Consider the following 114,200-nt stretch of genomic DNA (forward strand, 5'->3'; position numbering starts at 1 on the left):
AGATTTAATCCAAAAAGTTTTCAAAAAAATAACAATCTTATAAGGAAGCATATAGATACAATCTTAAGTCAAATCGAGCTACAATTGCAAAAAAATATTCAAGGAAAAGTATGAGCCTACAAAAGAGTGCTACCGTTGTTGCTAGTATCGTTGCGGCTATTTTGGTCATTATTAAGCTGGTTGTTGGAATTTTAAGTGGTTCTGCTGCAGTATTGGCTAGTGCTATCGATTCGATATTAGATATTGCAGTCTCTATGTTTAACTACTTTGCAATTTCCAAAGCAGAAAAAGCCCCGACTGAAAAATTTAATTATGGTCTTGGCAAAATAGAAGCACTTGCAGCCGTCATTGAAGGTACCATTATTACAATTTCAGGGCTATTTATCTTCTACAAAGGTGTAATAAATATTATCCAACACAAACAGATTGCCTATCTTGGAAGCTCTATTTTTGTCATGATAGCTTCTATCATCCTTACAGGTGCTCTCGTTATTTTTCTCAATTACGTCTACAAAAAAACTAACAACATGGTTATTAAATCAGATGCTCTGCATTATAAAACAGACCTCTTTAGCAACTCAGCAGTTCTTGCATCATTAGCAATTATCTATTTTACAGAATGGCACTGGATTGATGGGGTTTTTGGTATTGCAATAGCAATCTATATCATCAAAGAGGCTTATGAACTTATCAAAGAGGGAACACTTATGCTTCTTGATGTAGCTTTAGATGAAGAAATTGTAGATAATATCAAAAAAATCATAACTTCACAACCAGAAGTAACAGATTTTCACTATTTACGTACACGACGCAGTGGAGATACTAATTTTGTAGATGTACATGTGGTTTTTACCCCAGAGATCTCATTAATGGATGCACATAGAGTTTCAGATAAAATCGAAGATGAGATCAAAAAACTCGATCCCACCTCAAATTGGCATATTACGATCCACCTCGATCCTTATGATGACTCCCCACACAATGAGGAGCATTAACGAGCGAACTCTACCGCTCTGTTTTCTCGTATTACATTCACTTTGATTTCACCTGGATACTGTACACTCTCTTCAATATCTTTTGCGATCTCTTTTGCTAGTAAAACAGCTTCATTATCAGTAACGAGCTCAGCATTGACAATGACACGCACCTCTCGGCCTGCATTTATTGCATAGGCCTTTTTGACTCCCGGCTTGGCAAGAGCTATCTCTTCAATAGCTTGTACGCGTTTTAAAAAGGCTTCTAGTACCTCTCGTCTTGCTCCTGGACGTGCTGCACTGAGCGTATCAGCCGTACATACAGCAGCTGCTTCAATAGTTTTTGGCTCTTCGTGTCCATGATGCGCATAGATTGCATTGATAACCACATCAGGCTCTTTGTAGCGTCTACAGATATCTGCACCAAGATCCACATGGCTCCCACTATATTCGTGGGTCAAAGCCTTTCCAATATCGTGCAAAAGACCTGCTCTTTTAGCAAGTACCTCATCTCCTCCCATTTCTGCAGCCATAATACCTGCAAGATGCGCAACTTCTAAAGAGTGACCAAGAGCGTTTTGTCCATAGCTTGCACGAAATTTTAATCTTCCAATGAGTTTAACCAGTTCTGGGTGAATCTGTCCAATACCAAGCTCCATAACTATCTCTTCACCCTCTTCAAGGAGCTGCTGGTCAAACTCCTCTTTTACTTTTTCATAAATCTCTTCAATACGAGCTGGCTGGATCCTTCCATCTTCAACTAAAAGCTCTATAACTTTTGTTGCAATTGCGCGGCGATAGAGATTAAATGAGCTTAAAACTATTGCATTTGGTGTATCATCGATAATAATATCTACACCTAAAAGCATCTCTAACGTTTTTATATTACGCCCCTCTTTACCAATAATGCGCCCTTTTATATCCTCACTTGGGATACTTACAGTATTTATAAGACGCTCTGCTGCAAACTCTCCAGCATATCTCGTAGTTGCTTGAGCAATGATGTAGTTCGCCTTGCGCTTAGCCTCTCTTTTTGCCTCCTCTTCATATTTTCTTACAATATTTGCAATTTCAGCACGTGACTCCTCTTCTACCTTTTGCAAAATAAGCTCTCTTGCCTCTTCAGCAGTGAGCCCTGCTTGCACTTGCAGCGCCTCTAATACTTCGTTATGTTTTTCTTGATATTCAGCTTTGAGATTTTCATACTCCTCTCTTAGCTTATTAATTTGCTCTTTTTCCTCTTTTATCTCTTGCTTTTCAAGCGTAATATGCTTAAGCTCATCTTTGAACATCTGCTTCAAAGACATCTCTTTTTCCATAAGCTCATTAAAACGCTGCTCATACTCTTTTTTGAGCTCATCTAGCTTTTGCTCATACTCTTTTTTCGCAGCAAGTTCAGCCTCTTTTGCTTTGACTTGCGCATTTTTAAGAATTATCTGCGCTTCATGCTCAATAGCCTTTGCTTTAGCACGTGCTTGCTCTTCATAGATTTTAAACTTCTCTTTTTCTAACTTTTTTGCGACGATATACCCTGCAGCGCCACTTATTATTGCTGCAGAGCTTCCTACTAACAGCTCGACCCACATCACTATCCCCTCGTATAAGAATTTCTTCCGGGGTAACTAAAATATCTCCTAAAACATCATAAGTGTCTGTAAGAATAGTATTTGTAAAACATTTTTTAATCTGTACAAACACAACAATTGGTCTGTATGACAATCTTGCAAAGAACCTGTCATACATGCCTTTACCAAACCCAACTCTTCTAAAATCCCCGTCTACCCCGATAACAGGAATTATAGCCATATCGATTTTTTGCTCTAAATGAGAGTTACCAGGCTCGAAAATAGAGAATTTTTTCTTCTTTAAAGGCAGTCTTAATTTTACCATTTTAAAGCTTTTAGCTTGCATAAATGGAACAAATATCTTTTTTTTATCCCTCAAAGCAAATATTTTTTTCATTTGCGGTTCATGTGGCATTGGTACATAGGCTAAGATATTTTTTGCGCCGGTTAAAGAGATAAGTTTTAATACAATTTTTTGAACCTTCTCTTCTTTCTTGCGTTTAGCTTTTACTTTAAAAATCTTCTCTTTACAGATTTGACGAAAAAGTGGTTTATCATACCTCATCTTAAGCCTCTATAGATTATAATTGAGCCAATCGTATATTAGCAAAAAAGGGCACTATTGTGAAAAAACTGCTCATACTCTTTTTAATCATAACTCTCTTTGCAGGTTGCCAAAAAAAAGAGCATACAGAAGATAAAAGCGAAATTTCACACAAAGTACAAACAGCGCAGCACCTTCCTCAAAAAAAGGCAAAAAGATTTATTCTACGAGATCTCAATGGTACAACTTTTACAATCGAGCAATCACAAGAGAAATTTCTCTTTCAGCCTTCCAAAAAACTCACGCTACTTTTCTTTTTTACATCATGGTGTCCTTCATGTAAAGCGCAACTTATTGAACTCAAAGAGATACAAAAGAAATTCCCAGAACTTGCAATTATAGGGATCCTTCTTAATCAACCTTCAGATGCAAAAGAGTTTGTGCGCAAATTTAGTATTGACTTTTTTGTCTCTACAAGCTATAAAACAAACAATGAAGTGGCATCTCATATATACAAATATGTCAAAGCCCCTGGAAATATACCTGTGCCTATGATGGTGCTTTTGAAAGATGGAAAATATTTTGTACACTATCTTGGTGCTGTACCCTATGAAATCATCGCTTCTGATATTAAAAGAGCAAAGGAAAAGTAGATGTTTGGATTTATCAAAAAAGCACTAAAAAAAACAGTAGATAATATTGAAGAAAATGTACCAAAAAAGAAAAAATATGCCTCACCAGAAGAGATTGAAGAGCTCTTAATTGAAGCAGATGTAGAATATGATCTCGTAGAAAAGATTGTAGCTTCACTCCCTGCAAAAGTCAATCGCGTAGCACTAAAAAATGAGTTGCTTTTTCTCTTCAAGCCTGCAAATGCACCACAAGCCGATATAAAACCTTTTGTAGAACTCATTATTGGTGTAAATGGTGCAGGAAAAACTACTACAATAGCAAAGCTTGCATACCGCTATAAACAAGAAGGCAAAAGTGTAATTTTAGGGGCTGCTGATACATTTAGAGCAGCTGCTATTGAGCAGCTTACTCGTTGGGCACAAAAATTAGACATTCCTATTGTTGCTACAAAGCAGGGGCACGATCCTTCAGCTGTAGCATATGACACTATTACAAAAGCAAAAGCTAAAAATATTGATAATGTCTTAATAGATACTGCGGGAAGACTTCACACACAAACAAATCTTGCTGAAGAGCTCAAAAAGATTGTGCGCGTTTGTGGTAAAGCGATGGAAGGTGCTCCACATAGAAAACTCCTCATTCTCGATGGTACACAGGGAACTTCTGCAATCAACCAGGCAAAAACTTTTCATGAAATGGTAGGCGTTGATGGGGTGATAGTTACGAAACTTGATGGCACTGCTAAAGGTGGAGCACTTTTAAGTATTTCACACGAGCTGCAACTCCCAATACTTTTTGTTGGAACGGGAGAGAAGATGGAAGATCTCGCTCCATTTGATCCAAATGAGTATGTAGATGCGATATTGGATGCTATTTTTGAATAGTACTCTTTTATTACAACAAGAAAATAGAGATGGCAAAGAAAAAAACTCTTTTTGAGTGCCAAGCCTGTGGATACAAAAGCAGCAAATGGATGGGAAAATGCACCAATTGTGGTGCATGGGACAGTTTTGTAGAGCTGAGTGCAAAAGAGATAGAGATACTCCAAAAAATTGATAAAACTACTTCATCAAGCACAAATGTTATTCCTATTACAGAGGTTGAGCAAGACAAGATCCAACGCATCCCTACCGGGATAGATGAGCTCGATCTCGTTTTAGGTGGTGGACTGGTTCCTGGTTCATTGGTACTGGTAGGAGGTAGTCCCGGGGTTGGAAAATCAACACTTTTACTCAAAACCTGTGCAAATCTAGCAAAAACTAACAAAAGAGTACTCTACGTCAGTGCTGAAGAGTCTGCTGGGCAGATTAAGATGCGAGCAGATCGCATCGAAGCAAACGAAAAAAATCTCTACTTACTCAATGAACTTGTCTTGGAAAGCATCATTGCTCAACTTGAAAAAGATCATTTTGATCTGCTCGTCATTGATTCAATCCAAACAATCTACTCACAAGAGATCTCCTCAGCTCCTGGGAGTGTAAGCCAAGTAAAAGCCGTTACATTTGAGCTTATGCGCCTTGCCAAAAGTAAAAAGATTCCTATCTTCATCATTGGCCATATCACCAAAGAGGGCTCCATTGCAGGTCCTAGAATTTTAGAGCATATGGTTGATACTGTGCTCTACTTTGAAGGGGATAGCTCACAAGAAATTAGGCTGCTTCGAGGATTTAAAAACCGTTTTGGCAGCATTAGTGAAGTAGGGATCTTTGAAATGACAAAAAAGGGGCTAGTGAGCGCCAAAAATATTGCCAAACGCTTTTTTAATCGTAAAAATGCACTCGTAGGCTCGGCTGCAACTGTAATAATGGAGGGAAGTAGGCCAATTATTCTTGAAGTGCAAGCACTCGTTGCAGAGACTGGCTATCCCTCTCCCAAACGCAGCTCTACAGGTTTTGATACCAATAGACTTACTATGCTTTTGGCTCTTTTAGAAAAGAAGCTTGAGCTTCCTTTCAATCAATATGATGTGTTTGTCAATATCGCAGGTGGCATCAAAATCAATGAAACTGCTGCAGATCTTGCTATAATAGCAGCAATTTTGAGTAGCTTTCGCAATCGCCCCATCAGCGAAGAGACCATTTTTTTAGGAGAGGTAGGACTTACTGGGGAAATTCGAGATATCGTCATGCTCGATAATCGCCTCAAAGAGGCTGCTTCACAAGGTTTTACGAAAGCTATTGTCCCTAGCAGACCTCTTGAAAAACATAATATCAAAACCTACATTGTAGAGGGTGTAGAAAAAATTGTAGACTGGATGTAAGGAGAAAAAATGGGAAAAAAGTGTAAAGCACATGTAAGTATGGAAGAGAGATATGCAAGATTAGAGATCGATTATGAGAGCGTAGAAGAGAAAAAAAATATCTGCAATGTTGTTAATGATCTCATCGTAAAACATAAAATCTCACCACAAATTACAGTTGAACCAAAAACTGTTGAAACTGGTGAGTATGTTATAGAATTTCATGACGATTATGATAAAAAGGCAGGGCCTTTTTTCGAGGATCTCTTAAAGATACTTCATATCGAAAAGTGTGATTAATCACCAATCGAGATATAGAAAAAGACTTGAGAGAAAATAGTTTGCAGCAAATACAGTCATAGCAGCATAGACTACCGCTTTGGTAGTCGATAGCCCCACGCCTCTAGCACCACCACGTGTAAAGTAGCCAATATATGTGCCTATGATGCTTATGAGATAGCCAAATACCACTGCTTTAATAATACCTGTACCAATATCACTAAATTCAAGATATGTGGTAATTGTGTTTTTATACTCTGTAGGATTGACACCAAGTGCATATGTTGAAATGAGATATGCAGCAATATTTCCCAAAAAGACAAAAATGATAACTAAAATCGGAGTAGATATAGTTGTTGCTATAACTCGTGGAATAATGAGGTATTTTTTACTATCTACAGCTAATGTATCAATCGCATCGATCTGCTCAGTCACGCGCATTGTCCCTAGCTCAGCAGTCATTGCACTTATAGCACGAGATACCAACATCAATGCACCAAAAACAGGACCCAACTCTTTAGAGATAGAGACAAATATGGTGTAGCCCATAAAACTCTCAGCACTAAATTTATGAAAACCGTGATAGAGCTGTATTGCTTCTACAAGTCCTGTAAAAATTGCTGTCAATGCAATCACAAAAAATGATCCAACTCCAATAATTTCTATTTGCTGTAAAATCTCTTTTATGCGATAAGGAGGTTTGAAAAAGAGAGGAAGTAGTTTTATTTCAAAGAGAATAAATGCTCCAAACTTTTCTAAAACTTTATAAAAATTGACAACAGGCAGCCCTAAATAGTAAAAAAATTTCTCCATCAAAAACCTTGCTATAATTTGTTAGTATTTTAGCAAAAAAGGTCTTAGATGATAGGTATCGATATCGTAGCAATCAAAAGAATAGAAAATTTCATAGAAAAGTATGGAAACAAAGGGCTAGAGAGATTTTTACTCCCATCCGAAATCTCCATCGCAAAAAAGCCTCAAACAGTAGCAGGTTTTTGGGCTGCAAAAGAGGCTATTGCTAAAGCTCTTAGATGTGGTATCGGCTCGCAGCTCTCATTCAAAGATATCGAAATCTACAAAGAGCTTACTGGAGCGCCAGCTTTTCGTCTTCTCCATGGAAAAGAAGAAAAATTTAAAATCATAGACTCTTCTCTCTCCATTAGCCATGACGGCGGATTTGCAATAGCTGCTGCTTTTATCTTAACCGCCTCCAGTAAATCCTAAAAACTCTATTTTATCACCCTCTTTGGGCTTAAAACTACTCCACTCCTCTTTTTTGACAATCTCCATATTGACAGCTACCGCCATAACTTTTTCTTCTATTTTTAACTGCTTTAAAATATCCTCAATAGTGCTATTATTTGGAATCTCTTTTCTCTCCCCGTTTATCGTTACCAACAATACACTCTCCTTTTGTAAAACTTTGCATATATTTTGCCACCAAAAATCTATGCTTTGCGTAAGCGAGCTGACAAGGATTCATTCCTAAAGCATTTTTAATATTTGGATCGGCTCCCAGTTTGATAAGTAGATCAATCATTTTCACATCACCCATATAAGCAGCCTGATGGAGTGGTGTTATGCCATATCTATTTTTAGCATTGATATCAGCATCATGTCTCAAAAGATAAGAGACAATATTGACTCTTCTCTCCCCTACTGCATAGTGCAGCGCAGTCATGCCATTGTTATCTTCACTATCAACATCTGCGCCATGTTCTACCAGATATTTTACAATATCTAAATTTCGCATCTTTACTGCTATTAGCAGAGGTGTAATACCAGCTTTACTAGCAGCCTCCACATCAGCACCATTTTTGATAAGACTTTTTATACTTTGCATATCCTCTTTATAGATTGCTTCATGAAGTTTTGTCCAACCATTGATACTATCAGCATACAAAGATATGAATAAAAAAATTGTTATGAATACTTTTTTCACGGTTCCTCCTTTACGAAACTATAACAAAAAATTGTTAATAATAAAAATTATTCATTAGCTCTTTCATCTTATCGTAATTTTCTCTTAATTTTTTCTCTTTGCATTGTATCTTTTTCAATCTAATTTCAATCTCATTGCTTATAATTTTATATGAAATTTAAAATTTACGAAAAAGGCTTACCAGTATGAAACATCTTCTTAAGAAAATTATCGAAAAAGCCAAAAAATGAGTAGAAAGCTCCTCTCACAAATGTTACCAAAAGAGAAAGGTATAATCAAAAAGATTGGAGCTATTGGTGAGCTTAAAGATAGACTTCTAGAGCTTGGCGCACTCACAAATACACCCATTGAAGTGGTTCGCATTGCCCCGTTTGGTGATCCAATTGAGATTAAAATAGGAAATACCCATATTGCTCTACGAAAAAGTGAGGCGAGCAAAATAGAAGTGGAGCTTTTTAAGGAAAAAGATGATTAGTATCGCCTTTGTGGGAAATCCTAATGTTGGAAAAACAGCACTTATTAATAGCATCGCAGGGAGCAATCTTCAAGTAGGCAACTGGCCTGGTGTAACAGTGGAAAAAAAAGAGGTGAGATTTAAATATGAAGGAGAGGAGATCTATCTTGTAGATCTTCCCGGCACCTATACACTTACTCCCTATTCTTTAGAAGAGAAAATCACACGTAATGCACTTTGCAGCGAAAATATTGATGGCATTATCGATGTGATAGATGTTACAGATATAAGACGCAATATGTATCTAACATTAGAGCTCATCGATCTGCAAAAGCCTATGGTCGTAGCTTTAAATATGTTTGATGAATTTAGTAAAAGAGGATATGAACTCGATATCCAAAAACTAGAAACCATTATAGGAGTTACATGTATTCCAACAATTGGTTCTCAAGGTATTGGGACAAAAAAACTTTTAAAAGAGATATATCAAGCAGTAAAAGAAGATAAAAAGCCAAAGATTATTCCTTATCAAGAACATATAGAAAAAGAGATATCCTTTTTGATAAAAAAGCTAGAACACTACTCCTGCGATATTAAACGCTTTTTAGCTATCAAACTTTTAGAGGGAGATAGCTTTGCTATACAAAAGGTTTCAACCATAGATCCATCTATTGTAGCATCTACAAATCAAGCGCGTAAAAGGCTGCAAAAACATTTTGGCATGAGTGTTAAAGAGTTTATTGTTCAAGATAGATACCAAAAAATTGATAAAATTTTGGACCAAGTACTACATAAACCTCTCATTGACAGAGTTCTTCTGAGTGACAAAATTGATAATTTAGTGCTGCATAATATTTGGGGACTACCATTATTTGTCTTACTTATGTTTTTAATGTTTAAGATTACTTTCGATGGCTCTGCCCCACTCGTTGACTGGATGAGTGGATTTTTTGAAGATTTCCTAGCACCTCATCTGCGATCCACAATACACTCTTTGCCTCTATGGGTTAGCTCTTTGATTATAGATGGAGTAATAAGTGGCGTAGGTCTTGTACTCTCTTTCTTGCCACTTTTGGCTTTTTTGTACTTTTTTATGGCTCTGCTAGAAGAAAGCGGTTATATGGCACGGGTTAGTTTTTTGCTTGATCGTCTCGCACAAAAATTAGGAGTAAAAGGGAGTGCTTTTATCGCATTAATTGTAGGTTTTGGCTGCAATGTCCCAGCTATTTATGCTACAAGGACTCTGACATCTAAAAAAGAGAGAATTATTACAGCTTTGATGATACCTCTGATGAGTTGTAGCGCAAGACTTCCTATCTATGCACTCTTTACATCACTGTTTTTTGTTCACCATCAAGCACTTATCATTACCTCATTATATATTTTAGGTATTGCCATCGCATTTTTGATAGCATCTATTGCAAACAAGATATTGCCACAAGAGGAGTCAAAACCATTCTTTTTAGAGCTTCCAACATACCATATGCCTACCCTCAAAGCAATATGGCGCTCAATGAAGCCAAGGCTTGCAGATTTCGTCATAAGAGCTGGAACTGTTATTGTCTTAGCATCCATCATTTTGTGGGCTATTATTACTCTGCCTCCCTCATCGACTCCTCAAACATCCTATTTAGCAAAATCTGCCAAAACTATTGCTCCACTTTTTAAACCAGTGGGATTTGGAGATCACTGGGAACCAGTTGCTGCATTAATACCTGGCACTTTGGCCAAGGAGGTAGTTATAGGAAGTCTTGGCACTATTTATGGGGTGGAAAATGTGCAAAAAAAGGTAGCAAAAAATTCATGGTTGGAAGATTTTAAAGAGCAGATACTCTCTTTTTGGCGTGCAATTAAAATGTCTTTATCAAATATCGCTACAATGCAAATACAAACACTCTCCACTGAAACAGAACCAAGCGTATTGAAACAAAAAATTCGTGAGCAGTTTACTACAGCTGCAAAAGCCTTCTCTTATATGGTCTTTGTACTACTGTATATTCCATGTGTATCTACAATGGCTGCAATAAAAGAGGAGTTTGGGTGGGGATTGATGCTTTTTGAAATAACATTCCTGCCTATTCTTGCCTACTTTGTCTCTTTTTTAGCCTATCGCTTAGCCCTTTTTATTTTTTAGCAAAATGGATCATCTTAAACCTCTCTCCCATTTGGGAGGGACTAATCAAAATTTTTACCTTTTCAAGTTCTTGCTTGTAGGGCTCATAACCTTTTCGTTTGAGAATCTCTTCTAAAAGATCCATTATGCCAAATTCCACAAGAGCAGCTAACTGTGTTTTATACAAAACTGTTTCAAATCCAGCCTCACTAAAGGCCTTTTTGAGATGAGAAAAATTGACATCATAGGTAATATCACTTCTTTTATAAACTTTTTTGATATCTAGTTTTTTATCAAAAAATGGATAGACCTGATGTTTGGTATAGACGCGAATACTAAAATCATTTCTTATTTCCAAATCCCCATAATCAAAGGTAATAAAATCAATTTTTTCAAATGCGTTAAACATCTTTTGAGCAAACTCCTCATATCCTACTGCAATCTCTCCTTTTATTTGCCCAAACACTTTAGCTAATGCTAAAATATTTGGATCGGCTTCTTTCCACTCTATTTGAAACTCAGAATTTACATAAGCTTGTTTTCCTTTAAAAAGAAGCTCACAGCCAAATGCATCAAAAATCTCATTGGCCACCACAAAAGCCTCTTTTTGCTTTATTTCATTCAAAGAAGTGTAGTGACGGAATTTGATTGCATCACCAAAACTCTCTTGTATATATTCGCTTTGCAGATTCCTTAACTTTTCTATTGGTTCAACAATCGCAAATTGAAGCGTATTTATAAGATTTGGATCAAAGGTATAAAGAAACTGAATAATATCAGCTAACAAGTATCCTTGATGAGCACCTATCTCCATGATAGTCGCAGTTGGCGAGAGTTTACCTTCTTGAATATGAGAATAAATGTATTTAGCAATCGCTCCTCCAAAAAGGGGCGTAACGCTGACAGATGTAAAAAAATCTCCACTCTTGCCTATTTGCATCTGATTTGCATAGTAGCCATCTTTGGCATAGAGCCACTCATGCATAAATTCACTAAATTTTTTCATCACTTATCTCTTGATAGAGTTGACTAAGAATGATCTGCTTTTGCGTATCAAAGATTTTAAGATCAAGCTCTTTCGTTTTTAAAGAGTTTTGCATAATCTGTACATCATATTTTGTTTTCTCTCCAGCTTCTAAGCGATCTTGTGTGTCCTTCAAAAGCCCTTCATAGAGCCCCAAGTCCTCTTTGGTTAAAGCAATCTTTTTATCAAGAAGCTTCAGTGAGTGCAAACTTGATTTATAAAAATTTCTTTTTTCACGCATCAGTTGTAAAAGACGGTTTTTGGATTTGAGATAATCAATCTTTGCTGATTCTATATTGCGCAAAGCATTGATATCAAAGAGAGGCATACTTATACGAAAACCGTATGTTTTATAGCTATCACTATATTTATATCCAGGAACATATAAGCTTCCTTGCATTTTTTGAGAGTTATAATTTGCAAAGAGAGACAAACTAGGTAGATATCTTGCAATACTCATATAAGCATAATTCTTATTAGCTTCTATATCGGCTTGACTTTGTTTTAAAGACAGGTTTTTTTGTAAAAACTCAGCTCTTTGAATGAGAGTAAATCTTGGAATCTGCGCGCTATCTGGATCAAGATCGCTTATATTTTTTATCTCTTTTTTAGTTTGCTGTAATTTATCTTCCAAATCTATCAAAGCAATAGCAAGGCGGTTTTTATTTAAAATAGCGTTATCTAAAAAGGTGCTATCAATCTCTCCATGAAGATACTGATCTTTTTTGATCAAAATATCAAGTTTTGCATTTTCGATAAGCAGTTTTTGCTTTTTGAATGAGAGCTTTAACTGCTTATATTGAAGTGCAAGCCGGATATAGCGAAAAACGTAAGATTTTTCTTTACTCTGTACACCAAAAAGAGCACTTCTTTTTTTCGCGTTGGCATAGAGAATCGCTTTGTAGATACCACCACTTTTAAAGATTGGCTGGTCTACTTGGATAGAAAAGGATTTAAAAAGCTGATTTGGGTATTGATCCCCCTTTTGATAGGTATATTGCATATTGATGGGATTGATCCAACTATCATGCAAAATTTTTGCTTCTACAATACTCTTTTTCTTATCCAGTGCAATCTCTTGCTCTTTGAGTTTAGAGATTAGTCCGTTTTGCGCCAATAACAAGAGAGGCAAAGAAAGAAAAGCTACTTTTTTAAGCAACTGCTACCCTTTCTAAAGCCTTTTCGAGTCTTCGAAATCCCTCATCCATCTCCTCTTTGGTAATAGTCAAAGGTGGTAAAAAGCGAACAGTATTCCTTCCAGCTTTCAGCACCAATATTCCCTCACTGAAAGCTTCCTCTATTATTTTTCCTTGAATCTCGGCACTTTTTGCTCTTAGACCTCGCATCATTCCAAATCCAACCTCTTTCTCAAAGAGTGCTGCATACTTTTTCGCTATCTCTTTTAATCTCTCTTCAAAATAGATAAAATGCTCATCAAGCTTTCCACTTGCTTTCAACTCTTCTAAAATTGCGATTACTTCCAAAGCAGCTCTTGTACTAAGGTAATTTCCACCAAATGTGCTTCCATGATCACCTGGTTTAAAAATATCTTTGAGACGCGTCATCACTGCCCCTATTGGCACTCCACCACCAAGACCTTTGGCAAGTGTAATAATATCAGGCTCTATCTCATAGAGATTGCTAGCTAAAAATTCTCCTGTACGATAAACTCCTGTTTGCACTTCATCAATAATTAATAAAACATCTTTTTGCTTTAAAAGTTTTGCCAGATTTTGCACTGCCGTTTTATCTTGCGGCTCAACACCACCTTCTCCTTGAATAAGCTCTATCATAACTGCAACAGTATGATCATCTATTAAATCTGGGATTTGTTCGATTGAATCAGCATAGACAAAACCATCTGGAAAGGGACCAAAATAGGTATGCATAGCCTCTTGTCCGGTGGCTTTGAGGGCAGTAATGGTTCTACCGTGAAAAGAGTGTTTAAGGGTGATGATTTTATAGCGCTTTACTTGCCCATCAACTTCTCCATACTTTCTTGCAATCTTAATAGCTCCCTCATTTGCTTCTGCTCCACTATTTGCAAAGAAGAGCCGCATATCATAGCCACTCAGCTCCACTATACGCTTTGCAAGCAATGCTTGTGGCTCAATGAGATAGAGATTTGAGATATGAATGATCTTTTGCGCTTGATCACAAATAGCATCTGCTAACTGTTTATTACCATGTCCAACACTCACTACTCCAATTCCACTAGTAAAATCGATAAATTCTTTGCCCCTTTCATCATATAGTTTTGCATTTTCGCCTTTAACAAAGTTCACATAGTTTCTTGCATAGGTATGAAGAACAAAGGCTTGATCAATCTCTTTCAAATGCATCTTATTCCTTTACTTTCTGAATTTTTACCTTCACCTCTTGAAAAATCGCATTATTACCATGTTGATCTGTTTGGGGTGGTGTTACAAAATTTATAGCACTTCCTGCATATGCTAAAACGCAGTCGTCTCGAAGCTCTGCTAAAAGTCTCACTTCCATCTCTACCTCGCCCCAATCGCTGCTCACTACTACTCTATCTCCGTCGTGCAATCCACTACGAAGCGGGACATAGAGATATGGATCTCGTTTGAATTGAGAGTTAATGGCGTTTTTGGCTTTTGGAGTAATCAGATAAAATCCTTCTTGCAAGATATCAAAATCATCTTCCACTTCATCGATAAAACAAAATGGCTCTTCAAAACCTTCTTTATATGGCAACTCCTCAAAGCTAGGCAAAACATAATATTCACCCTTTTTCTTTAACTGCTTTGTAAATATTTTAATATACTCTTCTTCCCCTTTTAGTTCACCAAGTCCAAACCGCTTAAACATCTCTTTCGTAAACTCATATTCGCTCAAAGCTTTGTCATTCTCTTGGAGTTTTGGCATAAGCTCCACAAATTCATGTCCATAGCTAAAGCGAATATCACTCTTTTGCAAAAAGTTTTTAGCTGGAATGACAAGGTCTGCTAACTGTGCTGTCTCATCATTATAAAGTCCAAAAACAACCGTAAAACTCTTTTTCAATCCCTCTTGTACCCTTTTACTATTTGGCATCGTAACGGCTGGATTACTTCCTTGAATAAAGCAAAGATCATACGCTCCAAAATCAACTTCAGCTTTTGGCACTCTTTTTGCTTTTACTCTAAACGGATCTTCAAGCCCAAGAGAAGTATCACCTAAGAAGCTTACACCACACCCCTCTTTTCCAAAGAGTCCTAACATTGCTGCAAGTGAATCGATCGCACGCACAACCCCCGTGCCATGGGCATACTTTTGCACACCATTGCCTACCAACATGACAGTTTTCATCTCCATCATCAGCTCAGCCAATGTTGCAATATCAAGTAAATCTATCCCAATTTTTTCTGTTGTTGGCACCATGCGATAGCTTTTAATAAAATCGGCATAAAAATTAAAATCCTCAGTATGCTCCTCAATAAACGCTTCATCCTCTTTATTTTGCATATAAACAAAGCGTGCAAGCATACAAGCAAGCTCCAAATCGGTTCTTGGAGTAATCTGCAAATGCATCGCTGCATTTTTGGCTAAATTTGTTTTGACTGGATCAATAACAACCAGGGTTTTACCTTGCAAATATGGCAAAATATGGTGATTGGTATAGCCGATATTGCGTCCCCAGACAATTACAAGCTCACTTTTTTCTATCTGCTCGAGTGGTAAAATGAGGTTTTTCCCTCGCCCTTGCTCAATCCCAAACTGTCCCGCTGCATCGCAAAGACTCCCCTCAGTCAAAGTTGCTCCAATACTTGCAAAGAAGAGATCGGTAATAGACTGCATTTTTCCAACATTGCCGCTTCCTCGAAAATGGAGGATCTCTTGGCTACTTTTAATCTTTTCTTCCAAAATATCAAGAGCTTTTTCCAAACTGATTTGCTCACCTTCAAAGTAGGCACTTTGCAACTGTCGGTAATCAAAATAGTGATTGAGTTTATAACACAAATGCCCCCTTGTAAAAGGGTGTGCTTTGTCTCCTAAAAGTTTTCCATTCTCAAATACAACACTACATGCATCATAGCAATCTAATGGACAAGCTGTTTTCATCGTATCTCCACTTCTATAAATTTTCCAAAAATTTTTGGTGCCGGTATTACAACCTCGGCTCGATATTGCGTTATATAGTTTTGATCGGTAATTCTTTGAATCTTATAAAACCTCGCGCTACTTCTTTTGCCATTAATAAAAATCTTCTTATTTTGTATATCTTGCATCTCTTCTGGTGTGAGATAGAGTACCACTTTTGCTCTTGATATATCTGCAATATCAAAAAGTGGCGCGGCAAAATTGACAAAATCACCTCTTTTGGGATAGATTTTATAGACATAACCGCTCACTCGCAAACTCTTCTTTGCAATTGTATCTTTGGTTTTTGCGATTTGTAGCTCTATATCAGCCTTTTGTATCAACAGGTTTTGCAACTTCTCTTGTAGATTTAAGTAACTACTTTTTGCTGCAAGATATTCTGCTTTTCGCATATTCTTTTCAAATGAAGATTTAGTTTTGAGATCTTTTATACGATCATAATTGCCCTTTTTTATCTGCATAATCTCTTGTGTATTTTGGAGATTTTTTCGGGTTATTGCAATGATTTTTTCCAAAACTTGCAACTTTTTTTGCAGCATAGCAAGAGTTTTCCTATCGATTTTATCATCTAATTTGACAAGTACTTCATCTTCGACAACTCTGCTTTCTTTGCTATCTTTTGCTAAAACCACTTCGCCACTTGCTGCAGCTTTATAGTGGTAGATCATAAAAGGCTCTACTTTTACCGTATGGACTTTGGCAAAAAGGATCCATGGTAAAAAGAACAAAGCAGCTTTTTTCATTCGCATTCCTTAGTCTCATTGAAGCATATTTTACTATAATTCATTATACAATCGTGATGATGGGAGTTTAATGAAAAAAGAAACTATATTTAAAAAATATGAAACACTAAAAAAATCTCTCAAACAACATCTTTTCGGACAAGATCAAGCCATTGAAGATATTATTAATGCCTTGCTTCATATTGAGCTTAGTGGTACCTCTCAAAATTTCAAAGCTCTCTTTACATTTATTGGCCCTCACAACAGCGGTAAAGTCTATCTTGCAAAACTTCTAGCAAAAAATCTTCCAGGCTATGATAATCTCAAAATATTCGATATGGCTGAATATACAGATCCTAATGATCAAAAAAAACTCTTTGGCCATCACGGTTCCCTTGAAGGATTTGTCAGAAGAGTTCCAAAAGCAATCGTTGTATTCAAAGATATTGACAAAGCGGATAATATTATTCAGCTTGCCATTTTAAACTTCATTAAAACTGCTCCACAACTTCAAGAGATGATTTTTATTTTTACTACAACTGCAGGATCAAATCTTCTCAAAAAAGAGGATTTTTTACGCTTTTACAAAAAAGATCCTCTTCAAGCTCAGGCAAAAATCATAGAATATATAGCGAAAGAGACAAAACTTATTTACGATATTGTAGAGAGTGCTATTGCACCTGAGCTTCTCTCAGCAATGGCACAAAACTATATTATCCTCTTTTCTCATCTTAGTTTTGAAGCAATTACAAAAATAGCTTCACAAACCTTGCAAAAAAGTATACGACAACTTCAAGAACAACTAGCTATTTCTATCGAAATTCATGATAAAAAACTTCCAGCATTTTTGACTCTCTCTTTTTCTCCCTATATCAATGCACGACGTGTAAGCAAAAAAATTCCTGATCTTCTCATAGATATCATTTATAAAATATTTGAAAAATTCCCTGATATACAAAAAATTGCATTCGATGTAGCACCGGAGGCAAAAGAGTTTTTACAAAAAGTAGATAAAAACTTCTTGCAAACACTTATTAAAAAGAATGAAACTATATCTTTAGAGTGGGATTTTTCTTTAAAAAACTCTACTGCCATTGCTACGCTTAAAAAAGTACATATAAAAAAACTTCCACACTATATCTCTCCTACAGAAAAGCCTAAAATTGGATACTCTACCATATCTTTTAAAGATATAGCAGGACAAAAAAGTGTTAAAGATAGTCTCAAAGAGATCATAAAAATTGTAAAAAATCCAGATCTTGTCAAAGAGTTTGGTATCAATTTGCCAAAAGGAATGCTGCTTTATGGGCCAAAAGGAGTTGGCAAAACTCTATTAGCTTACGCATTTGCAAAAGAGGCAAATATGCCTTATGTTCTTTTGCAAGGCTTGGATATATTTGATCAAAATCTCATTCATATTGCTTATGAGAAAGCAAAAGAGTTCTCTCCAGCGATTGTCTTTCTTGATGAAATCGATATACAGTCTGATCTCTTACCTACATATGAGACACTTATACATGAAATAGATGCAGTGCAAAATGATGAGTATGTCTTTACTATAGTTACTGCAACCAATAAAGATAGTATTGACAAAAATCTCCTTGCATCTGAGAGGATCGATATTCTCATTGAAGTTCCAGAACTCGATATGGAAGCGAGGAAGTTTTTTATACAAAAGATTTTACAGATGCCAAATGATGGTAAAATTGATCCTAATAAAGTTGCTCGCTATATGTCAGGGCTTAGTGGCTATGAGATGCAACGCATTGCCAAAGAGGCAGCTTTGTATGTAATTAGAAAAAATCTCAAAGTCATCACAGAAGAGATTCTCATAGAGCAGATCAATAATGTCAAATATGGGCAAAAAATTGATAAAAAGCGTATAAGAAATCTCGAAAAAGATCTCAAAAAAACTGCCTACCACGAAGCTGGTCATGCGGTTTTGAGTTATCTGCTTTTACCAGATATTAAAATAGAGCAAGTCACTGTTACACCACGAGCAGAGAGTCTTGGCTTTGTCTCTTATAGCGATGAATTTATCTCCAACGTTTCAAAGCAAGAGCTCTTCTATGATATCTGCGTAGCACTTGCTGGTCGCATAGCCAAAATGAAAAAATTCCCAGAAGAAGGCGAAGATACAGGTGCCATGCAAGATCTGGAGCAAGCTACATGGGAAGCATATAATTTAGTGGCAACTTTTGGCATGGATGAGGAGATAGGCTATATACATATCGATACGCTCAACCAAAATGTGAGCAAAGAGCTCTTTAAAGAAAAGGTAGAAGAGCGCATTGCTTATTGGATCGAAAAAGCCACAAAAGAGACAAAGCAGTTGGTAGATAAACATTGGGACAAAATAGAAAAAGTAGCTCAAGCACTTATTCAAAAAGAGATGATTGATGGAGAAGAGCTGAAAAAAATTATGGAGTCTTAAGTTTTTCGCACAGATCTTGTAAGGCTTTTCCAATCTGTGGAACGTATGGTTCATCAGATGTAATGTCTAAAAACTTTTTGGGCAACATTGTTATATTGTGCTTAAAACGCTCCTGTATCTGCTGTAAAGCTGGAAGCTCGTAGCAGATTTCTCCATTATCCATTACTTTTTGCAGCAGTTTTTTCGATCCTTCATGAGATGCATCAAAAAGATCTATAATGTCTTTTTGAAACTCTCTACCGCTTTCAAAACGAAAAATTTGCTTTTGTGCTGGAAGAGTAACTTTATGGGGACTCAGTTTCATTTTTGGCTTGTCTGCATACTCTACTAGTTTATATGCACAATCAAGATAAGGCATATCAGCACTCACTACTAGCTCCGTTCCCACACCCCATCCATCAATTGGGATCTTTTGCTCTAGTAACTTTTTTATTTTATACTCATTGAGCCCACCACTGACAATAATTTTTGCATCCCTAAATCCCGCATTATCTAGCATCTTTCTTGCTCGCACTGCAAGAGTTGCTATATCTCCGCTATCGAGTCTTATGCCTTTAAAATGCTTCATACCCATACTCTTCACTGCTTCTATAGCGTTTTTTACACCTTGCAGTGTATCAAAAGTATCAACAAGTAAAACTGCATTCTCGGGATATTGTGCTAAAAAATCTTTAAAGGCTTCTATTTCATTTTTATGCGCTAAGATAAAGGAGTGTGCCATTGTTCCAACGACCGGAATACCAAACTTTTTGCCTGCAAGCATATTAGATGTGCCAGCAAAACCCGCAATGTATGCACTTCTAGCAGCTTTCATTCCTGCATCAGTTCCATGTGCACGGCGAAGACCAAAATCAACCAATACTGTACCTTGCGCAACGCTATAACAGCGCGCAGCCTTTGTAGCAACAAGGATGGGGTGCTGCAGTGTATTGATGAGAAATGTCTCGATAATCTGCACTTCAATCAAAGGAGCTTTTACACTTACAAGAGGCTCATTAGCAAAGACAATCTCTCCTTCTTCTACTGCCCACACCTCTCCACTAAAGCGAAAATGGCTAAGATACTCTAAAAACTCCTCTTCAAAAATTTCTAAAGAGCGCAGGTATGCAATCTCTTCTTCGCCAAAACGTAAATGCTCCAAATAGTATAAAAGCTGCTCCAAACCAGCCATTACATAGTAGACTCTTTTTTTGTTTGGACGAATAAAAAAATCAAATACAGCCCTTTGGTTCATCCCTTTTTTAAAATAGATTTGTGCCATTGTAAGCTCATAGAGGTCGCAAAGCAAGGGAAAATCTTTTTCGCACACAAAACCAAATGGCATCAACACTCCTTGTGATAAAATAGCTTATACATTATACCCAAGGAGTTTGCTATGAAAATTAAACTAACTCCCAAAGATGCATTGATTGTAGTAGATATGCAAAGAGATTTTATGCCAGGAGGAGCACTACCTGTTAAAGATGGTGATAAAATTATTCCAACAATTAACAGATATATTCAACTCTTTTCAAACAAATCTCTCCCAATATTTTTCACAAGAGATTGGCATCCAAGCAACCATCTCTCCTTTGAAACACATGGAGGCAGATGGCCAGTACACTGCGTAGCCAATTCCCCAGGCGCTGCATTTGCACAGGATCTTTTGATTCCTCAAGACAATAAATTTATAATCTCTAAAGGCACTACAGAAGATTTTGATGCATATTCAGGATTTCAAGGTACTATTTTACATAGTTTATTGCAAGAGAGAGGGAGACAAAGAGTCTTTATCTGTGGCGTAGCAACCGACTTTTGCGTCAAACATACAGCTCTTGGAGCTCTCCATCTTGGCTATATAGCTTTTATACTTAATGATGCCATCAAAGGTGTTATGCAAGAGGAAGAAGCAAAAGAGGAGGTCATCGCAAATGGAGGCATCCTTATAGATTATAATGATTTAGCTAAGTGAAACAAACCAATCTAGATAATCAAGCTGCTCCCAAGGATAGTGTTCATATCCTACTTGTCCTTTTGCGGCTGTTTCCATATAGCTAAATCCTTGAGGCTTATGCAAAGAAAATCTCTCCATAATCCAGCGAGGAGTGAGGGGGAAGTGTTCAAATAGCAGTTGCGAGAGCCTCTCATCACTCATTTTCCCTGTACCAAATGTATTTACCATAAGGCTCAAAGGGCGTGCTTGTCCAATGACATAGGCAATTTCTACCAGTGCTTTTTTTGCAAGTTTAGCTGCAACTATATGTTTTGCAAGCCATCTTGCAGCATAGTGGGCACTTCTATCAACTTTTGTATAATCTTTGGTACTTTGCGCTCCACCTCCAATCGGTGCGTAAGCTCCATAGTTATCTACTGCTATTTTTCTTCCTGTAAGTCCTGAATCTGCAATAGGCCCATGGGTAATAAAACTTCCCGTTCCGTTAATAATAAACTTCGTTTTACTATCAATAAATGATACAAAAGCTCCCTTGTACAAAAGCTCTTTTACCCTTTTTCTCACCTCTTCTTCATCTATACTGCGACTATGAGATTGTGCAACAACAATGGTATCGATGCGCTCGAACAGCCCCTTATCAAAATTCTCCTTTGTCCCATAATCGAGTACAACCTCTGTTTTGATATCAACTCCAAAGAGTTCTGGATGCAGTTTTGCGTTGTTGTAGAGAATATCACGCATTTGGCGAGCTATCATAATTGCATGGGGCATAAAATCAGCCCTCTCATCTGTAGCATATCCCACCATCATTCCTTGATCTCCAGCACCAAAATCCTCTCTTTGCTCTACACCTTGAGCAATCTCTGATGACTGCTCATGTACATAAACTTCATAGTGAAGCAGTTCAGGATAGATAGTCTCCTCTTGATTAAATCCACTCTCAGGATAACCTATATACTCTAATGCCTCTTTTGCACACTCTATATAAAAATCTTTATCAAGTTTTTTACAAACTCTTACTTCACCACCAATAATTACATTCTTATCTACTACAAAAACTTCCGTAGCAACGCGAGCATTGGGATCGATTGAGAGAAGTTTATCCACAATCCTATCTGCAATAATATCAGCGCATTTATCAGGATGTCCTGCAGAGACAGACTCACATGCAAAGAGATACATAGATCATCCTTTTTTGTTTAAATTATATCTTGAATTTGGTTATAATTACTCTAAAAAGGAGGGGTAATGAATCAAAACGAATTGCTTGAAATAAAAACAGCATTAGAAAATAGACTCGAAAAGGTAGAGAGTGATATAAATATGCTTTGCAATGAACTTGAAGAGATCGCTACATATGAAAATATTGATGATATAGAAGATTTAGCAGAGCTAGAGACTCTCAATGACAGTGACAAAGCGCTTCTTAAAAGATTAATGGAAGAGAAAAAGCAGATCAAAAAAGCTCTTGCAAAAATTGAGCGTGGCGAATATGGAAAATGTAGCGATGGGAGTGAGATACCAATAGAGATTTTAAAGGCGAATCCTCTCCATGAGTGCTGAAAAACAAAAAGATCTTGAACTCTACCTTGATGAGTTAAAAACGATCGTTAAAAAGCGTGGACTGAAGTATTCAAGCCAAAGAGAGCAGATTCTCAAAGTCCTTTTCAATGCCAAAAACCACCTCACTCCAGAAGAGATCTACCAAGAGGTAAAAAAAGAAAACACCTCCATAGGTCTTGCAACAGTCTATCGCACCCTCTCTTTTTTAGAAAGTGAGGATATTGTAAGCTCTATCTCTTTTGGCAGTGAAGGAAAAAAGTATGAGCTCAATCGCGGAGAGCATCATGATCACATGATCTGTATCAAATGTGGAAAAATTATTGAGTTTTTCAATGAAGAGTTAGAGAGGCTTCAAGAAGAGATAGCAAAAAAAGAGAATTTCAAACTTATCACACATCAAATGAACATGTATGGTATTTGTGAGGAGTGTCAAAAAAAGGATCAATGAGGCTTATAAATAAGCTCTCTTTGCTCTTTTGGTTTTTTGGCATCACTTTGTACTTTATTGACCATATAGATAGGTGCCACAAAAATAAAAAGAATAGAGCCCACTAAAAAGGCTGCAAGCAGATACATAGGAATAAGACGCCAATGTTTACTCTTCATCCTCTCTCCTCTCTATCATAGTTAGCGATTCTAAAGTATTAAGCAAAATCTGCTTTTTTGTCACAAGCGGTTTTGTGAGGATATTTTTTTGTTTCTTATCCAGCTTTGGATTTGCTATAATGCGCATGAACTCATTCTCAAGCTCTTGTAAAAGCTTTTCCATACACTCTTTATACTTTGGAACGATTTTCATCATTTACTCTTTGGTCTAAAAGCTTTTATTACATCCTCATTTGTCTCAATATATGGACCACCAATAAGATCGATACAGTACGGAACAGCTGGAAAGACTGCATCAAGACACTCTCGAATACTTTTTGGTTTTCCAGGAAGATTAATAATAAGACTCTTACCCCTAATACCTGCAGTCTGGCGTGAAAGAATTGCTGTAGGTACATACTGCAAACTCACAGCTCGCATCTGCTCACCAAAGCCAGGCAATATCTTTTCACATACAGCTTCTGTAGCTTCTGGAGTTACATCTCGCGGTGCGGGACCTGTTCCTCCGGTAGTTACTACTAAAGCACACTCCTCTTCATCACACAGCTCTCTCAAAGCCTTTTTAATCTCCTCTAACTCATCAGGAATACAGCGATAAACTATTTCAAAATCGTTTTTAAGATACTCTTGCATTGTATCCATAATTGCTTTGCCACTAATATCTTCATAAATACCTGCACTTGCTCTATCACTTGCAGTTACAACACCAATTCTTATCTTATCCACTTATGCTCCTTTGATACTCCATGTACCATTTATGAAAATAGTTTTTCAAGACTACTCTTGTTATAAAAAAGTAAAAAAATATAGCTGATGTGTTGATAATTATATCAAAGAGATCCCCTTCTCTATATGGTACAAAAACTTGTACTAATTCTATAAAGATCCCATAAGAAATAAGAAATGCTATTTTTTTATACACAGTGAAAAAGTAGCTCAAATCAAAAAGTATACCAAGAAGCAAAAAGGCTAGAATATGGCGATATTTGTCACTGTAGGCACCTAATATATTCTCTCCCATATATGCAAAATGCTCAACGAAAAGCACCTCTTTTTGCAAATGCTGAGTTTGAATTGCATAGCTGCTTTGCGCATGAGGAGTGATAGAAAGAAGTAAAAAGAGAAACAAACAGCAAAAAAAGAGTAATTTGAAAATTTTCATCGAAGAAGATGCCCTGCATTATTGATGAGATATACTTGTGCAAATGGAGTGAAAAACTCTTTTGCTTTGTCAGCATTTACAATCTTATCTTGGGCACCAAGATAGACTTCAATTGCTACTCCACTTTCTTGCAATAGCTCTAAATCCTCTTGTTTCCATTCATAGAGAAGAAGTTCTTTAAGCTCGCCTAGACTTGCTTCTGTTTTAAACCTATCTACATCAATTTTTGCTGGATAGAGAACCTTTTTATAAAAAAAGTGCAGATATGCATCTTTATTTTTCACAAAAGTAAGGATCTCTTTATGCTTTTGCTCTTTTGAAAGATAATTAAAAAATGCTGGAGAGAGCAGTTGCAAAGTATCAACTCTCTTACCCTGCTCTATCATTGCTAGAGCCTCTTGCACAGCTTTTTGTGCTCCTCGGCTAAAACCAGCTACAACAAAATCTCCTCTTTGCAGATATGACAAGAAGAGCACTTTTTCGTTTTTAAATCCAAAGCCACTAAAGTATTTCATTGCTTAGTCTTTGAATATCCTCTTTGCTTATCGCTTCATTGCTTCGTAAATATTGCGCAAGTGTTAAAAGCAGTTTTTTGTGATTTTGTATATACTCTTTGAGTTCACCCAATGCACTCTCAATAATTTTAACAGCTTCATTTATATCTGCATAGAGATGCTCACCCATACCATACACAGTAACCATCTCTTCAGCTAAAGATTTTGCACTTTTGAGATCTCCTGCACTATTAGAAAACTCCTCATCATATATAACTTGCAGCGCAGCATACCCAGCTAAATAGACTTTAATTTTTGCAAGATATTCGCTTTTAGATAAGATCTCTTTATCTATATCTTTGATATACCCACCTATTAAAGAGAGTTTATCAAACTCTATCCCATACCAGTAGGCTGCAAGTGCCTTTGCAGCTTGATAGACGCTTTGGATCTCTTTTTCTTTTTCGCTATATGCAAGCACCTTCTTTTTACCAAAAAGTACTTTCTCTTTTACTGCTTCAAAATCTTCAAGCTCAACAATCTTTTTTCCTTTTCGTAGTGCATGCAAAGCAGCTTCATTGACAAAACTTGCAAGGGCAGCACCACTAAATCCCACACTCATATGTGCTAAAATCTCTACATCAACACTGTGAGGAATCTTTTGTAAATAGATATCTAAAATCTTTTTTCTCTCCTCCTTATTTGGCAACGATACAAAAATACGCCTATCAAATCGTCCAGGACGCAAGAGGGCTTCATCCAGCACTTCAATCTTATTAGTAGCCCCAATAACTATAACCCCTTCTGCACCCTCAAATCCATCCATCTCAGTAAGGAGTTGATTAAGCGTTGCTTCACGCTCATCATTACGCAATCCTCCTCGTGCCTTTCCCACTGCATCAATCTCATCGATAAAGATGATACTGGGGGCCATCTCTTTTGCTTTTTTAAAAAGCTCTCGTACCCTCTTTGCTCCCATTCCTACATAAATCTGTACAAAAGCACTTCCACTTTGATAAAAAAATGGCACACCAGCTTCACCTGCAACAGCTTTTGCTATGAGCGTCTTTCCCACTCCAGGAGGGCCTACAAGCAAGACACCTTTTGGCATCCGCACACCAAAATCGAGATACTTTTGTGGATTTTTCAAAAAATCGATAATCTCTTCAAGCTCCTCTTTAACCTCATCAATACCCGCAACATCGTTAAAAGTTACATCGCTCACTTGTGGGACTATTTTTGATTTAAACTCTTCAGGCTGCTCCATTGGCGCAATTTGGATCTCATGCTTTAGAGGAATTGGCTCACGCTGTTGACGTCGCAAGTAAAAGATAATAAATCCGATAAAAAACCCAAGAATTATGAGCATAAAAATATCAATAAGTGTTTGCGAATCAACATCCTCACTTCGCACAGGAGCAATCTTATAAAGCTCTTTAAGATCTACTGCCTCTTTTGGTAGTTTAAATTCACTCCCCCCGCTTTTAATATAGACATAGCGATCACCTACCTTTGCTTCATCGATCATCTTATTTTGTAAAAGTGTCTTATATGTTGCATAATCGATAGTAGATGCTCTTTCATACTTATAGACAAATAGAGCGAGTAAAAGGAGCAGAATAAAAAAAGAAAAGAGTGTTATGAGCAATTTTTTTCTAAAATTTTGCAAAATTTCCCTCTTTTTTGACTTCATAATCATGCAACTCTATCCAGTTTCCCTCTAAATCAAGCTCACTTTTTACAAAAACAGGATTAAAAAATTGATCATGTCCAAAGTAGGACTCACCCTTTTTACTCTCTATGAGCACTTGCAATGGAAGTTTTTTCATACGAAAAGCTTTATTTTTCTCCTCAATAATCTCTTTAATAATTTTATACCGTCTCTTAGCAACATCTCCTCTCACCTGCTCTTTCATAGTAGCTGCAGGAGTACCATCGCGCTTAGAGTAGGTAAAGAGGTGTATATGAGTAAGAGGAAACTTTTTTATATTTTCCACAGCTTCTTTGAAAACCTCTTCACTCTCACCAGGATGCCCTACAATAAAATCTGTTCCAATTGCATACCCGTGTGATGCTATCTCTTCAAAGAGCGGCAAATCCTCTGCTATGCGATTACGTCTATTCATCATCTCTAACATCCTATCACTCGTATGCTGCAAAGCGATATGGAGATGTTTGGCCATCCATGGCTCATCTAAAATCTCTTTAAACTCCTCATCAATCTGTACCGGCTCAATAGAACCAACTCTTACTCTACGTACACCTCGAATGAGAGAGACCCTCTTTAAAAGTTTAGCCAAAGAGCTACCACTATCTTTACCATAACTTCCAACATTGGTACCTGTAAAGATAAATTCACCAAATCCGTTGGCTGCCAAGAGTCTTATCTGCTCAAGGATAAGCTCTTCATCCATGCTTCTTGCATTTCCTCTTACATAAGGAATAATACAGTAGCTACAGCGAAAGTCACACCCCTCTTGAATTTTGATAAATGCCCTGCTCTTTCCTACAAATTCACTGACAATAGCTTTATCAACACTTTCTAAATCACCGAGCTCAAAGAAGTGCTCTTTTTTGAGTAAATCATTTATCTTTGTCTTTTCTGAATGTCCAAAGACACCAATTACTTTTTTTGTTTTAAAAAGTTCTTCACCTTTTGTAAAAGCTCCACATCCTGTAAGATAGATCTTTTTGCCACTACGATTGAGCCGATTGATATAGTTTCTCACACTCCCATCAGCTCCATTTGTCACAGTACAAGAGTTTACAACAACAATATCAGCATCCTCTTCATTTTGCGTGAGCGTAAAATCTCTTAGTGAGCTCATCATTACTTGCGTATCAAAGAGATTCGTCCTACATCCAAAAGTTTTAAAGTAGACTTTCACACCTCTTCCTCTTTTACATTTTCTGGAAGGGTTTTAGCACTAAAATCCTCTTTTGTCAAGAGAATTTTTTGTGCAGGATATGTAAGGATAATATCAGGCTCCTTAAGATATGTATCAATAATCTCGGCTGAGATAGTACTGCGCAAAGTCAATGTAGCATAGGAGTTTGTCATATACCATAGACTTACTCGAATACCATACTCCTCCGCAAAGGTATAGACTCTCACATCAACATTTGTATTTTTAAGATGATAGGTACTGCGAAGTTTATTAAGCTGTTTTCTTGCAATATCGGTATATCCCTTAGCATATTTTCTTGCAACTTCTTTGGCGATATGGGCTGCTTTTTTATGATTTGAATCAAAAGTGATATTAAAATTAATATTATCCCATACAGTTTTAAGTCCCATATGTGTATAGTTAGCAATTAAATCTGTAAATACATAGTTGTTTGGAATAAAAATAATTCTACCTGAACGAATATTATGAAGATAACTTGTAAGTGTCACATCTTCTAATATTGTAATGCGCAGCAATGAGATATCAATTACATCACCAACAAAATCTCTCCCCTCTTTTGTCACTTTTATGCGATCTCCTACATGAATAGAGCCTCCTAAAACTATGACCATCCATCCAAGAAGACTCATAAACATATCTTTCATTGCAATCGCGATACCAGCTGAAGCAAAACCTAAAATGGTTACAAGATAGTTCACATTTTCTATGTAAGCAAAGAGTAAAATTAAGATTATAAGAATCGCTAGATTAAAATTGATAATCTTATTTGCCATATATGCACGCTGATTATCTTGAATATAGCGTGCAATTATCCATTTGAGTATGAGACTTAGAAGTAAAAGACCAATAATGATTGCAGCTATATATGCTGCTTTTTCTGTTTGGAGTTTAATCTCCTCAGTAATTTTGAGAATATTTTCCTCAATTTTTCTTGTATAGACTGAAAGTGTCTCTTTTGCTATATGCAAAGAATCTTGAAAATCAGTAATCTCTTTTTGTAGCTCCTTTTTTTCATTTATATATTTTTGATTTTTAGTAAGCTCGGCAAGTTTTGCAATAATCTCATATTTTTTTATTAAAAGCTCTAACGCAGCCTCCATGTCTTTGAGTTTTTGCTTGTAATACTCCTTTGAACTATTAAGCTGCTTGATATATGAAAATGCTGTTATCAAATTGAAGGGATTTTTTATGACAGGAGCTTTTGGAATCTCTTGGGGTTTGAGAAGTTCCAAAAAAGGGGATTCTTGATACTCCTTCAGGAGCTCTAACTGATTTTGCAACGTCTCTTTTTTACTCTGTAGCTCTTTTATAAGTTCTTTTTTTCTATATCTTTTTGCTCTTTTGAGCTGTTTTTCTACTACATCTAGTTGTTTTTTTATTTTAAAGTACGTTTTATAGTTCTCATATTTTTTAATCCATATATTTTCTTTAAATTCACTTTTGAGATTTTTTAGTTTCTGCTCATAATCTGCTATTTCTTGTTGATTTACTTGCTCATTTTGTAGTGTAGTATTTGTCTCATGTTTAACACTCTGCCCAGCAAAGAGAAGGTGCACTTGCAAAAGAAATAGTAAAAGATACTTTAGCATCGAGTAAACCTTTTGAGTGTCTCATAAACTCTCTCTTTTGGTACGCTGTCTGTTATCACAAAGTCTCCAACTCCTCTTGGCAAAACAAACTTGATTTTGTCTGCTTGCGTCTTTTTATCAAGAAAAAAGTGCTCATAAAAACTATCAACATCTTTGATTTCATAGCATGTAGGGAGGTTATATTTTTTAAGAAGAATTTTAACTCTTTGAGCATCTTCTTGACTCATGAGATCCATTAGTTTTGCAAGCTCATTAGCCATCACCATCCCAATTGCAACCGCTTCACCATGTAAAAATCGTTTATAATTTGTCTCATTCTCAATAACGTGTGCAAATGTATGCCCATAATTGAGGCTTGCTCGCACTCCCCCTTCTCGCTCATCTTTAGCAACAATTGTAGCTTTAAGCTCTACAGATCGCTTAATTGCATATTTGAGATGCTCTTCATCATGCAAATCGTGCTCTTCTAACCAAGCAAAAAACTCTTTATCAAAAACTACCGCCATCTTTACAATTTCTGCAACACCTGCTGCAAACTCTCTTTGAGGAAGGGTAGTAAGAAAATGTGTATCTATATAGACTGCTTTTGGTTGATGAAACGCTCCTATAAGATTTTTACCAAAACGGTTATTGATACCTGTTTTTCCACCAACACTTGCATCTACTTGGCTAAGTAATGTAGTAGGGATCTGTATAAAATCGATTCCCCTTTGATATATCGCAGCAGCAAATCCTGTCATATCTCCTATAACACCCCCACCAAAAGCGATAAGCGTCGATTTTCTATCAATTTTATGATCAAAAAGTCTCTCAAGTAGATAGTTTAACGCCTGCTCATTTTTGTAATCTTCTCCATCTGGCAGCGTTACAATATAGAGCTCGCTTGCTTCAATTTTTGGAAGCAGATAGCCCAAATGGAGTCCCGCAACTTTTGGATTGGTTACTATTACTGCTTTTGAGAGATTTCCAATCTTTTCAATAGGCTCAATAAAAATGGTATAACTTCTATCTTCTCTCTTTTTCAATGAAATATCTACTTGCATGCAAAACCTCAACTTTTTCTTTAATTATAGAGAAAAGTTGTTAAGAGTTTTATGAGGTTGGAATAAAAATTTGAGGATACTGATTAAGTCTATAAAAAAGAGCTTCGGGATCGGTACAAAATATATTCCATATTTTAGCATCAGCTACTTTTTTACTAAATGGATAGACCATTAAAATATTATTTTCGTTTTGAATAATTTCTCGTATAGGATTTGTTTTACTCTTTTTAATAGTTATTGGCTTAGAAAAAATAGTAGCTAGATTTTCAAAATGCTCTATCACTTTTTCATTTTTCTCTTCTTCACTATATTGAAAGAGTTTCAAAGAGAGTTTGAGCTGGATCGCAATATCAAAAACGATTGATGAAATTTTTTCTACATTTGAGTTTTTGCTAAGAATGAGTCCCACCTCTTTAAGATTATCCATCGACTTATCTGATAGAGCCAAAACAGGAATAGAGAGTGTGTAGAGAAACTTTCTAAAATTACTCTTTTCAAATAAAAAAGCATGTGTGATAAAGAGCCCGACTCTAAACGATTTCATATCTTTTTTCATAAGTGTAAAAATCTCTTTGCCATAATAATCTATGATTACTTCTACATCTTCACTATCATACTTGCGTATAAAATCCAAAAACTCCAAATTATTTGGATTAATGATACGAATAATAAGTTTTTTATCTTTAAAACGTTTATGGACATAGATTGCTCCAAGTACCATGTGACGCAGACTTTTTGTACTCAGTGCCTCCATATCGATAAAGAGATAGGAGTTGAGACCAAACGGCATAGGAAACTGCCCCACTTCTCTCTTTATCGATTTAAAGACCTCTTTTAGAACTGATGGTTCACCAATAAGCAGCAAAAGATCGTTTGGATAGATCATGAGATCTGGTGTAGGAAGTATGAGTTTGTTATTGCGATAAATTGCTGCAATTTTCCAATTTTTTTGCTCTATAGATCCCACATGCCGATAGACATAAGCACTGCCAAATGGAACCAACACCTCCATTATTTCACCTTCACCCAAACCTACATTTTGGGCAATGACCGGAACATTTGGCAAGTGATCTACAACTCTATTTGCAAGAATCTCATTGGCATCAAGCCTGATAAAATTCTTCCCTTCAATCTGCAAATCCCATCTATCTAATATGACTGTTGTAACATTGGGATCGAGTTTACGTACATTCTCAAATGATGCAAGAGTATCAATCTTATTCGCAAGGACTATAACAACTTCTGTGAATCTTCTTTTAAAAAGTTGTGAAAGTTTTACAAAAGAGGTTGGATCCAATTTATAAAAGAGAAAATTTTCATTATCTATATCTGGTTTTATACTATCATCCATATAGACAACATGATATCTATTGGTTGTTACATAGTTTTTGACAATTCTTTGTAAGAGGTGTTTTGCTACAATACCGTCAGCCAAAATCAAAACATCAACTTGCACATATTGCCTTTAAAGGATATTTGTGGAATTTACGCTCGATGCAACGTGTGGAAACGCACGCGCTACTACAATTAAAACATATCATTCTACCATAAAAACCCCTGTATTTATGCCTGTGGGAACCGCTGCAAGCGTAAAAGCCCTCGATACAAGAGATCTCACAGATCTACTTGATACACACATAATTCTTGCAAATACTTACCATCTCTATTTACGTCCGGGAGATGAAATAGTCAAAGAGTTTGGAGGACTCCACGGTTTTACGAAGTATAATCGCAGCTTCCTCACTGATAGCGGAGGGTTCCAAGCATTTAGTCTTAGCGACATAAGCAAAGCAAATGATGAAGGAATAGAGTTTCAAAGCCATATTGATGGCTCACGCCACTTCTTTACCCCCCAAAAGGTTCTTGATATCCAATATAATCTTGGTAGTGATATTATGATGATCCTCGATGATCTCATAGCTTTACCAGCTACAAAAGAACGCCTCAAACTCTCTGTAGCACGAACAACAAAATGGGCAAAAGAATCCATTATCTACCACAAAAAGATGCAAGAGCGAGGTATTGGAAGAACGCAAAATATCTTTGCAATCATACAGGGAGGTGTAGATCCTGCTTTTCGCCGCCAAAGTGCACAAGAGCTTACAGCACTTGATTTTGATGGTTATGCCATTGGTGGTCTTAGTGTAGGAGAAGAGAGCCAAGCAATGTACGATACAGTGGCCTGGACAACACAGTTTATGCCAGCCAATAAACCTCGCTATCTCATGGGCGTAGGAACACCAGAAGATATAGTTGAAGCTATTGATCGAGGTGTAGATATGTTTGATTGCGTTATGCCAACGAGAAATGCACGCAATGGTACAATCTTTACTACTTTTGGCAGACTCAATATCAAAGCAGCACGCTTTAAAAAAGATCTTCGCCCAATTGATGAAAACTGCTCATGCTACACTTGCCAAAACTACTCTAGAGGCTATCTCAATCACCTCTTTCGCGCTAAAGAGTTAACATATTACCGTCTTGCTTCCATTCACAATCTCCACTACTATTTGCAACTTACCAAAGATGCAAGAGAAGCCATAATTCAAGGAGATTATGCTACATTTAAAAAAGATTTTTATGCAAGGAGAAGCCAATGAAACTAGGAGTCAATATCGATCATATCGCAGTGCTACGAGAAGCAAGACGCATCAATGATCCCGACCCCATAGAGGCTTTAGGAGTTGCTAAAAGAGCAGGAGCAGATCAAATTACAATTCATCTGCGTGAAGATAGACGCCATATTAATGACAATGACGCAAAAAAAATTGCACAGCTCTCTCCTTTGCCTCTCAATATGGAATGCAGTATCGACGAAGAGATTATCGAGATTGTCTGCGCCTTAAAACCTCACCGTGCAACTCTCGTACCTGAAAAACGCGAAGAGGTTACAACTGAAGGGGGGCTTGATGTCATAAGTAATTTTGATAAAATCCTCCAAGTAGTAGAAAAGTTGAAAAATCATGAAATAGATGTATCACTTTTTATCGATCCCGATTTTGAGATAATTGCTGCATGTGCCGATACAGGTGCAGATATGGTAGAACTTCACACGGGAGAATATGCAAATATATATGCAATGCTTTACAGTAATCTTCGCTCTACCCCCCATTCCATTAAAAATCTTGAACTCCCTCGCTCTGAACTTCAAGAAAGACTTGCAAAAGCGATAGGAGATCTAGAAAACTCAGCTATTTATGCCTCAAAGGCAGGCCTTCTCGTTGCTGCAGGGCATGGACTTAATTACCAAAATGTCATCCGTATAGCTCAAATTCCACAAATCGTAGAACTTAACATAGGCCAAAGCATTATCGCAAGAAGTATCTGGGTTGGTTTTGAGCAAGCAGTTTCACAAATGAAGGAGCTTTTACGTGAAGCCCGTAATTGCGATTAGTATAGGAGATCTCAATGGCATTGGGGCTGAAATTGCAATAAAATCTCATGATGACATAAAAAAGTGGTGCCAACCTCTCTATTTTACTAACAAAGATATGCTCGAGCAAGCTGCGGATTTATTGGGACTCTCTTTGCCAAAAGATATGGAAGTAGAATATATTGATGGTAATTTTACAATAAAACCTGGAAAAGTTAGCAAAAAAAGTGGTCAGTATAGTTTCCGCTCTTTCCAAAAAGCTGTAGAATTTACATATAGCGGTATTTGTGATGCCCTTGTCACACTTCCTATTAATAAGGAAGCCTGGAAAAAAGCTAGCATAGTATATAAAGGGCATACTGACTACCTCCGCAAACGCTTCAAAAAAGATGCTATTATGATGCTTGGGTGCGAAAAACTCTTTGTAGCCCTCTTTACTGAACATATTCCACTCAAAAAAGTACCAAAAGAAATTAAAAAAAAGAAACTAAAAAAATTTCTTGTAACCCTTTACAAAGAGACTCAGCCTGCATTACCTATTGCAGTCCTTGGACTCAATCCTCATGCCGGTGATAATGGCGTTTTAGGAGATGAAGAAAAAATTATTACTCAAGCGATAAAAGATGCAAATAAAGCTTTGAGTACAAAGACCTTCTTTGGTCCAGTTGTTCCAGATATTGCCTTCACACCAAATTTTCGCAAAAATCTCACACATATTGTAGCAATGTATCATGATCAAGGACTCGCACCACTCAAAGCGCTCTATTTTGATGAGAGCATCAATGTAAGCCTCAATTTACCAATTTTACGTACATCAGTAGATCACGGTACCGCATTTGATATAGCCTATAGAAATCTCGCCAACAATACCAGCTACCTTAACGCCTGCCAGTATGCGATTTCACATCTCAAAAAGGAATAGCATCTTCAGCTACATCACCCACTCCTGCAATGGTATTTCCTACAGCTTGTGGCGCAACTATATTTACCACAGCACCTGTTACTTTAAAAGGTGCTGCCACAATTGAGCCAATGCCACAACCACTAAACATCAATACAATAACTAGAAATACAAGCAATTTTTTCATTACTATTCCTTACATATTAACTATCCTTGAGAAAGATGTTTTTGTACAGACTCAATCTTTTGTTGTAAACGATTCTCTTTGCCAGGACGAATATCAAACTTCACAACACTATAGACTCTTCCAACACCCATTTTCTCTAATGCTGCATACATCTTTGGAATAAGACTTGTTACTTCCTCCATGCTCTTACCTTCTATAATAGTTGCCATAGGAGTAAGTTGATAAGGAAGTCCACTCTCCTCAATCACCTTTAATACTTCAGCAACATATTTGCTTTTGCTCTCTCCTACATCTGTTGGAAACATTGCAATCTCCATTAATACACTCATTTAAGCTCCCTTTTTCTATAATTTCATAAAGGAAAAAATATGCAAAGAGTAAAAAATCTCACACCTTTTATGGTCATGGCAATTGCCAAAGAGGCATCAAAATATAAAGATGCCATCCATTTTGAAATAGGTGAACCAGATCTTCCTCCACCACCTGGTGTAGTAGAGGCTGCAAAATGTGCACTGGATAATTATCGATTTTCTTATACTATTTCTGAAGGGTTACCTGCACTTCGCCAAAAAATTGCAGATTTTTATAAAAAAAGATACAACATCCTAATAAATCCTGAAAATATTCTCATCACTCCTGGAACCAGCGGAGCATTTATGCTTGCATATGCATTGACACTCGATTTTGGTAACTCTTTGGCATTTAGCGATCCAGGCTATCCTTCTTATAAAAATTTTGCCTACATTCTTGGAATAGAGCCAAGATTTATCCCTGTTGATAGTACAACAAGCTACTGCATCACACCAGAGCATCTACACAAAAATAGACCTCATGCACTGCAAATCTCCAATCCAGCAAATCCCACTGGCAATATTTATGAAATAGATCTCCTACAAGATCTTTGCACATACTGCTTGCACAAAAATATTACACTTATTAGTGACGAGCTCTATCATGGCCTCATATACGATGTAAACACTACAACTGCTCTTGCTTTCAATGAAGAAGCTATTATCATAAATGGATTTTCAAAATATTTTTGCATGCCAGGGATGAGAATAGGTTGGATCATTGTTCCATCAAAATTGCGCAAAAAAGCAATAGAAATTGCGCAAAATATCTTTATAGCTGCACCGACACTGAGCCAATATGCAGCATTGGAAGCTTTTGATGAGGAGTATCTTGCATCCGTTACATTGACGTATCGTAAAAGGAGAGACTATTTATACCAAGAACTTTCCAAACTTTTCTATATCCCACACAAGCCGCAAGGAGCCTTCTATATCTGGGCTGATATAAGTAAATATAGTGATAATGCACTCCATTTTGCAAATCACCTTTTACAAAAAACTCACGTCGCAGTTACACCTGGAGTTGATTTTGGCTTTCATAATACAGATAAGTTTGTAAGATTTGCGTACACTAAATCTATCGAGCACATGGAGCAAGGCGTTAAACGCCTCAAATCACTCCTTGGCTAAATCTGCAGCAAATACATAGATAGCTGCATTATAAAGACTCACAATGTAAGCTATGACAAGTACAACAGGAAGTAAAATAATAGAACTTGCCATCAATACCATTACAATACCAACACCAATCAAAATAAGTGACCATATAAATATCAAAACAAAATACTCTTTGTTAAAACAGCGCTTCCAAAAGCTGGGCGAAAATATCCAAAAGCTCTTCTTAAAAGCTTCTGTAAAATCATCTGTTTTAATAATCTCACCCAATACTCCAGGAGCAAAATAGAAGAAAAAAGCAGCAATAACCAAAAGAAGCAATCCAACTGCTCCTCCACTACTCATCATAGCTATCATCTGCGCTTGACTCATCATACCATTTTGCAACTGCTCTACATCAATAGACATTGAAATAGCTATACCAAAGAGAAAAGAGAATAGCAAAAAGATAAAGAAAAACCCTAAAAATGCTCCTGCTGCAGTTTGTAAATAGGTTGTGAGAAGATCGCCGATTTTTGTCTCGGCGGCTATATCTACAAGTTCTTGCGGATCATTTACTTTTGCAATAGCCCTTCCAAAATAGATCTGTACTGCCAAACTTACAATTGAGTATGCAAAGATAAAAAGTATGCCAATAATGGGAATCATACCCAAAAGATTAAGAACTATCAAAATCGCAATAGCAGCAAAATTGAGAGCATAATTACCTTTGAAAAAAGACCATGCAGCATTTATGGCTGTTTTATTAGAGTGCTCCAACATCGTAGCTCCTTTTTGTCATTATAGCTAACATCCACTTTTTTTCATATTTTTTGCTTTGTCAATAGGAAATCTTTTATGGTTTTTAGCAATTTTTCTTCGTGAAGCTTCATAGAGATCAATTTCAAGCACACTTGCAAGACGTAAAAGATAGTGCAGCACATCTGCCATCTCTTCAGCAATCTCTTCTTTTTCTTCGCTACTAAACTGCTCAGCTCTTTTATCACACCATTGAAAGTGCTCCATGAGTTCTGCTGCCTCTATCGCTACACTCATAGAGAGATTTTTGGGCGTATGATACTTTTGCCACTCCCTTTGCGCTATAAACTCATCGAGCATCTTTTGCAGCTCATACAGACTACCCTTCAAAGTACTCCTTTGCATGCTTACGCAACTTTTGATAAATTTTGAAAAAATCGGTGCTATAGACTCTCGTTTCGGCAATTGTAGTGATAAAATTTGTATCTCTTTGCCATCTAGGCACCAAATGCAGATGGATATGTTCAGCAATACCAGCTCCTGCAGCAGCACCAAGATTCATACCCATATTCACCCCTTCTGCACCCAAAACATCCTTTAAAAGTTTCACTCCTCTTTTTGCAAGTTTTGCAATTTCAAGCCATACATCCTCTTCAAGATCTTCGAGATTATCTATATGGCGGTTTGGAATTATCATAAAGTGACCTGGAGAATAGGGATACTTATTCATCACAGCAAATGAGTTTTCGGCTCTATAAAGTACTCCCAACTCCTCATCTTCCTCAGGATGCTCTACAATATAACAAAAGACACACCCTTCTATTTTTTTGCCTGTTACATACTCACTACGCCAAGGAGCATACAAAATTTTGCGCATCAAAACACCTTTATGAGATTTGGAAAGAGATAGATAATTACAAGGATGAGAATCTGCAAAGCAATAAATGGCAAAACACCTCTATAGATCTCTTTTGTTGTTACAAGTTTACCAGCACTCCCTTTGAGGTAAAAGAGTGCAAATCCAAATGGTGGCGTTAAAAAAGATGCTTGTAAATTGAGAGCCACAAGTATGCCAAACCATATTGGATCTATACCAAAGGTTTTGATTACAGGTACAAAAAGTGGTATGACAACAAAACAGATTTCCACAAAATCAATAAAAAATCCAAGCAAAAAGATACTTGCCATTGCTATAAAAATGAAAAGTTCTGGAGATCCTATTTGATAACTAAAAAAGTCATGTACTAGCTCTTCTCCACCAATTTCGTTAAAAACAAGACTAAAAGCAGTAGCACCAATTAAAATGGTAAAAATCATAGCACTTAGTTTAACTGTCTCTAAACTCACATAGCGCAGCATTGAAAAACTGAGACTACCACTGAAAAATGCCAAAACCAAAGCACCAACCACACCCATTGCAGCAGACTCTGTAGGAGTTGCAATACCTGCAAAAATAGATCCTAGCACTGCGACAATTAAGAGCATAGCAGGGAGTAAAGAGAAGAGAATCTCTTTGAGTGAAGGCTTTCGCTCTAATTTCACCGGAGGTGCAGATTGTGGTTTGAGGAGTGCAAAGAGTAAAATATAAAAAATATAGACTACTACCAATAAAAGTCCCGGTACTACTGCACTACGGAAGAGATCTCCCACACTCACACTCAAAACATCTCCCAACACAATCAATACAATAGAGGGAGGAATTATTTGCCCCAATGTCCCGCTTGCTGCTATTGTTCCGCTAGCAAGTGACTTGTCATATCCATATTTGAGCATTACTGGAAGTGTAATCACGCTCATCATCACTACACTTGCACCCACAATACCTGTAGCAGCTGCCAAAATTGCTCCTACTATCACAACTCCTACAGCAAGTCCTCCTCGCACCTCTCCAAACAACGCTCCAAGATTTTCTAAAAGCTTTCTTGCAATGTTACTCTTTTCTAAAATAAGCCCCATCAAAATAAAAAGTGGTACTGCCATGAGCGTAAAATTTTGCATAATGCCATATATACGCATTGGAAAGAGATTAAAAAGATTCAGACTCAAGTCTGCATCAATCAGTGCAAAAACAATCGCAGCACCTGCAAAAACAAATGCTACACGAAAACCAATCATCAAAAGAATGAGAGATAGCACAAACATCAAAATAGCAGGATGGAGAAAATAGTAAAAATCAAGATAGTGTAAAAGTGCAATTGCAATACCTATTGCGGGCACTGCTACAAGCCACTTTTTATCTATATGACTCCAATGTTTTATCATTTCACTAATTGCCTGTAAAAGCAGTAAAAATGCAAAGAAAACTATCATTGCCTTAATAATCCAGCGATGTTGCAATCCTCCAGGATCACTAGAAGCCTCGTTTTGCATAAAACTTTGCAATGTAAAACCGTACCCATACCAAAGAATAAGTAATGCCAAAGGTACAATAAGGAGTAAATTATCCAAAAAAGCAATAGTAGCTTTAGTTTTTGGAGAAAACTTCTCATAAAAAATATCAACTCTCACATGCTTATCATGTTTGAGTGCATAGCCAGCACTGAGCAAAAAAGTTAGATCAAAAAAGTACCACTCAAGCTCTTGTAGTGCAATGGAACCCTCATGAAAGAGGTAGCGCATTGATGCGTCATAAAATACCAAAAAGGCTAATAAAAAGGAGAAAAATGCACTTATACCTCCAAAAAATGTATTGATTTTATCAATATAGTAAGAGACTCTATTCACCCATCTTCCTTTTGAAGTAGTACTCAAAAATCTTTTGTAAAAGTACAACAATCAACACAAGTGCTACAATAGCTAAAAATTCAAGTCCAAACTCTTTAAGTTCTTGCATCTATTTCCTTACATAAAAGCTGGTGTATCATTACTAAAGAGTATCAAATCTCCTGCCTTTGTTGACTCTGCTAATACATTTTGTAACATCTGCTTATCATCGAGCAAAACTTTCTTCTTTGTAATAGCTTTGTCTAAAATTTCTCTATTGAGTTTTCCTGTAATAATTACAAGATCGAAAACTTCATTAATTTTTCGTGCCAATTTTTCATTGGCTTGTGGAGTACTCTCAACAATACCGGGAGTTACTATTACCTTTCTTCCCGGATAGCCTTTAACAAGCTCATAAGAGCTTACCATTCCTTCCAAATTCCCATTAAAACTATCATCAATTATGAGCTTCCCACCAGCTTCTATCTTTTGCAGTCTATGCTCCACTGGTTTGAGATGGCGTACTCTTTCTTGGATTGTTGCTATATCTAATCCTATCTCATGTGCTGCTAAAATAGCTGCAGTGATATTGAGTGCATTAAAGCCACCTAACACAGGAGCATAAAAATGGTACTCTTTTCCATCAAGTTCTACATCCCAGCTCACACCTTCAAGATCTGCTTGAATATTTTTGATATTTTTTCCATATTTTACAAACTTTTCATCATCTTTTATCTTCAACCCATCCCAAATAAAAGCCTTTTTAAGTCTTTTTGAGAGTAAAATTTCTAGTTTCGTAAGTATGATATTTTCAAGAGATTGAAAATACTCAATATGCTGCTCGCCGATCTTTCCAATTATCGCATACTGATGCTCTACCAGTTTTGCAATAGAAGCGATATCACCCCGCTCCCTTGCTCCCGCCTCTACGATATAAATCTGTGTATCTTCTGGTAGCGACTCATTAATATCTTTCATTATCCCTGCAAGTGTATTGACACTTCTTGGTGTTTTATAGACACGGTAATTATCTTGTAAAATTTGTGTCAAGAAATTTTTTATACTTGTTTTTCCGTAACTTGCAGTAATAGCCACAATGATTGGATCGATCTTTTTTAATTTCTTTTTTGCCTCTTTATAAAAAATCATAAAAAGATATTTTTCGATGATATTTGATACCAAAAGAGTCAAAGCAAGAGGCAAAAGTGTGCTGTAGAGCTTTATACCTTTAATCATAAAAAGCATATCTAAAACGAGAGTAAAAAGAAGAAGCAACATAAAAAAACGCTTTACGCGAGAAGTAAAAACAAGTTTTTTATCCAGTTTCCTTTGCCAAAAATAGAGTGCTACACCACATATGAGATCGAGAGCTAGTACCCATTCACGTAAAGCAAGATACCCAAAAAGTGGTAGCAAAAAAAAGAGGATATGCTGGTAGGGTGCATGGTGATGCAAGAGAATACGAGAAAGTTTATAGTTGTACCATTGCAAATTGGTAATAAGATAGTAACCCAATAGCAGAACAAAAAGGATATGGCCAAAGAGATGAATCCAACTCATCTGCGAACCTCAAATGCGCCACTGTAACTGCGTTCTATCTCCTCAACTACTACCTCATCAACACGTGCCAAAGGAGGGCCCTCATGGAGTGCTTGCAAAAACTCTTCATACACCTCATCTGGCACGCTTGCTTCTACCTCTACGCTTCCATCAGGAAGATTTCTTACCCATCCACTAATTCCAAGCTCATTAGCAATATTTTGCGTGAATCTACGAAACCAGACTCCTTGCACTCTCCCTTTAACAATACATCTACAATTTTTCATACTCTTCCTTTATTGTTTGGCAGATAAATGGGGCTTGGTGTAAAAAAAAGTAGTGGTCCCCTTGCAGCGGGTAAAAAGAGCTGTTTTTTATCAATTTTGCAATCTCTTTTCCACTTTGCAGCGAGGTTGCCTTATCGTCTTTCCCCCAAAAAATGAGAGCTTTCCCGTTAAAAGAAGCAAAAGAGGATCGAAAATCTTCATTGACAACATTTTTAAAAGTTTCATACATATTTTGGCTCATTCCTTTTGCATCCTGCGCAATGAAAAAATTACGAAGTCTTCCTATACCAAACGGTTTAAGAAGTTTAAAAAGAGCAATTTTAGCGCGTATACGCAAAGGTTTTGGCTCTACAATACCAGCACTGCTTAGTAGCACAAGCATTTTTGGCTTTAAAAGTGTTGCCACTTTGCCTCCAAAAGAGTGTCCAATAACGATATTTTTCGGAATATTTAATGAATCTAAAAAAATTTCTACTATTTGTGCATAATCTGCAGTTGTAAGAATAGAGTTGTTGGGGCTTCTTCCAAAACCAGGAAGATCTATATAGATTTTTCTAAACTCTTTGCACCCTTTAAAGGCACTTTGCATAATCTCTTTGTTACTGCCCCATCCATGGAGGATAATAGCAGTTTCACCCTTCCCCTCCATTGTATAGGAGATTGAAAAATTTCTATCCTGGTAGCGTACCTCCCGTTGTGCCAACTATGCCCTTTTTTTTGCTCTAATTTTAACATTTTTTCACCATAGCAAGTCTTAACACAGGAGCGTTTGCTGGTTACATCTTTGATAACCCAGTAAGTAGTCACTATCATAAAAAGCACAAAAGCAGCCAAAATCGCTGAGACGAGATAGATGTTGCGATACTCTTTTTTGAAGATCATCTGAGCCTCCTTTTTGGGAGATATATCTATTGTCATATAAAATTGTTAAAACTCTTATCAAAATAGATATATAAATTTATTTTATATTTATTTTATAATTTTGGGAGGCTCCACTTCCCAAAAATCGCCCAAAGACGCAGGAATAAAGAGAAGAGAAAAAGAAGTGTAACAGTATATGGATTTAAAAACTCGATTTCGTTAAAAAGAAAAATAAAAGCTCCAGTCAATATGGCAATAGTGCCGTAAAATCCTGTGCGCAAAATGAAAGGAATCTCATTGAGCAATATATCTCTTACAACTCCACCACCAACAGCTGTAATTAGAGCTACGAGCATTACTCCAAAAAAATTAAATTGTGCACTCAATGCAGCCATTGCACCACTAATAGAAAAGGAGACAAGACCCAAACCGTCACTCAATAAAAATATAAGCTTTTTTTGGTAATCAAAAAATCTCTGTAAACGCAAAAGATACGCACTCGCTACAACACCAATAACAATTGCTGCTGGAAGTGTATGGGTAAATGCATAAGGAGTAGCTCCTGTGAGAATATCGCGAATAACCCCTCCACCGAGTGCTGTAAGAAAAGCTACAATAAAAGCTCCTAAAATATCAAGTTTGTGCTGTGCAGCTACCCAATATCCACTGAGTGCAAACGCTATGATTCCAATGTAATCAGTGATTTCTAAGATACTCATCAATACCTCTTTGTGCTACAAATGCGCTACTAAATGCCCACTGAAAATTATATCCTCCAAGCTCCCCTGTAACATCGCAAACCTCTCCTGCAAAAAAGAGCCCCGGAACGATTTTGCTTTGCATATTCTCATCGAGCTCTACTATATCCACACCTCCCTTTGTCACTTCAGCCCGCTCATAGCCAAATGTACCTGCTGGAGCAAAGGAATAAGCACAAAGTAACTGGAGTTTCTCCCTCTCTTGCACTGTGAGATCTTTTGCTTTTTTATCTTTTATACCTACAGCTTGGAAAAACTCTTTTATAAACCTCTTTGGCAAAGGAAGCTGCGTAGCAATATTTTTATGGGGAAGAAATTTGGGAAGCTGTTGTAAAAATGAAATTGTAATGTGCCCTTTTTGCCAATAAAGTGACGCATTTAAAATCGCTGGACCACTTATTCCCTTATGAGTAAACAAAATATTGTCACAAAACTGCTTTTCTCCAACTCTCACTATTGCAGGAAGTGTCACGCCACTGAGTTTTTTAAACCAAAACTGCTCCTTTTGTACAGTAAGCCCTACAAGTGCTGGAGCCAAAGGTGTGATAGTGTGTCCAAATTTTTTTGCAATCTCATACCCAATTCCACTAGCACCAATTTTCTTGTAACTTAAACCACCAGTAGCTACGAGTAATGTTTTAGATCGAAAAGCTCCCTGTGAAGTTTTTACAACAAAAATACCTTTTTTATATTCCAGATCTTTTATTTCACAATTGTAAAGTGTATTACGATTTTCAAGAATTTCTATAAGTTCATAAGCGCTATGGGGACAAAAATATTGCGTTTTTTTACGCAAAACTGGCTCACATCCACGCTTTTTTAACCATTGCAAAAGAGACCTATTATCAAACTGTATAAAAACATTTTCTACAAACTGTGGATATTTTGTCAGATAGTGGCTGCTATTTACTATTTTATTTGTAACATTGCAGCGCCCTCCTCCGCTTATTGCAATTTTTCTTGCTGGCTTTGGATTGTGTTCAAGAAGAAGATAATTTTTTTTCCGCAAAAATTGAGCGCAAAAAAGCCCAGAGGCTCCTGCTCCTAAAATGATTAAGTCTCTCACTTCTTTGCTGATTGGATAGAGTTGATATAGTGATAATCGATAGGGATGGTACGAGGTTTTGGAAGATTTCTCGCTAAGGCTTGGAGTGGAGTGAGGAAATCTTCAAAGAGATAATTTGCCAAACTCCCAGGTACAGCATTTATCTCATTGACATAAACCTGCCCTCTATGCACAAAAAAATCTACGCGAATTATAGCCCCACAAAAGAGAGGCCCATAGAGCCTTTTAAAAGACTCTATCATCTGCTCACGAATTCCAGGAACTAGTTCGGCCTCTTTTACCTCTTCAGTCCTACCAAAATCGAGATACTTTTTCTCAAAATCTAAAAATTCACCTTTTACTGGCTCCTCTATTTTTGATAGATAGAAATTCCCCGCTTTACATCCTGCAAGATTGTACTCTTTGATTCCTTCAATAAAAGGCTCTATAATAACCTCATTATCAAACTCAAAAGCAACATCGAGTGCATAGCTTAACTCACTCTCATCTCTTACAACACTCACTCCAATACTACTTCCAAGATGGCAGGGTTTTATGATAACCGGATAATCAAATTTAAGTGGCTCTATTTTTTCTTTGTGGAGTAGCTGAAAATCGAGTGTATTAATGCCTAGATGACGCAGATAGAGTTTTGTAAGGAGTTTATTATAGCTCACTACGCTCCCTTCAATACGAGGGCCAATATAAGGAATATCAAAAAACTCAAAAAGTGAAGCGAGTTTTCCATCCTCCCCATCCGCACCATGTACTAAATTGATAGCTACATCAAACTCCACTCTTTTTTCTTTGAGTAATCCTTTTTGATAAAATCCTCCCCTTTTAAGTTCAAGTTTTGGCATCTTTTTATATTCGCCACTGCTAAAGAGTTTTGATTTGAGTTTCGATTTATCGATGAGATAAAAATCTCTCTCTTTATCAATAAAAATAAACTCTGCTTCTATAATATCTTTGAGAGCTATTGCACTCACTATGCTTATCTCATGCTCATAGCTCACGCCACCAAAAATAACACCAAATTGCATTCTTTTCCTTTAAATTTTTTGCATCTTTTTCAAAGCCTCTTTAACAAGACCAGCTGTATCTGCAGCTTCACAAGTAGCAAGTACCTTTTGGATCTGCTCTTTTTTAAATCCAAGACTCTCTAGCGCCATCATCGCTTCATTGTGTACACTTGTAAGAGGTGCTTGCTCGCCAATATCAAACTCATCCAACTCTACAAGTATGCGCTGCGCGCTCTTAGGACCAATTCCTGGAACTTTTTTGAGTTTACTGATATTGCGCTCATGCACTACTTTGACAAACTCTTCTGGCTTAAAAGTAGAGCAAATCGCCATTGCAACCTTTGGACCAACACCATTAAGCTTTATGAGTCTATCAAACATCTTTTTTTCATTAATATCCACAAAACCATAAAGCATCTCCCCATCTTCACGCACAATATGCGTGGTATAGAGACGAATATATTCTTTTTCTATTGCACTACTTGCATTGAGTGAAACAAACACCTCATAGATAAGTCCACCTGTTTCAATATGTACAAAAGTAGGCTCTTTTTTTATTACCTTGCCTTGTATTCCGACAATCATCCCCACTCCAAAATTTTTGCAATTTTATCATATAATTTGCCCATGAATTATACAAGCAACAATCTCAAAAACGTTTTACACGGATTTTTCTTAGCTATAGCACTTGGTGTAGCTGAACCATCTACTACACTTCCTCTCATCATTGCCCATTTTAGTTCTGATGTGATGATTGTGGGTTTTTATACATCCCTACTAAGAGGCGGAGCAATTGTGGTACAGCTCTTTGCAGCATTTTACGCACAAAGCTTTAAACTCGTCATGCCATATTTACGCCTTGTTTTTTTAGCAAGATTTCTAAGCTGGCTTGGCATCGGACTTGCAATTTACTTTTTAGGTGATGCCCATCCAAAATTAACGCTCTTTTTTATTGCTCTATTTTTGTTTATTTTTAGTTTTAGTGCCGGATTTGGCAGCATCTATTTTAATGAGATATTAGCAAAGGTCTTTACACAAGAGACTCGCGGAAAGTCAATGGCAAACCGCCAGTTTTTTGCAGCTATCGGATCGATCCTTAGCGGTATTGCAGCTGGATACATCTTAGAGCATTTTCCCCCTCCAAAAAGCTACGCATACCTCTTTATAATAAGCGCTTTTTTAATGGCTTTTGGACTCATCGCTTTTGCATCCATTGAAGAGCCAGTTAAAGAGCAAGTCCTTGAAAAAGAGAAGAGTTTTTGGGAGTTTTTAGGCAATGCAGCAAAAATTTTACGCAGTGATAAAGCTTTACAGATCCAAATTATAACTGTGCTTTTGAGCTACTCCTTTTTATTTAGCTTTGCGTACGTCATTTTACATGCCAAACAGTTTATTGAGCTCTCAGGCTGGCTTGTAGGAGGCTTTATTGTAATACAGATGAGTGGTGCAATGGTAGGAAATATCATCTGGAAAAAGATAGCACCTCACTATAAGCAGATTATGCTCACTTCTTTTATTTTAGCAATCATCTCTTTTACACTACTCCTTTTTTCTCACCATAAATACGCTTATTTTTTTGTCTTTTTCACTCTTGGCATGGCAATTGATGGATTTCGTATAGCCACAATAAATCTTCTCTTTTCCATAGCACCGCAAGATAAACGCCCTATCTACATCGCTTTACAAAACAATATCACATCTCTTGGACTCTTTTTTGCAATTCCGGGAGGATTTATTCTCAAAACATATAACTACATTACTCTTTATAGTTTTACAATTTTCATGCTCACTTTAGGGCTTCTCTTTGCTATGCGCTTGCAAAATAGACAAAAGGAACAAAAGTAAAGATGCTCAAAAAAATATTTACCAATAGTGCAGGAATTTTACTCAGCCGCATTTTAGGATTTTTGCGCGATCTTCTCACTGCTTCGATTTTGGGAGCAAATATCTATAGCGATATTTTCTTTGTTGCTTTTAAGCTCCCTAATCTTTTTCGGCGCATATTTGGTGAGGGAGCTTTTGTACAAAGTTTTTTGCCATCTTACACAGCTTCTACCAATAAAGCACTCTTCGCAGCAGCAGTTTTTCAAAGATTTTTTCTCATCATCTTTTCCCTTTCAATCATAGTGACAATCTTTTCACCCTTTTTTACCAAACTCATCGCCTTTGGCTTTTCCGAGCATCTCATTGATATGGCTGCTCCATACGTGGCTATCAATTTTTACTATCTTGACTTTATTTTTTGTGTCACTTTCTTAGCAGCACTCCTGCAACACAAGGAGCATTTTGCTACTACAGCATTCTCCACAGCCCTTCTGAATTTATCGCTTATCATTGCACTTATACTCTTTCAGCAAGCTCCAAAAGAGACAATTGTACTTGCTATGAGTATCGCTGTCTTAATCGGAGGGGCTTTGCAGTTTATTTTGCATGTATATATGAGTTATCGTCTGCACATCTTCAACCGCCTCCTTACAGGCTTTTTTGCACTACGCAAGAAAAGAGATCTCATCAACAAACAACTCCAACATTTCTATAAAAATTTCTTCCCAGCAATCTGGGGCAACTCCACTGCTCAAATCAGCGCTTTTTTAGATACTTGGCTTGCCTCATTTTTGAGTACTGGATCCATTAGCTACCTCTACTACGCCAATCGTATCTTACAACTTCCCCTTGCACTCTTTGCCATTGCCACTGCTACCGCTCTTTTTCCAAGTATTGCTAAAAGTCTCAAACATAACGAAGAGCAAAAAGCCCTCAAACTCTTAGAGCAAAGCTTCTTTGCTCTTTTTGCGCTTTTGCTCTTTGCAACTATTGGTGGAATACTCCTTGCAAAAGAGATTATATGGCTCCTTTTTGAGCGAGGGAGTTTTACACATAGCGATACAGTTGCTACTGCATCAGTCTTGGCGATGTACATGCTAGGTCTCCTCCCTTATGGTTTAGCAAAGCTCTTTTCACTTTGGCTTTACGCTACACACAGACAAAAAGAGGCAGCTAAAATTGCAAGCTATTCACTCATTACAAATATCATTTTTTCACTGCTTCTCATTATTCCACTCAAAGCTGCCGGTTTGGCACTTGCTTCAAGCATTGCTGGATTTGTTCTCTGTTTTTATAGCATCAAAGCATTTGGTTTTACAAAATTTATACATATTGCAAAAAATCGTAAACTTTTATGGCTACTCTTTGCAGCAGCTATTGAAATAGCTATAATTTTACTCATAAAAGAGTTCTGGAGGATCAATGCAAATATATGATAGTTCTTTAAAAAAGGTGGTAGAGCTTATTCCTATCAAAGATAAACAGTTAAAAATATATGTGTGTGGACCAACTGTCTATGATGATGCGCATTTAGGGCATGCAAGAAGTGCAATTGCTTTTGATCTCTTACGCCGTACACTCAAAGCCCTTGGATTTCACGTTACAATGATGAAAAATTTCACCGATATCGATGACAAAATCATAAAAAAGATGCAAGAAACGGGAAAAAGCCTCCAAGAGATCACAAGCTACTACATCAAGCGCTATCTAGAAGATATGGATGCCCTTGGCGTAGAGCGAGCAGATATTGAGCCAAAAGCTACAGAGTCTCTTGAAGCAATGTTTGTAATGATCCAAAAACTCCTTGATAAAGGTTGTGCATACACTACTCCAAACGGCGATATCTACTTTGATACGGCAAAAGATAGCGAGTACTGCTCGTTAAGCAAAAAGTGTGATGAAGAGACCCTCAATCGCATCGAGCCAAATCCAGATAAAAAAAATCCAGCAGATTTTGCTTTGTGGAAAGCTTGCAAAGGAAGTGATGATGTCTGCTTTGATTCCCCTTTTGGCAAAGGGCGACCAGGCTGGCATATTGAGTGCTCTGCGATGATCGATAAACATCTTGCCTACCATGATACACCTTATCAGATTGACATTCATGGAGGGGGCGCAGATCTTTTATTCCCACACCATGAAAACGAAGCAGCCCAGACGAGGTGTGCCTATGGGCAAAAGTTAGCAAAATATTGGATGCACAACGGTTTTGTAACTATCAGTGGTGAGAAGATGAGTAAATCTTTGGGAAACAGTTTTTTTATCAAAGATGCACTGAGAGTTTATGATGGAGAAATTTTGCGTTTCTATCTTCTTGGCACCCACTACCGAGCAAATCTCAATTTTAATGAAGAGGATCTCTTGCAGTCTAAAAAACGTCTTGACAAACTTTACCGCCTCAAAAAACGCATCTACGGCACAAAGCCATCAACTGTGCAAAAAGAGTTCAAAGAAAATATACTCAATGCCCTCAGTGAGGATCTTAATATCTCAAAAGCTTTGGCTGTTATGGATGCTTTCATAGCAAATTCTAACGAAGCTTTAGACAAAAATCCAAAAGATAAAGCCCTCAAAAAAGAGATTGCTGCCAATATCGCATTTTTAAACGAAGTTTTAGGAATAGGCTTAAAAGATCCTTACGCCTATTTTCAGCTTGGAATCGATGAAGCGACAAAAGAGAAAATCGAATCTCTCATAGCAAAACGTAATGAAGCTAAAAAGCAAAAAGATTTTGCAACTGCAGATAAAATCAGAGAGGAATTGCTAAATATGGGTATATCCATAATGGATACTCCTCAAGGTACTTTGTGGGAGAAGGTTTGATAGCCACACTTAAACGCTTTTGGCCCTATATCATCAAGCATAAAACGAAGTTTTTTATTGCAATTATTGGCATGATAATGGCCGCAATCGGTACTAGTGCATCTGCTTATGTAGTTAAACCCATCCTTGATGATATATTTATCAATAAAGATGAGCAGATGCTCAAACTCCTCCCACCACTTGTCATTTTTCTCTACTTTCTCAAAGGTTTTGGAAAATTTATACAAGTATACTATACTGAATATATTGGCCAAGATGTTATTCGTGCAGTACGCGAGCGGATGCTTGCATCAATCCTCGCTATGCAGATGGGCTACTTTGTCCAGCAGCCATCAGGTGAGCTCATTAGCCGCCTCACCAACGATATCAATCGTATCAAAAATGTTGTAGCAAATATGATACCAAGCTTCATTCGAGAACTCCTCACCATCTTTGCACTTACCTTTGTTGTAATCTATCAAAGTCCAAAGCTTGCGCTCTATTTTTTATTTATTATGCCACTTGCTATCTATCCACTTTCACGCTTAGCAAAGCGTATGAAAAAGATCTCCCACGCTTCACAAGAGAAGATTTCTGATCTTACAACCCATTTGACAGAAATTTTTAACAACATCGAACTCATAAAAGCTGAAGCAAGAGAGCCGCAAGAGCTTAAACGCTTTCAAAAACATAACCAAGATTTCTTTGAGCTCACCATAAAGCAGGTGCGTACACAAGAGATTATAAGTCCATTAATGGAGGTTCTGGGTGCAGTTATTGTCTCATTAGTGATTTTCATCGGCGGGCAAGAAGTCATTGAAGGAAAGATGACTACAGGGGAATTCTTCTCATTTATGACTGCCCTTTTTATGCTCTACACTCCTATTAAGCACACCTCCAAACTCTACAACCAGATCCAAGATGCCGTCGCTGCAGCTGAGAGAATTTTTCAAATAATCGAGCTTACTCCAACTATAAAAAGTGGAACCAAAGCAGTCCCAGCAAATATCGAAAAAATCTGCTTTGAAGATGTAGATTTAGCTTATGAAGATAAAAAAGTTTTACAAAATATCAGTTTTTGTGCCCACAAAGATGCAATTACGGCAATTGTAGGAGATAGCGGCAGTGGTAAAAGCTCGCTCATTAATCTCATTGTACGATTTTACGATCCTCAAAGAGGAAAAGTAACAATTAATGGCAAAGATATCAAATCATTTGATTTAAAAAGTCTGCGCAATTCCATTGCACTTGTCACACAACGTATTTATCTTTTTCAAGATAGTATTGCAGTCAATATCGGTGGTGAAGATTACGATGAAGCACGAGTCATAGACGCACTCAAAAAAGCTAAGGCCTACGATTTTGTTCATGCTCTCCCTCAAGGCATACATACAAAACTTACTGAAGCTGCTATGAATCTTAGCGGCGGGCAGCGACAGCGCCTAGCAATTGCACGAGCTCTTTATAAAGATCCAAAAATTTTGATATTTGATGAAGCAACCAGTGCGCTGGATAAAAGAAGTGAAGCGCAGATTCTCCAAACCATCAAAGAGCTTGCACAGGGGCGAATTATTTTACTCATCTCTCATAATATTCGCTCTATAACATTTGCTAACAATATAGTTGTGTTGCAAAACGGTAAGAAAGTGTGCGAAGGAGATCATGCCAATCTTCTTGCAACTTGTTCGATCTACAAAGAACTCTACAATAAAAATTAGATATAATTGCAAAAAAAATTGGAATGCGGATGGATTATCAGACGATCAAGAATATTCTTTTTAAATTCGATCCCGAAACTGCCCACCATATAGCTGAAACTGCTTTTGAACTAGCAGGATTTTGCCCACCTCTTCTCACAGCTTTGCAAAAACGCTACCTAGTTGAAGATCCAATTCTTACCCAAAAGATTTTTGGTAAAGAGTTTAAAAATCCTATTGGAATCGCAGCAGGGTTTGATAAAAATGCAACAATAACAAAAACTCTCCACGCTTTAGGCTTTGGCTATGTTGAAATTGGAACAGTCACACCAAAGCCACAAGCTGGCAATCCACGTCCACGCCTCTTTCGCTATCCACGCTATGAAGCACTACAAAATGCAATGGGATTTAACAATGATGGAGCTGCTGTTGTCAAAGCAAGAGTACAGCGTATCTACCCAGCAGATTTTCCAATAGGAGTCAATATTGGTAAAAACAAAACAACTCCACAAGAAAAGGCATTAGAAGATTATAGATTTTTGATTGAGCAGTTTCATACTCTAGCAGATTATCTCGTTATTAATATTTCTAGCCCCAATACCCCAAATCTACGAGATCTGCAAAATGAAACATTTATAAAAGATCTCTTTACTATGGCAAAAGAGATAACCACAATGCCAATTCTGCTCAAAATCGCTCCTGATATGAGCGAAAAGCAAGCAATAGAGCTAACCACCACAGCAGTTGAAGCTGGAGCAAGTGGTATTATAGCCACCAACACTTCAATCGACTATTCACTCCTTAAAGGAGCAAAAGATTTTGGCGGCATTAGCGGTAAAGTAATACAGCAAAAGAGTTTTACTATTTTCAAAGCTATAGCAAAAGAGCTTTTTGGTAAAACTTTGCTTGTTAGTGTTGGTGGAATAGATTCTGCCCAGGAAGCTTACAAGCGCATTAAAGCTGGAGCAACTCTGCTACAGATCTATACAGCATTTATCTATGGCGGACCAAAACTCATTCATGATATCAATCAAGAACTTATAACACTTTTACAACAAGATGGTTTTTCCCACATTACTGAAGCAATTGGAGCAGATTACAAATGAGAATAGCTCTTTTCATATTAATTTTACTTGGAGGACTAATGGCTAGTAGTTTGCCAAAACATTATGAAACAACACTCAAAAATGGACTCAAAGTTGTTGTCATTCCTATGCGCAACGGCAGTGGGGTCATCTCTACAGATATATTCTACCGCGTAGGAAGTCGCAATGAAGTCATGGGCAAAAGCGGTATTGCTCACATGCTTGAGCATCTCAACTTCAAATCTACCAAACATCTCAAAGCCGGTGAGTTTGATGAAATTGTCAAGAGCTTTGGAGGAGTAGATAACGCTTCTACAGGATTTGATTATACACACTACTTCATAAAATCAAGCGCAAAAAATCTTGATAAATCTCTTTGGCTATTCGCAGAACTAATGGAAAATCTCAAACTCGATGACAAAGAGTTTCAAACAGAACGTGAAGTTGTAGCAGAAGAGCGCAGATGGCGCACAGATAATAACCCAACAGGCTATCTCTACTTTCGCCTCTTTAACAACACATTTATTTACCACCCTTACCATTGGACGCCGATTGGTTTTATGCAAGATATACTACACTGGACAATCGATGATATCAGAAAATTTCACAAAACCTACTACCAACCAAAAAATGCGATTCTTGTTGTTGCTGGAGATATAGATCAAAACGAAGTATTTACATTAGCAAAGAAGCATTTCGAGCATATCAAAAACTGCTGCGATATACCAAAAGTACACCAAGTAGAGCCGCCTCAAGATGGAGCAAAACGTATTGAAATTAATCGTGACAGCGAAGTGGAAATGATTGCCATTGCATTTCATATACCAAACTTTAAAAGTAGCGATCAAGTGGCTCTCAGTGCTATTAGTGAGCTTCTTAGCAGCGGAAAATCAAGTTGGCTCTATCAAACTTTAGTAGATGAAAAAAAACTTGTCAACCAAATCTATGCTTATAATATGGAGACCATCGATCCTGGTATATTTCTCTTTTTGGCTGTGGCAAATCCAGGCATCAAAGCTGAAACAATCGAAAAAGAGATTTGGGCACAAATAGAAAAGCTTAAAAAAGGCCAAATCCAGCAAGAGGAGCTTGGAAAAATCAAAATCAATACAAAAGCAGATTTTATTTTTTCTTTGGAAAATTCAAGTAACTTAGCAGGTATTTTTGGAGACTATTATGCCAAAGGTGATATAGAGCCACTTTTGCATTACGAAGAAAATATCGATAAACTACAGATTAAAGACCTGCAAGAAGCAGCAAAAAAATATTTTACTTATAAAAATTCGACGACTGTAATATTGAGAAAAGAGATTGGGAATCTACCAACAAATAAGGAATAATTGTGCACTGGGAAAAATATATCACGTTATTAACTCTATTACCACTCTCCATCTTTTCAGCTACATTCAATGTAAGCAACACTGCAGAGCTTCGCCAGGCTCTTGAAAACGCTGCTCACAATGGAGAAAATGATACCATCATCCTCCAACCGGGCAGATATGTGACGACGAGTGATGGAAAAGGGACTTTTACATTCCATGACGATGAAGAGTACAACCTCACCATCCAAGGAGCAGCGGGATACGACAGAAGTGAGATCGTTTTGAATGGAGATAATACTGATCAGGTGATGAATCTTACCAATGCCCATCGACCACAAATATGTTTACCCGGTAAAAAATGTAATCCTTTATCCAATCACAAAAAACCATATTCTAGACCATTTCTAAATCTTAAAAATCTTTCCATCTTATATGGAAAAGCTGACTCAAAAGGTGGTGGATTTTATACCGATATAGATGTTCTCATCAAGAATTGCAACATCTCTTATAACGCTAATAGCTTCAAAGAGAGCAATGGATTTTATGCAGGTGGAAGGGTAAAAATTCTCGATTCTATTATTTCTTACAATGAGGGTGAGGGATTCCATTGTGATAAAACAGTAGAAATAAATAATTCCAAAATTATATATAATAAAGATAATGGATTTACTTCAACAGGTTTAGTGAAAATTTTAGATTCATCTATTTCAAACAATGGAGAAAAAGGATTTTTATCATATATAGTAGAAGTGAATAATTCTATAATTTCAAACAATGGAGGAGATGGATTTTCTGCAAGTTCTGCAAAAATAATTAACTCCACAATTTCTAATAACAAAGGAAACGGATTTTCTTCATCAGGTACGATAGAAGTGAATAATTCTATAATTTCAAACAATGGAGGAGATGGATTTTCTGCAAGTTCTGCAAAAATAATTAACTCCACAATTTCTAATAACAAAGGAAACGGATTTTCTTCATCAGGTACGATAGAAGTGAATAATTCTATAATTTCAAACAATGGAAGATATGGATTTATTTCAGATTATGGTTCGATATATGTAACTAACTCTACGATTTCAAGCAATCGAGGAAGCGGATTTTATTCTTCTTCTTATCATCATTCAGCAATGGTAATCAATTCCAAAATTTCAAAAAATGGAAATAATGGCTTTACGTCACATAGCAGTGTAACGGTAATCAACTCCTTTATTTTAAATAATAGATATTATGGATTTTTTTCATCTTCAAATTCTATTATTATTAATAATAATTTCATTAATAATCCAATTCACTCTGGTGGTTTAATTGCTAATAATATTTTTTTCATAAATCAAATTAAAGATAATAGCGCAATAAACTATTTTTTTTCGAATAGTGAGTTTTCATGGGATAGCAATGAAATGCAGAATAAATGTATTTATTCTATAGCTGATTCAAAACTTTACAACAATTATATCAACTATGAAAAAATAGATGAACATGGCTTTGATATCACCAAAGAAAGCAATCTCCTGCCATCAATCGTAGGCGATATCAGACTTGAAGATGACAATATTACTCTCCAAAGCGATTCTCCCGCAATCGATGCCGGGCTTAATCCTGACGATGAGCTGTTCAAAAGATATTTTGACAATGCGCAAGAATATGCCAAGATACTCAAATACCTCAAAACAGACTACTTTGGCAATCCACGGATTGTAAATGGTAGGATCGACATTGGCGCCAGCGAATATGGCAATCCTCCCGCCCATCGCAACAAACCAAAAATCACCATCGAAATAAGTAGCAAGCCAAAGATCTATCATCCTGTCATCATCCATCTCAATATCGAATCACCCAATGAGATCACCGAGCTTTATATCGACAAAGGCAACGGATACGAATCCATAGATCCGACAATTCGAAGCTTTACTATCACTTTCGACACCCCAGGAGACCATCCTATCAAAATCAAAGCCATCGACGATCAGGGCAATGTTGCCCAAGTACTTAAAATCATCACCATAGAAAACTTAAGCGTTCAAGAAGCGATCGAGTTTGGCAAACATATCTGCCAAAAAGACCCTACAAGCTGTGGCATTTCAATCTCATCTGGAGCAAAAGAGATGATATTCACTACTCCAAAAGAGCATATCAAAAACATATTAGTAAAAAAATCTAATTATAATATTACCGGCTATTTTATACACTATAACGATCCTATTAGTGCCAATCCCCTGTTTGATTGGATATATATTTCATCAACTCTAAGAACAGTCAAAAAATTACAAGGAATGAAAAGCGATGGAAGCTTCTCTTGGAGTGAAAATTTAGCTAATCTATTCTCTTCTATCATATTATCAAAGGATGGAAGAAATATAACTTTCAAATAAAGGTGAATAATGGAAAAACTTAAAGGTGCAATGACAGCACTCATTACGCCATTTAAAGATGGAAAAGTTGATGAAGAAAAGTATGCAAAGCTTATACAAAGACAAATAGATCATGCTATTGATGTAGTCGTTCCTGTAGGAACTACTGGCGAGAGTGCCACACTTACTCATGATGAGCATAAAAAGTGTATAGAGATTGCTGTAGAGGTTTGTAAAGGTACATCTACAAAAGTTATGGCTGGAGCAGGAAGCAACTCTACACATGAAGCAATCGATCTTGCACAGTTTGCTCAAAAGGCTGGAGCAGATGCGATTCTTAGTGTCTCACCCTATTATAATAAACCTACGCAAGAGGGACTCTATCAACACTATAAAGCTCTTGCTAACGCTGTAGATATTCCAGTACTACTTTACAATGTTCCCGGCCGTACAGGAGTCGATATAAAGCCAGAGACTGTTTTTCGCCTCTTTGATGAAGTAGAAAATATCTATGGAATCAAAGAAGCAACTGGCTCAATTGAGCGGTGTGTGGAGCTTTTAGCAAAACGTCCAGAGCTTTATGTTATTAGTGGCGATGATACTATCAACTATCCAATCATCGCAAATGGCGGTATGGGAGTCATTTCAGTAACAGCAAACCTACTTCCAGATAAAATGAGTATGCTTGTACATGCAGGACTTGCAGGACAGTTTGATACGGCTAAGATGATCAATGACGAGCTTTTTGATATAAATAAAGCTCTCTTTATTGAAAGCAATCCTATTCCTATCAAAGCAGCAATGTATCATGCAGGTCTTCTTGATACGCTTGAGTACAGACTCCCACTTGTACCACCAAGCAAAGAGAATATGGCAAAAATAGAGAGTGCACTTACTAAATATGAGGTGGTACAATGAGTAAAACATTAGTTATTAGTGGAGGAACAAGAGGTATTGGCAAAGCAATTGTAGAGCGATTTGCTCGCGAAGGTGTAGATGTAGCTTTTACATATAACTCCAATGAAGAAATTGCAAATGAATTCGCCCAAAAGCTTACAAAAGAGTATGGCATTAAAGCAAAAGCTTATCAACTCAATGTTTTAGAGCCGGAGCAGTATAAAGATCTTTTTAAAAAAATAGATGAGGATTTTTCAAGAGTTGACTTTTTTATATCCAATGCTATTATTTCAGGCCGTGCAGTTGTTGGTGGTTTTGGGCCATTTATGCGACTGCGCCCCAAAGGACTTAACAATATCTATACTGCGACAGTTCTGGCCTTTGTTGTAGGTGCGCAAGAGGCTACAAAGAGGATGGAAAAAGTCGGAGGTGGCAGCATCTTAACGCTGAGCTCTACCGGAAATCTCGTCTACACTCCAAACTATGCAGGGCATGGAAGCTCAAAAGCTGCAGTAGAAACCATGGTAAAATATGCTGCCCATGAACTAGGTCCAAAACAGATTCGCGTCAATGCAGTGAGTGGCGGTCCTATCGATACAGATGCACTGCGCGCATTTCCAAACTATGAAGAGGTCAAAGCTGCTACAATTGCAAGAAGTCCACTTGGACGTATGGGAACTCCAGAAGATATAGCTGGGGCATGCTGGTTTTTGTGCAGCGATGAAGCTGGTTGGATAACAGGACAAACACTTGTTATTGATGGAGGTACAAGTTTTAGCTAATGCGTAGCAATATCAATATTCCTAATGTACTTGCATTTATAAGGCTACTTTTAGCACCTTTAATGTTTCTTTTTTTGGTGCAAAGAGACCTTTTTCCACATATTCATCCTAGCTGGCTCGATTATTTTGCAGCATTTTTGTTTGTAATAGCTAGTATTACAGATTTTTTTGATGGCTATATTGCCCGTAAATTTGATCAAATCACACAACTTGGAAAAATTCTCGATCCTCTCGCGGATAAAATGTTAACTTTGGCCGGTTTTTTAGGACTTTTAGTACTTGGTCGGGCTAATCCTTGGGCGGTCTATCTCATCTTGACTCGGGAGTTTTTCATCACTGGTCTGCGAGTAAGTGCGGTAGGAAGTGGCAAAGAGATAAGTGCCAGCTTTCTTGGCAAAATAAAAACGATTGTGCAAATGATTGCCATAGGCTTTTTGATTATGAACTGGCCTTTTGGAGAAGCACTTCTATGGCTAGCAGTAGCAATCACACTCTATAGTGGATATGAATATATTAAAGAGTATTTAAAGTAAAGAGGTAAATACATGGGATTTCTTATAGCACTTATTGCGCTTTCAGTTATGATTTTTATCCATGAACTTGGGCACTTTTTGGCTGCCAGGTTTTTTGGAGTTACAGTTGAGAGATTTAGCATCGGCTTTGGTCCAGTTGTTGCAAAAAAGTGGTGTTGCGGTACAGAGTGGGCAATAAGTGCCCTTCCACTTGGCGGATATGTAAAAATGAAAGGGCAAGATGACACAGACCCTACCAAAAGAAGCAGTGATCCAGATAGCTATAATGCAAAAAAACCTTGGCAACGTATCATAATTTTACTTGCAGGACCTCTTGCAAACTTTTTTTTAGCATTTATTCTCTATCTCATTGTTGCCCTTGCTGGATATAGTACACTCGCACCAAAAATTGGCAAGATAGTACCAAACTCTCCCGCTTCTCAAGCAGGATTGCAAAAAGGTGATGTAATAGTAGCTATTAATAATCAAAAAATCACAACATGGGAAGATCTTAGCCATATTATCTCTTCCCATCCAGAGCCACTCCATTTCAAAATTAAGCGTAGAGAAAAAATTATTGAGCTTACTATCACCCCCAAGCCTACTAAAACAAAAAATATTTTTGGAGAGAGCGTTACAAGACCGATGATAGGTATCGCACCAAGTGGCGAACTTGTAAAACTCCATCTCACGCCACTACAGGCTATTCAAGTAGCATGGGACAAAACAGTACAAGCAAGCAAATTCATTGTACTTGGCATAGAAAAGATGATAGAAGGAGTGGTCTCACCAAAAGAGATAGGTGGGGTAATTACGATTATGGATGTTACTGCAAAAGCAAGCCAAGCTGGTATCATTGCACTATTAAGCTTTTCAGCCCTCATATCTGTAAACCTTGGCGTTCTCAACCTTTTACCAATTCCTGCACTTGATGGAGGACACATTATGTTCAATCTCTATGAGTTGATTACAAAACGCCCTCCAAGTGAAGAGATGCTCTTACGCCTTACTTATATGGGCTGGATCTTTTTAATAGGACTCATGGGGCTTGGACTCTATAACGATATTAACCGTCTTATGGGGGTAACACATGGATAAATATAGATTACGGGATAATTTTGACGCAATAATCCAACGTGTTGAAGCTGCACGTATTAAAAGAAGTGAGCATCATATAGTACAAATTGTAGCTATTACGAAATATGTAGGAACTGAGGAGATACAAGCCCTCTATGAGCTAGGACAGCGTGCATTTGGAGAGAGTCGTGTACAAGATCTCAAAGCAAAAAGTGAAGCGCTTACTGATTTGCCAATTGAGTGGCATTTTATTGGCCGTCTGCAAAAAAACAAAATCAATCATCTCATAGATCTCGAACCATGGCTCATGCAATCTCTCGATTCATATGAACTTGCTTTGGTTCTTGATAAAAGACTAGACACAAAAGGTAAAAAGATGGATTGCCTTTTGCAAATAAATAGTGCAAAAGAGGAGACTAAAGCAGGCGTAATGCCAGAGGCTGCTTATGATGAATATCTCAAAATCATAGAAAATACAAAACATATCAATCTTTGCGGAGTAATGACTATTGGAGCTCATACAGAAGATAGAGCAATTATCAAAAAAAGTTTTGAAACTACCTATAAAATATTTGAATCTCTCAAGCCCCATGGGGCAGAAATCTGCTCAATGGGTATGAGCAACGATTTTGAGCTTGCTATTGAGTGCGGATCAAATATGGTAAGAATAGGCTCCCTCTTTTTTAATTAGGACAGGTTGGCGGCTCAGTGTCGCAAGCTCCTCCGCAATATTGAACTTCTAGTTCATCAAGAGTTTTGCGCATCTGTGTAAGTATAAGTTTCGCTGCAACATCTTCATCTAGCTCAGGAATGTCCCATCCATAGCGTTTAAGCCACTTTTCTAGTACAGCTTTTGTATCTTCAGCAATTTCATCTGCATATTTGCACTCTTCTTTATATTCAGCTCTCATTTTCTTCCTTTAATTTTTTATGAGCAATCTCTTCAAGCAAGATTGTAGCATAACTTCCTTTCGGTAAAAAAAAGCGTAGTTCATACCATGCTTCAGACTCTTTATAAACTCCTTCAATCTCTTGCGGGAAAACCCAGGCATATCTCCTATCACCTTTTATAAAGATTGCTGCATCATCAAAATCTTTCTCTATTTCTCTGGCTAGTCCCTCTGCTCTTGGAGTTTTCTCTCCTGGTAGTAGTCCAGTTACAGAAATACTTCTTTGCATAAATCGATTTGCTTCACCTACTGGATCGTCAACAAAAAAAATCTTTCCCATAGGATAGTGTTTGCAGATATCTCCAGGGAAAACTTTAAAAAACTGTTGCTGTGATTGAAGCTCTTCTACCATCATTAAAGGCAAATCAAGAATATTTGTAAGCTCTTTTGCTAAAAAATTGCATAAAAGCTTACTTAGCTCAATGCGCTTACTCAACCATAAATTAAATAGATGACTTTGATAGGCATTAAGAAAAAGTTTACGTTTCTTAATATTTTTAATCTGAAGATTATTATGGACAATATCATAACCTTTTTGAAAATTATCCCCTTCTATTCCAAATCTTTGATATCCAAAATAGTTTGGCATCCCCTCTTTTTCGATAATTTTCAATACATTAGATATTTTTTTAGCATCAACGGATGATACTTTTTTGAGTCTTATAAAAAATCTGTTTCCTTTGAGATGTCCCAAGCGAATCTTATTTTTATGATAAGTGGTCTGCACAATTTTTATTTGCGGGTGTGAAAAAGAGTCCAAACACTTCTCATATCTTTTAGGCAAAGAGATATACTGATACGTAAGAGCATTTTTATCTTTAAGTCCAGCATAGCCAATATCACGTACCTTTACTCCCGTTTGTTCACTAATAGCCTGCAACATCTGCCATGTGGTGAGGTTTTTCTTGCGTATCTTAACAATGAGATGCTCCCCCTCACCACTAAAAGGATAGAGTGGTACCTCTTCGACTACAAATGTCTCAGGGCTCTGGCGAAAATAGAAATTTATTGGAGCATGATCTAAAAAAAAGAGTCTATCCATACAATGCCTTTAAAAATGGTTTGGTTTACAAATATTGCGATAGCTTCTACGTGTAACTTTACCAAAAACAGTCACCTTTGTTCGTGCCTGATTTGCACGGCGTACAATGGCTTTGTAATCTTTTGGTTCAAAAGCAAAGAGAAGCTCATACTCCTCTCCACTACACCCTACCCTTTTAGAAATTTTGCGCAAAAATTTTATGCCAACTTTGTTGAGCCTTGTCATCTTTTCCAAATCATCAAAAAGCCCATCACTAATATCCATACAAGCTTGGATAAACCTACTTGCACGATGCATAAAATCTTTCCGCAATTGGGGGGCAATAAATTTAGATTTTTTGGAAACTTTTCCACCTCTTAAAAGTCTTGTCAAATCCTTTTTCACACTTCCCAGTGTCCCAGTATATGCTAAGAGATATTCTTGACGCAAAGGCTTACGAAAAATGGGCTTTTTGGTAACAGAGACAAGCGTAATGGCAATATCAAGTTTTTTGCCAGCTACTGTATCACCTCCGATTATCTCTATACCATACTCCTGTGCAGTTTTTGCCAATCCCTCTTGTATTTGATGGAGCATTTTATTTGTAAAATTTTTAGGGATTTTAATAGTTATTAAGGCAAATTGAGGCTTTGCATTCATAGCAATTACATCTGAAATATTGACAAGCATCGCCTTTCTAGCAATCTGCTCTAGACTCATCCACTCCTTTTTAAAATGGATATCTTCACAAAATGCATCAGCACTATAGACCATTCCATCAATGTAAGCACCATCATCACCTATAAATTTACTATTAAACAAACTTATATAATAAAACTCTTTTTGCAAGGCTCTATCCTTGAATATTTGGTAAATATTGTAACAAAGGAGCCCTTAAAAAAAGAGCTTTGATAGCTTTTAATATTTTTTAGTATTTTAAATGATATAATCGTAAAAATCCTAACTTCAATAAAAGGACAACCTGAATGGAAGTACCTATTTACTCTTATGATGTCGTTATTGTTGGCGCAGGACTAGCTGGATGTGCCGCAGCCAGAGAGATCAAAAAAGCAGGAAAAAGTGTTGTTGTTTTAACTAAACTTCATCCTTTACGAAGCCACTCAGGTGCAGCGCAAGGTGGAGTAAATGCAGCTTTGAGCGAAGAGGATGATGTCGAACTACATATGTTTGATACTGTCAAAGGGAGTGACTACTTAGCAGATCAAAATGCAGTTGAGCTTATGTGTTCCAAAGCACCAGAAACTATCCGCTGGATAGAGCATATGGGTGCTGCTTTTAGTAGACGCGAAGATGGACGTATTGCACAAAGACCCTTTGGTGGACAGAGTAAACCTAGAGCATGCTTTGCTAAAGATAGAACAGGTCTTACCCTCTTGCAAACAATTTATGAGCAAGCACACAGAGAAGGCGTTGAGTTTTGGGATGAGTGGTATGTAGCTGACATACTCTATAAAGATGGAAAGGCTTATGGAGTAGTAGCTTTTAATTTACGCAATATGGAGCCAGCAATTTTTAATGCAAAGGCAGTGATGTTTGCAACAGGAGGCTATGCAAGAGCTTTCAAAATCAACTCAAATGCTCATGCAAACACTGGAGATGGTCTGAGTATTTTTGCTCGCCATGGACTTCCGTTAGAAGATATGGAGTTTGTACAATTCCACCCTTCAGGACTAGCTGGTAGTGGGATCTTAATCAGTGAAGCAGCTCGTGGGGAAGGTGGAAAGCTTTTTAACAAAAATGGCGAGCGCTTTATGGAAAAGTATGCACCAGAGAAAATGGAGCTTGCACCTCGCGATGTGGTAGCACGAGCAATTATGAATGAGATTCGAGAAGGCAGAGGTGTAGGTCCTGATGGTATGGCGGTTTATCTTGATCTCACACATCTTGGCGAAAAAAAGATTATGGAAAGACTCCCTGAACTTCGCGATCTTGCTATTACATTCCTTGGTCAAGATATGGTCAAAGAACCAATTATGATTACAGTAACTGCCCACTACTCAATGGGCGGTATCCCAGTAGATATTGATGGACATGTCAAGAAAAGTCCAACAGAGATTACTGAGGGACTCTATGCAGCTGGGGAGTGTGCTTGCGTAAGTGTTCATGGTGCAAACCGCTTGGGTGCAAACTCTTTGCTTGAAGCGCTCTTTTTCGGCCGCCATGTAGGTGAAAATATTGTCAAAGATCTTGAAAAAGGTATTTCCTGTGAAACAGCCCATCCGGAAGAAGCGAAAAATATGCTTGATGAAATAGCATTTATCCTTACCAATAATGGCAATGAAACAACTGCTCAACTTCGACAAGAGCTGCAAGATACAATGTTTGAAAATTGCGGCGTCTTCAGGACAGAAGAGTCACTCCTCAAACAAAAAGAGATCCTAAAAGATCTTCGCAAACGCTTCAAAAATATTCGTATTGATGATAAATCTAAAACGTTTAACACAGATCTCCAAGAGGCAATTGAGCTTGGACACATGCTTGATTATGCTAGCTTCATAGTAGAAGGGGCAATCGCTAGGAAAGAGTCTCGCGGGGCTCACTTCCGTGAAGACTATCCAGAACGCGACGATAAAAATTTCCTCAAACATACCTATGCATATATGGATAAAGATGGCAATATCAGCCTTGAATATGGCGAAGTGGTACTTGGCAAATTCGAGCCTCAAGAAAGAAAATATTAAGAGGGGTCAATGATGAAAGTTACACTAAAAGTTTTTCGTTTTAATGCAGAAACAGATTACCTCCCCCATTACGATACGATTGAGATGAAAATCGATCAAAAAGATGTAGTACTTGATGTACTCAATCGTATCAAATGGGAACATGATGGAAGTTTTACATATCGTAGAAGTTGTCGCCATGGTATTTGTGGAAGTTGTGCTGTAAAAGTAAATGGTAGAAGCACTCTTGCATGTAAAGAGCGTATGGTAGATATGATTGAGCTTTTTGGCAATGAGCTTGTAATTGAGCCTGTGAGCAAAAAGCGTGTCATTAAAGATATGGTTGTAGATAAAACAGACTTTTGGAAAAAGTATGAAACTGTTAAACCTTGGCTCGAAGCCGAGATCGATGAGCATCCAACAATGGAGAATATCATTCCTCCGAAAGAAGCTGAAAAGCTTGAAGAAGCAGACTACTGTATCCAGTGTGGTTGCTGCTACTACGCTTGTCCTGTAGTGGAAGTAAATGAAGAGTACCTTGGACCTGCTGCATTTGAAAAGGCTTATCGCTTTACCGCGGATGTAAGAGATAATGCAAAAAAAGAGCGTCTTGAAATTGTAGATATATTGGGTCAAGGCGTATGGGACTGCGTAAAATGTTTTGAGTGTGCTGAAGCGTGTCCAAAAGAGATCGATCCAATAGGTAAAATTACTAAACTTCATAATCAGATTTTTGAGGAGGGTGTTGCAAAAAGCAATGTTGCAACACGCCATGCTGTGGGATTTAAAAAATCAATTGAAAAACATGGAATCTTGGATGAGGGACACCTTGTAGCCTATAGTGAAGGTTTTGGTGTACTTAAACATATTCCTGAAGCTTTGGAAATGTTTAAAAAAGGCAAAATTGTAATGCCTTGGAATATGCCAAAATCTAAAAATCTCGATGAAATCAAAAAACTTATCAAAACATCCTCTACGGTAAAATTTTAAAGGACTGGCTATGAGTAAATTAAAATACGCACTCTATACGGGATGTACAGCGAGAGAGAGTACTCCAGAACTGCTCAAATCTACTTTGGCAATTGCTAAAAAACTTGATATTGAACTTGTACTTTTAGATGAGGCAAGCTGTTGCGGAGCAAGCCATTTACAAGATTTTGATGCTTTTTTGAGTTATGTACTCAATGCAAGAAATATCTGCTACGCCGAAAAACTCGGACTTGATATGGTAACAATCTGTAATACCTGTCAGCTCAATACTGCAATGACCAAACATAAACTCGATAGTGATCCTGAACTTAAAGCAAAAGTAAATGAAAAACTAGAAGAGGTAGGACTTGTTTATAAAGGAACAAGTAACGTACGCCACTTTCTCTATGCTCTCATTGAAGATTATGGACTAGATAATCTTCGCAAAAAAGTTGTCAAACCACTTAGTGAGCTCAATATTGCTCCATTTTATGGCTGCCATAATATTCGCCCAAGTGAATTGCATCACCACTTCAATAGGAGCAAAGAAAATCCATATAATCCAACTTCCCTTGATGAGCTCATTCAAGCATTGGAGGGAAATAGTGTTGATTATGAGCATAAGAACAAATGCTGTGGATTTCATGTAGATTTACAAGCTCCAAAAACATCTAACATACTCACTGGCAATGCGATTGTAGATGCTCTTGATAACAATGCAGATCTCATGGTAACTCCATGCCCACTCTGTCATCTCAATCTCGATGTAAAGCAAAAAGCAGCAGTCAAAACGATTGGCAGAGAACTACCAAATCCAATGCCTATCCTTCATCTTCCACAACTCATAGGTCTTGCTCTAGGCTGTACTCCAGAAGAGTTAGGACTCAAACATCACGTTACAGAAGTTCCGGCATAAGCCGGAGCTTAAAATTTTGTCTTTTTAGGAAAAATAGTAGCTCCAAAAGCTTTCGCAATAATCTCAAGTAGCGTTACAATAATCACAGATCCAGGTAACAACGTTATTGGAAACAAAAAGAGAATTTTAAAAATATCTACAAGTTGTCTATTTGCAAACTGCATCAGCTCCTTATTGTTTCTTTGATACATATAAACTTCTAGCATCCTTTTTGTTTCCCTGCTCTCACGAATAAAAACTATTACAAACTTTTTCCAACTTCTTTTGATACTTTTCAACACCTTTTTTATCATAACGAAATTTTATCTTATTCTTGCCTAGCTGTAAATAGGATAAATTTTATCCTATTTTAATTTTTTTCATGTAAAATAGTAATGCAAAAACAAAAAAAGGAGGCAAACATGCCAAAAATCAATAGATATGTAGACATTTCTCAAGTTGATAAAGAAGCAAAAAAGGACTACATCGATAGACATTCACCATTTATTCACTGTGAAAGTACAGCAAAAAAGGGTGAAAAATTTCAAGTAAAGGTAAGAGTTGGAAATGAGTATTGCCATCCAGATGATTTTGATCACTACATTGCGTATGTACAACTTTGGGATGGTGAGAGACTCCTTGGACAAGCAACTTTCACACCCGGAAGCCTTGGCAATCAATGCTCACAAACAGAAGTTGACTTTTATGTAGTTCCAACTAAAAAAATGAAACTTACTGCAATGAGTTACTGTACAAAACATGGTCTTTGGGAGAGCGATCCAGTGGAAGTAGAAGTAACTGAATAAGAGGGGTTTTTACCCCTTTAACCTCTTTTTAAACGCCTCTTTTGTAATATTTCTTCATGACACAATCGCAAAAATTTAAAATTCTTTACAATCTTTATCAACAACTATGGCTAGGTGAAACATATATGAACCCTATAACTCTCAAACAACCATCTCATGACAAACTTCCTGACGATCTAGAAGAGCTCAGAAAAATTGTTCTTTCATGCCATTTATGTGATTTAAGTAAAACAAGAAAAAATGTCGTTTTTGGCGAAGGCAATCCTCATGCCAAGCTCATGTTTGTAGGTGAAGGACCGGGGGCAACTGAAGATGAGACAGGCAGACCCTTTGTCGGAAGAGCTGGACAGCTGCTAACAAAAATGATTGAAAATGTGCTCGAAATCTCAAGAAGCGATGTTTTTATAGCAAATATAGTTAAATGTCGTCCACCAAACAATCGCGTACCAACACCTGAAGAGGTAAGCAAATGCATTCCTTACCTTTTCAAGCAGATAGAAATCATTAATCCTAAGATCATTGTAGCACTTGGTAGCACAAGCTACAAACATCTCACAGGCGACAATACTCCTATATCAAAAATTCGAGGGGAAATTATTCAGTTTCGTAATCGCATTCTCATACCTACTTTTCATCCGAGTTTTCTTTTGAGAAACCCATCAAAGAAAAAAGAGGCATATCAAGATCTTCTTAAAATAAAAGAGCTGCTATGCGAAATCTCTTAATCTTTTTTATTTCAATTACAGTTTTATGGGCATCAGGGAGATATTTATCACCACTGCCTCTTCCAAAAACCAAATTTATCAATATTGATACATATAAATGTGATAGCTATTGTCTTGCTAACATGCTACAAAATGAAGAATATTTCTCTTTTTTGGCACATGCAAACAAAGAGAACATAGAAAATTACAAAGATCAATATATTACACTAACAAAACTTTTCCATGTACAACCAATAACTACAAAATATTTCTCTATTCGTCTTGTTTGTAAAAAGCATACAGCGCCTATTGCAAATAAAATCATGAAATCTTTGCTTGGATACTTTTTACAAACAAAACAGCATTTTAGTATTGATCTTTTTACTATGGACAACAATAGTAGTTTTGCAAATATCCCAGAAGACAAAGATACCATCACCATTGTATTGGCCACTTTTGATGAAAAAGAAGAAGTTTCACAGATAGATTCCAATTCTCCTCTTTTTATTCCTACTATCAATAAAAAATATATCAACACTTCTAAAAATCTCTATTTTGGTGGAATTGATTATACAGAGCAACTTGAAAAACTTTTACACAACAATCAAAAAAAGCTTGCCATATTCTACCTTGAACGCTCACCCCTCTCACAACTTCTTACAACATTAGCAACAGAGCAAAGTATGCAAAGTACTGAGCTTTATGCAACTGAGCTTTATGCAGTAGATAATAGCTATGCCAATCTTAAAAATATTCTCAAAGACAATGAAGAACTCAATAACTCTGCAGTACTCTTTAATACACCTCTCATTACAACATCGCTAACTCTTTCGCAAATGCGCCTTTATGACATTGTTCCTGCCAAAAAGTTATCTACGCAGATAAACTTTTCTCCAAAACTTTTTAAACTTACACAACCAAAAGATCGCAGTAATCTCTTCATTGCAGCTATCTCTTCATCTATTCCTAAAGATATAGATGCTCTCAATGCCCTTTTTGAGCAAGATCTCTTCTATGAATGGCTCAATTATGTAACACTTTGCGGTATAGATGCACTCCTCGCAGAGCGTGGAGAAAAGACAAGAGTATGTAAAGAAAATTTCTTAGACAATCAACTTCAACTACACACAACGATTTTTGTCACTCAACCTTTTAGCTTTGAAGAGAAGCAAATACCTCCAGAAAATATGGTGGAATTTTAGCAATTTTATCTTTTTTTAGGCATACTAATGTGATATCCATTGAAAAAAGCAGCTCTTGATTTCTATAAATTTGTTGTACGAGTATGAGAGATGTGCGTTTCATCTGCCTTAGCTGCGTTTTTACTTCTATCTCCTCACCAAAATATGCTGGTTGCAAAAAATTGGCTTGCAAGTTTTTCACAACAAAGTGATACTCTTCAAATACAGGCAGTTTCCCTTGTGCAAAAAATATCTCACTCCGTGCTCTCTCACAAAAGTTGATATATTTAGTGTGATATACAATACCACCGATATCCACATCTTCATAATATATGCGTATCTTCATCACCAGTCCACAACCAAAGATACCATAAATGTGGTATCGGTATTTTTACGCGCATCTGGTGCTCTATTTTGATATTCTATTTTATAACTTACCCCAAGAGAGAGCAAAGTACTAATTTTTGAATAGATAGAAGATTTTGAATATAAAAAGTAGTTTTGCAGATCTGAAAACTGCGTACGGATGTTGGCATCTTCTACAAATTTGAGATTTTTATAGATGTAATATGTAAAAAGCAAACCAGCTCGTGCAGATGTATATTTGTTCTTTTCACCATTTTCTATACTATCTATGGCATAGAGAATATTCAAAGAGGTCTGTAAGTCGCCTTTTTGATTTTTCCATGCTTTATAATTTACACCTGGCCCAGTATAGAGTTGATACTCAAAGCCTGAAAATCTATCATTTTTATATCCAACTAGATAGATAAAATCAAGTTTCTGCGACAATATATGGTAATAGTTTGTCTCTATAAGCCAAGAGTTTTTTGTCTCTGATCCATTCTCTTGAGCATAAGCAGCTTCTAAGCTCAAAGACAATTTACTGTGTACTCCTAACTTTTTCTCACCTTTAAAATTAAGTCCAAAAGTTTTTGTATCAGTATTTCCACCTGTTTGCATATATGCAAGTTCTGTATGAGTCTTTATTGCCGCAGCATTTATAAACAAGCTACAACTAGTAAAAATTCCAATAATTTTCTTCATTTCCTCTCTTTAAACTTCTTATTTCATCAAAGTTCAATCTCTTCAATAATATCGAGTCCAAAACCTCCAAGCCCTATAAATTCTCTTCCCTTTTGTGATGTAAGGAGCCGAATATTATGCACCCCTATTGCTTTGAGGATTTGCGCTCCAATTCCAAACTCTTTTGTCTGATCACTTACTCTTTGACTATCAAGAAAAATGAGAACACCACTGTTTTTTTTCAAAAACTCTATAGCATTGATAAGTGAAGCATATCGTCTTTGATCGAGTAGCATATCACGATCCGGCATAACATTATGAAATTTTACATTTGCTGTTCCTTGTGCAGAATAGAAAATGATTGCCGTATGCACATTACCTAAATGGTCACGAAAATCCCTCTTTTCCACCTTCACACCAAAAAATTCTAACTCCTGGCTCGCTATCTCTTCAATGAGCAATTCATTTTGCAATCTATATTCAACAATATCTGAAATATAGACAATTTTAAGATTGTGACTCCTTGCAAAATCCTCCAAACTATCCCTTCGTGCCATGGTACCATCTGGATTCATGATTTCACATATTACAGCAGCTGGCTGCAACCCTGCTAATTTACACAAATCCACAGAGCCCTCAGTATGCCCTGTGCGGACCAATACTCCACCCTTTTTTGCAATAAGAGGAAATATATGTCCCGGACGTACAAAATCTTGCGGAGTACTGAGAGGACTTGCAAGAAGCTTAATAGTCATATCCCGCTCAAATGCTGAAATACCAGTTGTTGCCTCTTTTGCATCTACACTCACTGTAAAAGCCGTCTCATGCGCTGAATCGTTTCTTGCAACCATTGGCGTTAAATCTAATCTCTTTGCAATATCATCTGAAATGGCAACGCAGATAAGCCCTCTAGCTTCACTTGCCATAAAATTTACTTTTTCTGGTGTACTAAATGTCGCAGCATAGACAAGATCCCCTTCATTTTCACGATCTTCATCGTCTATCATTACGACCATATTCCCTTTTTTTATCTCTTCTATTGCTTCTTTGACACGTTGGATAGGCATAAAACCTCCATTTTTTCGCTTATTATACACAATTAACACATGATTTAAAAACAGTTACAACTCTTTTTTTTCGATATGTATTGAACTTATACATTCACCTAATCTCAAATCTCTAGTACAATATCTTCTTGAAAATTACAATGAGTGCCATATGTATTGGGCTTATACAAAGCCTTGACAAAGGAAAAAAAATCGTTTATAATTTCACCGCAATTAAACGAAACAGCCTTCGAAGATTGGGGTGTCGCCAAGCGGTAAGGCAGCGGGTTTTGGTCCCGCCATTCGGGGGTTCGAATCCTCCCACCCCAGCCACATAGCTTTCATGACGCGGAGTAGAGCAGTCTGGTAGCTCGTCGGGCTCATAACCCGAAGGTCGCAGGTTCAAATCCTGCCTCCGCAACCAATTAATTCTTTCATGTTAAACACAAAGCCTTTTCTACTTTCTTCCAACATTGAGGACAAAAATTGTATCCTTTTGCATCCGTATCTGCTAATGTATTTGAAAAATGCATCACACAGTGAGGATTTGGGCAGTGTTTAAGCCCTAATGTATGGCCTATTTCATGCACAGCTTCGGTAATAACACGCTTGAGGAAAAGATTACGATCTTCAGGCAAACCGTAAAAGCTATTATGCAGTCTTGCCGTGGAAATGAGTGCTACAGCATAGATAGGAGTAGCAACTCCAAAAACAAAATTGAGGTTAGGCTCATAAATATCTTGCGCAGTAACTCCTAGTACGATCTCTTTATCTTGTTTATATAAAAGCAATGTCTCTAAGAAAGATGAGGCAAGGTATTGTTTTCGCAAAACATTAAAAGCGTTATGCGGAAGTGAAGCTTGAGGACCAATTGTTACAGGTATACGAAAAATCTCTTGCAGTTTTACAAGCAAAAACGCTAAACCCTCTTTATCTTCCCAATCAAAATTTACTATTTTTATACTTTTAAAATTGCACTCTCTCATCGCAAAAACTCATTTCCACACTCTTTGCAGTACCAATTAGGTGCTTCAACCATTCTTGCCACTCCTCCTATTTTGAGTAGTCCTTGATGCTCTTTTTCTATGAGTTCTTCATTGACAAATCCATATACCACTGGAACTACATATTTGTTAGTACGACACACTCTGCAGCGTGGCGCAAAAGGTTTTCGTCTCTTTACTCTTGCCATGAACTATATTCTCGCAACTTATTTTTGAGTATACGTACAAATTCACTCTTTTTATTGCACTCACCATTTATAATGTTGTAGATTTTTTGCGGATCACACCCATAAAAGCGCTGATTTGCATCATAATCTATTTCAAGAGTAGAGCCAGCCAATGCTACACCAATATATGCACCCATACTCCTTGAATATGAATAGATTTGTGCTTTAAACTTTGTAGCTGCCCCCACCATTCCTGCTCTGCCAACCGGTCCAACAGCTATTGAAGTATCAGCAGCTAATGTAATTCCATTTTGCAATACTTTTGAAGCAGCGCTCCTATCTACAAATACTAAAATCACATCAATACTTTCTAAGCCAATCTGCCACCCCAAACTTGCGCCATACATTTTGATAAATATTGGATCGCTCCAATTATCTTTTTGTTTGAAAAATAGTATTCCCTTCCCGTATCGCGCACCAGCTACAAATCCTGCTCGAATAAGATTTGGAATAATAGCAATAGCTTGAGCTCTTGATAGAAGTTTTGGAGGAATACGCTCTTCTGGAATCGCCATAAATCTATCAAGGGTATTAGCAGCATTTATCAATATTGAATCTTCACTACTCCATACAAATGTAGTAAATAAAAAAAGAGCTAAAAGCTTTTTCATCCTTAACCTTTTTGTTATAATTATATCAAACCACTTAAAGGTGAACAATAAAAAGAGCTTTTCAGCAAGTCTATAAATATTTCGACCGTAATGAAGTAGAAAAAGCAATAGAGTTTTATGCTCTATTTGGAGGATATACATCTTTTATCGATTTTGGTAAACCCCTTATACACAATATAGAAAATATACTTTACAACAGTGAAAAAATAGCAGCTAATTTACAGATACAAAATGAGCATCTCCTCTCACTTTTTGCAACAGGAGATCGCAAAATAGATTCTGCCATTAAAAAAAGTTATACACATGAAAGAGAAGGATATAAAAATCTTCAAGAACTATTCAATCAAAATCTTATAAAAAGAGAAGTTTCACGAGAAAAGTTTCCTCAAAAAACCCATCCTAAACAAAAACTCAAAAAACATCTTCGTCGATACCGTATTCAAAATAAAATTCGCTTCCAAAAGCCTTTTTTGCGCTTTTGGTATCGTTATATCTATCCATCATTGGATTTAATAGCACAACATAAATTCGATAAAGTGATGGAGTTTATCTTAGGAGATTTAGACAACTTTGTCAGCCTTACCTTTGAAGAACTCTCTAATGAACTCCTGCTTGAGCGTTTTCCTGAAGCTCTCAGCTCTGGAAGCTACTGGGATCATAAAGTAGAGATAGATATTTTACTTGAACTCCCACATAACGAAGTCATAGTCGGTGAATGCAAATGGAAAAATAGTAAAATTTGCAAAAAAACTCTCACGGCTTTACAAAAAAAGAGCGCTATAGCTGGATTTACACCAAAACTCTATGCGCTCTTTTCAAAAAGCAGCTTTTCCAATGAACTTCTTAAATCTCAAGCTAAGAACCTGCTCCTCTTTGATCTTGAAGATTTTAAGGAGTGGAGCGAAAAAAAAGCGTATAAAAAAAGAGAGAAAAAGCCCTACTCTTTTGAATTTTAGGCCACCTGTATACCTAAGCTCTGTACCTCTTTAGCAAACTCACTATTAACAAACACTTGTGACTCTATTTCAACCTCTTGGAGTTTCGACATAATTACAAGTTTGAGAGGTTTTTTGCCAGGGTGACGCATGGCAAGATTATAAAGCTCTTCAAGGCGTTGCAATTCATGTGTAAGCTGCAGTTTTATAATAAGTGGCTCTTCATACCGCTCTTCTATAGTAGTATTGACCTTTTCTCCTTTGGCCTCTTCAAGGCTCATAATTTTATCACATCGTATGCGTGTGAAACTATCATTCTTCGTCACATAGACCTTAAAAGCTACAGGTTTTTCTAAATCCATCTGCTCAAGTTCTTCAAGTTTATCACTAAAGAGCATTATCTCAATATTACCGTGCAAATCCATAATATTGACGATACCAAACTTATTGCCCTTGTTGCTTATTTTTGTCTTTATCTCCTCAACTTTTCCAACAAAAAGTGCTTCTGAAGAGTCAGCAATATTTTCAAGATCACTTGAGAGTGTATAACTTATCTGCTCAAGCTCTTTTCTAAAATCATCAAGTGGGTGACCAGATACATAAAAACCTAAAGTCTCTTTTTCAAATTCAAGTATCTGCTTGAGCTCATACTCTCCCTTATCATCAAGATCCAACTTGATATCTATGAGCTCTTGTGCATCACCGAAGAGAGAGTTTTCTGCCATTTTTTTAGCTCTTGCAATCTCATGAGATGTTTCTACTATTCTTTCAATATTGAGTAAAAGTGTCCTACGACTATAGCCAAAGCTATCCATTGCTCCAGATTTTATGAGCGATTCTAGAACCTTTTTATTCACTTTATTAGGATCAATACGCTGCAAAAAGTCGTCTATGTCTTGAAACTCTCCCTCTACTCTTGCTTCAAGGATGGAGAGTACCGCTGTTTTTCCTACACCTTTGATTGCTCCTAGTCCAAAGAGTATGACATCTTCTCCATCGATTGTAGTAGCACTAAACTCAAGACTCGATCTCTTTACATCAGGTGGAAGCAATTTAATGCCAAGGCGTCTTACTTCATCCACATACTTAACAATCTTATCAGTATTATCCTGCTCGCTGGTAAGAAGTGCTGCCATAAACTCTTGGGGATAGTAGGCTTTGAGATATGCTGTTTGAAATGTAATCATCGCATAAGCTGCAGAGTGGGACTTGTTAAATCCATACCCTGCAAACTTTTCTATAAGCTCAAATAGTGTTTCAGCTTTTTTTGAATCATACCCTCGCTCACTTGCTCTTTTGACAAAATCTCTCTTATACTCTTCCATCAAATCGCGCTTTTTCTTTCCCATCGCACGGCGTATGATGTCTGCTTCACCGAGGCTAAATCCACCAATCGTCTGCACTATCTGCATAACCTGTTCTTGGTAGACAATCATCCCATAGGTTGGCTCCAGCGTCTCTTTTAGCTCATCAAAACTCACCTCTTCGAAGGGATAGTAGACCTTTTTGCGTCCATGCTTTCGCTCAATAAAATCATCAAGCATTCCTGATTCCATCGGGCCTGGACGATAGAGTGCAAGCACCGCAATAATATCTTCAAAAGTGGTTGGTTTGAGTCTTGCATTGAGACGCTGCATACCAGAAGACTCTATCTGAAAGAGCCCTAAGGTATGACCACTTTGTATGAGCTCATAGACTTTTTTATCATTAAGATCAATCGCATTCCAATCTATCTTTTTGCCATAGCGCTTTTGTACTAACTTCACAGCATTATCGATTACTGTCAACGTCTTCAAGCCCAAAAAGTCAAACTTGATTAAATCCACATCTTCTAAGAAGTTGAGCGAATATTGCGTCACAATCGTTTCTTCACCTGCTGGTTTATACAGAGGAGTTTTATGCCATAGCTCTTCATTACTAATAACCACACCAGCAGCGTGCATTCCTGCATTGCGTTTCAGCCCCTCCAAAGCCAGAGCAAACCGCCACACTCTCTCAAATTTTGGATCACTTTCAATAAGCTCTTTTATCTTTGGCTCTTGCTCATAGGCCTCTTTCAGAGTGATACCAAGTTTATCTGGGATAAGCTTTGCCATGCGATCCCCATCATTGTAACTGAGTCCCAATACTCTTGCTACATCGCGAATTACTCCTTTTGCAAGCAGCGTACCAAAAGTAATAACTTGCGCAACATTGTATCTGCCATACTTTTGCACAACATAATCGATGATTTCACCTCTACGCTCTTGGCAAAAGTCCATATCGATATCTGGCATACTTACCCGCTCTGGATTTAAAAAACGCTCAAATAGGAGACTATATTTGAGCGGATCTATATCTGTAATTCCCATGGCATAAGCCACAAGGCTTCCTGCTGCACTTCCCCTCCCTGGCCCCACAGGGATACCCCGTTTTTTAGCTTCTCGCACAAAGTCCCAGACTATTATCATATATCCTGGAAATTTCATCTTCTTTATGATATCAATCTCATGTTGGAGCCTCTCCCAATACTTTTGATGCTCCTCTTTTGGGATATACTCAAGCCTTTTTTGTAAACCCTCTTTACAGATATGCTCAAAGAGTACCGCATCATTTTCAATGCTATATCGATCGCTTTTTGGAACCTCAATTCCGTACTCTTTTGCATACTCTATTGTAAACTTGAAATTTGGAGGCGTTGGATTTCCAAGGTTGAGCTCAAGATTGCACTTATCTACGATCTCTTGCGTATTTTCCAAAGCTTCTGGAATGTCAGTATAGAGTTTTGCAATCTCTTCGGGAGATTTGAGATAAAACTCATGCACACTGTGGCGAAGTCTCTTTGGATCGTCATAGAGCTTGTTCATAGCAATACACATAAAAGCTTCATGCGGCTCAGCATCATCTTTTTCTAAATAGTGAGTATCGTTGGTTGCTATAATTTTAATACCAGTTTCTAAAGAGAGCTTAATTATCTGCTCATCGATTGCTTGTTGTTCACCTATGCCATGGCGCATAAGCTCTAAATAAAAATCATCTCCAAAAATCTCTTTATACCATAGTGCTATCTTTTTTGCCTCTTCATACCCTTTTGCGCCAAATTTGGTGTTTCGCTCATTGGTATTGAGGTGCCAATTTACCTCCCCTTGCAAGCAGGCACTTGTACAAATAAGTCCTTCAGAGTGCTTGGCCAAAAGCTTTTTATTTATTCTTGGATAGTAGTAAAAGCCCTCAATATAGCTCATAGAGCTTAAAAACATTAAATTTTTATAACCGATTTCATTTTTTGCAAAAAGACATAAGTGAAAGCGTTGTCTTGTAGATTTATCGCCAAGATCCTCTTCATTATGCAAATAAGCTTCCATCCCAATGATGGGCTTAAGCCCTTCAGCCTTCATCGTTTTATAAAAATCAATTGCTCCGAACATATTGCCATGATCTGTCATGGCTACTGCACTCATTCCAAGCTCTTTGGCCTTCTTTGCTAATGCTTTTATTTTATTAGCACCATCAAGGAGGGAGTACTCAGTATGTAGATGCAGATGGGTAAAGTTTGGCTTCATATACTCTCCAAGAACTTTTTGCTACCATTATAAAAAAAGTTTGCTAAAGAGGGGCTATGAAAAACATTGTACTTATTGGCTTCATGGGAGTAGGAAAAGGGACATTAGCAAGAGCAATGGCAGGCAAAACAGATATCTATGCAATCGATACAGATGACTTGATTGAAAGTCTCACAAATATGAAGATCAAAAAGATTTTCAAAAAAAAGGGTGAAGAGCATTTTAGAAAACTAGAGCAAAAAACAGCAGACTGGCTTGCAAGCAGTGTACAAAACTCAATTATCTCCACTGGAGGCGGCTTTTATAAAGTCAAAAATCTTAAAAGTATTGGTACAATTGTTTATCTTCAAGCGGATTTTGATTGGATATATGAGCGTATCACAAAAAGTAAAAATGCTAAGAAAAAGATAAAAAAACGCCCTCTCTTTAAATCTTACAAAGATGCAAAAAAGCTCTATGAGCAAAGAGTACCTCAATATGAGAAAGTTGCAGATATTATCATCAATGTTGAAAATAAAAATACTGAGCAACTCATTGAAGAGATTTTATCTAAAGTTTCGCTAATTTCGTCATAAAAAATCCGCTGTATGCTCCCTTTGGCAAAATACGCACACACTTTTTTACCTCTTCATTAAAATGTTTATCTTCCCACTGCACTATTCCCTCTTGATAGTTTGCAAAAGGCACTTCCACTGACAAAACTTTCGCATTTGGCTTTTTTTGGAGTAAAAAATCGATAACCTCTTCATTCTCTTCTGGAGCATAGGTGCAAGTAGCATATATCATCTGGCCACCTGGTTTGAGACTCTCAAAGGCACTGATAATAAGCTCTTTTTGAAGCTTACTAAATCGCCTCACTCTTCGCATGTTCCACCACGTCACCTCACCATCGATATGCGCTTCACTGCTACATGGCGCATCCAAAAAGACCTTATCAAACCACTCAGGACAACTTTTGTAAATAAATCGTCCATCTTTGTTATATGTTTGAATATTTTTTGCTCCATGCTCTTTAAAATTGCGCTTCATACGAAAAAAACGGCTCTTATCTGGCTCAACTGCACTCACCTTTTGTGCCCGCTCACTCAATATCAAACTCTTTCCCCCAGGAGCAGCAGCAAGATCGAGCACCCAGTCTGTTGGTAAAACATCTAAAGAGTATGCTGCAAAAATAGAAGAGAGATTTTGGATATAGATAAGATTTTTTGTATAGGATTTCGTTTTTACAAGAGGTTTTCTATATTCTATCGGCAATGTAAAAACATCTTCAGCCCAATCAACTTTTTGGGGCGTATACCCCTCTTTTTGCAAAAGTTCCAAAACCTCATCTATTGTGGCTCTATGATGATTGATGCGAAAGCTAAAACTATCTTTTTTCGCCTCTAAAATAGCCGGATTTATCTTTTTGACGCGCTCAAAAAACTCCATTACTCTCCTTTTGGTAAAATTGTAGCAAAAAAGGTGTAGTTTGGAATTTTTTATAAGTGATGTAGATAAAACACTTTTGCGCAGTGATTTAAAAGTAAGCAAATTCACACAAGAGATTTGGAATAGTTTTACAAAACCTCTTTCAATAGCAACTGCAAGAAGCTATACAGGCGTAAAAAAGCTCTTGGCACCTCTGCGGCTTCAATATCCGATGATACTTCTTGATGGTGCGATGATAGCTAGTAGCGATGGAAAAATTATCAAAATAAACGCACTCAGTAAAGATATAACTGATGAGATTATCGCAGTAATAGAAAAAGAGTTTGATGAGCGACCTCTCATCGTAGGATATGACAAAGATACAGAGCGCTTTTTATATCCTAAAAAGCTCAATATCCACCAAAAAGAGCTACTGCAAAACTATCACAACGACAAACGCATACTCAATATAGAGAGACTGCAAGGTCTTGAACAAAATCTTAAAATCGTCTACTTGGGTGATGAAAAGACACTGCAATCCATTGAGCAAAAAGTAAAATCTCTCTTTAGAGTGGAGAGTAAACTCAGTAAAGATCCTTATCAAAACTGCCACTTTTTAACATTTTTACATCCAAAAGGGGATAAAGCTCACGCCCTAAAAGAACTTGAGGAGATAGTAGGTGTTTCACCAAAAGACGTTACAACCTTTGGTGATAGTCTCAACGATATTGGAATGTTTCGATTAAGTGGCAAAGCAGTTGCTGTTGCCAACGCACTTGAAGAAGTAAAAAAAGAAGCTGATATTGTTTTGCCATGGAGCAATGATGAAGATGCAGTCGCACGCTACCTCGCCTCTTTTTAGCGTCATTATACCTGTGTACAATCGAGACTACTGCATTGCTCGATCTATTGAGTCTGTATTAGCACAAAGTTTTCAAGATTTTGAACTCATCGTCATTGATGATGGATCTACTGATAAGACTCCCCAAATTCTTACGCAATATCCTATTACCGTCATACGCCAACCAAACAGAGGCGTAAGTGCAGCACGCAATGCAGGTATTAAAAAAGCTAAGGGTAAAATTATTGCCCTCCTTGACAGTGATGATGAGTGGAAACAAGATCACCTTGCAACCCATGCTGCATTTTTTACTGCCAATCCAGCGTATAAAATTCACCAAACAGATGAAATATGGATTCGCAATGGTAAGTTTTTAAATAAAAAAAAGATTCACCAAAAAAAGGGAGGCAACATCTTTTATGACTCTTTACACCTCTGCCTTATATCCCCCTCTGCAGTTGCAATAAAAAAAGAGCTTTTTGATGAAATAGGTCTCTTTCGGGAAGATTTTGAAGTTTGCGAAGATTATGAGTTGTGGCTACGCATCACCAAAAAATATCCTGTTGGCTTTACTCCCCAAGCAACTGTGATTAAATATGGAGGACACTCTGATCAACTCTCACAAAAATATTTTGGTATGGATAGATGGCGTATAAAAGCGATGCTACCATTTTGTGATGATCCTAAAGTTGCAAAAGTTGCCATACAAAAGTGTGAAATTCTTCTCAAAGGAGCAAAAAAACATCAAAATAGAGAGATTTTAGAAGAGTTTATACCAATCTATGAGCAACTCCTGCAAAAACACAAGGTTTTTGCAGGAGAAAATTAGCAGTAATCTGCCAAAAGCCCCTCTTTAAGTTGTTGATACATAGCTTCGCCGTTGAGAAGTTTGACTAGTTCTAATGCAAAACAGATCGCTGTACCAGGTCCACGTGATGTTACCACATTACCATCAATAACTACTTTTTGATCTGGAATATATCCTTCTTGCCCTGTTTTTTCTTCAAATCCAGGATAGTTAGTATGCTTTTTGCCCTCTAACACTCCAGCCTCTTTCAAAGCCCAAGGAGCTGCACAGATCGCTCCAACAAGTTTTCCTTTTTCATTCATGCGTTTGATATACTCTTGTACTAGCTCGCTTTTTGCTAGATGCTCTGCTCCAGGAAGTCCTCCAGGAAGTACCATCAGATCAAACTCTTCAGGATCCACTTCTTTTAAAAGATCATGTACCAAAACTTTAAGCCCGGTATTTGCTCCCTCTACCTCATTATCAAAAAGTCCAGCCACTACCACACTATTGCCAGCACGATTTAATACATCAATAATAGCCATCGCCTCAATCTCTTCAAATCCATCTGCCAATGGTACTAATACTTTTGCCATCACTCCTCCTTTTTAAGCTTTTGTTGATAAAAATTATAGCGAATTCAAATGCTCTTCTTACAAAACAAGTAAATTTATACTACAATCACACCATGCAAGGCTATATTCTCAATATAACACGAGCCAAAAATGAAGATCTTATTGTCCATGTCCTCACCCATAAACGTCTTTATACCCTCTATCGTTTCTACGGTGCAAGGCATGCTACTATCAATTTAGGATATAAGATAGATTTTACTATTGAGCAACAACTAGGTTTTTTACCAAAACTTCGCAATATCACCCATCTTGGCTACTCATGGCTTAAAGATCTACACAAAAGTCTTCTTTGGCAACAGTTTATAAAACTGCTCTATCTGCACTTGCGCGACTTGGAAGATATTGAGAGTTTTTATATGGAGATGCTTGATTCTCTTGCAAAAAAATTTACACGACAAAATCCAAAAAGAGCTATTATAGAAGAGTATGTGAAGTTATTAGAGTATGAGGGAAGGCTCCATAGAGATTTTGTCTGTTTTGTATGTGAGCAGCCAATTGAAGAGCCTACATTAGTACGCTCATTTCTCCCAGCTCACACCCATTGCGTTGGACACGAAGCATTGAGCAAAAAGAGACTTGCATACCTCTTTGCTCATAAAGATGCCCAGTACCTTGATGATAAAGAGATAGAGAGGCTTTGGAATATCATACTCCAAGGTCTGTGAGACTTAGTTAGCTTCAAAATCATCTACATCCATATCTGCATCTACCAAACTATGCCCACCAAAATCAACTTTTTGCAATATCTTCACATCTTCTATTGGATCTTTTTTGAGTATATAGAGCTGCCCATATACCTGTTGCGGCCGAAAAAGAAATTCGCTTACTTCTACCTTTTCACCATTAAATTGTGTATCACCAGGGATAATGGTATCGCAAATGACATCAAGATAGCCTTCTCTAAGCACATCATATTGATCAAACATCACTGAGCAATCCACATAACCGATAGAGAGCTTTGTTAGATCTTCAATCTCATCTGCAGACTCAAGTGTCCATGCACCCTCTCCCTCATAGCTTCTAATGTAGAAAATATCCCCTTCATTTGCATCTTGTAATGGCTCTAAAAGTGTTATGATATTTTTATTGCGTAACTCTAATTCATCAGGATATATTTTCTTACCATCAATATCGATAGCGCACTCTTCTGGATCAATTCCATCTATTGTAAGAGGGGGCTCAAAACTGTCCGCCTCTGCAGTCTCTACAAAATCGTTTACCATTTCAAAGAGCTCTTTAACATCCTCTTTGGAATCAAGATTAAAATCCTCTACATCTAATCCCTCGATTTCAAGCCTACTTACATTGTAAATTTTAATAGATTTTGCTGCACCTCTGATGGTGATTTGAGACATCTGCTCTCCTTATCTTATTTTCGTATATTGTATAGAAAATCGAGTACTTTTACAATATACTCATAGAGCTCCTCTGGTACATCATCATACAACTCTACTGCAAAGAGCTTTTCTACAAGCTCTCTATCACTTTTGATTGGGATATCATGTTCTTCAGCCACTTCTATGATCTTCTTGGCAATATATCCCTCACCTTTACCAACAACTTTTATCTCTTGTGTTATTTTTTTTAGTGCTACAGCTTTTTTCTTCATAACTTCATATTTACCAAATTTTCATCTTCAAAACCGCGTAAGAGATCTTGCTTACAAAACTCCTTTACCAAACACTGCACATATATGCCTTTATATGCCAAGCTTTTTTTCAAAAGCGGCATACTCATTGCAAGTTTTTCTCTAAATGCATCCTCTTCTACGCCAAAAATAACCTGTAAATAGCCTTTATGCAAAATAAGACTTACTAGCACTTTATCATTGTTATGAAAACGCAAATAGAGTCTGCAAAAATGTACTTTTGCATATGTCAGTTTTTTTATAACAAGCTCGCTCTCTTCTACTTCATCCCAAATCACAGGCAAAAAACTCATTATCATTCCACTAGCCTGTGCAACAAGTGCATAGGTATCAAGCATATAAAGAAGTCTTTCTAGTTCCTTTGTTTCTCTATGCTCTTGAAGCATACTGAGTATTGATTTGAAACTTCCCATTTTTGTTTTATGCATATCCAAAAGAAGCTCTTTTAACTCCTTTGCATCAAGATTTTCTATATCCAAAAAATTTGTTTTCAAAAGTGCAACCAATCTTTTATCTTCTTTATTCAATGTATGAAAGATCTTTTTTATGATTTTGCTAGCTTCCAGGAGTTCTTCTTGCAATTTGCGCTGCAAAAGTAGTCTATTTATCTCTTTTTTTAATTTCTCATCAAAATGTGCTATATGTTGCAATGTTTTAAGATCTTTCCCAAATGTCTCAATTGCCACACTCTCCATACCTTGTGTTCCAAAACTTCGCTCTAAGAGTTTTAGTCGAAGCTTTCCCCCTTTTTGAGGCAAAACTTGCAAAAGAAGGACCTCATTTTTTCGAAATGTTAATTGGCTCTGTAACTCCACCACTCTTCCAGCTAGTTTCAATCGCACCTTCTGCTGTGGCAACATATCCAGTACATGAACCCTCAATTTTTGATGAGGATGCAGATGAAATCTACCTTTTTGGATAGAAGAGAGATCAAAAAAATAGGGAGTATTGCTCAATGAATGAATCCGTATCATTCATTGATTATCGGTAAGAAAAATTAGACGATTAGGCGGGATTTGTCAAAAAAGGTATCATCATGAATATGGCGAAAAGAGGCACGAATATATTTAACTACATCTTGAAATTTTTTTTCAAGATCTTTTACAAACTCTTTCATGTTCTCTCGCACATAAGGCTCTTTGATATCAAAACGCATAGCTGGACACGCTTCATCTCCAATAGCCAAAAAGCCATTGCGTTTGACAAAACCAGCTGTTTGAGACTCTCTTATCTCAATAAGTGGACGTATAACATAAAGCCCTTTTTTTGTTTTATAAATGGGAGGCATAGAACGCATAGTGCCATTGTAGAACATATTCATAAAAAAGCTCTCAATCGCATCATCAAGATGGTGGCCAAGGGCTACTTTATTAAAGCCATTTTGCAGTGCATAGGTATAGAGCGCTCCTCGCCGCATACGAGAAAAGAAGCTGCAATAAGAGGAGTTTTGTCGAATTTTATCTTTTGCAATATCAAAAATATTTGTCTCATAGACCTCATACTCAATTCCATACTCTTCGCAATGGCGCTGTAAAAAGTCGTAATTCTCCCCCATCCCATAACTTATTGTCACAGCTTTAAAACGAAAATCGTAAGGAGCTACACGCTGAATATGCTTGAGGGCATGGATAAGAGTGAGGGAGTCTTTTCCACCGCTAAGTCCTACTAAGACATTGTCGCCCTCTTGTAAGAGTTCAAACTCTACATTGGTACGAGCTACTTGCTTGATAAGTTTTTTGGAAAGCTCTGCTCGCTTCATGCTACGATCTTATCCAAGAGTGCGATAATAAAATCTGCACTGATTTTTGAAGAACTTTTCAAAAACTCATCAAAATCAAAACTTGCATCCATATCAGCTGCATCACTAATAGAACGTAAAATAAAAAATGGAATATCATACGCATCACAGACTACTGCAACAGCGGCACCTTCCATCTCGATTGCATCTGCTTGGAAAGTTTTTCGGATCCACTCTTTTTTCTTAGGATCAGCAATAAATTGATCACCCGTAGCAATTGTTCCCTCTTTGAGCTCTATTCCTCGCTCTTTTGCTACCTCTTGTGCTAAAAAGCGTAATGTTTTATCACTCTCAATATAGACTTTTCCTTCAGGCACATATCCATAAGGATGCCCAAAAGCAGTAATATCAAGATCATGCTGGCATAGCCTCTTTGCAGCTATCAAGTCGCCTATATGGAGATCTTCATTTATTGCACCCGCTACACCACTAAAGAGAAGCTTTTGCACTTTAAAATGCTCAATGAGAACCGAAGCGGTAAGTGAAGCAAAGACTTTGCCGATTTTGCTATAGGCTATGAAAACCTCATGCCCTTTATATTTTGCTTCAAAGTAGCGGTTTCCAGCAATTGTGTGGAGTTTAATATGTTGCATATGCGCGATGATCTGTGAGAGTTCACTCTCTGGAGCCAAAGTGGGATCGAGTTTTGTCAAAATTGGCTCGATCTCCTCAACCATAGCTCCCATTATTGCAATTCTCATCCAATCTCCTCCATATTTTTAGGAGATTGTAGCAAAGTTACTCTTTTTTATCAAAATGATAAATTGAGTGTTTTTGCGCTTGTTCTCCATCTTTATAAACAATATAGGATGATTTGAGATGTTTATTATTATTTGATAGTTCTAAAATAATTTTATGCACGTGTGACTCATCACTATCACACACTTCACTGCGCTCCTCATCACAATCAAAAACGAGTTTTTGCTTGGTACTCTCTTTTGTATTGAATATAAAACTTGGCTGATTTTGCTTTGCACAATAGTGCGTTGCTCGCAACTCTTTGCACTGATGAAAATCATCACAATGATACATTGTTACCATCCAGCGCACAGTATTTGGTAAGAGCTCCTCTTTGATTGCAGATCCTCTTCCTATAACTATATACTCTACTCCAGTCTTATCAGTTCCTAACATTCTTTTGACTGCAGGGTGATTATGAGCTCCCGTTGTACCTATCTGCTTTGATGCTGGCGAGAGTGTCCAAACTCCTGGAAACACTTTTTTCATATAATCAAAAGCCTCTTTTGGCTGCATCTGAGCAAAAGCTACAACAGAGACTAAAGCTACTCCTAACATTTTTCGCATTTGCGCCCCTTTCTATTTATTTTTACAAATATCTTACCTATTTTTCTTTATAAAACTTTTTTATAAATAATTTAGTTTTCTTTATTATATTCATAAATCATTTTGAAAAGGGGCTTAATTTCATATATTTATTAATAACTTCGAGGGCCCCTTCAAGACTTTTCATGTTACTTATGCATATTGTAGGCTTTTTCGTAATGCGTCTATTGAGACCTTTCAAGACATTTCCTTCTCCAAATTCAATAAAAATATCAGTTTCATTTTCAATATTTTGAATCGATTGCTTGTAGCGCACGGGCTCTACTAGTTGTCTTGATAGAAGTTCTATTGCCTCGTTTTTTGTTTTATATGGCGCTGCTGTTACATTAGATATAACAGGTGCAATGAAACTATCTTGCAAAAATTGCTCTAAATACTCTTGTAATGGCTTGCGAGCCGATTCCATAAGAGGACAATGGCTAGCTACACTCATATTGAGCAGCAACGCTCTTTTAGCACCAGCATCTTTGAAAACTTTTTCTAAACTCACAAGGTCATTTTTCAAGCCTGCAACAACAATCTGTCCATCACTATTATAGTTTGCTGGCCAAACCTTTTTGCCCTCATCTCTTGCTTTTGCACAAATCTGCTCCACCTCTTCATCACTCAATCCCATCACTACCATCATCCCACCATCTGCATCTTTTGCAGCCTCACTCATAAATTTTCCACGATAATGCACAAGCTCAATAGCATCGAGGCTACCTAGTGCGCCTACACTTGCAACCGCTCCAAATTCACCGAGGGAGTGTCCAAGTGCATATTGAGGGGTTATATTGCTATGTGATTGAAAAAGCTTTAATGCTGTAAGACTTACAAGCATGATAGCTGGTTGTGTATATGTAGTCTCGTTAATGCGATCATTTTCTTCAAATAAAAGTTTAGTAAAATCAATTTTGAGGCGATCACTTGCAGCTTCAAAAAGCTCTTTTGCCAATGAAGAGTTTTCAAAAAAATCTTTACCCATACCAATTTTTTGACTACCTTGACCAGGAAAAAGGAAAGTTATATGAGGCATAATCACTCCTATTTTTTAGGAGTAATTGTAACAAAGAAGATATTAAAAGGAGGTAAGCCCCAAAGGGCTTAGATTAATGACCACATCCGCAGCTGTCGCCGCCGCAATGTTCTTCTTCTTGCACTTGTCCAGTCATTACCTCTTCTGGTGTAGCTTCTCTTACCTCTGTAATATTGATACTAAAAAGAAGATCTTTTCCTGCTAGAGGATGATTAAAATCGATTGTAACAGAGTTTTCATCAAAAGATTTTACAGTTACTTGAACAGTCTCTCCATTTTCACCCTGTCCATAGAGCGTCATTCCCTCTTGAAGATCTATTCCTTCAAACTGTTCTCGTGGAAGTGTTTGTACTGCATTAGGATCTTGTTGACCATACGCTTCTTCTGCTTTTACAAGCACATCTGCACTCTCGCCAGCATTCATATTTTTTATTTGATTTTCCAAACCAGGAATAATTTGATTTTTTCCTGTGATAAATTTAAGAGGTTTATGTCCTACATTTGAATCGATAACCTCTCCACTTTGTGCATCTTTTACAGTATATTCGATGCCAACTACTTTATTCTCTTCGATTGCCATTTAGAAACCTTTATGTGAATTTGCACAAAGATTTTAACAAATTAACCTTGTAGATGAATTAAATAATATCTCTAATACTTATAGGCGCTTTTTAGCAATTTTTGCAGCTTTGCTACGTGGGTAGAGTTTAATGAGATTTTTATAAAACTTTTTTGCTTCACTTTTTTGGCCAAGTCTCTCTAAAGAGATAGCAGTATGCAAAAGAAGTGTTGGCATATATGAAGATTTAGCATATATAGATGCACTCTTTTTATAGTGCTCAACTGCACATGCATAATCTTTTGTATAGTAGCAACTCTCTCCTATATAAAAATTGCTTGTAGCTGGTTTATATTTCTTTGCTGCAGCAGCTTCAAAATATTCAATTGCTTTTTGGTACTCTTTGTTTTTATAAGCTTTATGTGCCAGTGAGTAGAGCTTAGCACCACTTAGCGTTGATTTTTTCTTCTTATCCAACTTCGCATATATTTTTTGTAACTGCTCTTGTAGCTCACTCTTTGAAACATAGTTTGCACTGATATTATCTATTAAAGAGGAGAGCTCTTTGAGTACTTTTTTAATTTGAGAGAAATTCTCTTTTTGTATCGCTATTGAAGTGTTAAGATCTGCTTTAAGTGTATCAATCTCATTTTGGAGCATTTGCGTATTATCAGCTTTAAGCTTTTTTTTTAAATTATTGAGATTTTCATCGAGTCCTTCAACAATACTCTCAATCCCTGCAACTTTTTCAGTAAGAGTATTGACCTTCGTCTCGATATTATAGAGCCTTGATTTTATCGATTTTATATCGTTTCTGTTTTGCCAAATAGCTTTTTCTGTCTTTGTCAAACCATATGGAGAAGGATTATCGATATTCCCCGCTTCGAAGGCTGAAGGCTCTTGTGCCATAAGAGCCAAGCCTAAAGAAGAGAGTACAACTATTTTTTTCACTACTTTTCCTATGGAATGAGTTCAAATTCAACGCGTCGATTTTTTGCCCAGCACTCTTTTGTATGCTCTGTACAAACGGGATTGCTCTCTCCATAACTAATTACACTCAGACGTGTTGGATCCACACCTCTTGCAGCAAGTGCCTCTTTCACGCTTTTTGCTCTTTTAAGTCCCAATGCATAGTTATATTCATCACTTCCCCACTCATCACAGTTACCTTCCACTTTGATTTTGAACTCTTTTGCATCTTCAAGATTAAAAAGTTTTGCATCATACTCTACATTTGGTACTTGATCAGGGCGAATATTATATTTATCAAAATCAAAGTATATCTTTTTCGCTTCAGACTCAATCATCTTCATCTTTTTGAGTTTAGCTTCTTCACTGCTTTGCTCTTCCATTCCACCAATTGTTTTAATACCTTCACCCTCTTTTACCTCACTCGCTTGTGTAGTCTGGCGCTGTGTTTGAGGGGTTTCTATTTCTACACTCTTCTTTGCACAGCCAGTAAGTAGTAATGCTATGAAACTGAGAGAAACAAGGAGACCTCTTGTCATCTTTTATCCTTTTTATTTGATTTTTTTAATTTTATCAATAGTTTTCTTAATAGATTACTAATCACCAATCAATAGATTGAATTTTTCCTACATGGAGAGGATAGATGTAACTTTTATTGTATTTTAGTCGAATGAGTCCTAGTCCACTCTGCCTTCCGTACTCTTTTATAAAGAGAATTGTCTCTCCATCAGCAGAGAATCTTGGAAAGATATTCACTCCATTTGCTGTAAGTCTTCTAATATAATCACTTGTGGTAGAAGTGAGGTAAAGATTGAATGTATTAGAGCCAAAAGCGTTATCTGTTTCACGACTACTATAAACAACATAATCACCAAATGTAGAGCATGCACTATTATTTCTTCCGTGATAGACTACTCTTTCTACTGCCCGTGAACCTCTATTTTTTGCAAATATTGTTGGGTAGCCCAAGCGATCTGAAACAAAAACTACTCTTTGCTCATTTTCTACATAGTTTCCATTCACATCTATACCAGGATATGTAGTTATGCGGTTGAGTGTTTTTGTCCATGTATCATACTCATATATATCTGGCTGCATCTGCGGCGCCATAGTAAGAAGCAATTTTCTTCCATCTTCGCTCACATCTGAGCACACAAGCATTCCTTCTGACTGCAATATTTTTTGCTGTGTACCTTTATAAATATCAACAAGATAAAGTGTAGGTTTATCCCCAATTTTTGTGTAATAAAATCTTCTTTGTTCTTTGTCTGCCCATTTTGGGAAAAGATTGAGGCCACCATGTACAACCACTTTTTGATATGTTAATGTATAATCACTAATGACAATATCTGCGTGTTTTGGCTTTGTATATTTTGCAAACACTACAAAGCTTTTAAGAAAACTCACATCAGGAAAGTGCAAGGCATTATTGAGATCATAAATAATTTTGTGCGCCAAAAAAGGAAAACGATCTTTGTCACTAATGCGATAGAGTTTTGCAAGAATAGTATTTCCATCCTTTATTGAAAATATCTTTGCTTCCGCATTGAGTTTTCCAAAATCATCAAAAAAGAGCCGATAGCGTAAAAGATAGTCTTTGCTTTTATATTTTACATAATCGATACTACTGTCCATACTAGCAAGGTTTCTCTTTTGATCTACATTAAAATGTGCTGTTACTTCTAAATCACCTATTAAAAGTCTGAAAAATTTCCTATCAATATTGCCATCAACATCGAGAGTAGCATCTTCAATAGCGATTTTTGGTTTTGATCCTACATCTTTGACAATTTCAAGGGTCATATCTGCAGCAAATAGTGTCACAGCTAATACAAAGACAATCAATACTCTTTTCATCTATATCCTCATCTCAATTTTTTGTTTATTCTAACACATTAATGTTAATTTTTATTACTCTTTAGCTTCAAAGTAGACAATAAACTCTTTAGGCCTATCAGGTAGTGGAAAGCGCTGCATTTGCATACGTTGGAGATAGTCATCTAGTTCAGCATTGAAAATCTCATTTTGCCCATACTGTAACACCTCATAGGTAAACCTTCCATTTCTATCAATAAAAATTTTTACCTTTGCTCTATTTCCTGCGCTAAGCTGTGAAGGCATCCAGTATGTATAGAGGATCTTATAAAGCTTTTCAAGATAGGGATCTTTCTCTCCACTTATAGATTTTATCGATTTTTTAGAAGCAAGCTGTATATCTTGAAGCTTGAGTTTTTTGAGTAATTTTTGAGCTTTTTTACCACTTTTACCTTTGTATTTACTCGGTGTAGATGCACGCTTATGAACTGTAGCTCTCTTCTTAGCAAGTTTTTTTGTATTGAGCGATGCAAAGAGATCTTCGATTTTTGGTGTGGGCTTTGGTGCTGGAGAGCCTTTTGCTTGTTTTTTTTTGGGTGCGGCTTTGGGTGCTACTTTTTTTATAGGTACTACTTTTTTTGTATCTCTCTTCTCTTCAATCATCACATCAATTGCTTGTGCCTTGATAGCAATTTTTTTTGGTGCTTCATGCTCAAAAAAGTAATCAAGGAAAAAAAAGAGAACTGCTCCATAGAGAATGACTGTAACAATGAAGGCTATTAGTTTAAAGAGGTTTTTATCCATTGGTAATCAAAGATACTTTCGAAAATCCAGCCTCTTTGATAGTTTTAAGAATATACATCACATCTCCATAAGAGAGTGACTTATCCGCACTTATATAGATTGGCATATCTTTTGAAAATGGTTGGGAATACATAATAAAACTATCAGCAAAATTTTTATAAGTAAAATGTTGGTTCCCTATGGAAATAACTCTATTTTTATTAATTTTTATCTGGATACTTTTTTGCTTTTTATAATTTTTAGTTTTTGATCCTTGAGGAAGATTTATATCCTCTTGATAAACGATGGCAGGAGTAGCTACCATTAAAATCGCTAATAGTACAAGCATTACATCGACAAGCGGTGTAATATTTAGCTCAGGTTTCTCATCCCAATCAAACATCCTCACCTGCCAGCCAAAATATCTATTTGCATTTTTACATAAGAGACAAATGCATACGCTTTTCTTTTGAGTATCAAATGGTAAGTGTAAGCAAATACAGCCACGAAGATCCCTGCTGCAGTAGCTACTAAAGCTTCACCAATTGAAGCAGAAATAGTGGAGATACTCGCTTTGGTTGAGCCCATTATATAAAATGTTTCCAAAATAGAAACAACAGTTCCAAAAAGCCCTATAAAAGGAGAGGTAGAAGCAGCTATCGAGAGAAAAGTCAATCCTGCTGTACTCTCCTGCGTTGCTTTTGTAATACAAAAATCATTTTTGTTAGGAGTAAATTTCCCTCCTGCATAACACTGTTTTAAAAAAGAGTTCATTGCAGGTACTTTGTTCCCCATCTCTACAGTTTCTAGGGAAAATTTTTCACGACGTATAAGCAAACTAAGATAGAGGTACCGATAGAAAAATACCCAATTAACGAGTAAGAAGTATAACGATAGCACGCCAAGGACGGCTATCGTGATAGAGTTGCTCTTATCGAGATAACTCAAAAGAAGGTCAAGCTGTTTCATAATCTTTACTAAATAATTTTTGCCGCTTTTTCTATACGTGCCTCTACAGTAGCTAAAGCAGCTTTATTTTCACTCGCTTTTTCAATAAGTTCTTTTGCCTCTTCAATTTTCTTCGCAATTTCGCTCTCTGTAGCGCCTGCTAAAGGAATCGCTCCTTCAACAAGAGCTACTGCCTTATGTTCATCTACTTTAACATGTCCCCAGTTGATGACAATAGACTCTTTCTTGCCATCTGGAAGCTCTATTTCTATTACACCAGGCTTGAGAAGCGAAAGTAAAGAGGCATGTTTTGGCAATACGCCAAACTCACCCTCTTCTCCTGGAAAAGTTACGCTCTTAACATCTTGATCAAATATCAGACCTTCAGGCGTAACTATCTCTAATCTCAATGTATCCATTCACTTCCTTTTTCACGAAGAGTTACTTCGCTTATGATTTTGCTTTAAGTTTCTCAGCCTTTTCAAGTGCTTCGTCTATATTACCAACCATATAGAATGCAGCTTCTGGTAAATCATCATATTTACCCTCAAGCAACCCTTTAAAACCTTCAATAGTCTCTTGAAGAGTCACATAGCGACCAGGACTTCCTGTGAAAACCTCAGCAACAAAGAATGGCTGAGACAAAAATCTCTCAATTTTTCTCGCTCTTTCAACAATGAGTTTATCCTCTTCTGAAAGCTCGTCCATACCAAGAATAGCAATAATGTCTTGCAAATCTTTATATTTTTGCAATACTGCTTGCACACCACGTGCTACATTGTAGTGCTCTTCCCCAATGATATTTTTATCAAGCATTCTTGATGTAGAATCGAGTGGATCCACAGCAGGATAGATACCTTTTTCTGCAATTCTACGGTTAAGAACGGTTGTCGCATCAAGGTGTGCAAAAACAGATGCAGGAGCTGGGTCGGTCAAGTCATCTGCTGGAACGTACACAGCCTGGATAGAGGTAATTGATCCTTTTTTCGTAGATGTAATACGCTCTTGCAATCTTCCCATTTCGCTTGCAAGTGTTGGCTGATAACCCACCGCAGATGGAATACGTCCAAGAAGTGCTGACATCTCTGCACCAGCCTGCGCATATCTAAAAATATTGTCGATAAACATCAAAACATCAAGTCCCATTTCATCACGGAAATATTCCGCCATTGTAAGACCAGTAAGAGCGATTCTGTTTCTTGCTCCAGGAGGCTCGTTCATCTGACCATAGCACAGTGCAACTTTATCCAAAACATTTGATTCTTTCATTTCGTAATAGAGGTCATTTCCCTCTCTCGTTCTCTCACCAACACCTGCGAAAACTGAGTAACCAGAGTGTTTGAAAGCAACGTTGTGGATAAGCTCCATAATAATAACTGTCTTACCAACACCTGCACCACCAAAGAGACCTGTCTTACCACCTTTTTTATAAGGAGCCAAAAGGTCTACAACTTTAATACCAGTTTCAAAGATCTCTTCTTTTGTACTTTGCTCTTCAAATTCTGGTGCACTTCTATGAATTGACCAGTAAGTTTTTGCTTGGAGAGGCTCTCCCTCATCAATAGTTTCACCGATAACATTGAAAATTCTTCCAAGCACCTCTTCACCGACTGGCACTTTTATAGGACCACCTGTAGCTTCAACTTCTTGACCACGGACAAGCCCATCAGTCATATCCATTGCAATAGTTCTTACACGGTTGTCTCCCAAGTGCGCAGCAACTTCCAATACAAGTCTTTTACTTGTACCTTCAACTTCTAAAGTAAGTTCAAGTGCTTCATTGATTGCTGGAAGATAATCCTCAAAGTCCACGTCAACAACGGGACCCATAACTTGGATAATTTTTCCCTTTTTATTAGACATTACCTTTCTCCTTTTTTATTTCATTGCTTCCATACCACTGATAATTTCAGTCAACTCAGTAGTAATAGATTCTTGTCTTGCCTTATTGTACGAAATAGTAAGTGATTCAACCATCTCTTTAGCATTTTTCGTCGCTGCATCCATAGCTTGCATTCTCGCACTATGCTCTGCAGCTAATGAGTCTATCAATGCAAAATAGATATTAAACTCATTATATTTATTAATGAGCGATTCCAATACCTTTTCACCTTCATCTGGCTCAAGTTCTAATTGCGAAGAGATCTCTTTTTCTTCAAAGCCTTTGATATCAATAGGAAGCAGATTAACTACTTTGATCTCTTGCGTAATCATGTTTTTGTACCCATTGTGTACAAGAACAACTTTATCAACTTTACCATCAAGATAATCTTCGACACTTCTTTTGATAAATTCTGCTGCTTTTTTATATTCAGGTGCAGAGCTAAGTCCCACAACAGTGTCAGTTAGTTCATACCCTTGGAATTTGAAGAACTCTATTCCTTTTTTACCAATCGCTCGAAGTCTCACTTTTGCACCGCTTCTTGTATACTCTTCAATGAGACTACGTACAGTTTTTATCGTTTGGTAATTGAACCCACCACACAAACCTTTGTCTGCTGTTACAAATATGATATCTACAACACCTACAACTTCAGGCTCTTCGAAATAGCGCCCTTTTACACCACCTACTTTATACTTATTAATAGAGGATGCAATTTCTGCCAAAGTATCATTGATAGCATTTTCAAAGTATTTACTTCTTTTTGCAACCTCTTCTGCTCGTCGCAATTTTGCGGTAGAGACAAGCTTCATTGCCCTCGTAGTCTTTTGGGTGTTCTTGACACTACCAATCTTTCTTTTTATATCTTTTAGATTTGCCATTTTTTATCCTTATTCGGCACTAAAGCTCGCTTTAAACTCTTCTATCGCTTTATTGAGCAACTCTTTGATCTCATCATCAAGTGCTTTTCTCTCACGAATAAGTTCAAAGATTTGTGGATATTTTGCTTCTATAAAGCTATAAAGCTCATACTCAAATTTATTAATTGCACTCACTGGAATATCATCTAAGAAACCATTAGCTCCAGCATAGATTATAGTTACCTGTCTTTCAACTGGAAGTGGTGAATATGGCGGTTGTTTGAGAATTTCAACCATTCTTTGACCACGCTCAAGCTGCTTACGGCTTGCTTCATCAAGATCACTTGCAAATTGTGCGAAAGCCTCAAGTTCTCGATATTGGGCAAGATCGAGTCTGAGCGTACCAGCAACCTGTTTCATAGCCTTGATTTGTGCAGCCCCACCAACACGAGATACAGAGATACCTACGTTGATTGCAGGTCTAATACCAGCATTAAAAAGATCAGATTCTAAGAATATCTGGCCATCTGTGATAGAGATAACGTTTGTTGGAATATATGCAGAAACATCCCCTGCTTGTGTTTCAATAATTGGCAGTGCTGTCAAACTTCCTGCACCAAGCTTATCGTTAAGCTTCGCTGCACGCTCAAGTAGTCTTGAGTGAAGATAGAAAACATCACCAGGATATGCCTCACGGCCAGGAGGACGTCGAAGAATCAAAGACATTTCACGATATGCAACTGCGTGTTTGCTAAGATCATCATAGACAATGAGTGCATGCTTTGCATTGTCTCTAAAATACTCTCCAATAGTAACACCAGTATATGGAGCTAAAAATTGGAGTGCTGCTGGCTCACTTGCTCCTGCATTGACAACAATTGTATAGTCCATAGCACCATGTTCTTCAAGTTTTCTTACCACTTGTGCTACAGTAGACTGCTTCTGTCCTACAGCAACATAAATACAAACAACTCCCTGTCCTTTTTGGTTGATGATCGTATCTATAGCAACTGTAGTTTTACCTGTTTGTCTATCACCAATAATGAGCTCCCTTTGGCCTCTACCGATGGGCACAAGTGCGTCAATCGCCTTAATACCTGTTTGTAACGGCTCATGTACTGATTTTCTTGCCATAATGCCAGGAGCTTTCTCTTCTACATAGCGATACTCTTTCGCTTCAATTGGCCCTTTTCCATCAATTGGCTCACCAATAGCATTAATTACTCTTCCTACAAGTTCTTCACCAACAGGAACTTTCAGAAGCTGTCCAAGTCTCTTGACACTGCTTCCTTCTCTGATTCCTTCACCCTTACCAAGGACAACAACCCCTACATCACTCTCTTCGAGGTTAAGTGCCATCCCTTTATCACCGTTTTCAAACTCAAGCATCTCTCCTGCCATTGCATTGTTAAGACCATAAACTTTAGCAACACCATCGGCAAAAGAGATAACTTTCCCTGTCTCCTCTACATCAATTTTAAGTTCAAAATCCTCTATCCTCTCTTTAATGATAGAGCTAATTTCATCTGCTTGCAATTTTTGTGCCACACTGACTCCTTTCTATATTGCTTTTAATATATTATCTATAAGCTGTTTTTTGATTTTTGATTTGGAAAACTCAATCTCGATACCAATAGTATCAACTTCCACTTTAATCCCATCATACTTTTGAGGAGCTTGAGTGAGTTTAATCTCTGCGCCCAAGCGGTTTGCCAATGCTTTTTCAATCTCCTCAATCTCTTCGCTACTCAAATCAAACTCACTAAATACTTTTCCTTCAAAACTCTTTTGCATGAAAGCCAATTGACTTTTAAGCTCTTTTGCCAACAATGGAATCAAAGAGAGTCTTCTTTTTGCAGCAAGCACTCTCATTAAGTTGACAAATTTTACATTTGGATTTTCGAGTCCACCTATGAGGAGCTCCAATTTCTCATCACTTTTGATTTCGGGAGATATAATAATCTCTTTTATTTTCCAATCTTTAAAGAGCGAGGCCATTGCTTCAAGATATCGCTCTATCTCTTTCAACTCATCAAGCTGTGCACTCTCAATAAGTGCTTTTACATATCTTTTGGCTATCAACTCTTCCATGTTATGCCACCTTTTTTACTATCAAATTGACAAATTTCTGCTTGTCAAGCTCCAAAGTTTTATCTTCAAAAAGCTCTTCAAGAACCTCTTGCGTGATCTTACGTACTCTTTTTCTACGTTCAAGCTCCATATTCTCTTCGAAACTCTTTTCGAGTAGAGCGATCTCTTGCTGAGCATGCTCTTTAAGCTCTTTTGTCATTATTTCAATCTCTTTTTTTGTTGTCTCTAAAATCTCTTGAGCCAACTCTTTAGCTTTTATCACCTCTTCTTGCGCTTTTTCTTTATCCTCTTTTGCCCTCTTGAGTTTTGTCTGCACCTCTTCTAACTGCATAGCAATAGAAGCACTCCTGTTTTTAAAAAAGCTTTTTACAGGCTCAGCTATGAGATAGTAAAGGATTGCAGCAAATATTAAGAAGTTAACGGTACGGGGAACAATATCTGTATGGTGAGCCCCTTCGCCAGCCATAGCCAATCCTGCTCCTAAAAGTAGCAGGGAAACGATTTTTAGATTCACTCCCTCTCCTTTTACAACGTATTAAATTTTGCTTTAAGTGCCTCTTTAAATAGTGGCATTTGGGAAATCAATGTACTACGTACACTCTCTTCCTCTTTTTTGATCTCTTCCATGAGAGCTTCTTTACGATTCTCTAGTTCCGCTTTTTTTGCTTCCACCATTTTGGAAACTTCAGCTCTTACCTCTTCAATCGCCTCTTTTTTCATTGATGAGGCTTGTGCTTTGGCATCAGCAATAATTGCTTTTGCCTCTTCTAATAGTTTTTCCGAGCCCTCTTCATTACTATTCGCATTTTCCAGGTCTCTGCGGATGCTCTCTTCGCGCTGTGTCATAAACGTCAACAGTGGACGATACAGCATACTATTGAGCAAAAACACAAGAGCGAGAAAAACAATAGCTGTAAGCAGCACAAGGCCGATATTGATATCTAGCATACCTCTCCCTTTCAAAAATTTGATTGGATTTTATCATAGAGATCTATATAAAAAGTTTAAACCAAAAACATTTTTATAAGAAATATTGCATAAACTTATCCACATCCTCTTGTGAAACAAACTCTAAAACAACTCTATTTTTGGAAGTCTTTACTCTAAAACCGCTCTTTCTTAGATGCTTTTTGAGCTCTTGAAAATCTAGTTCACTAATTTTAACGTTATCACTTTTAGTAACATTTTTTTTCTTCTTTTGAGCCAATTTCTCTGCTTCACGTACGCTAAGTTTTTGTCCGATTATAGAGTCCACGAGAACTTTTTGATCTTTTTCATCAAGTCCAACTAAGATTTTAGCGTGTCCAGCACTAATTTTATCTTTTTCTAAAGCCTCTTTTGCATAGGTTCCAAGACTTAAAAGCCGTAATGTATTGGTGATGTGAACTCTGCTCTTTTTTACTATATCTGCCAACTCTTCATGCGTAATACCATACTCTTCTAATAGCTCTTTGTATGCATACGCAAGCTCTAAGGGGTGGAGATTTTCTCGTTGAATATTTTCAATAAGTGCAAACTCTCTGTAGCGATTCTTATCAATTTTTGCAACGACCGCCTTAATTTTCTCAAAGCCTGCTAGCTTGCATGCTCGTAAGCGCCTCTCACCTGCTATGAGCATATATCCATCAAGATCCTCTATCACTACGATTGGCTGTAAAAGTCCATGTTCACCTATAGAAGAAGCTAATTCTTGCAGTGAATCCTCATCAAACTTTCTTCTTGGCTGGTAAGGATTCTTTCTAATCTCATCAATAGCAATCTCTACAACTTCGCTTTGGGGAACCTCTTTTTCGTATGCTTCTGCCACCTCTCCAAGTATTGCACCAAGTCCTCTACCAAGACTCTTCTTTTTAGCCATGTACACTATCCAGAATAATTTTTGCTAGAGATTGGTATGCAACAGCTCCCGTAGAGTTTTTATCATATTCAATAACAGGCTTCCCAAAACTTGGGCTCTCAGCAAGTTTGACATTTCTTGGAATAACAATATAACTTGCACTCTCTTTATCCCGAAATAGCTTATCATTAAAATGATGAGTAAGATCTGCTAAAACCTGTTTTGAAAGATTGTTTTGTCTACTAAACATCGTAGGTAAAAACCCTTTGATCTTCAATCGAGGGTTAATGGTTTTGCGTATAAGTCTAATAGTGTTCAGTAGCTGTGCAAGTCCTTCGAGGGCAAAGAATTCACACTGAATAGGAATTATTACTGAGTGAGCAGCACTGAGTGCATTGATCGTCATAGGACCCAAAGCCGGGGGTGAATCGATAATAACATAATCATACTCTAACTCAACCTCTGTAATTGCTTCTTTAAGCATCAATTCACGTTTTTTCTCACTTATATAGTACTCTTTTTCTATTCCTACAAGACCTATATTTGATGGTGCTAGAAAGAGATTTTTTACATCTGTTTTGAGAATAATTTGAGAAAGCTTTTTTGAGCCTATCATCACATGGTAGATATTAAATTCATAATCGTTACGGCTATACCCTAGGCTCGTAGTCGCATTTGCCTGAGGATCGGCATCGATGAGTAAAACACTTTTTCCCTCTTTTGCTAAAGAGGCAGCCAGATTGACGGCTGTTGTGGTTTTACCAACACCACCTTTTTGATTTGCTATTGCTATTATCTCTTTCATCGTAGGCTATATATCCTTTCGCCATTTATCACAAGCGCACCATCATCGGCTAATCGAGCATTTTTTAGATCTATTTCTTGCCCCTTGTAATGGGTAATAAACTCTTTGCTTTTATAAAATTCTAGCGCAAATTTTCTAAAAATTTCCTTCCATGAAATTTGTCGTTTTATGAGGGAAAAATACTCCTCTAAAACTTTCTTTTCCTCTATTTGCAAAGAGACCTTCTCAAACATAGGTGGAGCTTGCTTTGTATTGATTCCAATACCACTAACAAATATATCACCAACTTTATTAGTTACACAGCCACCACACTTTTTTTTACCAATATAAAAATCGTTTGGCCATTTTAGCCAAATCCGTGCATCATATTTGCAAAGTATCTCTTTAAATAGAAATGAAAAATAGAGCGAAACTGATTCAAGAGGTAAATCTTGAGGCAAACTCTTTTGATAAAGAGCAAAAGAGAAGAACATATTTCCCTCTAATCCGATCCATCTGTTATTGCGACTACCTATACCATCTGTTTGCTTATTTGTATAATAACAAATAGGTGGAGTTATCTTTTGCTGACGTATATCATCAAGAACTCTTTTTTGTGTTGAATCAATACTCTCAAAATAGCGTATCTCCAATACCTATCCTTTGTCCTCTAATATATGCCACTGCATCCATCTCTTTTTTCGACGGTGGTTGTACCCGCTCTACTTTAAGTGATCCTTTCTCACACCCTACAACTATAAAATCTTTCTCAACTGCCAAAATCTCTCCCGCTCTATGTTCTCCCTCTTTTGTAACAAGAGCAATTTTTTTGAGTTTCAAGCCATTTGGCAAAAATATACCGGGCCACACGATAAATGCTCTATATTTGTTGTAAGTAGTTACTGCATCATCCAAAGTTACTTCACCATCACTCTTTTTTATTTTTTTACAGTAACTTGCATCCACATTAAATTGTGGCAAAGGTTTAATTTTCTTAAATCTTTCTAACACAAGTGGTGTCAAATTGGCAGCTATTTGTGCAAGTTTAGCAAAAAGTGTTATTGCAGTATCATCTTCTAAAATCTCGCATACATCATAAGCGAGTATATCCCCAGTATCAAGTCCTTCACCCATAAGCATTGCCGTTACACCAGTTATCGTGTCTCCTTCTAGAAGTGCTTGTTGAATAGGACTAGCACCACGATATCGTGGAAGCAAAGAAGCATGCAGATTTATCGATGGGGCTATTGATAAGATCTTCTTTGGCAGTAGCATCCCATACGCAGCTACAACAATGAAGTCCGGCTTAAATGATGCAATTTGCTCAATTACCTTTTGGTCTTTGAGCGTAGGGGGTTGTAAAAGAGGAATATCTAATCCCTGTTCTAAAACAAAACGCTTAATATGTGGTGGCGTGAGAACCTGCTTGCGTCCCACTGGTTTATCTGGCTGCGTCACGAGTGCAACAATATCAAATTTTCCAAGCAAACCCTCTAAAATCTTTGTAGCATAATCGGGGGTTCCCATAAAAACTATGCGCATGTTATCCCTTTGTGACTAAGTTCTTTACCTGCAATATTTTCTAACAAAATGGTAGCGTAGCTTCCTTTTGGTAAAGTAAATTGCAGTGTGACACGAGAACCCTCTTTCTGTACTTGTAGATCTTTTGGATAAAAGAGTGCAGGCCGTCTTCCACCACGAAATGGAAGATCTGCATCGTATCTCTTTTCAATCTCTCTTGCCTTGGCACGAGCACGAAAAGCTCCTTTGCCAGGTAAAAGGCCAGTTACTATCCATGAAGGATCTTCTATAACCTCTTTTGGTGTGAAAAATTTTTCATCTTTTTGATAAACATCACCAGGTAATTTGAGAAATCCCTTTTTACTGATGCTTACTCTATGTTGCAGCCATCTATTAAAAAGATCGCTTTGATAAATACTTCCAAGAAGTTTCTGAACTCTTTTGTTTTTCGTAAAGTAGTCCTCTTCAATAAACTCTTTTGCTTTTTGCAAGCCATCTCTTCCAAAACGCTGATATCCAAAATAGTTTGGCACACCTACTTTTATAATTTTTTGCAAAATTGCTTGCAGTTTGTCAAACTCTTTTACATTGTATATATTGATTGCAAATCTATTTCCAAGTAAATCGCCCATTTTTAAGGGTTTATTGGATTTTTGGATAGAGAGTATAGAGATTTTTGCGTGGCGAAACTTTTTAAGTGCCTTATAATGACGCTCATCTAAACTGATATACTGTATTGTCGTTGCGTTTTTATCCTTGAGTCCAGCATAACCTATTTTAGTTTGAAAATAGTGAGAAAAGATATCAAGAAGTTGCCATGTCGATAGGTTCTCTTTCTTGATTTTTATAATGAGACATCTACCTCTATCGCCAAAGGGACGTAAAGGAATCTCCTCCACAAAAAAGTCTTGAGAGTTTTGCAAAAAACGAAATGGAGTATGAGATCTTACTAAGTATTGTCGCATGGTATGAAAAGTGTCCCGCCTCTATGTACATTTTCAAGAAGAAAACTCTTAGCATCACTCAGATCAAAACCACTCCCTAAAAACATCTTTTTACCACGCTCAAGCAGAAATTGTGCAGCTTTGAGTTTTGTGACTATTCCGCCGGTTGCAAAAGAGTAGGTTGGATTGCATTCAGTTTCAAGAAGCTCTTGAGGGATAGTTTCAACAATCTTGAGTAGTTTTGCATCTTCATACTTATTAGGATCTTTATCATAGAGCCCATCGATATCTGTGAGAATTACGAGCATATCAGCATCAAAATAGTAAGCCACATGAGCTGAAAGTTGATCATTATCACCAAACACAAGCTCTTCTGTTGCTGTAACATCGTTTTCATTGATAATAGGAATTACTTTTTTCTGCAATAAAACCTCAATAGCATTTTTTGCATGGGCGGTACGCTTGCGACTATCAAAATCATCAGCACTTAAGAGTACTTGAGCTACATTGATACCATGCTTTTCAAACTTTTTTTGGTAGCTACGCATCAATAGAGGCTGACCAATGGCTGCTAAAGCCTGTTTGTTGGCAATATCGCTTTTATCTAACCGTATCTTTGTATATCCAGCTGCCACTGCACCACTACTTACCAAAATAATCTCATAACGCTCATGAAGCATACTTAAAAATTCCACAAGATTTGCCATACGCTCTTTTGCTAAGCGATTGTTTTCAGTCAGAACTGCACTGCCAACTTTAATGACTATTCTCTTCACTACGTGCCTTTTTAACAAGATCATAGAGGGCATATTTGAGCGGTTCAATATTGATTTTTGCTACTGCTGATATTGGAAAAACAAAAAAGGGATTTTGTCTTTCATACATATCGAGATCTTGTACAAAAAATCTGTATCTTTCATCAAGACCATATCTATTTTGCTCTGAAGCAGATAGATGAAGTGCATCAAGAAAAGATGCTATTTTCTCATTGGCTTCATCTACTTCAAATGCATCCACTTTTGTGAGTGCAATAGCATAATCTCTTTGCGAAAGCTTCTTACTAAAACTTGCTAACTCTTTTTTTAGCGTTTTAAACTGCATAATTGGATCGCGATAACTTGCAATGTCTATCATAAAAAGGAGTGATTTTGTGCGCTCAATATGCTTTAGAAATTGCAGCCCCAGTCCCTTGCCTTCACTAGCCCCTCCAATGATACCTGGAATATCAGCCATTACAAAACTCTCAAATTCACTCACTCTTACTACACCTAGTTTTGGTGTTAATGTCGTAAACTCATAATTGGCTATCTCTGGCTTTGCATTAGAAATGGTGGCTATGAGGGTCGATTTTCCAACATTTGGAAAACCTACAAGTCCTACATCAGCTATGAGTTTGAGCTCAAGGCGAATCTGCATACTTTTTCCAGGAAGTCCAGGCTGCGCATAGGTAGGACGCTGGTTGGAAGCTGATTTAAAGTGCCAGTTCCCTTTGCCTCCCTTTCCTCCTTGCAAGAAGAGTACCTTCTGCCCATCTTCTGTGAGATCTAACAGTAGCTCTCCACTTGCTGCATCAATAACCTGTGTACCAGGAGGAACTATGAGGATGAGATCTTCACCCTTTTTCCCATGTTTTTTTCTTCCCTCTCCCGGTTTTCCATTGCCAGCTTTGAGGATTTTTTTCCCTTTGTAGTGCGCAAGTGTATGGGTATTTTTGTCTACCACAAAATAGACATCGCCGCCATCACCACCATCACCTCCATCTGGCCCACCTTTTGGGACAAACTTTTCTCTACGAAAACTCACAGCTCCTGCACCACCTTTGCCAGAATGGACAGTTAGCTCTACACTGTCGATAAACATCACTGTTCCTTGATTAGTAATTGGGAATTGGGAATTAGGGAGTATGAAAGGGGATAGGAATCAGGAATTAGAAACACCAATTCCTAATTCCAAATTCCTAATTACTAGACTTTTGGGCAATGCCCAAAAGTATTATTCAGCAGGATATACGGATACTTTTTGTCTTGTTTTCTCGTATCTTTCGAATTTAACGTAGCCATCAACCAAAGCAAAGATAGTATGATCTTTACCAAGTCCTACATTGTTTCCAGGATGGATTTTTGTTCCTCTTTGTCTGATGATTATATTTCCAGCACGAACAAACTCTCCACCAAATTTTTTCACACCTAGTCTACGTCCCGCACTATCACGGTTATTCTGTGTACTACCCTGACCTTTCTTGTGAGCCATATCTTCTCCTTATGCGTTAATAGCTGTAATTTTTACTCGTGTAAAATCGCGTCTAAACCCTCTTTTAACTTTAGAGTCTTTTCTTCTTCTCTTTTTAAAGATAATTACCTTTTTGCCTCTACCTTCATTGATAACTTCACCCTCAACAACAGCACCCTCAACAAAAGGAGATCCAATTTTAAGTTCACCGTTGTCTACAGCCAAAACCTCTTTAAATTCTATTTTCGTTTTTGGCTCAAGTCCCATTTTATCAAGAAGAAGAACATCGCCCTCTTGTACTTTATACTGTTTTCCACCATTTTTTATAATCGCATACATCCTACTCATCCTTAGCCTAAACTTTTTGGTTCGCAATATTAGCAAAATTAGCTTTAAGAGAAGTTTAAACTTTTGCTATAGCATCTATCTCTACAAGTGCACCTTTTGGCAATGATTTTACCGCTACAGTACTACGTGCAGGCTTATGTATACCAAAATAGCTCTCATATATTGCATTCACTTTGCTAAAATCCTCCATGTTTGCCAAAAAGATGGTAGTTTTCACCACATTTCCCAAATCTGCACCAGCAGCTTGCAATACATGGCGTAAATTTGTAAGCACTTGATGAGTTTGCATCTCTACATCTTGCGAAAGCAGATTCTCATCACCATCTGGTTTGAGAGCAATCTGCCCTGAAGTAAAAATAAGTTCACCTATCTTTACTGCTTGCGAATAGGGACCAATTGCTGCAGGTGCATTAGCAGTAGTGATCAATTCCATACTCTTTCCTTTTGTTTTTTTGCAAAATCATAAGAAAAAAAGACTTTAAACTTTATAAAAATAACCTTACTATATTGTAGTTTATACATCATAAGAAGGATATAAATAAAATTAATAGACAATATGCTACAATGTACAAAATTCATCAAAAAGGATTGCCTATGCAACAACTCATCGATCTTCTCAATAGCATAAAACTTCCTATCGAAATACCGCTGTTACTACACTCTCCTGTAGTACATTTTGCTATAGCAATTCCTGTAATTGCTCTTCTTCTTGAAATTACAAATATTTTCATCAAAAGGCGCTGCGTAGGAGTTATCTCTTCACTTCTTCTCCTTTTAGCGGTTATTGTCTACTTTGCTGCATTTTTTACTGGTAAAACTGATGGAAGTGAAGCAAAATCACTTCTTTCAGCAGATGGCAAAGAGGAGCTTGAAGCACATAAACTCCTTGGTACCTATCTTGTATTAGGAGTCTCTGTACTTTTTATTCTCAAACTCATCTTTGCTGCAATGAGTAGCAGAGCGGCTAAAATAATCTTTACACTCATTTTAGCTGCATTTGTTGGCTTTGCACTCAAACAGGGTAAAGATGGTGGAGAACTCGTATTCAAATATGGAGCTAATGTACAAGCAGTCAGTGCAATGGATGATAAAATTATGGAACTTGAAGAGGAACTTGATAGCTGTAAAAATGAACTCGAAACGTGCAAGACAAAAAAACAGGAACCAACAGTAGTTACTCCGCAAGCAACACAAAGTAGCGCTCCTCAAACTTCAAGCAGCAGTGAAGAAGCAGCAAGTAGCGAAGCGTCTCAAGAGAGCGAAGAAGAAGTAGAAGTGAGTGTAAGCTCTATAACTACGACTTCGCAAGAGAGCTCACAAGAAGTGAGCAGTAGCTCAAATAGTGAAGCAACTATTCAAGAAGAGGTATTAGAGCAGATAAAAGGTGCAGCAAGTGGTGCAGCACAAAAAGTAGAAAATGCAATACATCAAAAATCAGAAGAGACTCATGCCCCTTCAACCGAAGAGCCTCAAACTCCCCATGAATAAACAGACGCCTCTTAAGGCGTTTGTTAAAAACTTTCTATTACTTCTAAGAATACACGATAAAGATTTACTACTTCATCTTTATGGACTCTCTCATTAGGTGCATGAATGGTATCATTTTTTACACCAAACTCTATAGTTTTCACTCCATATTCAGCCAAAAATCTCGCATCACTTGTTCCACCTGCAGTTGAGTGTTTTGGTGTTATACCTATAACTTTTTGAATCGCTTTGTCTATAAGCTTAACAATTTTAGAATCTGGATCTGTAATAAAAGGCTTGGCGCTCTGAGAAAGCTGTAATGAGTAGTTCATACCATCAAAATATTTATGTACAAAACGCTCAATATCTTGCATCGTGGTTTTTGTATTGTTGCGCACATTAAACATCATTTTGAGTTTTCCAGGAGTAACATTAGTCACTTCCATTCCGGCTCTGATATCTGTAATCACAAATTTGCTCGGTGCAAAAAACTCATCCCCCTCATCAAGATCAACTCCTGCCATATGAGTAAGAACTTGTGCTACTTTATGAATGGGATTGATAGCTTTTTCTGGATAGGCTGCATGTCCCTGTTTTCCTATTTTTTCAATCACACCATTGATAGAGCCTCTTCTACCGATTTTAATGGCATCTCCAAACTCTTTTTCACAAGTTGGCTCAGCTACAATCGCATAGTTTGGAATCATTCCCATCCGTTTAAGCTCTTGCAGGGCATAGCGTGTTCCCCATTTTGCATCTCCTTCTTCATCACTTGTGAGAAGTAGTGAAAGTGTTCCATTAAACTCTTTTGTCTCTTTGGCAGCCTGTACAAAAGCTGCCACTCCACTCTTCATATCCTGCGCACCCCTTGCATAGATATAGCCATCTTTTTCTATCGGCTCAAAAGGATCGCTGTTCCATCCTTCACCAGGAGGAACTACATCCACATGCCCTGCGAAGCATAGATGATCCCCTTCATCAAACTTTTTGTACAAAAAGAGATTCTTTACTCCCTCTTTATTGAACCAAAGCGCTTCGTAATCTTCTAAATACTCTTTAATAAATTCCAAACTTCCAGCATCATCGGGTGTAATACTTGGAAACGAGAGCAGTTTTTTAAATAGATCTATTATTTCCATTTGTCTCCCTAAAATTTTTGATCATACACAGATAATCTGCTAAATTTTCAAATCTATGATTTCCTCCATACTCTACAATTCGCCGCTGATTTGCATATTTTTTCACTGCTTCAGTGTAATCTAACACCTCATCACCTGTTTGCAAAAGAACCAAAAAGAGGTGTTTTTGCAAATTTTTGGTATCAAACTCCAAAAGTTCACGCAAATACTCTTGCTTCCACACAAACTCCATTTCATCACAAAAACGCTTTTGCAACCCTACATATGGCTTAAGTGAGTGGTATGGTCTTGTAGAAGGATTAATAAGAACAGCTTTAATAGAGTATTTTTGCGCTAAATAAGTAGCATAATATCCACCCAAAGAGGATCCAACAAGAAGATCTATATTTTTTTGCGCTATCACTTTTTCAAGCTGAGAAATCGCTTTTTTTGGAGAAATTGCAAGATCTGGTGCTTCTACATCACCAAAAAACTCCTGCAATAACTTCGATTTATTCCCCCATCCACAACTTTTAAACCCGTGAATATAGAGTAACATTATGGATGCTCATAAAAGAGATATTGCGTTGCATAGTCACTAAACTCAAAATAGATCTTTTTGCGTTTTTCCTCTTTTTGCAAAACACCATCAAGATTCAGATCCATATAACCATAACCGTAGCGATATGGTCTTGGACGATTATCATCAGTACCATAAGCAGTAGAAATCTTATCAATGCCCATAATTCTTTTTATAACTTTTCCCCCGCTATAGATTTCCAACACTCCATTTGTTCCTGTCCAGTTTACAATTGCACGTCCTAACTTATTTTGCGTCTCTTGAGTACATCCAGCAATAAAAAATGCTACAATAACTGCTAATATAACTTTTTTCATTCATGCTCCTTGAGGAAATTTGAAAATATTATAACAAAAGGAATGCGTATGAGTGGTTGGACATGCTCACATCAAATCGGTGAATATTGTGATCTGCTCAAAAAACCGTGTGATCCAGGAGATAAAGGGTGTGTTTTGTATGGAAAAGCACTTTTTAGCAATCCGCAAACACCATCAAACGAAGCTTTGAAAAGAAGAGAAGAGATAGCCAAAAAACGTAAGGAGAGGGGATATGAATAAAATAGCTTTGCTTTTAGTTACAGCAGTTTTTGCATTTGCAGCAAAGTTTGCACCAAATAGTGCTTGCAAAGAGTGCCATCCACTAATTTACAAAGAGTATCAAACTAGTCAACATGCACATGCCACGATTTTTAAAGATCCTATTCACAAAGCTGTATGGGAGAAAAATCCTTTGAGTAAAAAGAATGCCTATAAATGTGCAAAATGTCATACTCCAGCAGCAAATAATTTTAAGGAACTTATAGCACCTAACGGTATTGGTCCTGATCCTCATAACAAAACACAAAATGATGCAGTTGCTTGTGCCTACTGCCACCGCATAAAAGCTATAAAAGAGGATCTCAAGACAAATCACAATATCATCTCACCTACACCAAAAAAATATTTTGGAACCCTCAAAGATCACATCAAATCACCTTTCCATGAAATAGACACCACAAATAGCAACTTTTTACAAGGAAATGTCTGTATGGGTTGCCACTCTCATAAGCGTAATAAATTTGGACTTAATGTCTGCTCAACTAATGAAAAGAGAGAGATTGAAAACGCTAACTGTGTACACTGTCATATGCCAAAAGTAAATGGGAGCGTCTCTACACTCAAAAAACGTTCACACCACGCTTTTCACGGATTTGCAGGTGCGCATCGCTATCAAAATATGCTCGCTCGCTATATAGATATTGAATTCTTACCACATCTTAAGGGCTTTGAGATCGCCATTAACTCAAAAATCCCTCACGATCTTCTCTTACATCCAGCCCGCGTAGCATTTGTCTCTATTAAAGTTGTAAGAGATAATAAACCAGTATGGCAAAAAAAAGAGAGCTTAGTACGCGTGCTTGGAGCCAATGGTAAACCAACTCCTCCTTGGTTAGCAAAAGAGGTAGTCAAAGACACAATGCTCAAAGCAAATGAAAAGAGAGTATTTAAATATGATTTCCAACTACAAAAAGGGGATAAAATCGTAGTAGCTCTTGGATATAAGCTTGTAAAACCTCCTCTTGCAAAAAAACTTGGGATTCCATCTAAGGCAAACAAAACTGCCATCTTAAAAAAGAGAGCATTTACATATTAAAAAGCCCTCTTTGGGCTTTTATGTAAAGTAGAGATTGTAAATCTTTGCTACGCGCTCACTAAAAAGCTCTAAGCTTACATTACGCCCCTCTCTAGCAAACTCCTTGCCATCAAAAAAAAGCAAAATTGCGGGTGCACTGAGGATATTAAATCTTCCCGCAAGTTCTGGAATATCAGCTATATTGGCTTCTAGCAATACAACTTGTGGAAACTCCTTTGTAAAAAGCTCCACAACTTTTGGTTTAAGAGCATCACACACACTGCATGCAGGAGCACTTACATATAAAAGCACTGCAGGCTTACTCGCTATTCTCTTTTCAATCTGCTCTAATGACTGCATCTTCTCCATGCCAACTCCTTATTTTGCCATTTTGTTGTATGTAGCTAATAAATTTTTTATAGACTTCATCACTTTGTAATGTAGCACTATCTCCTATACAGATGAGCTTGCGTTTAGCTCTTGTGATTGCTACATTGAGACGGCGTAGATCTTTTAAAAATCCAATTTCTCTTCTTTCGTTACTGCGCACAAAACTTATGATTATGATCTCTTTTTCTCTTCCTTGAAAACCATCTACACTCTTTATCTCTACAAGAGGCTCTTCAAACATTTTTTTTATGCGTTTTACTTGTGCTGCATAAGGTGTTATAACACCTATATACTCCTCTTTCGCGCTCATTGCCAAAAGCTCGTCTACTAACGCTTTTACAATCCCTGCTTCAATAATATTTTCATAGCTTGTACTTCGATCTGGCAAACGCTCCTTTGCTTCTAGTCCTTTTGTATCAACAAATACAAGTGGCGTTTGATCAAGTATACCTGTAAACTTTTGTGCAGGTTTGAGGTTTAAATCCTCAATCGTTTGATCTTTTACACTCTCATCAGCAATGAGTTTTCCCTCATAAAAGAGATCATTGCTAAAACCCATAATCTTTTCATTCATGCGATACTGGATTTGTAGCATTTGAGAATTTTCTTTATTACGCTCTATGAGCTCCTCAAAAAGTGATTTTTTCAGATCCCGACTATCGCTTACAACAGTAGGGGGTAGCTGCTTGTGATCGCCTGCAATAACAAATCTTGCAGCATGCATTATTGGAATGAGTGTCGATGGAATTACTTGCTGGCTTCCTTCATCAATTACTGCTACATCAAAATGGGAATCTTTTAAAATTTCACTCATAATCATCCCATTTGTCGAGAGTACTACATCTGCTTCTTCTATTATTTTTTTATATACTTGTTCCTCTTCATAACGCAAATTTTTCACTAATGTATCGATTTTTCGATCATATTTGATCCATTGGGCCATAGATTGCAGCGTCGCAACACTTATACCTCGCATACTTTTACCTCTTGCTGCAAGTGTTAAGATGCGATCATGACTCATACCTCTAGCTCTTGCTTGCGTTGGCTTTGAGTGCTGCTCTCTTTGCTTTACTAAAAGTCCTATCTCTTCCCAACCTCTTTTGATAGCTTCAGCCTCCAAACTCTTTTCATACTTTGCATGAATACTAAACTCTTCTAGCTCATAGAGTATTCTCGCTGGATGCCCCACGCGCACAAGATTGAGATCGTACTTCGCTAACCGCTGTAGCATATTATCTACAGCGGTGTTTGAATCGGCAGTTGCTAAAACTCTTCTATTGCGTTGTACCTCTTGTAAAATAAGCTCAATTAACGTAGAAGTTTTACCAGTTCCTGGAGGTCCGTGAATCAAAAAAACGTCACTCCCTAATGCTTTTTGTACAGCACTTTTTTGGGTAGTATTGAGCGCTGTTTGACAAGTTATCTGCTCCTCTTGTGCACTTTGCGGCCTCCACAATCCAAGAGCAATATTTCTAAGTTTTCTCTGATTTCCTGCAGCATGGCGAAGAATCTCTAGATTTTCTTCCATACGTTTAAATGTTACATCATTGATATAGAGATCAAGACGTATACCAAAAGAGTAGACCCATTTTGGAGGCTTTTGCTCAAAAGCTACTGTGATGTAGTTCTTCTTCACTTCACTCACAGTCCCCGTTACATCACTCTTCAAAGGCTCCCCACGAGATATGAGAACTATATCACCAGAACTTATTTCTGTATCGATAATCTTGCTGCGTCCAAATCTCACAAAATAGAGATTAAGTCTACTTGGCTCCTTTTGGCCTTTGAGCCCCAGTATTGCTCTTCCAAAAACTTCCCGCTCCTCGCCACTCATACTGCGCAGTTCGCTAATTGTAGCCTCAATCTCTGCACGGCGTTCCATATCAATAAGGTGTTTGTAGTGCTCTACAAAATCATGTACAAAAACTATTTCATTCTCTTCATCTTTTGTAGCAAAGAGCTTTTTATCTTGCTTAATTTTGACACGCTTTTTCAGGCATGCAAGAGTTTTGCCATTTGCGTAGTAGAGCTTTTTGATATCAGATAATTTAATTTTTATACGCCGCAAAACTTTTTGCAGTTCTATACCTTCATACACTTTTGGTAAAATGAGACAACCCAAAAAAATTCCTTTATATTTTTTCGCAATTTTAGTACAAAAAGGGTAGTTATGCAAAAATCGATCTTTGTTGCAGCTTTTGAGGATTTTTTGACAAAAAAGTTTCTCACTCTCACATTTGCACCATTTTTTATTACTCTCATAATCTTTGCAGGTATCGCTTTTGGCTCCATTGGCAATATCATTGAGCTCCTCAGTCAAGTAGCACAAAATCCACAAGCTTTGCAAGATCCTGATATTGCATCATTTTTTCAAGCCCATCCCTGGTTTGCTGCCATTGCTGGGAGTTTTATTTTTAAAATTATCTTTGGAACGCTTCTTGCAATTTTTGGAACGCTTCTTGCAATTTTAGCTTCAACAGCAATTGCTACTATTGTGATGGGATTTTTTACTCCTATCGTAGTCAAAGAGATACATAAGCGTCACTATAACCACATTGTATTAGAGGGTAGCATTAGTATAGGAGAATACATAGTCATGATGCTAAAAGTCCTCCTAAAAACAGTAGGGGTCTTTTTCCTTGCTGCTTTTGCCTATTTTATACCTTTGCTCAATGTTATAGCACTCAACATTCCTTTTTACTATCTTTTTCACTCATTTTTGAGCCTTGATGTAGGTGGAGAGATTATGAGAAAAAAAGAACTTGAGGAGATACTCAAAAAATATCGCCTTAAAATAATGAGCACTACTGGAATACTCTACCTCATCACGCTCATTCCCTTTGCTGGTATGCTCTTGCAGGTCTATTTTGTAGCAGTTATGGCACACCTCTTCTTTCGCTTACGCTCTTAAGAGGTTTTCTCTTTTTCTAAAACAGCACGGAAGGTTTTAAGAAGAATCACAAAATCGTTCCATAATGACCAATTATATACATACCACCTATCTATTGCCATACGCTCTTCAAAGCTCAGACTATTGCGTCCAAGTACTTGCCACAGCCCTGTAATTCCAGGCTTTGCTAACAAAATCTCCTCTTTATAACTAGCTAACTTTTCTAATTCATCTGGAATATAAGGCCTAGGACCAATAAGACTCATCTCTCCTCGTAATACATTAAAAAGTTGCGGAAGCTCATCAATTGAGTATTTTCGCAAAATCCGTCCAAGCGGAGTAACTCTTGGATCATCTTTTAATTTTTTATATCTCTCCCACTCCTCTTTTTTTTCAGGATGCTTTTGGAAATAGGCTTCTAAGATCTCATTTGCATTTACGTGCATTGTGCGAAATTTTAAAAGATAAAACTCTTTCCCATCCTTCCCTAAACGTCGCTGTTTATAAAATATAGGTGTGCGAGGCTCCATAAAAATTTTTATAATAACAACCATTCCTATAAATGGCAAAAGAGCAATCAGAAGTAAAAAAGCAGTACTTTTATCAAAGATCTCTTTAGTTGCAATATTGACTCTACTTTGTAATCTATTTTGGAGTAAAATGAGATTGGATCTGCTATTAAAAAACTCAAAAATTTGCGATTGTGTGAGATTAAAATCACGAATTATCGGCATAAAGTAGAGTTCATGATGTTTGCGCAGCTCACTTTTAAGAATTGTATCCATTGAATCTAAAGAAACGCTATGCGGATCTATGAAGACAGTATCACTTCCATTTTTTGCTGGAACATAACCAACATAATAGTTATCAAAAATATTTTTTTCTAAAAAGGGATCGCTTCCAAGAAGTTTTGCCTCTTTTTTCCAGATACCAAGAGAATAGAGCAACCATTTAACAAGCCTTTTTTGCAAAGGTATGAAAAATGTCATATAAATAAAAGCTAAAACGACTACAAACCTCGAATAGTTATCGATGGATTTTGTTAAAGCCAAGTAACTAAGTACAATCAAAAATGAGAGTAGTAGCGCTCTTAAGATAAGTTTACACTCTTGCCAAAAATCGTATCTATAATGATAGAGCCCCTCATAGATAAACATTATAAGGGGTAGATAGAAAACATAGAGCGTTAAATAGCGTATCAATGATATATCGTTAGTGCTGATAAAAATCTCCCTACTCTCATACGCTAATACAATTGAACCCACAATAGTAAGAGCATCAAATAGAAAAAGAAGTAGAGGGCTTAAATATCTATATATTTTCATTGATTATTCGCAACAGTTTTTCTTTAAAGATTTTTTGATCAAATTGTAGCGCATATTCAATTAGTCTTTTGTTAGAAAAGCTCATCTTCTCAAACTGTTCTACCGCCTGCATTATAGCTTCCCTCTTTTGTTTAGCAAAGAGCACCCCACACCCATTGCAAACTATATCCCTTGCTCCACACTCTCCAAAGGCAATCACAGGCGTTGCGCTGCTAAGAGCCTCTGCCATAACAATACCAAAATCCTCTTTTGCTGCATATACAAAAGCCTTTGCTTTTTGCATATACTTTACCACCACACTATCAGGCTGAAATCCTAGAATTTCTACATTGTTCTTGGCTATTTTTTTTAAATAAGTAAGCTCTTCACCCTCACCAATTACAACGAGCTTTCTTTGTGGCATCTCATTGAAAGCTTCAACTATAAAACGCGTCTTTTTATAAGGGACTAAACGAGAAAGTGTAAGATAAAAATCTTCTTTTTCTAATCTTGGTCTAAACTTGTTACAATCAACCGGTGGATGTAAAATAGTAGCATCCCGGGTATAATGTTTTTGGATCCTTTGTGCTACACAGGTAGAATTAGCAATAAAGAGATCCACATTTTTGGCACTCTCTC

Annotated in this window: 130 protein-coding genes and 2 tRNA genes (2 of these 132 cut by a window edge); 46 read left to right on the top strand and 86 right to left on the bottom strand. The window is 37.1% G+C overall.

All coding sequences use genetic code 11. The features are described 5' to 3' along the window. Together JG738_RS06470 and JG738_RS06475 are read left to right on the top strand one after the other, a co-directional pair. On the top strand, window positions 1-114 hold the end of the coding sequence (locus JG738_RS06470) for a hypothetical protein (protein WP_201337108.1). Its footprint begins 441 nt before the window's first position; the window shows 114 of its 555 coding nt (coding positions 442-555); its start codon lies off the left edge, out of view; its stop codon occupies window positions 112-114. Continuing rightward, window positions 111-995, top strand: a complete 885-nt coding sequence (locus tag JG738_RS06475) for a cation diffusion facilitator family transporter (RefSeq protein WP_201337109.1) — start codon at window positions 111-113, stop codon at window positions 993-995. The genes JG738_RS06470 and JG738_RS06475 overlap by 4 nt, the downstream gene beginning before the upstream one ends. Here JG738_RS06475 and rny read toward each other — a convergent pair. Beyond that, window positions 992-2,560 carry a ribonuclease Y gene (rny, locus tag JG738_RS06480; protein ID WP_201337110.1) on the bottom strand — a complete coding sequence of 523 codons (1,569 nt, stop codon included), beginning with the start codon at window positions 2,558-2,560 and terminating at the stop codon, window positions 992-994. The two genes, JG738_RS06475 and rny, sit on opposite strands and share 4 nt — an antisense overlap. Beyond that, window positions 2,466-3,104, bottom strand: coding sequence for a 5-formyltetrahydrofolate cyclo-ligase (locus JG738_RS06485; RefSeq protein WP_201337111.1), 639 nt, complete (start codon window positions 3,102-3,104; stop codon window positions 2,466-2,468). The genes rny and JG738_RS06485 overlap by 95 nt, the downstream gene beginning before the upstream one ends. 59 nt (window positions 3,105-3,163) lie before the next feature. Between JG738_RS06485 and JG738_RS06490 the strand changes: the two genes are divergently transcribed. From JG738_RS06490 to JG738_RS06505, 4 genes are read left to right on the top strand one after another with little or no spacing between them, the layout of a single operon-like run. Next, window positions 3,164-3,736, top strand: coding sequence for a TlpA disulfide reductase family protein (locus JG738_RS06490; RefSeq protein ID WP_201337112.1), 573 nt, complete (start codon window positions 3,164-3,166; stop codon window positions 3,734-3,736). Beyond that, window positions 3,737-4,600, top strand: coding sequence for a signal recognition particle-docking protein FtsY (gene ftsY, locus JG738_RS06495; protein WP_201337113.1), 864 nt, complete (start codon window positions 3,737-3,739; stop codon window positions 4,598-4,600). It begins immediately after the preceding gene. Window positions 4,601-4,629: 29 nt separating this feature from the next. Beyond that, window positions 4,630-5,976, top strand: coding sequence for a DNA repair protein RadA (radA, locus tag JG738_RS06500; protein ID WP_201337114.1), 1,347 nt, complete (start codon window positions 4,630-4,632; stop codon window positions 5,974-5,976). A gap of 9 nt (window positions 5,977-5,985) precedes the next feature. After that, window positions 5,986-6,255, top strand: a complete 270-nt coding sequence (locus tag JG738_RS06505) for a hypothetical protein (protein ID WP_201337115.1) — start codon at window positions 5,986-5,988, stop codon at window positions 6,253-6,255. Here the strand turns inward: JG738_RS06505 and JG738_RS06510 are convergent, their stop codons facing one another. Next, window positions 6,256-7,047 (bottom strand): ABC transporter permease, encoded by a 792-nt coding sequence (locus JG738_RS06510; protein ID WP_201337116.1) that lies wholly within the window; start codon window positions 7,045-7,047, stop codon window positions 6,256-6,258. Window positions 7,048-7,095: 48 nt separating this feature from the next. On the opposite strand from JG738_RS06510, the gene acpS reads away from it, so the two are divergent. Continuing rightward, entirely contained in the window at window positions 7,096-7,458 is a 363-nt protein-coding gene (acpS, locus tag JG738_RS06515) for a holo-ACP synthase (RefSeq protein WP_201337117.1), read from the top strand. Here the strand turns inward: acpS and thiS are convergent. Together thiS and JG738_RS06525 are read right to left on the bottom strand one after the other, a co-directional pair. Continuing rightward, window positions 7,435-7,635 (bottom strand): sulfur carrier protein ThiS, encoded by a 201-nt coding sequence (thiS, locus tag JG738_RS06520; protein WP_201337118.1) that lies wholly within the window; start codon window positions 7,633-7,635, stop codon window positions 7,435-7,437. The genes acpS and thiS overlap by 24 nt on opposite strands. Then, complete coding sequence (locus tag JG738_RS06525) at window positions 7,592-8,176, bottom strand: ankyrin repeat domain-containing protein (protein ID WP_201337119.1); 585 nt, start codon at window positions 8,174-8,176, stop codon at window positions 7,592-7,594. The genes thiS and JG738_RS06525 overlap by 44 nt, the downstream gene beginning before the upstream one ends. Window positions 8,177-8,402: 226 nt before the next feature. On the opposite strand from JG738_RS06525, the gene JG738_RS06530 reads away from it, so the two are divergent. Then, window positions 8,403-8,651, top strand: a complete 249-nt coding sequence (locus tag JG738_RS06530; protein ID WP_197685323.1) for a FeoA family protein — start codon at window positions 8,403-8,405, stop codon at window positions 8,649-8,651. Further along, entirely contained in the window at window positions 8,644-10,764 is a 2,121-nt protein-coding gene (gene feoB, locus JG738_RS06535; protein WP_201337120.1) for a ferrous iron transport protein B, read from the top strand. Before JG738_RS06530 ends, feoB begins: the two co-directional genes overlap by 8 nt. On the opposite strand, the gene JG738_RS06540 is transcribed toward feoB, so the two are convergent. From JG738_RS06540 to JG738_RS06560, 5 genes are read right to left on the bottom strand one after another with little or no spacing between them, the layout of a single operon-like run. Further along, window positions 10,754-11,749: an SAM-dependent methyltransferase gene (locus JG738_RS06540; protein ID WP_201337121.1), complete on the bottom strand. Its 996-nt coding sequence runs from the start codon at window positions 11,747-11,749 to the stop codon at window positions 10,754-10,756. The genes feoB and JG738_RS06540 overlap by 11 nt on opposite strands. Then, complete coding sequence (locus tag JG738_RS06545; RefSeq protein ID WP_201337122.1) at window positions 11,736-12,926, bottom strand: TolC family protein; 1,191 nt, start codon at window positions 12,924-12,926, stop codon at window positions 11,736-11,738. Before JG738_RS06545 ends, JG738_RS06540 begins: the two co-directional genes overlap by 14 nt. Further along, the gene (locus JG738_RS06550) at window positions 12,919-14,109 is read right to left on the bottom strand and encodes an aspartate aminotransferase family protein (RefSeq protein ID WP_201337123.1); all 1,191 of its coding nucleotides are present in this window, start codon (window positions 14,107-14,109) and stop codon (window positions 12,919-12,921) included. Before JG738_RS06550 ends, JG738_RS06545 begins: the two co-directional genes overlap by 8 nt. 1 nt (window position 14,110) lies before the next feature. Then, window positions 14,111-15,832: a molybdopterin-dependent oxidoreductase gene (locus JG738_RS06555; RefSeq protein WP_201337124.1), complete on the bottom strand. Its 1,722-nt coding sequence runs from the start codon at window positions 15,830-15,832 to the stop codon at window positions 14,111-14,113. Beyond that, on the bottom strand, window positions 15,829-16,614 hold the full coding sequence (locus JG738_RS06560; protein WP_201337125.1) for a hypothetical protein: 786 nt from the start codon (window positions 16,612-16,614) through the stop codon (window positions 15,829-15,831). The genes JG738_RS06555 and JG738_RS06560 overlap by 4 nt, the downstream gene beginning before the upstream one ends. 70 nt (window positions 16,615-16,684) lie before the next feature. Here JG738_RS06560 and JG738_RS06565 point away from each other — a divergent pair, with 70 nt between their 5' ends. Beyond that, complete coding sequence (locus JG738_RS06565; protein WP_201337126.1) at window positions 16,685-19,027, top strand: AAA family ATPase; 2,343 nt, start codon at window positions 16,685-16,687, stop codon at window positions 19,025-19,027. On the opposite strand, the gene JG738_RS06570 is transcribed toward JG738_RS06565, so the two are convergent. Next, complete coding sequence (locus tag JG738_RS06570) at window positions 19,014-20,351, bottom strand: nicotinate phosphoribosyltransferase (protein ID WP_201337127.1); 1,338 nt, start codon at window positions 20,349-20,351, stop codon at window positions 19,014-19,016. The two genes, JG738_RS06565 and JG738_RS06570, sit on opposite strands and share 14 nt — an antisense overlap. Before the next feature lie 51 nt (window positions 20,352-20,402). On the opposite strand from JG738_RS06570, the gene JG738_RS06575 reads away from it, so the two are divergent. Beyond that, window positions 20,403-20,978 (top strand): isochorismatase family protein, encoded by a 576-nt coding sequence (locus JG738_RS06575; protein WP_201337128.1) that lies wholly within the window; start codon window positions 20,403-20,405, stop codon window positions 20,976-20,978. Here JG738_RS06575 and metK read toward each other — a convergent pair. Then, window positions 20,967-22,142 carry a methionine adenosyltransferase gene (metK, locus tag JG738_RS06580; RefSeq protein WP_201337129.1) on the bottom strand — a complete coding sequence of 392 codons (1,176 nt, stop codon included), beginning with the start codon at window positions 22,140-22,142 and terminating at the stop codon, window positions 20,967-20,969. The genes JG738_RS06575 and metK overlap by 12 nt on opposite strands. 66 nt (window positions 22,143-22,208) lie before the next feature. On the opposite strand from metK, the gene JG738_RS06585 reads away from it, so the two are divergent. Both JG738_RS06585 and JG738_RS06590 read left to right on the top strand, forming a co-directional pair. Beyond that, window positions 22,209-22,523: a hypothetical protein gene (locus JG738_RS06585; protein ID WP_201337130.1), complete on the top strand. Its 315-nt coding sequence runs from the start codon at window positions 22,209-22,211 to the stop codon at window positions 22,521-22,523. Beyond that, a complete protein-coding gene (locus tag JG738_RS06590) occupies window positions 22,513-22,971 on the top strand; it encodes a Fur family transcriptional regulator (RefSeq protein WP_201337131.1) in 459 nt (152 codons plus the stop codon). Before JG738_RS06585 ends, JG738_RS06590 begins: the two co-directional genes overlap by 11 nt. Here the strand turns inward: JG738_RS06590 and JG738_RS06595 are convergent. The 10 genes from JG738_RS06595 to JG738_RS06640 are packed head-to-tail and all read right to left on the bottom strand — an operon-like array spanning window position 22,965 to window position 31,782. Beyond that, window positions 22,965-23,129 carry a hypothetical protein gene (locus JG738_RS06595; protein WP_159445329.1) on the bottom strand — a complete coding sequence of 55 codons (165 nt, stop codon included), beginning with the start codon at window positions 23,127-23,129 and terminating at the stop codon, window positions 22,965-22,967. The genes JG738_RS06590 and JG738_RS06595 overlap by 7 nt on opposite strands. Beyond that, a complete protein-coding gene (locus tag JG738_RS06600) occupies window positions 23,119-23,322 on the bottom strand; it encodes a hypothetical protein (RefSeq protein WP_201337132.1) in 204 nt (67 codons plus the stop codon). Before JG738_RS06600 ends, JG738_RS06595 begins: the two co-directional genes overlap by 11 nt. Beyond that, window positions 23,322-23,855 carry a molybdopterin adenylyltransferase gene (mog, locus tag JG738_RS06605; protein ID WP_201337133.1) on the bottom strand — a complete coding sequence of 178 codons (534 nt, stop codon included), beginning with the start codon at window positions 23,853-23,855 and terminating at the stop codon, window positions 23,322-23,324. Before mog ends, JG738_RS06600 begins: the two co-directional genes overlap by 1 nt. Further along, complete coding sequence (locus JG738_RS06610; RefSeq protein ID WP_201337134.1) at window positions 23,848-24,258, bottom strand: VanZ family protein; 411 nt, start codon at window positions 24,256-24,258, stop codon at window positions 23,848-23,850. Before JG738_RS06610 ends, mog begins: the two co-directional genes overlap by 8 nt. Window positions 24,259-24,287: 29 nt before the next feature. After that, window positions 24,288-24,806: a pimelyl-ACP methyl ester esterase BioV gene (bioV, locus tag JG738_RS06615; protein ID WP_201337135.1), complete on the bottom strand. Its 519-nt coding sequence runs from the start codon at window positions 24,804-24,806 to the stop codon at window positions 24,288-24,290. Further along, window positions 24,793-26,478 (bottom strand): AAA family ATPase, encoded by a 1,686-nt coding sequence (locus JG738_RS10505; protein ID WP_370583681.1) that lies wholly within the window; start codon window positions 26,476-26,478, stop codon window positions 24,793-24,795. The genes bioV and JG738_RS10505 overlap by 14 nt, the downstream gene beginning before the upstream one ends. Beyond that, entirely contained in the window at window positions 26,441-27,673 is a 1,233-nt protein-coding gene (mtaB, locus tag JG738_RS06625) for a tRNA (N(6)-L-threonylcarbamoyladenosine(37)-C(2))-methylthiotransferase MtaB (RefSeq protein WP_201337137.1), read from the bottom strand. Before mtaB ends, JG738_RS10505 begins: the two co-directional genes overlap by 38 nt. Further along, window positions 27,670-29,283: a mechanosensitive ion channel domain-containing protein gene (locus JG738_RS06630; RefSeq protein WP_201337138.1), complete on the bottom strand. Its 1,614-nt coding sequence runs from the start codon at window positions 29,281-29,283 to the stop codon at window positions 27,670-27,672. The genes mtaB and JG738_RS06630 overlap by 4 nt, the downstream gene beginning before the upstream one ends. Then, window positions 29,277-30,326, bottom strand: a complete 1,050-nt coding sequence (aroB, locus tag JG738_RS06635; protein WP_201337139.1) for a 3-dehydroquinate synthase — start codon at window positions 30,324-30,326, stop codon at window positions 29,277-29,279. Before aroB ends, JG738_RS06630 begins: the two co-directional genes overlap by 7 nt. 49 nt (window positions 30,327-30,375) lie before the next feature. Then, entirely contained in the window at window positions 30,376-31,782 is a 1,407-nt protein-coding gene (locus tag JG738_RS06640; protein WP_201337140.1) for a COG3400 family protein, read from the bottom strand. A 22-nt stretch (window positions 31,783-31,804) separates the two neighbouring features. Here JG738_RS06640 and tgt point away from each other — a divergent pair, with 22 nt between their 5' ends. The 3 genes from tgt to pdxA are packed head-to-tail and all read left to right on the top strand — an operon-like array spanning window position 31,805 to window position 34,621. Then, window positions 31,805-32,926 (top strand): tRNA guanosine(34) transglycosylase Tgt, encoded by a 1,122-nt coding sequence (tgt, locus tag JG738_RS06645; RefSeq protein WP_201337141.1) that lies wholly within the window; start codon window positions 31,805-31,807, stop codon window positions 32,924-32,926. Next, window positions 32,923-33,720, top strand: coding sequence for a pyridoxine 5'-phosphate synthase (locus JG738_RS06650; protein WP_201337142.1), 798 nt, complete (start codon window positions 32,923-32,925; stop codon window positions 33,718-33,720). The genes tgt and JG738_RS06650 overlap by 4 nt, the downstream gene beginning before the upstream one ends. Next, entirely contained in the window at window positions 33,698-34,621 is a 924-nt protein-coding gene (gene pdxA / locus JG738_RS06655; RefSeq protein WP_201337143.1) for a 4-hydroxythreonine-4-phosphate dehydrogenase, read from the top strand. The genes JG738_RS06650 and pdxA overlap by 23 nt, the downstream gene beginning before the upstream one ends. Here pdxA and JG738_RS06660 read toward each other — a convergent pair. Continuing rightward, window positions 34,608-34,787 carry a DUF6726 family protein gene (locus JG738_RS06660; protein WP_201337144.1) on the bottom strand — a complete coding sequence of 60 codons (180 nt, stop codon included), beginning with the start codon at window positions 34,785-34,787 and terminating at the stop codon, window positions 34,608-34,610. The genes pdxA and JG738_RS06660 overlap by 14 nt on opposite strands. A gap of 20 nt (window positions 34,788-34,807) precedes the next feature. Continuing rightward, on the bottom strand, window positions 34,808-35,116 hold the full coding sequence (locus tag JG738_RS06665; protein WP_201337145.1) for an MTH1187 family thiamine-binding protein: 309 nt from the start codon (window positions 35,114-35,116) through the stop codon (window positions 34,808-34,810). Between the two features lie 39 nt (window positions 35,117-35,155). On the opposite strand from JG738_RS06665, the gene JG738_RS06670 reads away from it, so the two are divergent. After that, window positions 35,156-36,268, top strand: a complete 1,113-nt coding sequence (locus JG738_RS06670) for a pyridoxal phosphate-dependent aminotransferase (protein ID WP_201337146.1) — start codon at window positions 35,156-35,158, stop codon at window positions 36,266-36,268. Here JG738_RS06670 and JG738_RS06675 read toward each other — a convergent pair. The 11 genes from JG738_RS06675 to ruvA form a co-directional block, all read right to left on the bottom strand. Further along, window positions 36,254-37,015 (bottom strand): hypothetical protein, encoded by a 762-nt coding sequence (locus JG738_RS06675; protein WP_201337147.1) that lies wholly within the window; start codon window positions 37,013-37,015, stop codon window positions 36,254-36,256. The genes JG738_RS06670 and JG738_RS06675 overlap by 15 nt on opposite strands. A 24-nt stretch (window positions 37,016-37,039) precedes the next feature. Next, window positions 37,040-37,381 carry a nucleotide pyrophosphohydrolase gene (locus JG738_RS06680; protein WP_201337148.1) on the bottom strand — a complete coding sequence of 114 codons (342 nt, stop codon included), beginning with the start codon at window positions 37,379-37,381 and terminating at the stop codon, window positions 37,040-37,042. After that, on the bottom strand, window positions 37,371-37,868 hold the full coding sequence (locus tag JG738_RS06685; RefSeq protein WP_201337149.1) for an HIT domain-containing protein: 498 nt from the start codon (window positions 37,866-37,868) through the stop codon (window positions 37,371-37,373). Before JG738_RS06685 ends, JG738_RS06680 begins: the two co-directional genes overlap by 11 nt. Then, window positions 37,868-39,715, bottom strand: a complete 1,848-nt coding sequence (locus tag JG738_RS06690) for a TRAP transporter large permease subunit (protein ID WP_201337150.1) — start codon at window positions 39,713-39,715, stop codon at window positions 37,868-37,870. The genes JG738_RS06685 and JG738_RS06690 overlap by 1 nt, the downstream gene beginning before the upstream one ends. 117 nt (window positions 39,716-39,832) lie before the next feature. Beyond that, on the bottom strand, window positions 39,833-41,254 hold the full coding sequence (locus JG738_RS06695; RefSeq protein WP_201337151.1) for a UDP-N-acetylmuramoyl-tripeptide--D-alanyl-D-alanine ligase: 1,422 nt from the start codon (window positions 41,252-41,254) through the stop codon (window positions 39,833-39,835). Continuing rightward, the gene (locus JG738_RS06700; protein WP_084276173.1) at window positions 41,251-41,520 is read right to left on the bottom strand and encodes an acylphosphatase; all 270 of its coding nucleotides are present in this window, start codon (window positions 41,518-41,520) and stop codon (window positions 41,251-41,253) included. Before JG738_RS06700 ends, JG738_RS06695 begins: the two co-directional genes overlap by 4 nt. Continuing rightward, window positions 41,507-42,223, bottom strand: coding sequence for an alpha/beta fold hydrolase (locus tag JG738_RS06705; RefSeq protein WP_201337152.1), 717 nt, complete (start codon window positions 42,221-42,223; stop codon window positions 41,507-41,509). The genes JG738_RS06700 and JG738_RS06705 overlap by 14 nt, the downstream gene beginning before the upstream one ends. 271 nt (window positions 42,224-42,494) lie before the next feature. Next, a complete protein-coding gene (locus JG738_RS06710; protein WP_201337153.1) occupies window positions 42,495-43,100 on the bottom strand; it encodes a trimeric intracellular cation channel family protein in 606 nt (201 codons plus the stop codon). Further along, on the bottom strand, window positions 43,078-44,205 hold the full coding sequence (locus tag JG738_RS06715; RefSeq protein WP_201337154.1) for an aminoacetone oxidase family FAD-binding enzyme: 1,128 nt from the start codon (window positions 44,203-44,205) through the stop codon (window positions 43,078-43,080). Before JG738_RS06715 ends, JG738_RS06710 begins: the two co-directional genes overlap by 23 nt. After that, entirely contained in the window at window positions 44,202-45,227 is a 1,026-nt protein-coding gene (locus JG738_RS06720) for a D-alanine--D-alanine ligase (RefSeq protein ID WP_201337155.1), read from the bottom strand. Before JG738_RS06720 ends, JG738_RS06715 begins: the two co-directional genes overlap by 4 nt. Window positions 45,228-45,236: 9 nt before the next feature. After that, window positions 45,237-45,791 carry a Holliday junction branch migration protein RuvA gene (ruvA, locus tag JG738_RS06725; protein ID WP_201337156.1) on the bottom strand — a complete coding sequence of 185 codons (555 nt, stop codon included), beginning with the start codon at window positions 45,789-45,791 and terminating at the stop codon, window positions 45,237-45,239. Window positions 45,792-45,833: 42 nt separating this feature from the next. Here ruvA and JG738_RS06730 point away from each other — a divergent pair, with 42 nt between their 5' ends. From JG738_RS06730 to JG738_RS06785, 12 genes are read left to right on the top strand one after another with little or no spacing between them, the layout of a single operon-like run. After that, entirely contained in the window at window positions 45,834-47,051 is a 1,218-nt protein-coding gene (locus tag JG738_RS06730; protein WP_201337157.1) for an MFS transporter, read from the top strand. Between the two features lie 2 nt (window positions 47,052-47,053). Then, window positions 47,054-48,466 carry a murein biosynthesis integral membrane protein MurJ gene (gene murJ / locus JG738_RS06735; RefSeq protein WP_201337158.1) on the top strand — a complete coding sequence of 471 codons (1,413 nt, stop codon included), beginning with the start codon at window positions 47,054-47,056 and terminating at the stop codon, window positions 48,464-48,466. Further along, window positions 48,453-49,850 (top strand): cysteine--tRNA ligase, encoded by a 1,398-nt coding sequence (cysS, locus tag JG738_RS06740; protein WP_201337159.1) that lies wholly within the window; start codon window positions 48,453-48,455, stop codon window positions 49,848-49,850. The genes murJ and cysS overlap by 14 nt, the downstream gene beginning before the upstream one ends. After that, entirely contained in the window at window positions 49,835-51,547 is a 1,713-nt protein-coding gene (locus tag JG738_RS06745; protein WP_236583125.1) for an ABC transporter ATP-binding protein, read from the top strand. Before cysS ends, JG738_RS06745 begins: the two co-directional genes overlap by 16 nt. 29 nt (window positions 51,548-51,576) lie before the next feature. Next, window positions 51,577-52,632: a quinone-dependent dihydroorotate dehydrogenase gene (locus JG738_RS06750; protein WP_201337160.1), complete on the top strand. Its 1,056-nt coding sequence runs from the start codon at window positions 51,577-51,579 to the stop codon at window positions 52,630-52,632. Window positions 52,633-52,670: 38 nt separating this feature from the next. Further along, the gene (locus JG738_RS06755) at window positions 52,671-53,951 is read left to right on the top strand and encodes a pitrilysin family protein (RefSeq protein ID WP_236583126.1); all 1,281 of its coding nucleotides are present in this window, start codon (window positions 52,671-52,673) and stop codon (window positions 53,949-53,951) included. A 2-nt stretch (window positions 53,952-53,953) separates the two neighbouring features. After that, entirely contained in the window at window positions 53,954-56,308 is a 2,355-nt protein-coding gene (locus JG738_RS06760) for a right-handed parallel beta-helix repeat-containing protein (RefSeq protein WP_201337162.1), read from the top strand. Between the two features lie 6 nt (window positions 56,309-56,314). Continuing rightward, complete coding sequence (dapA, locus tag JG738_RS06765) at window positions 56,315-57,205, top strand: 4-hydroxy-tetrahydrodipicolinate synthase (protein ID WP_370583682.1); 891 nt, start codon at window positions 56,315-56,317, stop codon at window positions 57,203-57,205. Next, complete coding sequence (locus tag JG738_RS06770; protein ID WP_201337164.1) at window positions 57,202-57,966, top strand: enoyl-ACP reductase; 765 nt, start codon at window positions 57,202-57,204, stop codon at window positions 57,964-57,966. Before dapA ends, JG738_RS06770 begins: the two co-directional genes overlap by 4 nt. Next, on the top strand, window positions 57,966-58,499 hold the full coding sequence (gene pgsA, locus JG738_RS06775) for a CDP-diacylglycerol--glycerol-3-phosphate 3-phosphatidyltransferase (RefSeq protein WP_236593245.1): 534 nt from the start codon (window positions 57,966-57,968) through the stop codon (window positions 58,497-58,499). The genes JG738_RS06770 and pgsA overlap by 1 nt, the downstream gene beginning before the upstream one ends. 12 nt (window positions 58,500-58,511) lie before the next feature. Then, entirely contained in the window at window positions 58,512-59,576 is a 1,065-nt protein-coding gene (gene rseP, locus JG738_RS06780) for an RIP metalloprotease RseP (protein WP_201337165.1), read from the top strand. Next, a complete protein-coding gene (locus tag JG738_RS06785; RefSeq protein ID WP_201337166.1) occupies window positions 59,569-60,246 on the top strand; it encodes a YggS family pyridoxal phosphate-dependent enzyme in 678 nt (225 codons plus the stop codon). Before rseP ends, JG738_RS06785 begins: the two co-directional genes overlap by 8 nt. Here JG738_RS06785 and JG738_RS06790 read toward each other — a convergent pair. Genes JG738_RS06790 through JG738_RS06800 form a run of 3 tightly spaced genes read right to left on the bottom strand, consistent with a single transcriptional unit; the run spans window position 60,239 to window position 62,375 of the window. Continuing rightward, window positions 60,239-60,466, bottom strand: a complete 228-nt coding sequence (locus JG738_RS06790; protein ID WP_201337167.1) for a hypothetical protein — start codon at window positions 60,464-60,466, stop codon at window positions 60,239-60,241. The genes JG738_RS06785 and JG738_RS06790 overlap by 8 nt on opposite strands. Beyond that, complete coding sequence (truD, locus tag JG738_RS06795; protein ID WP_201337168.1) at window positions 60,456-61,547, bottom strand: tRNA pseudouridine(13) synthase TruD; 1,092 nt, start codon at window positions 61,545-61,547, stop codon at window positions 60,456-60,458. Before truD ends, JG738_RS06790 begins: the two co-directional genes overlap by 11 nt. Window positions 61,548-61,556: 9 nt before the next feature. Beyond that, window positions 61,557-62,375: a thiamine-phosphate kinase gene (locus tag JG738_RS06800; protein WP_201337169.1), complete on the bottom strand. Its 819-nt coding sequence runs from the start codon at window positions 62,373-62,375 to the stop codon at window positions 61,557-61,559. 137 nt (window positions 62,376-62,512) lie between these two features. Between JG738_RS06800 and sdhA the strand changes: the two genes are divergently transcribed. The 3 genes from sdhA to JG738_RS06815 are packed head-to-tail and all read left to right on the top strand — an operon-like array spanning window position 62,513 to window position 66,092. Next, entirely contained in the window at window positions 62,513-64,228 is a 1,716-nt protein-coding gene (sdhA, locus tag JG738_RS06805) for a succinate dehydrogenase flavoprotein subunit (RefSeq protein WP_201337170.1), read from the top strand. Between the two features lie 12 nt (window positions 64,229-64,240). Further along, the gene (locus tag JG738_RS06810; RefSeq protein ID WP_201337171.1) at window positions 64,241-65,197 is read left to right on the top strand and encodes a succinate dehydrogenase/fumarate reductase iron-sulfur subunit; all 957 of its coding nucleotides are present in this window, start codon (window positions 64,241-64,243) and stop codon (window positions 65,195-65,197) included. Window positions 65,198-65,207: 10 nt separating this feature from the next. Further along, entirely contained in the window at window positions 65,208-66,092 is an 885-nt protein-coding gene (locus JG738_RS06815; RefSeq protein ID WP_201337172.1) for a CoB--CoM heterodisulfide reductase iron-sulfur subunit B family protein, read from the top strand. A gap of 8 nt (window positions 66,093-66,100) precedes the next feature. Here the strand turns inward: JG738_RS06815 and JG738_RS06820 are convergent, their stop codons facing one another. Further along, window positions 66,101-66,385 carry a hypothetical protein gene (locus JG738_RS06820; RefSeq protein WP_201337173.1) on the bottom strand — a complete coding sequence of 95 codons (285 nt, stop codon included), beginning with the start codon at window positions 66,383-66,385 and terminating at the stop codon, window positions 66,101-66,103. A 108-nt stretch (window positions 66,386-66,493) separates the two neighbouring features. Between JG738_RS06820 and JG738_RS06825 the strand changes: the two genes are divergently transcribed. The 3 genes from JG738_RS06825 (at window position 66,494) to JG738_RS06835 (ending at window position 68,783) form a co-directional block, all read left to right on the top strand. Beyond that, window positions 66,494-66,877, top strand: coding sequence for a class II SORL domain-containing protein (locus JG738_RS06825; protein WP_201337174.1), 384 nt, complete (start codon window positions 66,494-66,496; stop codon window positions 66,875-66,877). Window positions 66,878-67,002: 125 nt separating this feature from the next. Continuing rightward, window positions 67,003-67,602 carry a uracil-DNA glycosylase gene (locus JG738_RS06830; RefSeq protein ID WP_201338737.1) on the top strand — a complete coding sequence of 200 codons (600 nt, stop codon included), beginning with the start codon at window positions 67,003-67,005 and terminating at the stop codon, window positions 67,600-67,602. Then, window positions 67,587-68,783 carry a hypothetical protein gene (locus tag JG738_RS06835; protein ID WP_201337175.1) on the top strand — a complete coding sequence of 399 codons (1,197 nt, stop codon included), beginning with the start codon at window positions 67,587-67,589 and terminating at the stop codon, window positions 68,781-68,783. Before JG738_RS06830 ends, JG738_RS06835 begins: the two co-directional genes overlap by 16 nt. Here the strand turns inward: JG738_RS06835 and JG738_RS06840 are convergent. Genes JG738_RS06840 through JG738_RS06850 form a run of 3 tightly spaced genes read right to left on the bottom strand, consistent with a single transcriptional unit; the run spans window position 68,734 to window position 70,855 of the window. After that, the gene (locus JG738_RS06840; RefSeq protein ID WP_201337176.1) at window positions 68,734-69,108 is read right to left on the bottom strand and encodes a YbgC/FadM family acyl-CoA thioesterase; all 375 of its coding nucleotides are present in this window, start codon (window positions 69,106-69,108) and stop codon (window positions 68,734-68,736) included. The two genes, JG738_RS06835 and JG738_RS06840, sit on opposite strands and share 50 nt — an antisense overlap. Beyond that, window positions 69,108-69,809, bottom strand: coding sequence for a DUF481 domain-containing protein (locus JG738_RS06845; protein ID WP_201337177.1), 702 nt, complete (start codon window positions 69,807-69,809; stop codon window positions 69,108-69,110). Before JG738_RS06845 ends, JG738_RS06840 begins: the two co-directional genes overlap by 1 nt. 26 nt (window positions 69,810-69,835) lie before the next feature. Continuing rightward, a complete protein-coding gene (locus tag JG738_RS06850; protein WP_201337178.1) occupies window positions 69,836-70,855 on the bottom strand; it encodes a bifunctional 3,4-dihydroxy-2-butanone 4-phosphate synthase/GTP cyclohydrolase II in 1,020 nt (339 codons plus the stop codon). A 237-nt stretch (window positions 70,856-71,092) separates the two neighbouring features. On the opposite strand from JG738_RS06850, the gene JG738_RS06855 reads away from it, so the two are divergent. Both JG738_RS06855 and JG738_RS06860 read left to right on the top strand, forming a co-directional pair. After that, a tRNA-Gln gene (locus tag JG738_RS06855) sits at window positions 71,093-71,167 on the top strand. A gap of 14 nt (window positions 71,168-71,181) precedes the next feature. Then, a tRNA-Met gene (locus JG738_RS06860) sits at window positions 71,182-71,258 on the top strand. A 10-nt stretch (window positions 71,259-71,268) separates the two neighbouring features. Here the strand turns inward: JG738_RS06860 and JG738_RS06865 are convergent. From JG738_RS06865 to JG738_RS06875, 3 genes are read right to left on the bottom strand one after another with little or no spacing between them, the layout of a single operon-like run. Next, window positions 71,269-71,820, bottom strand: coding sequence for an archaemetzincin family Zn-dependent metalloprotease (locus JG738_RS06865; RefSeq protein ID WP_201337179.1), 552 nt, complete (start codon window positions 71,818-71,820; stop codon window positions 71,269-71,271). Beyond that, the gene (locus JG738_RS06870; protein ID WP_201337180.1) at window positions 71,817-72,026 is read right to left on the bottom strand and encodes a hypothetical protein; all 210 of its coding nucleotides are present in this window, start codon (window positions 72,024-72,026) and stop codon (window positions 71,817-71,819) included. The genes JG738_RS06865 and JG738_RS06870 overlap by 4 nt, the downstream gene beginning before the upstream one ends. Continuing rightward, window positions 72,014-72,676, bottom strand: coding sequence for a lipid-binding SYLF domain-containing protein (locus tag JG738_RS06875; protein WP_236583129.1), 663 nt, complete (start codon window positions 72,674-72,676; stop codon window positions 72,014-72,016). Before JG738_RS06875 ends, JG738_RS06870 begins: the two co-directional genes overlap by 13 nt. Before the next feature lie 470 nt (window positions 72,677-73,146). Here JG738_RS06875 and JG738_RS06880 point away from each other — a divergent pair, with 470 nt between their 5' ends. Then, window positions 73,147-73,632, top strand: coding sequence for a DUF234 domain-containing protein (locus JG738_RS06880; protein WP_201337181.1), 486 nt, complete (start codon window positions 73,147-73,149; stop codon window positions 73,630-73,632). On the opposite strand, the gene dnaE is transcribed toward JG738_RS06880, so the two are convergent. Further along, complete coding sequence (dnaE, locus tag JG738_RS06885; RefSeq protein ID WP_201337182.1) at window positions 73,629-77,153, bottom strand: DNA polymerase III subunit alpha; 3,525 nt, start codon at window positions 77,151-77,153, stop codon at window positions 73,629-73,631. The two genes, JG738_RS06880 and dnaE, sit on opposite strands and share 4 nt — an antisense overlap. 56 nt (window positions 77,154-77,209) lie before the next feature. On the opposite strand from dnaE, the gene JG738_RS06890 reads away from it, so the two are divergent. After that, on the top strand, window positions 77,210-77,728 hold the full coding sequence (locus JG738_RS06890; protein WP_201337183.1) for a shikimate kinase: 519 nt from the start codon (window positions 77,210-77,212) through the stop codon (window positions 77,726-77,728). On the opposite strand, the gene JG738_RS06895 is transcribed toward JG738_RS06890, so the two are convergent. Further along, window positions 77,703-78,581, bottom strand: a complete 879-nt coding sequence (locus JG738_RS06895; protein WP_201337184.1) for an RsmB/NOP family class I SAM-dependent RNA methyltransferase — start codon at window positions 78,579-78,581, stop codon at window positions 77,703-77,705. The genes JG738_RS06890 and JG738_RS06895 overlap by 26 nt on opposite strands. Before the next feature lie 40 nt (window positions 78,582-78,621). Between JG738_RS06895 and JG738_RS06900 the strand changes: the two genes are divergently transcribed. Beyond that, entirely contained in the window at window positions 78,622-79,422 is an 801-nt protein-coding gene (locus tag JG738_RS06900) for an HAD-IIB family hydrolase (protein ID WP_201337185.1), read from the top strand. Beyond that, complete coding sequence (locus tag JG738_RS06905; protein ID WP_236583130.1) at window positions 79,385-80,230, top strand: glycosyltransferase; 846 nt, start codon at window positions 79,385-79,387, stop codon at window positions 80,228-80,230. Before JG738_RS06900 ends, JG738_RS06905 begins: the two co-directional genes overlap by 38 nt. On the opposite strand, the gene JG738_RS06910 is transcribed toward JG738_RS06905, so the two are convergent. Then, window positions 80,227-80,784, bottom strand: coding sequence for a DJ-1 family glyoxalase III (locus JG738_RS06910; protein WP_201337186.1), 558 nt, complete (start codon window positions 80,782-80,784; stop codon window positions 80,227-80,229). The genes JG738_RS06905 and JG738_RS06910 overlap by 4 nt on opposite strands. A 92-nt stretch (window positions 80,785-80,876) precedes the next feature. Between JG738_RS06910 and recO the strand changes: the two genes are divergently transcribed. Further along, window positions 80,877-81,488: a recombination protein RecO gene (recO, locus tag JG738_RS06915; protein WP_201337187.1), complete on the top strand. Its 612-nt coding sequence runs from the start codon at window positions 80,877-80,879 to the stop codon at window positions 81,486-81,488. A gap of 3 nt (window positions 81,489-81,491) precedes the next feature. On the opposite strand, the gene JG738_RS06920 is transcribed toward recO, so the two are convergent. From JG738_RS06920 to JG738_RS07070, 31 genes are all read right to left on the bottom strand, one after another. After that, window positions 81,492-82,178 carry a hypothetical protein gene (locus tag JG738_RS06920; protein WP_201337188.1) on the bottom strand — a complete coding sequence of 229 codons (687 nt, stop codon included), beginning with the start codon at window positions 82,176-82,178 and terminating at the stop codon, window positions 81,492-81,494. Between the two features lie 14 nt (window positions 82,179-82,192). Beyond that, the gene (locus tag JG738_RS06925) at window positions 82,193-82,432 is read right to left on the bottom strand and encodes an EscU/YscU/HrcU family type III secretion system export apparatus switch protein (RefSeq protein WP_084276244.1); all 240 of its coding nucleotides are present in this window, start codon (window positions 82,430-82,432) and stop codon (window positions 82,193-82,195) included. Then, entirely contained in the window at window positions 82,429-83,445 is a 1,017-nt protein-coding gene (locus JG738_RS06930; protein WP_201337189.1) for a hypothetical protein, read from the bottom strand. Before JG738_RS06930 ends, JG738_RS06925 begins: the two co-directional genes overlap by 4 nt. 23 nt (window positions 83,446-83,468) lie before the next feature. Continuing rightward, window positions 83,469-84,230, bottom strand: coding sequence for an ATP-binding protein (locus JG738_RS06935; protein WP_201337190.1), 762 nt, complete (start codon window positions 84,228-84,230; stop codon window positions 83,469-83,471). Next, window positions 84,227-84,970, bottom strand: a complete 744-nt coding sequence (locus JG738_RS06940; protein WP_201337191.1) for a 5'-methylthioadenosine/adenosylhomocysteine nucleosidase — start codon at window positions 84,968-84,970, stop codon at window positions 84,227-84,229. Before JG738_RS06940 ends, JG738_RS06935 begins: the two co-directional genes overlap by 4 nt. Before the next feature lie 37 nt (window positions 84,971-85,007). Further along, entirely contained in the window at window positions 85,008-85,574 is a 567-nt protein-coding gene (locus JG738_RS06945; protein ID WP_201337192.1) for a hypothetical protein, read from the bottom strand. A 97-nt stretch (window positions 85,575-85,671) separates the two neighbouring features. Then, window positions 85,672-86,631, bottom strand: coding sequence for an ACP S-malonyltransferase (gene fabD / locus JG738_RS06950; RefSeq protein ID WP_201337193.1), 960 nt, complete (start codon window positions 86,629-86,631; stop codon window positions 85,672-85,674). Between the two features lie 73 nt (window positions 86,632-86,704). After that, a complete protein-coding gene (locus JG738_RS06955; protein ID WP_201337194.1) occupies window positions 86,705-87,211 on the bottom strand; it encodes a peptidylprolyl isomerase in 507 nt (168 codons plus the stop codon). A gap of 78 nt (window positions 87,212-87,289) precedes the next feature. Further along, complete coding sequence (locus JG738_RS06960; protein WP_201337195.1) at window positions 87,290-88,141, bottom strand: tol-pal system YbgF family protein; 852 nt, start codon at window positions 88,139-88,141, stop codon at window positions 87,290-87,292. Between the two features lie 8 nt (window positions 88,142-88,149). Then, the gene (locus tag JG738_RS06965) at window positions 88,150-88,698 is read right to left on the bottom strand and encodes an OmpA family protein (protein ID WP_201337196.1); all 549 of its coding nucleotides are present in this window, start codon (window positions 88,696-88,698) and stop codon (window positions 88,150-88,152) included. 61 nt (window positions 88,699-88,759) lie between these two features. Then, window positions 88,760-90,016: a Tol-Pal system protein TolB gene (gene tolB, locus JG738_RS06970; RefSeq protein ID WP_201337197.1), complete on the bottom strand. Its 1,257-nt coding sequence runs from the start codon at window positions 90,014-90,016 to the stop codon at window positions 88,760-88,762. Window positions 90,017-90,070: 54 nt separating this feature from the next. Then, window positions 90,071-90,778, bottom strand: a complete 708-nt coding sequence (locus JG738_RS06975) for a TonB C-terminal domain-containing protein (protein WP_201337198.1) — start codon at window positions 90,776-90,778, stop codon at window positions 90,071-90,073. Beyond that, window positions 90,771-91,160, bottom strand: coding sequence for a biopolymer transporter ExbD (locus tag JG738_RS06980; protein ID WP_201337199.1), 390 nt, complete (start codon window positions 91,158-91,160; stop codon window positions 90,771-90,773). The genes JG738_RS06975 and JG738_RS06980 overlap by 8 nt, the downstream gene beginning before the upstream one ends. Before the next feature lie 2 nt (window positions 91,161-91,162). Beyond that, entirely contained in the window at window positions 91,163-91,726 is a 564-nt protein-coding gene (locus JG738_RS06985) for a MotA/TolQ/ExbB proton channel family protein (RefSeq protein ID WP_201337200.1), read from the bottom strand. 8 nt (window positions 91,727-91,734) lie between these two features. After that, window positions 91,735-92,124, bottom strand: a complete 390-nt coding sequence (gene atpC, locus JG738_RS06990; RefSeq protein WP_084276266.1) for an ATP synthase F1 subunit epsilon — start codon at window positions 92,122-92,124, stop codon at window positions 91,735-91,737. Between the two features lie 31 nt (window positions 92,125-92,155). Then, entirely contained in the window at window positions 92,156-93,568 is a 1,413-nt protein-coding gene (gene atpD, locus JG738_RS06995) for a F0F1 ATP synthase subunit beta (protein ID WP_084276267.1), read from the bottom strand. A gap of 15 nt (window positions 93,569-93,583) precedes the next feature. Beyond that, window positions 93,584-94,468 (bottom strand): ATP synthase F1 subunit gamma, encoded by an 885-nt coding sequence (gene atpG, locus JG738_RS07000; RefSeq protein WP_201337201.1) that lies wholly within the window; start codon window positions 94,466-94,468, stop codon window positions 93,584-93,586. A gap of 9 nt (window positions 94,469-94,477) precedes the next feature. Continuing rightward, a complete protein-coding gene (atpA, locus tag JG738_RS07005; protein WP_084276270.1) occupies window positions 94,478-95,995 on the bottom strand; it encodes a F0F1 ATP synthase subunit alpha in 1,518 nt (505 codons plus the stop codon). Window positions 95,996-96,007: 12 nt separating this feature from the next. Next, the gene (locus JG738_RS07010; protein WP_201337202.1) at window positions 96,008-96,538 is read right to left on the bottom strand and encodes a F0F1 ATP synthase subunit delta; all 531 of its coding nucleotides are present in this window, start codon (window positions 96,536-96,538) and stop codon (window positions 96,008-96,010) included. Between the two features lies 1 nt (window position 96,539). After that, complete coding sequence (locus JG738_RS07015; protein ID WP_201337203.1) at window positions 96,540-97,052, bottom strand: F0F1 ATP synthase subunit B; 513 nt, start codon at window positions 97,050-97,052, stop codon at window positions 96,540-96,542. Window positions 97,053-97,063: 11 nt separating this feature from the next. Continuing rightward, window positions 97,064-97,486 carry a hypothetical protein gene (locus JG738_RS07020; RefSeq protein WP_201337204.1) on the bottom strand — a complete coding sequence of 141 codons (423 nt, stop codon included), beginning with the start codon at window positions 97,484-97,486 and terminating at the stop codon, window positions 97,064-97,066. A 73-nt stretch (window positions 97,487-97,559) separates the two neighbouring features. Next, entirely contained in the window at window positions 97,560-98,396 is an 837-nt protein-coding gene (locus JG738_RS07025; RefSeq protein WP_236583131.1) for a ParB/RepB/Spo0J family partition protein, read from the bottom strand. Beyond that, window positions 98,389-99,180, bottom strand: a complete 792-nt coding sequence (locus JG738_RS07030; RefSeq protein WP_201337206.1) for a ParA family protein — start codon at window positions 99,178-99,180, stop codon at window positions 98,389-98,391. Before JG738_RS07030 ends, JG738_RS07025 begins: the two co-directional genes overlap by 8 nt. Continuing rightward, window positions 99,177-99,812 carry a biotin--[acetyl-CoA-carboxylase] ligase gene (locus JG738_RS07035; protein ID WP_201337207.1) on the bottom strand — a complete coding sequence of 212 codons (636 nt, stop codon included), beginning with the start codon at window positions 99,810-99,812 and terminating at the stop codon, window positions 99,177-99,179. Before JG738_RS07035 ends, JG738_RS07030 begins: the two co-directional genes overlap by 4 nt. After that, window positions 99,793-100,701, bottom strand: a complete 909-nt coding sequence (fmt, locus tag JG738_RS07040) for a methionyl-tRNA formyltransferase (RefSeq protein ID WP_201337208.1) — start codon at window positions 100,699-100,701, stop codon at window positions 99,793-99,795. The genes JG738_RS07035 and fmt overlap by 20 nt, the downstream gene beginning before the upstream one ends. Further along, window positions 100,692-101,645, bottom strand: a complete 954-nt coding sequence (locus tag JG738_RS07045) for a tRNA pseudouridine(13) synthase TruD (RefSeq protein WP_201337209.1) — start codon at window positions 101,643-101,645, stop codon at window positions 100,692-100,694. Before JG738_RS07045 ends, fmt begins: the two co-directional genes overlap by 10 nt. Then, window positions 101,630-102,400, bottom strand: coding sequence for a glutamate 5-kinase (gene proB, locus JG738_RS07050; RefSeq protein ID WP_236583133.1), 771 nt, complete (start codon window positions 102,398-102,400; stop codon window positions 101,630-101,632). The genes JG738_RS07045 and proB overlap by 16 nt, the downstream gene beginning before the upstream one ends. Beyond that, window positions 102,381-103,484 (bottom strand): GTPase ObgE, encoded by a 1,104-nt coding sequence (gene obgE / locus JG738_RS07055; RefSeq protein WP_201337211.1) that lies wholly within the window; start codon window positions 103,482-103,484, stop codon window positions 102,381-102,383. The genes proB and obgE overlap by 20 nt, the downstream gene beginning before the upstream one ends. 132 nt (window positions 103,485-103,616) lie before the next feature. Next, window positions 103,617-103,874: a 50S ribosomal protein L27 gene (gene rpmA / locus JG738_RS07060; protein ID WP_201337212.1), complete on the bottom strand. Its 258-nt coding sequence runs from the start codon at window positions 103,872-103,874 to the stop codon at window positions 103,617-103,619. Window positions 103,875-103,883: 9 nt separating this feature from the next. Continuing rightward, entirely contained in the window at window positions 103,884-104,192 is a 309-nt protein-coding gene (gene rplU, locus JG738_RS07065) for a 50S ribosomal protein L21 (RefSeq protein WP_201337213.1), read from the bottom strand. Window positions 104,193-104,256: 64 nt separating this feature from the next. Beyond that, window positions 104,257-104,634: a RidA family protein gene (locus tag JG738_RS07070; RefSeq protein ID WP_201337214.1), complete on the bottom strand. Its 378-nt coding sequence runs from the start codon at window positions 104,632-104,634 to the stop codon at window positions 104,257-104,259. A gap of 161 nt (window positions 104,635-104,795) precedes the next feature. Between JG738_RS07070 and JG738_RS07075 the strand changes: the two genes are divergently transcribed. Next, a complete protein-coding gene (locus tag JG738_RS07075; protein WP_201337215.1) occupies window positions 104,796-105,689 on the top strand; it encodes a DUF2231 domain-containing protein in 894 nt (297 codons plus the stop codon). A gap of 23 nt (window positions 105,690-105,712) precedes the next feature. Here JG738_RS07075 and dapE read toward each other — a convergent pair whose 3' ends face one another. The 3 genes from dapE to JG738_RS07090 are packed head-to-tail and all read right to left on the bottom strand — an operon-like array spanning window position 105,713 to window position 107,683. Next, entirely contained in the window at window positions 105,713-106,807 is a 1,095-nt protein-coding gene (gene dapE, locus JG738_RS07080; RefSeq protein ID WP_201337216.1) for a succinyl-diaminopimelate desuccinylase, read from the bottom strand. Further along, on the bottom strand, window positions 106,785-107,345 hold the full coding sequence (locus JG738_RS07085) for a YqiA/YcfP family alpha/beta fold hydrolase (RefSeq protein ID WP_201337217.1): 561 nt from the start codon (window positions 107,343-107,345) through the stop codon (window positions 106,785-106,787). Before JG738_RS07085 ends, dapE begins: the two co-directional genes overlap by 23 nt. After that, on the bottom strand, window positions 107,345-107,683 hold the full coding sequence (locus tag JG738_RS07090) for a hypothetical protein (RefSeq protein ID WP_201337218.1): 339 nt from the start codon (window positions 107,681-107,683) through the stop codon (window positions 107,345-107,347). Before JG738_RS07090 ends, JG738_RS07085 begins: the two co-directional genes overlap by 1 nt. 48 nt (window positions 107,684-107,731) lie before the next feature. On the opposite strand from JG738_RS07090, the gene JG738_RS07095 reads away from it, so the two are divergent. Both JG738_RS07095 and JG738_RS07100 read left to right on the top strand, forming a co-directional pair. Then, window positions 107,732-107,923 carry a hypothetical protein gene (locus tag JG738_RS07095; RefSeq protein WP_197685331.1) on the top strand — a complete coding sequence of 64 codons (192 nt, stop codon included), beginning with the start codon at window positions 107,732-107,734 and terminating at the stop codon, window positions 107,921-107,923. Continuing rightward, entirely contained in the window at window positions 107,916-108,998 is a 1,083-nt protein-coding gene (locus JG738_RS07100; protein WP_201337219.1) for a multiheme c-type cytochrome, read from the top strand. Before JG738_RS07095 ends, JG738_RS07100 begins: the two co-directional genes overlap by 8 nt. 18 nt (window positions 108,999-109,016) lie before the next feature. On the opposite strand, the gene JG738_RS07105 is transcribed toward JG738_RS07100, so the two are convergent. Then, a complete protein-coding gene (locus JG738_RS07105) occupies window positions 109,017-109,346 on the bottom strand; it encodes a co-chaperone YbbN (protein WP_201337220.1) in 330 nt (109 codons plus the stop codon). Continuing rightward, window positions 109,315-111,489, bottom strand: a complete 2,175-nt coding sequence (locus tag JG738_RS07110; protein WP_201337221.1) for an IGHMBP2 family helicase — start codon at window positions 111,487-111,489, stop codon at window positions 109,315-109,317. Before JG738_RS07110 ends, JG738_RS07105 begins: the two co-directional genes overlap by 32 nt. Window positions 111,490-111,537: 48 nt before the next feature. Between JG738_RS07110 and JG738_RS07115 the strand changes: the two genes are divergently transcribed. Continuing rightward, window positions 111,538-112,278, top strand: coding sequence for an EI24 domain-containing protein (locus JG738_RS07115; RefSeq protein WP_201337222.1), 741 nt, complete (start codon window positions 111,538-111,540; stop codon window positions 112,276-112,278). Here JG738_RS07115 and JG738_RS07120 read toward each other — a convergent pair. Beyond that, window positions 112,275-113,582: a sugar transferase gene (locus JG738_RS07120; RefSeq protein ID WP_201337223.1), complete on the bottom strand. Its 1,308-nt coding sequence runs from the start codon at window positions 113,580-113,582 to the stop codon at window positions 112,275-112,277. The two genes, JG738_RS07115 and JG738_RS07120, sit on opposite strands and share 4 nt — an antisense overlap. After that, window positions 113,569-114,200 carry the 3' portion of a glycosyltransferase gene (locus tag JG738_RS07125; protein ID WP_201337224.1) on the bottom strand. It continues 466 nt past the right edge of the window, so the window shows 632 of its 1,098 coding nt (coding positions 467-1,098); its start codon lies off the right edge, out of view; the stop codon is at window positions 113,569-113,571. Before JG738_RS07125 ends, JG738_RS07120 begins: the two co-directional genes overlap by 14 nt.

Source organism: Nitratiruptor sp. YY08-26, assembly GCF_016593215.1.
Classification (GTDB): Bacteria; Campylobacterota; Campylobacteria; order Campylobacterales; family Nitratiruptoraceae; genus Nitratiruptor; species Nitratiruptor tergarcus.

Bases quoted from the DNA above. Each gene is read 5' to 3' on its own strand.
- JG738_RS06845 (WP_201337177.1), bottom strand. From the start codon at position 69,809: ATGAAGAAAATTATTGGAATTTTTACTAGTTGTAGCTTGTTTATAAAT.
- JG738_RS06560 (WP_201337125.1), bottom strand. From the start codon at position 16,614: ATGAAAAAAGCTGCTTTGTTCTTTTTACCATGGATCCTTTTTGCCAAA.
- dnaE (WP_201337182.1), bottom strand. From the start codon at position 77,153: ATGAAGCCAAACTTTACCCATCTGCATCTACATACTGAGTACTCCCTC.
- JG738_RS06935 (WP_201337190.1), bottom strand. From the start codon at position 84,230: ATGAAGCGAGCAGAGCTTTCCAAAAAACTTATCAAGCAAGTAGCTCGT.
- JG738_RS06670 (WP_201337146.1), top strand. From the start codon at position 35,156: ATGCAAAGAGTAAAAAATCTCACACCTTTTATGGTCATGGCAATTGCC.
- ftsY (WP_201337113.1), top strand. From the start codon at position 3,737: ATGTTTGGATTTATCAAAAAAGCACTAAAAAAAACAGTAGATAATATT.
- JG738_RS06750 (WP_201337160.1), top strand. From the start codon at position 51,577: ATGGATTATCAGACGATCAAGAATATTCTTTTTAAATTCGATCCCGAA.
- JG738_RS06790 (WP_201337167.1), bottom strand. From the start codon at position 60,466: ATGAGAGCTGAATATAAAGAAGAGTGCAAATATGCAGATGAAATTGCT.
- JG738_RS06905 (WP_236583130.1), top strand. From the start codon at position 79,385: ATGAAGATGCAGTCGCACGCTACCTCGCCTCTTTTTAGCGTCATTATA.
- cysS (WP_201337159.1), top strand. From the start codon at position 48,453: ATGCAAATATATGATAGTTCTTTAAAAAAGGTGGTAGAGCTTATTCCT.
- JG738_RS06505 (WP_201337115.1), top strand. From the start codon at position 5,986: ATGGGAAAAAAGTGTAAAGCACATGTAAGTATGGAAGAGAGATATGCA.
- JG738_RS06870 (WP_201337180.1), bottom strand. From the start codon at position 72,026: ATGGCAAGAGTAAAGAGACGAAAACCTTTTGCGCCACGCTGCAGAGTG.
- atpC (WP_084276266.1), bottom strand. From the start codon at position 92,124: ATGGATACATTGAGATTAGAGATAGTTACGCCTGAAGGTCTGATATTT.
- JG738_RS06835 (WP_201337175.1), top strand. From the start codon at position 67,587: ATGCGAAATCTCTTAATCTTTTTTATTTCAATTACAGTTTTATGGGCA.
- JG738_RS06895 (WP_201337184.1), bottom strand. From the start codon at position 78,581: ATGGAGTTTTTTGAGCGCGTCAAAAAGATAAATCCGGCTATTTTAGAG.
- recO (WP_201337187.1), top strand. From the start codon at position 80,877: ATGCAAGGCTATATTCTCAATATAACACGAGCCAAAAATGAAGATCTT.
- rpmA (WP_201337212.1), bottom strand. From the start codon at position 103,874: ATGGCTCACAAGAAAGGTCAGGGTAGTACACAGAATAACCGTGATAGT.
- aroB (WP_201337139.1), bottom strand. From the start codon at position 30,326: ATGCAAGTAGATATTTCATTGAAAAAGAGAGAAGATAGAAGTTATACC.
- JG738_RS06565 (WP_201337126.1), top strand. From the start codon at position 16,685: ATGAAAAAAGAAACTATATTTAAAAAATATGAAACACTAAAAAAATCT.
- JG738_RS06770 (WP_201337164.1), top strand. From the start codon at position 57,202: ATGAGTAAAACATTAGTTATTAGTGGAGGAACAAGAGGTATTGGCAAA.
- JG738_RS06685 (WP_201337149.1), bottom strand. From the start codon at position 37,868: ATGCGCAAAATTTTGTATGCTCCTTGGCGTAGTGAGTATGTAACAGGC.
- JG738_RS07025 (WP_236583131.1), bottom strand. From the start codon at position 98,396: ATGGCTAAAAAGAAGAGTCTTGGTAGAGGACTTGGTGCAATACTTGGA.
- JG738_RS06815 (WP_201337172.1), top strand. From the start codon at position 65,208: ATGAGTAAATTAAAATACGCACTCTATACGGGATGTACAGCGAGAGAG.
- acpS (WP_201337117.1), top strand. From the start codon at position 7,096: ATGATAGGTATCGATATCGTAGCAATCAAAAGAATAGAAAATTTCATA.
- JG738_RS06540 (WP_201337121.1), bottom strand. From the start codon at position 11,749: ATGAAAAAATTTAGTGAATTTATGCATGAGTGGCTCTATGCCAAAGAT.
- JG738_RS06865 (WP_201337179.1), bottom strand. From the start codon at position 71,820: ATGAGAGAGTGCAATTTTAAAAGTATAAAAATAGTAAATTTTGATTGG.
- rseP (WP_201337165.1), top strand. From the start codon at position 58,512: ATGGGATTTCTTATAGCACTTATTGCGCTTTCAGTTATGATTTTTATC.
- JG738_RS07010 (WP_201337202.1), bottom strand. From the start codon at position 96,538: ATGGAAGAGTTGATAGCCAAAAGATATGTAAAAGCACTTATTGAGAGT.
- JG738_RS06550 (WP_201337123.1), bottom strand. From the start codon at position 14,109: ATGCATTTGAAAGAGATTGATCAAGCCTTTGTTCTTCATACCTATGCA.
- JG738_RS07085 (WP_201337217.1), bottom strand. From the start codon at position 107,345: ATGTTACTCTATATTCACGGGTTTAAAAGTTGTGGATGGGGGAATAAA.
- rny (WP_201337110.1), bottom strand. From the start codon at position 2,560: ATGTGGGTCGAGCTGTTAGTAGGAAGCTCTGCAGCAATAATAAGTGGC.
- JG738_RS06965 (WP_201337196.1), bottom strand. From the start codon at position 88,698: ATGACAAGAGGTCTCCTTGTTTCTCTCAGTTTCATAGCATTACTACTT.
- JG738_RS07115 (WP_201337222.1), top strand. From the start codon at position 111,538: ATGCAAAAATCGATCTTTGTTGCAGCTTTTGAGGATTTTTTGACAAAA.
- JG738_RS06570 (WP_201337127.1), bottom strand. From the start codon at position 20,351: ATGCCATTTGGTTTTGTGTGCGAAAAAGATTTTCCCTTGCTTTGCGAC.
- obgE (WP_201337211.1), bottom strand. From the start codon at position 103,484: ATGTTTATCGACAGTGTAGAGCTAACTGTCCATTCTGGCAAAGGTGGT.
- fmt (WP_201337208.1), bottom strand. From the start codon at position 100,701: ATGCGCATAGTTTTTATGGGAACCCCCGATTATGCTACAAAGATTTTA.
- JG738_RS06820 (WP_201337173.1), bottom strand. From the start codon at position 66,385: ATGATAAAAAAGGTGTTGAAAAGTATCAAAAGAAGTTGGAAAAAGTTT.
- JG738_RS06675 (WP_201337147.1), bottom strand. From the start codon at position 37,015: ATGTTGGAGCACTCTAATAAAACAGCCATAAATGCTGCATGGTCTTTT.
- tolB (WP_201337197.1), bottom strand. From the start codon at position 90,016: ATGAAAAGAGTATTGATTGTCTTTGTATTAGCTGTGACACTATTTGCT.
- JG738_RS07105 (WP_201337220.1), bottom strand. From the start codon at position 109,346: ATGGAGAAGATGCAGTCATTAGAGCAGATTGAAAAGAGAATAGCGAGT.
- JG738_RS06510 (WP_201337116.1), bottom strand. From the start codon at position 7,047: ATGGAGAAATTTTTTTACTATTTAGGGCTGCCTGTTGTCAATTTTTAT.
- JG738_RS06875 (WP_236583129.1), bottom strand. From the start codon at position 72,676: ATGAAAAAGCTTTTAGCTCTTTTTTTATTTACTACATTTGTATGGAGT.
- JG738_RS07095 (WP_197685331.1), top strand. From the start codon at position 107,732: ATGAGTGGTTGGACATGCTCACATCAAATCGGTGAATATTGTGATCTG.
- JG738_RS06785 (WP_201337166.1), top strand. From the start codon at position 59,569: ATGGATAAATATAGATTACGGGATAATTTTGACGCAATAATCCAACGT.
- sdhA (WP_201337170.1), top strand. From the start codon at position 62,513: ATGGAAGTACCTATTTACTCTTATGATGTCGTTATTGTTGGCGCAGGA.
- JG738_RS06485 (WP_201337111.1), bottom strand. From the start codon at position 3,104: ATGAGGTATGATAAACCACTTTTTCGTCAAATCTGTAAAGAGAAGATT.
- truD (WP_201337168.1), bottom strand. From the start codon at position 61,547: ATGGATAGACTCTTTTTTTTAGATCATGCTCCAATAAATTTCTATTTT.
- bioV (WP_201337135.1), bottom strand. From the start codon at position 24,806: ATGAAATACTTTAGTGGCTTTGGATTTAAAAACGAAAAAGTGCTCTTC.
- JG738_RS07020 (WP_201337204.1), bottom strand. From the start codon at position 97,486: ATGCTAGATATCAATATCGGCCTTGTGCTGCTTACAGCTATTGTTTTT.
- JG738_RS06890 (WP_201337183.1), top strand. From the start codon at position 77,210: ATGAAAAACATTGTACTTATTGGCTTCATGGGAGTAGGAAAAGGGACA.
- dapE (WP_201337216.1), bottom strand. From the start codon at position 106,807: ATGGAAATAATAGATCTATTTAAAAAACTGCTCTCGTTTCCAAGTATT.
- JG738_RS06720 (WP_201337155.1), bottom strand. From the start codon at position 45,227: ATGCAATTTGGTGTTATTTTTGGTGGCGTGAGCTATGAGCATGAGATA.
- JG738_RS06695 (WP_201337151.1), bottom strand. From the start codon at position 41,254: ATGAGTTGGATTCATCTCTTTGGCCATATCCTTTTTGTTCTGCTATTG.
- feoB (WP_201337120.1), top strand. From the start codon at position 8,644: ATGATTAGTATCGCCTTTGTGGGAAATCCTAATGTTGGAAAAACAGCA.
- JG738_RS06710 (WP_201337153.1), bottom strand. From the start codon at position 43,100: ATGAGTATCTTAGAAATCACTGATTACATTGGAATCATAGCGTTTGCA.
- JG738_RS06830 (WP_201338737.1), top strand. From the start codon at position 67,003: ATGAACCCTATAACTCTCAAACAACCATCTCATGACAAACTTCCTGAC.
- JG738_RS06530 (WP_197685323.1), top strand. From the start codon at position 8,403: ATGAGTAGAAAGCTCCTCTCACAAATGTTACCAAAAGAGAAAGGTATA.
- JG738_RS06825 (WP_201337174.1), top strand. From the start codon at position 66,494: ATGCCAAAAATCAATAGATATGTAGACATTTCTCAAGTTGATAAAGAA.
- JG738_RS06910 (WP_201337186.1), bottom strand. From the start codon at position 80,784: ATGGCAAAAGTATTAGTACCATTGGCAGATGGATTTGAAGAGATTGAG.
- JG738_RS06980 (WP_201337199.1), bottom strand. From the start codon at position 91,160: ATGTTTGATTGGGATGAGAAACCTGAGCTAAATATTACACCGCTTGTC.
- JG738_RS06810 (WP_201337171.1), top strand. From the start codon at position 64,241: ATGAAAGTTACACTAAAAGTTTTTCGTTTTAATGCAGAAACAGATTAC.
- atpD (WP_084276267.1), bottom strand. From the start codon at position 93,568: ATGTCTAATAAAAAGGGAAAAATTATCCAAGTTATGGGTCCCGTTGTT.
- JG738_RS06630 (WP_201337138.1), bottom strand. From the start codon at position 29,283: ATGCTAAAGTATCTTTTACTATTTCTTTTGCAAGTGCACCTTCTCTTT.
- JG738_RS06585 (WP_201337130.1), top strand. From the start codon at position 22,209: ATGAATCAAAACGAATTGCTTGAAATAAAAACAGCATTAGAAAATAGA.
- atpG (WP_201337201.1), bottom strand. From the start codon at position 94,468: ATGGCAAATCTAAAAGATATAAAAAGAAAGATTGGTAGTGTCAAGAAC.
- JG738_RS06925 (WP_084276244.1), bottom strand. From the start codon at position 82,432: ATGAAGAAAAAAGCTGTAGCACTAAAAAAAATAACACAAGAGATAAAA.
- JG738_RS06650 (WP_201337142.1), top strand. From the start codon at position 32,923: ATGAAACTAGGAGTCAATATCGATCATATCGCAGTGCTACGAGAAGCA.
- pgsA (WP_236593245.1), top strand. From the start codon at position 57,966: ATGCGTAGCAATATCAATATTCCTAATGTACTTGCATTTATAAGGCTA.
- JG738_RS06660 (WP_201337144.1), bottom strand. From the start codon at position 34,787: ATGAAAAAATTGCTTGTATTTCTAGTTATTGTATTGATGTTTAGTGGT.
- JG738_RS06600 (WP_201337132.1), bottom strand. From the start codon at position 23,322: ATGAAAATCGTTCCAAAGTATAAAGAGTGTATGGAAAAGCTTTTACAA.
- murJ (WP_201337158.1), top strand. From the start codon at position 47,054: ATGCTCAAAAAAATATTTACCAATAGTGCAGGAATTTTACTCAGCCGC.
- JG738_RS06945 (WP_201337192.1), bottom strand. From the start codon at position 85,574: ATGCGAAAAATGTTAGGAGTAGCTTTAGTCTCTGTTGTAGCTTTTGCT.
- JG738_RS07075 (WP_201337215.1), top strand. From the start codon at position 104,796: ATGCAACAACTCATCGATCTTCTCAATAGCATAAAACTTCCTATCGAA.
- JG738_RS06555 (WP_201337124.1), bottom strand. From the start codon at position 15,832: ATGAAAACAGCTTGTCCATTAGATTGCTATGATGCATGTAGTGTTGTA.
- JG738_RS06840 (WP_201337176.1), bottom strand. From the start codon at position 69,108: ATGAAGATACGCATATATTATGAAGATGTGGATATCGGTGGTATTGTA.
- ruvA (WP_201337156.1), bottom strand. From the start codon at position 45,791: ATGATTGTCGGAATACAAGGCAAGGTAATAAAAAAAGAGCCTACTTTT.
- JG738_RS06985 (WP_201337200.1), bottom strand. From the start codon at position 91,726: ATGAAACAGCTTGACCTTCTTTTGAGTTATCTCGATAAGAGCAACTCT.
- JG738_RS06700 (WP_084276173.1), bottom strand. From the start codon at position 41,520: ATGAAAAATTGTAGATGTATTGTTAAAGGGAGAGTGCAAGGAGTCTGG.
- JG738_RS06920 (WP_201337188.1), bottom strand. From the start codon at position 82,178: ATGTCTCAAATCACCATCAGAGGTGCAGCAAAATCTATTAAAATTTAC.
- metK (WP_201337129.1), bottom strand. From the start codon at position 22,142: ATGTATCTCTTTGCATGTGAGTCTGTCTCTGCAGGACATCCTGATAAA.
- JG738_RS07100 (WP_201337219.1), top strand. From the start codon at position 107,916: ATGAATAAAATAGCTTTGCTTTTAGTTACAGCAGTTTTTGCATTTGCA.
- JG738_RS06575 (WP_201337128.1), top strand. From the start codon at position 20,403: ATGAAAATTAAACTAACTCCCAAAGATGCATTGATTGTAGTAGATATG.
- JG738_RS06665 (WP_201337145.1), bottom strand. From the start codon at position 35,116: ATGAGTGTATTAATGGAGATTGCAATGTTTCCAACAGATGTAGGAGAG.
- JG738_RS06595 (WP_159445329.1), bottom strand. From the start codon at position 23,129: ATGAAGAGTAAACATTGGCGTCTTATTCCTATGTATCTGCTTGCAGCC.
- JG738_RS06975 (WP_201337198.1), bottom strand. From the start codon at position 90,778: ATGGATAAAAACCTCTTTAAACTAATAGCCTTCATTGTTACAGTCATT.
- JG738_RS10505 (WP_370583681.1), bottom strand. From the start codon at position 26,478: ATGAAGTCAAAAAAGAGGGAAATTTTGCAAAATTTTAGAAAAAAATTG.
- radA (WP_201337114.1), top strand. From the start codon at position 4,630: ATGGCAAAGAAAAAAACTCTTTTTGAGTGCCAAGCCTGTGGATACAAA.
- fabD (WP_201337193.1), bottom strand. From the start codon at position 86,631: ATGCCTCATATAACTTTCCTTTTTCCTGGTCAAGGTAGTCAAAAAATT.
- JG738_RS06850 (WP_201337178.1), bottom strand. From the start codon at position 70,855: ATGCCTATCCAACGTGTCAAAGAAGCAATAGAAGAGATAAAAAAAGGG.
- JG738_RS07090 (WP_201337218.1), bottom strand. From the start codon at position 107,683: ATGAAAAAAGTTATATTAGCAGTTATTGTAGCATTTTTTATTGCTGGA.
- JG738_RS06955 (WP_201337194.1), bottom strand. From the start codon at position 87,211: ATGGCAATCGAAGAGAATAAAGTAGTTGGCATCGAATATACTGTAAAA.
- JG738_RS06730 (WP_201337157.1), top strand. From the start codon at position 45,834: ATGAATTATACAAGCAACAATCTCAAAAACGTTTTACACGGATTTTTC.
- JG738_RS06930 (WP_201337189.1), bottom strand. From the start codon at position 83,445: ATGATACGGATTCATTCATTGAGCAATACTCCCTATTTTTTTGATCTC.
- JG738_RS07045 (WP_201337209.1), bottom strand. From the start codon at position 101,645: ATGCGACAATACTTAGTAAGATCTCATACTCCATTTCGTTTTTTGCAA.
- JG738_RS06940 (WP_201337191.1), bottom strand. From the start codon at position 84,970: ATGAGAATTGCAATAATGGGAGCTATGGTTGAGGAGATCGAGCCAATT.
- rplU (WP_201337213.1), bottom strand. From the start codon at position 104,192: ATGTATGCGATTATAAAAAATGGTGGAAAACAGTATAAAGTACAAGAG.
- JG738_RS07030 (WP_201337206.1), bottom strand. From the start codon at position 99,180: ATGAAAGAGATAATAGCAATAGCAAATCAAAAAGGTGGTGTTGGTAAA.
- JG738_RS06475 (WP_201337109.1), top strand. From the start codon at position 111: ATGAGCCTACAAAAGAGTGCTACCGTTGTTGCTAGTATCGTTGCGGCT.
- JG738_RS07120 (WP_201337223.1), bottom strand. From the start codon at position 113,582: ATGAAAATATATAGATATTTAAGCCCTCTACTTCTTTTTCTATTTGAT.
- JG738_RS06755 (WP_236583126.1), top strand. From the start codon at position 52,671: ATGGCTAGTAGTTTGCCAAAACATTATGAAACAACACTCAAAAATGGA.
- JG738_RS07070 (WP_201337214.1), bottom strand. From the start codon at position 104,634: ATGGAATTGATCACTACTGCTAATGCACCTGCAGCAATTGGTCCCTAT.
- JG738_RS06590 (WP_201337131.1), top strand. From the start codon at position 22,513: ATGAGTGCTGAAAAACAAAAAGATCTTGAACTCTACCTTGATGAGTTA.